At 45.5% G+C, this 83,643-nt stretch carries 88 protein-coding genes, 1 other RNA gene and 3 pseudogenes; 67 read left to right on the plus strand and 25 right to left on the minus strand.

Annotated elements, in window-relative coordinates:
• From ICN40_RS08655 to ICN40_RS08710, 11 genes are all read left to right on the plus strand, one after another.
• Positions 1-522, plus strand: a 522-nt coding sequence (locus ICN40_RS08655; RefSeq protein WP_216243435.1) for a YDG domain-containing protein, incomplete at its 5' end; no start/stop codon positions are given.
• 103 nt (positions 523-625) lie between these two features.
• Entirely contained in the window at positions 626-1,639 is a 1,014-nt protein-coding gene (locus ICN40_RS08660) for a peptidylprolyl isomerase (protein WP_216243437.1), read from the plus strand.
• A 12-nt stretch (positions 1,640-1,651) separates the two neighbouring features.
• A complete protein-coding gene (locus ICN40_RS08665) occupies positions 1,652-2,173 on the plus strand; it encodes a hypothetical protein (protein ID WP_216243438.1) in 522 nt (173 codons plus the stop codon).
• 499 nt (positions 2,174-2,672) lie between these two features.
• Complete coding sequence (locus ICN40_RS08670) at positions 2,673-4,343, plus strand: ShlB/FhaC/HecB family hemolysin secretion/activation protein (RefSeq protein ID WP_216243440.1); 1,671 nt, start codon at positions 2,673-2,675, stop codon at positions 4,341-4,343.
• A 106-nt stretch (positions 4,344-4,449) separates the two neighbouring features.
• Entirely contained in the window at positions 4,450-4,734 is a 285-nt protein-coding gene (locus tag ICN40_RS08675) for a hypothetical protein (RefSeq protein ID WP_216243442.1), read from the plus strand.
• A 337-nt stretch (positions 4,735-5,071) separates the two neighbouring features.
• Positions 5,072-5,473 (plus strand): hypothetical protein, encoded by a 402-nt coding sequence (locus ICN40_RS08680; RefSeq protein WP_216243444.1) that lies wholly within the window; start codon positions 5,072-5,074, stop codon positions 5,471-5,473.
• 29 nt (positions 5,474-5,502) lie between these two features.
• Entirely contained in the window at positions 5,503-5,787 is a 285-nt protein-coding gene (locus ICN40_RS08685) for a hypothetical protein (RefSeq protein ID WP_216243446.1), read from the plus strand.
• 1,085 nt (positions 5,788-6,872) lie between these two features.
• Positions 6,873-7,814 carry a YdaU family protein gene (locus ICN40_RS08695; RefSeq protein ID WP_216243450.1) on the plus strand — a complete coding sequence of 314 codons (942 nt, stop codon included), beginning with the start codon at positions 6,873-6,875 and terminating at the stop codon, positions 7,812-7,814.
• Positions 7,804-8,046, plus strand: coding sequence for a hypothetical protein (locus ICN40_RS08700; protein WP_216243452.1), 243 nt, complete (start codon positions 7,804-7,806; stop codon positions 8,044-8,046). The genes ICN40_RS08695 and ICN40_RS08700 overlap by 11 nt, the downstream gene beginning before the upstream one ends.
• Positions 8,043-8,447 (plus strand): hypothetical protein, encoded by a 405-nt coding sequence (locus ICN40_RS08705; protein WP_216243454.1) that lies wholly within the window; start codon positions 8,043-8,045, stop codon positions 8,445-8,447. Before ICN40_RS08700 ends, ICN40_RS08705 begins: the two co-directional genes overlap by 4 nt.
• A 17-nt stretch (positions 8,448-8,464) precedes the next feature.
• Positions 8,465-9,781 carry a terminase gene (locus tag ICN40_RS08710; RefSeq protein ID WP_216243456.1) on the plus strand — a complete coding sequence of 439 codons (1,317 nt, stop codon included), beginning with the start codon at positions 8,465-8,467 and terminating at the stop codon, positions 9,779-9,781.
• A gap of 813 nt (positions 9,782-10,594) precedes the next feature.
• On the opposite strand, the gene ICN40_RS08715 is transcribed toward ICN40_RS08710, so the two are convergent.
• Positions 10,595-11,682 (minus strand): IS3 family transposase gene (locus ICN40_RS08715; protein WP_216243458.1). Its coding sequence is split into 2 segments (ribosomal slippage): positions 10,595-11,430 and positions 11,430-11,682, totalling 1,089 coding nucleotides; the frame shifts between segments, so codons are not numbered across the junction.
• A 315-nt stretch (positions 11,683-11,997) separates the two neighbouring features.
• Between ICN40_RS08715 and ICN40_RS08720 the strand changes: the two genes are divergently transcribed.
• From ICN40_RS08720 to ICN40_RS08730, 3 genes are all read left to right on the plus strand, one after another.
• Entirely contained in the window at positions 11,998-14,160 is a 2,163-nt protein-coding gene (locus tag ICN40_RS08720; RefSeq protein WP_216243460.1) for an autotransporter outer membrane beta-barrel domain-containing protein, read from the plus strand.
• A gap of 141 nt (positions 14,161-14,301) precedes the next feature.
• On the plus strand, positions 14,302-16,263 hold the full coding sequence (locus ICN40_RS08725) for a hypothetical protein (RefSeq protein ID WP_216243462.1): 1,962 nt from the start codon (positions 14,302-14,304) through the stop codon (positions 16,261-16,263).
• Entirely contained in the window at positions 16,244-17,446 is a 1,203-nt protein-coding gene (locus tag ICN40_RS08730) for a hypothetical protein (RefSeq protein ID WP_216243464.1), read from the plus strand. Before ICN40_RS08725 ends, ICN40_RS08730 begins: the two co-directional genes overlap by 20 nt.
• Before the next feature lie 1,356 nt (positions 17,447-18,802).
• On the opposite strand, the gene ICN40_RS08735 is transcribed toward ICN40_RS08730, so the two are convergent.
• The 7 genes from ICN40_RS08735 to ICN40_RS08765 form a co-directional block, all read right to left on the minus strand.
• On the minus strand, positions 18,803-19,030 hold the full coding sequence (locus ICN40_RS08735; protein WP_216243466.1) for a hypothetical protein: 228 nt from the start codon (positions 19,028-19,030) through the stop codon (positions 18,803-18,805).
• A 473-nt stretch (positions 19,031-19,503) separates the two neighbouring features.
• Positions 19,504-20,820: a type II toxin-antitoxin system HipA family toxin gene (locus ICN40_RS08740; RefSeq protein ID WP_216243468.1), complete on the minus strand. Its 1,317-nt coding sequence runs from the start codon at positions 20,818-20,820 to the stop codon at positions 19,504-19,506.
• Entirely contained in the window at positions 20,820-21,161 is a 342-nt protein-coding gene (locus ICN40_RS08745; protein ID WP_216243470.1) for a helix-turn-helix domain-containing protein, read from the minus strand. The genes ICN40_RS08740 and ICN40_RS08745 overlap by 1 nt, the downstream gene beginning before the upstream one ends.
• A 307-nt stretch (positions 21,162-21,468) precedes the next feature.
• Positions 21,469-22,446 carry a nucleotidyl transferase AbiEii/AbiGii toxin family protein gene (locus ICN40_RS08750; protein WP_216243472.1) on the minus strand — a complete coding sequence of 326 codons (978 nt, stop codon included), beginning with the start codon at positions 22,444-22,446 and terminating at the stop codon, positions 21,469-21,471.
• A complete protein-coding gene (locus tag ICN40_RS08755; protein WP_173960798.1) occupies positions 22,433-22,843 on the minus strand; it encodes a DUF6088 family protein in 411 nt (136 codons plus the stop codon). Before ICN40_RS08755 ends, ICN40_RS08750 begins: the two co-directional genes overlap by 14 nt.
• Positions 22,844-23,140: 297 nt before the next feature.
• A complete protein-coding gene (locus ICN40_RS08760) occupies positions 23,141-23,530 on the minus strand; it encodes a 4-oxalocrotonate tautomerase family protein (protein ID WP_216243474.1) in 390 nt (129 codons plus the stop codon).
• 75 nt (positions 23,531-23,605) lie between these two features.
• Positions 23,606-24,022, minus strand: a complete 417-nt coding sequence (locus tag ICN40_RS08765) for a MarR family winged helix-turn-helix transcriptional regulator (protein ID WP_216243475.1) — start codon at positions 24,020-24,022, stop codon at positions 23,606-23,608.
• A 232-nt stretch (positions 24,023-24,254) separates the two neighbouring features.
• On the opposite strand from ICN40_RS08765, the gene ICN40_RS08770 reads away from it, so the two are divergent.
• The 7 genes from ICN40_RS08770 to ICN40_RS08800 all read left to right on the plus strand — a co-directional run bounded on the left by ICN40_RS08770 (position 24,255) and on the right by ICN40_RS08800 (position 27,714).
• A complete protein-coding gene (locus tag ICN40_RS08770) occupies positions 24,255-25,301 on the plus strand; it encodes a phage major capsid protein (protein WP_216223986.1) in 1,047 nt (348 codons plus the stop codon).
• A gap of 10 nt (positions 25,302-25,311) precedes the next feature.
• Complete coding sequence (locus ICN40_RS08775) at positions 25,312-25,710, plus strand: hypothetical protein (protein WP_216243476.1); 399 nt, start codon at positions 25,312-25,314, stop codon at positions 25,708-25,710.
• Positions 25,711-25,883: 173 nt separating this feature from the next.
• Entirely contained in the window at positions 25,884-26,417 is a 534-nt protein-coding gene (locus ICN40_RS08780; RefSeq protein WP_216243477.1) for a hypothetical protein, read from the plus strand.
• Positions 26,414-26,752 carry a M15 family metallopeptidase gene (locus ICN40_RS08785; RefSeq protein WP_216243478.1) on the plus strand — a complete coding sequence of 113 codons (339 nt, stop codon included), beginning with the start codon at positions 26,414-26,416 and terminating at the stop codon, positions 26,750-26,752. Before ICN40_RS08780 ends, ICN40_RS08785 begins: the two co-directional genes overlap by 4 nt.
• A gap of 47 nt (positions 26,753-26,799) precedes the next feature.
• Positions 26,800-27,183 (plus strand): hypothetical protein, encoded by a 384-nt coding sequence (locus tag ICN40_RS08790; RefSeq protein WP_216243479.1) that lies wholly within the window; start codon positions 26,800-26,802, stop codon positions 27,181-27,183.
• Positions 27,180-27,470, plus strand: coding sequence for a hypothetical protein (locus tag ICN40_RS08795; RefSeq protein ID WP_216243480.1), 291 nt, complete (start codon positions 27,180-27,182; stop codon positions 27,468-27,470). The genes ICN40_RS08790 and ICN40_RS08795 overlap by 4 nt, the downstream gene beginning before the upstream one ends.
• A gap of 4 nt (positions 27,471-27,474) precedes the next feature.
• The gene (locus ICN40_RS08800; RefSeq protein ID WP_216243481.1) at positions 27,475-27,714 is read left to right on the plus strand and encodes a hypothetical protein; all 240 of its coding nucleotides are present in this window, start codon (positions 27,475-27,477) and stop codon (positions 27,712-27,714) included.
• Between the two features lie 27 nt (positions 27,715-27,741).
• Here ICN40_RS08800 and ICN40_RS08805 read toward each other — a convergent pair whose 3' ends face one another.
• From ICN40_RS08805 to ompA, 5 genes are all read right to left on the minus strand, one after another.
• On the minus strand, positions 27,742-28,995 hold the full coding sequence (locus ICN40_RS08805; protein WP_216243482.1) for an integrase arm-type DNA-binding domain-containing protein: 1,254 nt from the start codon (positions 28,993-28,995) through the stop codon (positions 27,742-27,744).
• A gap of 161 nt (positions 28,996-29,156) precedes the next feature.
• Positions 29,157-29,515: a transfer-messenger RNA gene (gene ssrA / locus ICN40_RS08810) on the minus strand.
• A 61-nt stretch (positions 29,516-29,576) separates the two neighbouring features.
• Complete coding sequence (locus tag ICN40_RS08815; RefSeq protein WP_216243484.1) at positions 29,577-30,257, minus strand: HAD family hydrolase; 681 nt, start codon at positions 30,255-30,257, stop codon at positions 29,577-29,579.
• Positions 30,258-30,265: 8 nt separating this feature from the next.
• Entirely contained in the window at positions 30,266-30,955 is a 690-nt protein-coding gene (gene ubiG / locus ICN40_RS08820; protein WP_216243485.1) for a bifunctional 2-polyprenyl-6-hydroxyphenol methylase/3-demethylubiquinol 3-O-methyltransferase UbiG, read from the minus strand.
• A 96-nt stretch (positions 30,956-31,051) separates the two neighbouring features.
• The gene (gene ompA / locus ICN40_RS08825) at positions 31,052-31,618 is read right to left on the minus strand and encodes an outer membrane protein OmpA (protein WP_215320577.1); all 567 of its coding nucleotides are present in this window, start codon (positions 31,616-31,618) and stop codon (positions 31,052-31,054) included.
• 159 nt (positions 31,619-31,777) lie between these two features.
• Here ompA and gyrA point away from each other — a divergent pair, with 159 nt between their 5' ends.
• From gyrA to cysM, 15 genes and pseudogenes are all read left to right on the plus strand, one after another.
• Positions 31,778-34,492 (plus strand): DNA gyrase subunit A, encoded by a 2,715-nt coding sequence (gyrA, locus tag ICN40_RS08830; RefSeq protein ID WP_216243486.1) that lies wholly within the window; start codon positions 31,778-31,780, stop codon positions 34,490-34,492.
• Positions 34,493-34,517: 25 nt separating this feature from the next.
• A complete protein-coding gene (gene serC / locus ICN40_RS08835) occupies positions 34,518-35,615 on the plus strand; it encodes a 3-phosphoserine/phosphohydroxythreonine transaminase (RefSeq protein ID WP_216243487.1) in 1,098 nt (365 codons plus the stop codon).
• Entirely contained in the window at positions 35,615-36,694 is a 1,080-nt protein-coding gene (gene pheA, locus ICN40_RS08840) for a prephenate dehydratase (protein WP_216243488.1), read from the plus strand. The genes serC and pheA overlap by 1 nt, the downstream gene beginning before the upstream one ends.
• A 54-nt stretch (positions 36,695-36,748) precedes the next feature.
• Positions 36,749-37,867 carry a histidinol-phosphate transaminase gene (hisC, locus tag ICN40_RS08845; protein WP_216243489.1) on the plus strand — a complete coding sequence of 373 codons (1,119 nt, stop codon included), beginning with the start codon at positions 36,749-36,751 and terminating at the stop codon, positions 37,865-37,867.
• On the plus strand, positions 37,867-38,748 hold the full coding sequence (locus ICN40_RS08850; protein ID WP_216243490.1) for a prephenate dehydrogenase/arogenate dehydrogenase family protein: 882 nt from the start codon (positions 37,867-37,869) through the stop codon (positions 38,746-38,748). Before hisC ends, ICN40_RS08850 begins: the two co-directional genes overlap by 1 nt.
• Before the next feature lie 8 nt (positions 38,749-38,756).
• On the plus strand, positions 38,757-40,076 hold the full coding sequence (gene aroA / locus ICN40_RS08855) for a 3-phosphoshikimate 1-carboxyvinyltransferase (protein ID WP_216243553.1): 1,320 nt from the start codon (positions 38,757-38,759) through the stop codon (positions 40,074-40,076).
• Positions 40,077-40,080: 4 nt separating this feature from the next.
• Positions 40,081-40,743, plus strand: coding sequence for a (d)CMP kinase (gene cmk / locus ICN40_RS08860; protein WP_216243491.1), 663 nt, complete (start codon positions 40,081-40,083; stop codon positions 40,741-40,743).
• A 144-nt stretch (positions 40,744-40,887) separates the two neighbouring features.
• A complete protein-coding gene (gene rpsA / locus ICN40_RS08865; RefSeq protein WP_072583667.1) occupies positions 40,888-42,561 on the plus strand; it encodes a 30S ribosomal protein S1 in 1,674 nt (557 codons plus the stop codon).
• A gap of 52 nt (positions 42,562-42,613) precedes the next feature.
• Positions 42,614-42,952 (plus strand): annotated as a pseudogene (locus tag ICN40_RS08870) (integration host factor subunit beta); the annotation flags it as partial.
• 66 nt (positions 42,953-43,018) lie between these two features.
• A complete protein-coding gene (gene lapB / locus ICN40_RS08875) occupies positions 43,019-44,230 on the plus strand; it encodes a lipopolysaccharide assembly protein LapB (protein ID WP_216243493.1) in 1,212 nt (403 codons plus the stop codon).
• 15 nt (positions 44,231-44,245) lie between these two features.
• Positions 44,246-45,610 (plus strand): UDP-glucose/GDP-mannose dehydrogenase family protein, encoded by a 1,365-nt coding sequence (locus ICN40_RS08880; RefSeq protein WP_216243495.1) that lies wholly within the window; start codon positions 44,246-44,248, stop codon positions 45,608-45,610.
• 11 nt (positions 45,611-45,621) lie between these two features.
• A complete protein-coding gene (rfaE1, locus tag ICN40_RS08885) occupies positions 45,622-46,551 on the plus strand; it encodes a D-glycero-beta-D-manno-heptose-7-phosphate kinase (protein ID WP_216243498.1) in 930 nt (309 codons plus the stop codon).
• The gene (gene rfaD / locus ICN40_RS08890) at positions 46,548-47,567 is read left to right on the plus strand and encodes an ADP-glyceromanno-heptose 6-epimerase (RefSeq protein ID WP_216243500.1); all 1,020 of its coding nucleotides are present in this window, start codon (positions 46,548-46,550) and stop codon (positions 47,565-47,567) included. Before rfaE1 ends, rfaD begins: the two co-directional genes overlap by 4 nt.
• Before the next feature lie 88 nt (positions 47,568-47,655).
• Positions 47,656-48,084: a helix-hairpin-helix domain-containing protein gene (locus ICN40_RS08895; protein WP_216243502.1), complete on the plus strand. Its 429-nt coding sequence runs from the start codon at positions 47,656-47,658 to the stop codon at positions 48,082-48,084.
• Between the two features lie 41 nt (positions 48,085-48,125).
• The gene (gene cysM, locus ICN40_RS08900; RefSeq protein ID WP_215357889.1) at positions 48,126-49,037 is read left to right on the plus strand and encodes a cysteine synthase CysM; all 912 of its coding nucleotides are present in this window, start codon (positions 48,126-48,128) and stop codon (positions 49,035-49,037) included.
• Here cysM and ICN40_RS08905 read toward each other — a convergent pair.
• Positions 49,034-50,284, minus strand: a complete 1,251-nt coding sequence (locus ICN40_RS08905) for a lytic transglycosylase domain-containing protein (RefSeq protein ID WP_216243505.1) — start codon at positions 50,282-50,284, stop codon at positions 49,034-49,036. The two genes, cysM and ICN40_RS08905, sit on opposite strands and share 4 nt — an antisense overlap.
• Before the next feature lie 95 nt (positions 50,285-50,379).
• On the opposite strand from ICN40_RS08905, the gene ICN40_RS08910 reads away from it, so the two are divergent.
• From ICN40_RS08910 to ICN40_RS08930, 5 genes are all read left to right on the plus strand, one after another.
• Complete coding sequence (locus tag ICN40_RS08910; RefSeq protein WP_072583659.1) at positions 50,380-51,300, plus strand: histone deacetylase family protein; 921 nt, start codon at positions 50,380-50,382, stop codon at positions 51,298-51,300.
• A 36-nt stretch (positions 51,301-51,336) separates the two neighbouring features.
• On the plus strand, positions 51,337-52,989 hold the full coding sequence (locus ICN40_RS08915) for an acyl-CoA synthetase (RefSeq protein WP_216243507.1): 1,653 nt from the start codon (positions 51,337-51,339) through the stop codon (positions 52,987-52,989).
• A gap of 88 nt (positions 52,990-53,077) precedes the next feature.
• A complete protein-coding gene (locus ICN40_RS08920; protein ID WP_216243509.1) occupies positions 53,078-53,827 on the plus strand; it encodes an electron transfer flavoprotein subunit beta/FixA family protein in 750 nt (249 codons plus the stop codon).
• Positions 53,828-54,763 carry an electron transfer flavoprotein subunit alpha/FixB family protein gene (locus ICN40_RS08925; protein WP_216243512.1) on the plus strand — a complete coding sequence of 312 codons (936 nt, stop codon included), beginning with the start codon at positions 53,828-53,830 and terminating at the stop codon, positions 54,761-54,763.
• Positions 54,764-54,820: 57 nt separating this feature from the next.
• The gene (locus tag ICN40_RS08930; RefSeq protein ID WP_216243514.1) at positions 54,821-56,608 is read left to right on the plus strand and encodes an acyl-CoA dehydrogenase; all 1,788 of its coding nucleotides are present in this window, start codon (positions 54,821-54,823) and stop codon (positions 56,606-56,608) included.
• Positions 56,609-56,676: 68 nt separating this feature from the next.
• On the opposite strand, the gene ICN40_RS08935 is transcribed toward ICN40_RS08930, so the two are convergent.
• Entirely contained in the window at positions 56,677-57,123 is a 447-nt protein-coding gene (locus tag ICN40_RS08935; protein WP_072583654.1) for a hypothetical protein, read from the minus strand.
• 38 nt (positions 57,124-57,161) lie between these two features.
• The gene (locus ICN40_RS08940) at positions 57,162-57,692 is read right to left on the minus strand and encodes an META domain-containing protein (RefSeq protein WP_216243515.1); all 531 of its coding nucleotides are present in this window, start codon (positions 57,690-57,692) and stop codon (positions 57,162-57,164) included.
• Between the two features lie 224 nt (positions 57,693-57,916).
• On the opposite strand from ICN40_RS08940, the gene rpsP reads away from it, so the two are divergent.
• The 6 genes from rpsP (at position 57,917) to ICN40_RS08970 (ending at position 61,891) form a co-directional block, all read left to right on the plus strand.
• Positions 57,917-58,162: a 30S ribosomal protein S16 gene (gene rpsP, locus ICN40_RS08945; RefSeq protein ID WP_072583652.1), complete on the plus strand. Its 246-nt coding sequence runs from the start codon at positions 57,917-57,919 to the stop codon at positions 58,160-58,162.
• Between the two features lie 92 nt (positions 58,163-58,254).
• Positions 58,255-58,821, plus strand: coding sequence for a ribosome maturation factor RimM (gene rimM, locus ICN40_RS08950; protein WP_216243517.1), 567 nt, complete (start codon positions 58,255-58,257; stop codon positions 58,819-58,821).
• A 35-nt stretch (positions 58,822-58,856) separates the two neighbouring features.
• A complete protein-coding gene (gene trmD / locus ICN40_RS08955) occupies positions 58,857-59,603 on the plus strand; it encodes a tRNA (guanosine(37)-N1)-methyltransferase TrmD (RefSeq protein WP_216243519.1) in 747 nt (248 codons plus the stop codon).
• A 137-nt stretch (positions 59,604-59,740) separates the two neighbouring features.
• On the plus strand, positions 59,741-60,133 hold the full coding sequence (rplS, locus tag ICN40_RS08960; protein ID WP_072583649.1) for a 50S ribosomal protein L19: 393 nt from the start codon (positions 59,741-59,743) through the stop codon (positions 60,131-60,133).
• Positions 60,134-60,197: 64 nt separating this feature from the next.
• A complete protein-coding gene (locus tag ICN40_RS08965) occupies positions 60,198-60,935 on the plus strand; it encodes a CoA pyrophosphatase (RefSeq protein ID WP_216243520.1) in 738 nt (245 codons plus the stop codon).
• Positions 60,932-61,891 carry a CobD/CbiB family protein gene (locus ICN40_RS08970; RefSeq protein ID WP_216243522.1) on the plus strand — a complete coding sequence of 320 codons (960 nt, stop codon included), beginning with the start codon at positions 60,932-60,934 and terminating at the stop codon, positions 61,889-61,891. Before ICN40_RS08965 ends, ICN40_RS08970 begins: the two co-directional genes overlap by 4 nt.
• Here the strand turns inward: ICN40_RS08970 and rsgA are convergent.
• Together rsgA and ICN40_RS08980 are read right to left on the minus strand one after the other, a co-directional pair.
• Positions 61,836-62,849 (minus strand): ribosome small subunit-dependent GTPase A, encoded by a 1,014-nt coding sequence (gene rsgA, locus ICN40_RS08975; RefSeq protein WP_216243524.1) that lies wholly within the window; start codon positions 62,847-62,849, stop codon positions 61,836-61,838. The two genes, ICN40_RS08970 and rsgA, sit on opposite strands and share 56 nt — an antisense overlap.
• 2 nt (positions 62,850-62,851) lie before the next feature.
• Entirely contained in the window at positions 62,852-64,105 is a 1,254-nt protein-coding gene (locus ICN40_RS08980; RefSeq protein WP_072583646.1) for a M48 family metallopeptidase, read from the minus strand.
• Positions 64,106-64,120: 15 nt separating this feature from the next.
• Here ICN40_RS08980 and orn point away from each other — a divergent pair, with 15 nt between their 5' ends.
• The gene (gene orn / locus ICN40_RS08985; RefSeq protein ID WP_216243526.1) at positions 64,121-64,729 is read left to right on the plus strand and encodes an oligoribonuclease; all 609 of its coding nucleotides are present in this window, start codon (positions 64,121-64,123) and stop codon (positions 64,727-64,729) included.
• Between the two features lie 56 nt (positions 64,730-64,785).
• Here orn and mog read toward each other — a convergent pair whose 3' ends face one another.
• Positions 64,786-65,418 (minus strand): molybdopterin adenylyltransferase, encoded by a 633-nt coding sequence (gene mog, locus ICN40_RS08990; protein ID WP_216243528.1) that lies wholly within the window; start codon positions 65,416-65,418, stop codon positions 64,786-64,788.
• 26 nt (positions 65,419-65,444) lie between these two features.
• On the opposite strand from mog, the gene pmbA reads away from it, so the two are divergent.
• The 4 genes from pmbA (at position 65,445) to ICN40_RS09010 (ending at position 70,079) form a co-directional block, all read left to right on the plus strand.
• Positions 65,445-66,791, plus strand: coding sequence for a metalloprotease PmbA (gene pmbA / locus ICN40_RS08995; protein WP_216243530.1), 1,347 nt, complete (start codon positions 65,445-65,447; stop codon positions 66,789-66,791).
• 74 nt (positions 66,792-66,865) lie between these two features.
• On the plus strand, positions 66,866-67,948 hold the full coding sequence (locus tag ICN40_RS09000; protein ID WP_072583642.1) for a TRAP transporter substrate-binding protein: 1,083 nt from the start codon (positions 66,866-66,868) through the stop codon (positions 67,946-67,948).
• Between the two features lie 58 nt (positions 67,949-68,006).
• The gene (locus ICN40_RS09005; protein ID WP_216243531.1) at positions 68,007-69,284 is read left to right on the plus strand and encodes an NRAMP family divalent metal transporter; all 1,278 of its coding nucleotides are present in this window, start codon (positions 68,007-68,009) and stop codon (positions 69,282-69,284) included.
• 9 nt (positions 69,285-69,293) lie between these two features.
• Positions 69,294-70,079: a sulfite exporter TauE/SafE family protein gene (locus ICN40_RS09010; RefSeq protein WP_216243533.1), complete on the plus strand. Its 786-nt coding sequence runs from the start codon at positions 69,294-69,296 to the stop codon at positions 70,077-70,079.
• On the opposite strand, the gene ICN40_RS09015 is transcribed toward ICN40_RS09010, so the two are convergent.
• Complete coding sequence (locus tag ICN40_RS09015) at positions 70,072-70,737, minus strand: alpha/beta hydrolase (RefSeq protein WP_216243535.1); 666 nt, start codon at positions 70,735-70,737, stop codon at positions 70,072-70,074. The two genes, ICN40_RS09010 and ICN40_RS09015, sit on opposite strands and share 8 nt — an antisense overlap.
• A 129-nt stretch (positions 70,738-70,866) precedes the next feature.
• Between ICN40_RS09015 and ICN40_RS09020 the strand changes: the two genes are divergently transcribed.
• From ICN40_RS09020 to ICN40_RS09030, 3 genes are all read left to right on the plus strand, one after another.
• Positions 70,867-72,096 carry a dicarboxylate/amino acid:cation symporter gene (locus ICN40_RS09020; protein WP_216243537.1) on the plus strand — a complete coding sequence of 410 codons (1,230 nt, stop codon included), beginning with the start codon at positions 70,867-70,869 and terminating at the stop codon, positions 72,094-72,096.
• A gap of 81 nt (positions 72,097-72,177) precedes the next feature.
• Positions 72,178-72,405: a hypothetical protein gene (locus tag ICN40_RS09025; protein ID WP_216243538.1), complete on the plus strand. Its 228-nt coding sequence runs from the start codon at positions 72,178-72,180 to the stop codon at positions 72,403-72,405.
• Positions 72,405-72,782: a hypothetical protein gene (locus ICN40_RS09030; RefSeq protein WP_215320510.1), complete on the plus strand. Its 378-nt coding sequence runs from the start codon at positions 72,405-72,407 to the stop codon at positions 72,780-72,782. The genes ICN40_RS09025 and ICN40_RS09030 overlap by 1 nt, the downstream gene beginning before the upstream one ends.
• Before the next feature lie 9 nt (positions 72,783-72,791).
• On the opposite strand, the gene ICN40_RS09035 is transcribed toward ICN40_RS09030, so the two are convergent.
• The gene (locus ICN40_RS09035) at positions 72,792-73,010 is read right to left on the minus strand and encodes a hypothetical protein (protein ID WP_072583635.1); all 219 of its coding nucleotides are present in this window, start codon (positions 73,008-73,010) and stop codon (positions 72,792-72,794) included.
• Between the two features lie 178 nt (positions 73,011-73,188).
• Positions 73,189-73,539, minus strand: a complete 351-nt coding sequence (locus ICN40_RS09040; protein ID WP_216243540.1) for an HNH endonuclease — start codon at positions 73,537-73,539, stop codon at positions 73,189-73,191.
• 41 nt (positions 73,540-73,580) lie between these two features.
• Here ICN40_RS09040 and ICN40_RS09045 point away from each other — a divergent pair, with 41 nt between their 5' ends.
• The 7 genes from ICN40_RS09045 to ICN40_RS09075 all read left to right on the plus strand — a co-directional run bounded on the left by ICN40_RS09045 (position 73,581) and on the right by ICN40_RS09075 (position 78,891).
• Positions 73,581-73,850: a TIGR03643 family protein gene (locus tag ICN40_RS09045; protein ID WP_215320506.1), complete on the plus strand. Its 270-nt coding sequence runs from the start codon at positions 73,581-73,583 to the stop codon at positions 73,848-73,850.
• Positions 73,847-75,418: a cryptochrome/photolyase family protein gene (locus ICN40_RS09050; protein ID WP_216243542.1), complete on the plus strand. Its 1,572-nt coding sequence runs from the start codon at positions 73,847-73,849 to the stop codon at positions 75,416-75,418. The genes ICN40_RS09045 and ICN40_RS09050 overlap by 4 nt, the downstream gene beginning before the upstream one ends.
• An 8-nt stretch (positions 75,419-75,426) precedes the next feature.
• Positions 75,427-75,579 (plus strand): DUF2256 domain-containing protein, encoded by a 153-nt coding sequence (locus ICN40_RS09055; RefSeq protein ID WP_216122634.1) that lies wholly within the window; start codon positions 75,427-75,429, stop codon positions 75,577-75,579.
• Positions 75,580-75,689: 110 nt separating this feature from the next.
• Positions 75,690-76,001 (plus strand): hypothetical protein, encoded by a 312-nt coding sequence (locus ICN40_RS09060; RefSeq protein ID WP_216122632.1) that lies wholly within the window; start codon positions 75,690-75,692, stop codon positions 75,999-76,001.
• A gap of 22 nt (positions 76,002-76,023) precedes the next feature.
• Positions 76,024-76,632: a glutathione S-transferase gene (locus ICN40_RS09065; protein WP_072583629.1), complete on the plus strand. Its 609-nt coding sequence runs from the start codon at positions 76,024-76,026 to the stop codon at positions 76,630-76,632.
• Between the two features lie 119 nt (positions 76,633-76,751).
• Positions 76,752-77,945 carry a CaiB/BaiF CoA-transferase family protein gene (locus tag ICN40_RS09070; RefSeq protein ID WP_216243544.1) on the plus strand — a complete coding sequence of 398 codons (1,194 nt, stop codon included), beginning with the start codon at positions 76,752-76,754 and terminating at the stop codon, positions 77,943-77,945.
• A gap of 10 nt (positions 77,946-77,955) precedes the next feature.
• Complete coding sequence (locus tag ICN40_RS09075) at positions 77,956-78,891, plus strand: hydroxymethylglutaryl-CoA lyase (protein ID WP_216243546.1); 936 nt, start codon at positions 77,956-77,958, stop codon at positions 78,889-78,891.
• Between the two features lie 108 nt (positions 78,892-78,999).
• On the opposite strand, the pseudogene ICN40_RS09080 reads toward ICN40_RS09075, so the two are convergent.
• Positions 79,000-79,152, minus strand: a pseudogene (locus ICN40_RS09080) (IS3 family transposase); the annotation flags it as partial.
• Positions 79,153-79,236: 84 nt separating this feature from the next.
• On the opposite strand from ICN40_RS09080, the gene ICN40_RS09085 reads away from it, so the two are divergent.
• Positions 79,237-79,638: a hypothetical protein gene (locus ICN40_RS09085; protein WP_216243547.1), complete on the plus strand. Its 402-nt coding sequence runs from the start codon at positions 79,237-79,239 to the stop codon at positions 79,636-79,638.
• Entirely contained in the window at positions 79,638-80,951 is a 1,314-nt protein-coding gene (locus ICN40_RS09090; RefSeq protein WP_216243550.1) for a ClC family H(+)/Cl(-) exchange transporter, read from the plus strand. The genes ICN40_RS09085 and ICN40_RS09090 overlap by 1 nt, the downstream gene beginning before the upstream one ends.
• Before the next feature lie 282 nt (positions 80,952-81,233).
• Here ICN40_RS09090 and ICN40_RS09095 read toward each other — a convergent pair whose 3' ends face one another.
• Positions 81,234-81,935 carry a haloacid dehalogenase type II gene (locus tag ICN40_RS09095; protein WP_374222786.1) on the minus strand — a complete coding sequence of 234 codons (702 nt, stop codon included), beginning with the start codon at positions 81,933-81,935 and terminating at the stop codon, positions 81,234-81,236.
• Positions 81,936-82,323: 388 nt separating this feature from the next.
• Here ICN40_RS09095 and ICN40_RS09100 point away from each other — a divergent pair, with 388 nt between their 5' ends.
• A complete protein-coding gene (locus tag ICN40_RS09100) occupies positions 82,324-82,527 on the plus strand; it encodes a cold-shock protein (protein WP_072583619.1) in 204 nt (67 codons plus the stop codon).
• An 85-nt stretch (positions 82,528-82,612) separates the two neighbouring features.
• Complete coding sequence (gene infA / locus ICN40_RS09105; RefSeq protein ID WP_072583618.1) at positions 82,613-82,873, plus strand: translation initiation factor IF-1; 261 nt, start codon at positions 82,613-82,615, stop codon at positions 82,871-82,873.
• Positions 82,874-83,263: 390 nt separating this feature from the next.
• Here the strand turns inward: infA and ICN40_RS09110 are convergent.
• Positions 83,264-83,503 (minus strand): annotated as a pseudogene (locus ICN40_RS09110) (transposase); the annotation flags it as partial.
• 73 nt (positions 83,504-83,576) lie between these two features.
• On the opposite strand from ICN40_RS09110, the gene ICN40_RS11910 reads away from it, so the two are divergent.
• Positions 83,577-83,643: transposase (locus tag ICN40_RS11910; protein ID WP_223146579.1), on the plus strand; the 67-nt coding region annotated here is incomplete at its 3' end.

An 83,643-nucleotide genomic window follows, 5' to 3' on the forward strand; every position in this document is an offset into this window, starting at 1 on the left:
ACAACCACCGCCACCATGAGTGCGCTGGGTACCTTAAGTGGCTTTATCGGTAGTGAGACTGTGACCGCTGCTGTGAATACTGCGACCTTTGCGGATCAAAATGTCGGTACTGGCAAAACCATTACCGTGACCTATACCTTGGCTGATGGTACCAATGGTGGCTTAGCCTCTAACTACAGCTTGGCAAATAGCGTAACAACAGGCTCGATCACTGCTGCCCCAACAGCTGTAGTAACCACTCCTGTCACAACTACAATCATTTCTACCCCTGCTGCCGTTGCGACTGCAGCAGCAACTACTAGCCAGTCTGTGCAAATTGCCCAAGAAGTAGCCATTAGTGTTGCTAGCCTACAAAAACCAATCACAGCGACTACAACAATCGCTGCGTTAAATAAAGATTTATTTATCAAATTGGCCATTGATGAAATCAACTCTGTTAGTTGGATCAATGCACCCGAATACAGAAATCTCACTCTTGGACCAGATTTGATCATCAGGAGAAATAGAGATGACGCGCCGTAATTTATGCTACTCACAATAGCTCTGGTACAAACTGGTTTAGTTACTCATCAAATGGTTGGCACCATTAACAATGGCTTTGTTGATGAGTTCAAGAGTATTTAATATGGAAATATTGAACAGTTTCGGTACCCATTTGCACAAGATTGGTGCGCTAAATCAGGCAAAAGCTGTTGCCTTTGGGTGTTTACTCTGTTCGATCATTGCACAGACGCAGGCAATCGCTCAAACCTTGCCCATCACAGACATGAAGGTTAGTCCAAGCCCAAGCCCAAGCCCTAGCGCCCAAGCACCCGAATCTTCAGAAAAGCCCAGTGAAGGGGTCTATGAATTCATTGCCATTGTCAATGGTAAACCCATTAGCAAGTCACTATTTGAGCTAACGGTTCAAGAATGGATTGCCCGAGGTCAAAAAGATACTCCCAAGCTACGCAAAGATTTAAAGGAAGAGTTAATTAATAGAGAATTGATTGCACAAGAAGTTAGCAAGCAAGGCCTTGATCGTCAAATCAATATGGATGATCAATTGCAACAACTCAAACACAGGCTTTATGTACAGATCTTTACACAGGCGCACTTAAAAGAACAGGGCTTTACTGATGAAAGCCTTAAGCAAGAATATCAAAACCTCAAAAAACAGGGTAGTCCAAACTTAGCCGTAGTGCAGTACCAACTCAAGCAAATCAAAGTGCGTGAAAAATCGTCTGCCTTAGCGGTAATTGGCAGACTTGAACAAGGCGAGCCATTTGATTTGGTAGCTAGTCAATTGGCGCTTGCTAGTGGTGCAAAGCCAGGCAAAAATGAAGCTGTTTGGGTGAACGCCAATCAACTGCCCCCAGCCTTGTCCGAGGGGCTATCCCAACTACCAATCGGAGGGATCAATACCAGTCCAGTAGCAACCGAAGGAGGGTGGCTCATTCTCAAGTTAGAAGATAAGCGCAATGGGGCTGCTAGTGCTAATGCTGCTGATGGTGCTAAAGGTGACAATGGTGCTAATGGCGCCAGTGGCTCATTGATGAGTTACGAGGAGTACAAGAATCAAAAAGTGCAAGCGGTATTACAACAGTATTACAACGACACCTTAAGACGACTTCGGTCTGGGGCGAAAATTAACCAATAGCAAAATCTAACCATGAGCCACTATAAAAAATACCCCATCATCTTTTCATTTCTAATCTCGTTCTACGCACTAAATTGCAGCGCTGTGGAAGAAGTTAAATACCAAGACTGGGCAGTGCAAATAGGTGAGGACACAGTTGAGGCCTATACGCTAAATGATAGTAAATCGTCCTTTGGGTTTTTTTGCAAAGGAGAGACTTGTCTTTACTATCTCAATCTGAGTTTGGAGTGCCCTAGTAACTCAAAAACCCCAGTGTTAATGAGTGGCGATGGGGTGGGCAGCGCCTTTATGATGACTTGTATGAAACTAGGCGGCAGAAACTTTCAAATATTAGATGATCCCGAAGTGGTAAAACGGGCGGTCAATAGCGGTAAAAAAATTGGCTTTAGCGTAGCCCTACAAGGCGGAGATTTTATGTTGGCCCAATTCGCTCTCAATGGAGCTCAGGCAGCCATTGAGCGAGCAATCCTTGAGGCAAAGCAAAAAAGAGCTCAGCCTAAAACTGGCGGCGCCAAGGGCTTAATAAGCATTTAAGGCTCATACCCTTTAAGAGGATATCTAGTATTGTTTTTTGCGTGGCATCCCCAGTATGGGGGATTCATTATTGAGTCCAATGTCACTAATATCAAAGTGCGTTGTAATGACGCTCCTTTGTAGTGTGTGTCGGAGTACATATGCTTCCCCCGCCCCTAAAAAGGCGGGGGTTTGCGTTATATCCATTCGATGTTAATTAGCCTCGCCAATTTATCTATATATGACTGCCAAGAAAGTGTAATGAGGCTCCAATACCTGATTGCTTAAGACTTCTGAAAGGTCTTTGAGTCTTAAAAATGTGACTCTAGCGCTGTTCTGATGCCCAAAAGTAGCTATATCCCCCATAAACAAGGGATACCAAAAAAAGGGGTGCAGCGCAACAATGAAACACCCTTTCCTGGAATTAATAACAGGGGGGTTAAATCTAGATGAATAAATGACTCCGATAAATTTTTGCAGATATAAATTGGCTAATTGGCCAAGAGTAAAAAAACTTTTTTTGATCTTGGTATCCATTCCCTTGTTCAGTGCTCATGCCCTTGCGCAAGTAGATGCAGGTGCCCTTCAGCAAAATCTTGAAAAACAACTGCCTTCAGTAAGCCCTTTGGAGTTGCCAGAGCCTTCCCGCCCCACGCCAGCAAAACCAAGGGCTCCATCTAGTGGCGGTGTACAGGTAGTGGTCAAAACATTTGTACTAGAGGGTGTCAAAGCGCTTCCTGAGGAGGTGGTTCAAAAAGTCCTCGATCCTTGGCGCAATACCCCGGTTAGTTTTGATGACTTGCAAAAGGCCTGTGATGCCATAGCACTTTTGTATCGGGAACATGGTTATGTAGTGCAAGCGATATTGCCGCCACAAAAAGTGGCTGATGGAACTATCAAAATTCTCATTACTGAAGCTAAGTTGGGTGCCGTTATAGTAGACACGCCCCAAGGTGAGACACGCTTTTCAAAAGAAACAGCGGCCAAGTACATTACATATGAAAACCCGATTGGCTCAACCTTAAATAGTCGCTCCTTAGAGCGGGCTATCATTATTCTGAATGAAACCCCCGGAGTGATGGCAAGCGCATCACTTGAGCCAGGCGGTGCTGATGGAGAAACAGCGGTACGCCTCCAGTTAACTCAGCCCCCATTGCTCAATGCCAGTATCGCGGCAAATAACTACGGTAGTCGTACTACAGGCTCAAATCAAGGAGTGATTGGTTTTTCCCTAAACAACCCATCGGGCATTGGCGACTCTGTTGTCGTTAATGGTGTGTACTCGGAAGGCTCTCAGTACGTTCAGGGAAGTTACTCTTTACCAGGTTCTGCGGATGGCTTGCGTTTTGGTTTATCGGGCAGCTATCTAGAATATAAGAACGTGAGTAACTATGCAGCTTACGGTGGAACGGGCGATGCTTGGGCAAGTGGGATTAGCGCCGCCTATCCTCTCATTCGCAGTCAACGTGCAAACTTAAATAGCACTATTAACTATGATGTAAAAAGTTACAACAACCGAAACACCATTACCAATTCCACAACTAGTGCTTATAACCTCAATAATATTTCAGTAGGTTTATCGGGCAATATGTTTGACAGTCTTGGTTATGGCGCTGTGAGTAATGCATCTGTGAATCTCGTATTTGGGTATCTAGATTTTTTGGCGGGTACCTCAACAGCTGCCCTTAGCGCTATTACACCCTCCAGCTTTACTAAGGCTAATTTCTCTGCAAATCGCAATCAGGTGTTAACTGAGGATAACAAAACGGCATTAGTTACTTCAGTTTCTGGTCAGTTGGCATCAGTGAATTTGAGCACAGCTGAGCAATTTTACTTAGGCGGCCCTTACGGAGTCCGTGCCTACCCCGTATCGCAAGCAGGGGGGTCTCAAGGGGGCTTGCTATCCATAGAGCTTAAGCGTGATCTTGTGGAAAAGTTATCAGTGTCTACCTTTTTTGATGCTGGGGTAACTCAGCAATATAAAAATACCTATTCGGGCTGGCAGGGTACTGCGCCTAATACCAACAATACCTATTCATTAATGGGCGCAGGCATTGGCGCCAAATGGAGTTACGAAAGCTGCAATTTAGGCGCGATGATAGCTTGGAAGATTGGTCAACAGGCTCTGGTAGGTATTGATGGCACGAGCACTAACCCAAGAGGCTGGGTTACCGCGAGTTGCCAGATGTAAGGCGCGGGTGTTATAAAGATCCTACACAAAATCCCTACATATTAAGCAATGCCTCTAAGCCAGCGGAAGGATTTAGATTGTTAGTGGGTCTCATAAGGTGAAAACGATGGTCAAAAAAGTCAATCTCCCTTCAGAGGAAGTAACCGGACGCAGCATCTTTGTGATTGAAACCATTGCTGAAGGTGTTAGGGTGCAAACTGCGTTTTTAACGGAGGATGGAAAAATACTACAGATACCTGCCGTATTTCCTGACCAAGAATATGCGTTGGCACAAATAGATCAATTGAGAGAGGCGGTAATTCGGCATTTCTCAGAAGCGGCCAAGGTTGGCGCAAAAGTTATTGCTGGAACAGCTCAAGTAGGGCCAAATTCTAGAGATACTATTCAGTAGTAAGGGCCGCAGTTAAATACTCATTGAGTTATTAATGAGTGATCTTACAAAGTTTGCCTTATTTCTTTTTTAATTTTATCAAGTTCATCAATGAGCTTGGTCGATTATATCCATAGCCTAGTCAATAGACTGAGAAGATGCCGCAATGAATCAGTCTTGCCTGTCTTTGCTCATAAAACTACACGCGTAGTGACAAATTAATTATTATTTTAAATATAATAATTATTAATGGTGTTTTACTTAAACTAATCCAATGATTTAGCGATCTATTTAACAGCATTCTTACTGTCTTTTTAAATACATCAAAATTTTATAAAAAAATTGTTAGCAAGACATTATGGCGAACATGAAAACTTACAAGATCAGGATTGTTGCATTGGTAATGATTGCATTAGCCCCAGCATTGGGAATGGCTCAGGGCAGTAAAAATATCTGGGAAGGGGTATATGGACAAGTTGGCCTGATCGGATACGCCGGCCTGATACCGGTGGCCACTAATGGTACTACCACAACACCTATGGGCACTTCGTTTTCTACCTTCTCGACGGCTAATCACTCTAATGGGTTCGCTGCAAATATTGGTGCTGGATATAATTTTGCAATCAATGAACGCTATCTACTTGGAGTCGGTGCAGCCTTCTACCCTGGAAGTTCAAGATCATCATCTACAACCTCAACAAATGCCCTAAGCACTACGAACGATACATATAGTGCCGCCAATGTATTTGGTGTTTTGTAAACCCTTCCTATGTGATTTATCAAGAAAGGTTGGCATATGCAAAAATTGGATACACCGAGGGAACTCTTCGCATAAGTGCATCGGGTAATGCGATGGGAAGCTTTCCTCAGCAGTCCTTGCAAACGAGTGGTACGGCATTTGGATTGGGGTACAAACAGATCCTTTCGGGATCAATTTATGGATTTGCGGAGGCAAACTATGTGCTTAATAATCCAAAATCGTTCTCAGTAACTACGGATAATAATTTGGTGATTAGTTCAGTTGCCAAAGCTTCGGGATATGATGTCTTGCTTGGGATTGGTTATCGTTTTTAACTTTTCTATTCTTCCAGGCTAGCGCCATGCTCTCAATACTCCGACCTTACAGGCGGGGGATGTCCCATGCCAGCAGGTGCACCATGACAGCGCTAGTTCGCTTTATCCGTTTGGATGAATAGTGGTAACCCCGTATTCGTGGGATTGGATGGCTAAGGCAGTGCCATTAAATTAGAGGAAGCATTGTTAATGTGTTCTTTATAGTCTCCGTTCCTTTGTCCCCGCTCTCCTATGCGGGGATTTTTTTATTTAGTCTTGTGAAATTGACGCTGTCTTAAATTCGCATTAAAACGAACAAGTCGCTACGCAATCTCAAGAGCAATGAGAGATTTCATTCATATCTAGAGACTGCTTGCCCTCTCCTTAAGAAACTTTTGAACCTGCTCAATCGTCCAAAACGAAGACCTGCCAATCTTGATTGGTTTTGGAAACTCACCTTTTTGAACCATTAGCCAAAACTTAGACTTTGAAACCGGCATGACTTTCAGTATTTGAGGAATTCTCATTAAGGTTATCTCTGAATTCGAATTACTCATGAGGACCTCCTTGGCGGGAGTGCTTCATATTTTTCCGATAAACCTGCAAAGCCATTTTCGCGGAACTCATCTTCGTGTAACCATATGAACGATATAAGCTATAAAGCCGAATTGCTACCATCAAATTGCCCTCCATCTTGTCATGTTGTGTATGAATATGTGTGCTACTGAAGAGCAATGTAGTCAATGAAATTTTGGTGGTCAATTAAAAGTCAATACCCACTTTGTAAACACAAATTATTTTTTGACTACAAAAAAATATTTATTCATAGAAGTGACACAAGCTATATAAATAAAATGCTACAGACCTATCGGCACATTCTGATAGAACAAGGAGAGTGGTGGACATGTATAGATGAACAAACACTTCAGATAAAGAAAATCATTCTCACGAATTTCTCAAACATGGATTACAGGGAAATGATGAATAAATAAATTAAAGAAAAATTCAGAAAAAACGCGTTTGACGATACGCTTTCCGATTGTTAGATTCATCTCTTGCAAAACATATTGCGCACAAGAAAAAGAACTACACGGAGACAGATTGAGATGAATTACTACGAGCATCACATTGGAGATTACGCAGAAGCGACTGCGCATCTTACATTCATAGAAGATGCAACCTACAGTCGCCTTATCAGAAAGTACTACGCCACAGAAAAACCGCTACCTATCGAAATCAAGTTAGTACAAAGATTGATCAACGCACGATCAAAAGAAGAAAAAAATGCAGCTGTCTCCGTCCTCAATGAATTTTTTACCCTCACTGATGATGGTTGGAGACAAGAGCGCTGTGATCATGAAATTGCCCGCTTCAAAGACAAGCAACTCAAAGCCAGGCGGAGCGCAGAAGGGAGGTGGCAATCATTTCCATCAGACGAGCCTCAGCCAGAAATCACCCCAAATATCGGATGCGTTCGCAATGCGACCGCAATGCGAACGCATTGCTCACCAGACACCAAACACCAGTCACCAGTAACCAATCTCCATACACCAGGCAAACAAAACAATGGGGGCGAAACGGGAAAAAATCCCCAAGATTCAACAAAGCCATCCGATGAAGAAAAACTTTTTCAGGCGCGTATTGAAAAATATAAAAGCTTTGCAGCCATGATCAGCAAGGAGGGCAGAGCAATAGCCGTAGATGACTACCGCATACGAGACATCGTCAATCTCGGGGTAACGGAAGCCGAAGTAGCAGAGGCTATCGCCACAGCAAAGGAAACCCGAATGAAAGTCTCAAACCCAACCCCTATTAATGCTGGCTATGTCTTGGCCATACTCAAGGGCGCACGCAAAAAACTGGAAACCCCCAAAGCAGACGAAGACGCCTGGTGGAAAACCAATGAAGGCATCGACACCAAGGGCAGGGAGCTCGGCATGAGAGCTCAGGGAGCGGAGAACTACGACAGCTTCAAAACCCGAATCTTTGCCGAACTACACAAGCGAAAAGAGCGCACAGAAGCCACGGAGAAACCCAATGCAAACTAATCACGCCATAGCCGGAGTCATTGATCGTCTAGACATGGAAGACTTTCCTATTGGATCAAAGGTGAAGACCCCAAGTGGGCGCGTAGGCACTGTTGTAAAGCATCGTGGAGCCCAAAGCCGGCATGACTTATTCCAAAGAATCATCATTGAGTTTGATGAACCCATTGGAGATTCGGTTGCATTACAACCCCATCTGTTGAAGCTCATCAAAGAGTCAACCCCCATCCCATGATTGAAAACAATCAAAAGAAATCAAAGGGAGGGGCAAGACCAGGAGCGGGCCGTAAAGCTGGCAGCCTAACTAAGCGTACCCGCCAGATTGCTGAGGCTGTTGCTGCTCAGGGGGTTACGCCACTGGAAGTCATGATGAAGGTAATGCACCAGCTATACGAAGAAGCTGGCAATATTCAAGAGGAAGAGCTTGGTGATAAGGTATTAGCAAATGAAGCGCGTATAAAACTTCTGAACATGGCTGCCACTGTAGGAAGGCACGCTGCCCCTTACGTACATCCACGTTTATCTGCCATTGAGCACACCGGTAAGGATGGCGCACCCCTACAAAGCGGGGTCTTGGTAGTACCAAGCGCTATGAGCATAGATGAGTGGGAGCAAGCCGCCCAAGCAAAACACTAGTGAATTAAACAAAACCAATGAAAACCATCTGGGCACCATTGCCCGGTAGCCAGACCTTGTTTCTGACATGCCCTGTATATGAAGTATTGCTTGAAGGTACTAGAGGAGGGGGTAAGACAGATACCTTGCTCATGAGCTATGCCCAGCATGTAGGAAGAGGCTTTGGAGATCATTGGCGAGGCACACTCTTTCGCCTCACCTATCCGCAGTTGGCGGACGTTGTTGCGAAGAGTAAGCTCTGGTTCTATCAAATCTTCCCAGGTGCCAAGTTCAATGAATCAGATTACGTCTGGAAGTGGCCAACAGGAGAGATGCTTTACTTTCGTTATGGCGCTAATGAGCGAGACTACTGGAATTATCACGGACACGAGTATCCATTTTTAGCATTCGAAGAACTCACTAATTGGCGCAATCTCTCTTTCTACGAAGCAATGCTCTCAACCTGCAGATCCTCTTACCCAGGAATGCCGCGTATGGTGAGGGCTACTTGCAATCCATTTGGAGTAGGTCACGCATCCGTGAAGGAAAGATTTCAGATTGGAGCTATTCCTGCTGGACAGATCATTAGACAGGAGGGCGCATTACCTAGGGTGAGAATTCATTCAACGATTTATGAGAACACCCATCTACTCAGAAACGATCCCAACTACCTCATAAGTCTGCAGTCGCTAAGCGACCCAAATAGGCGCAGAGCCTGGTTAGAAGGAGATTGGGATATCCACGTGGGGAGTTTCTTGGAAGGTGTATGGCAACCCTCTAAACACGTTGTAGAGCCCTTTGCTATTCCACCGACATGGAAGGTATGGCGCTCGATGGATTGGGGGTATGCCAGGCCTTATGCCGTGTATTGGTTTGCTCTATCTAATGATGGAGTCTATTACCTATGGAGGGAGCTCTATGGATATGGTGGTAAAGAAAACACGGGCACTAGAGAAGATGCAACAGTAGTCGCGGACAAGATTAAAAAGATCGAGATTCATGATCAACGCCTTGGTTATGAATACCGCATGAACCTGGCTGACCCATCCATTTTTTCAAAGATTGGAGCGGAGCGATCCATCGGTCAGATCTTCAGGGATAAAGGGGTTAAATGGACTGAGGCCTACAACGCCCCCAGAAGCAGGATAAATGGAGCCCAAGAAATTATCCGGCTACTAGCTGAAGATAGACTCAAGATCTTCTCAACTTGTAAGCATTGGTTAAGAACCATCCCCCAACTGCCACCAGACTCATTGAATCCGGAAGATGTGGATACAGATGCCGAGGATCATGCCTGGGATGCTACGAGGTATGGGGTGATGAGGGCGAGAAGAGTTGCCGATACTGTTGTTTGATAAACGAAAAGTTTGCTTTACATCTCATTTCTGCCGTTCAGTTAAGTTTTTTTGTGGCGCCTGATCGGCGGAGAACGTCAAATATGAGATGGTGGAGAATTTTTAACTTAAAGTTTGCAAATCTAAGTCTAGATCTAAATTGATTAAGGAAATAACAGTTTTTTTAGCCAAGTCTTAAAAATTATCAATAATTTTGAAATAGCTCAGTTGGTTGGATCAGAAACCTTTTTTGAAATCAATTTTCATAAGTTCTATGAAGAATTTTCTAAAGAGGCTCAAACCAATGAGAATTTCAATCAAATTTTTTGCGTGCTATGTGATTCATTAAGTTCGTCATAGCGAGCAATAGCCCGACTGGTTAGGGAAACATTTATAAATCGGCCGTCTATTTTATGGGTTTTGATTAATAATAATTTCTTAGCTACAAGACTCTTGAAAGCTTTATGAAGGGTTGCTTGAGAGGTTATGTTGGCTTATGAAATTACGGTACTAACAAAGCATTCTTTAAAAGAAAAATGTTCCTTAGCAATTAAATCTAGAAGCTCAATCTCATAATTTTGAAAATTGAATTTAAGGCCCGCTCCTTTTTTGTGATGCAAAAATGAAAGGTACTTTATCGCATTCATTTGCTCTATCAAATAACTATTGCTGAGATGGGTAAATTTACCCACTTTTACCGTTGTGCACTTAATGAGTATTGTTGATGCTAGTTATTTTTCATTACCCCATTTCATTCAATATATGAGGTCATAGGTAGGGAATGATCTATGCGGTAATCCCCCCTTATTTAACCGAGCTCAGAAGTAGAGTTAATTAAGCAACTATGGCCAGTCGCTGTTTCGGGGTGATGCCGCCCAATGCCATGTTTGGACGTTGATGGTTATATTTATACATCCATTGTGTTGCGAACTCTTGAACTTCGTTAATGCTTTCCCAATAATGCTGAGATAACCACTCATACCTTACAGTGCGATTAAAGCGTTCCACATAAGCATTTTGCTGTGGTTTGCCTGGCTGGATATGTTGGATGTGGATTTGATGCTTTGCTGCCCATTCCATAAGTCTGCCACTGATGAGTTCCGGCCCGTTGTCCGCTCGAATCACACTAGGCTTGCCACGCCAAGCAATGATTTGGTCTAAGCTGCGAACTACTCGCTCTGCCGGCAAAGAGAAGTCCACCTCAATGCCTAAGGCCTCACGATTAAAGTCATCAATCACATTGAACAGTCGGATGGATCTACCATCTTCTAACTGGTCGTGCATAAAATCCATTGACCACACTTGATTGATGCTTAGCGGCACTACCAAGGCATCGGGTTTATCTCTTACCAAACGCTTGCGGGGTTTGATGCGTAAGTTGAGCTCAAGAGCCTTGTAAATACGGTAAATGCGTTTGTGATTCCATTTGAAGTTCTTCACATTACGTAGGTATAAATAGCAAAGACCAAAGCCCCAGTTACGGTTGTTATCCGTTAAGCGGATGAGCCAGTTAGCAATCAGCTCGTTCTGCGCATTGTTCTTCGCTTCGTAGCGGTAGCAAGACTCGCTGACCCTAAAAGCTTGGCAGGCCAGCCGGATGGGGATAGCTTTATCTCTAACTGCCTGCTGGGCCATCTCACGCCTGTGGGATGGCCTCACCACTTTTTTGCGAGGGCTTCAGTGACGATCTCCGCTTTGAGTTTTTCTTCGATGTACATCTTCTTGAGGCGCGCATTTTCAGCTTCAAGCTCTTTCATGCGAACCATCATGGAGGCATCCATGCCGCCGTATTTGGCACGCCACTTATAAAAGGTTTGGGTGCTAATAACCAGTTCCCTGCAGACTTCTGGAACGGTTAAGCCAGCCTCTACCCGTTTTAGGGCATCCATGATCTGGCTGTCAGTAAATTTAGAACGCTTCATGTAGAACTCCTCATATACGAGAAAATTCTACTTCTGATTACTTTGGTTCTAGGGGGCGATTACCATGCCAAAAGAGGTTTAGTAGGCAATAAGTCTATCAATGCCTATAGAGATAATTGCTCTATTTCACGCAGCCTTAATTAGACTATCCAACCATAAGGCATCCTCAGTGATGCTTAAAAGCTCGTGATTTCATCCCATATATATGGGATGAAATCCCCAAAGCATTTATCCATAATGTCTTTGATAGTTTAATACCTATTCAAAATTCATGAGTCCGCAGAGTTAATTCCCCCATCTTCCACTATATTTACAATGCTGCCCTCTCATGCACAGCTCAATCCCAAAAAATTTTGCAAGACAAAGATTGCTACGCTAGTACTAACGCTTTCTGGACTTTACTGTTTTTCTAACCAAGCATTTGCACAGGCTTGTAGCTCAGTATCTAGCGGAGCAAACTCAACAATTAGTAGCAGTTGTGAGGATCTTGCCGTAAGCAGTGCAGGCGTTGTTACTATAAATACAGGGGTATTCGTTGATAGTAACGTTGCTAATGCTACAGGCGTAGACGGCATCATTGGACTGGGTAATTCAGGAACGACCACATCCATAGTAAATAGGGGCAACATATACGGCGCAGACGGTGGAGTAGTCATCGAAGGCAATCTTGGCACCCTGACAAACTCTGGGACTATTGGGAGAAATGCCGCTGGAGATCGCAGCTACTATAGCGCCCTTTCAGCTGGATATAACAATCCCGGTTCTATCGGGGCGCTAAATAATTTAGCAACTGGTCTGATTACAGGCCAAGGCACTGGAGTTGCAACTTGGGCTGATGGAAGCAGCATTGGAACACTCAACAACTACGGAGAAATCTCAAGCCTGATTCGAACGCCTGCCCCTAGTAATGTATCTTCTATGAATGTTGGTATAGGCTTGTACAACCTTAATTACATCACTACTCTAAATAATTTTTCAGGTGGAGTGATCAGTGGCGAGATTGGTATCGCATTAGAGGACAACATTTCCGCAAGAATTGACGCTCTGAATAATGCTGGAGTTATCAGAGGCTCTGTTTACGGCATCTATGTAGGAGATTCTGGCACGCCAAGCGCACTAGACACTATTACAACACTGACCAATCAAGGGGCGATCACTGGCGATAATTATGGTATTTATAACAATAATGGCGTAATTACCACTTTAAATAATGCTCAGGGCGGCAATGGAGCATCAGCAACTAGCACTGCACTCACCTACTCTGGGAATCTGCCGGTAAATTACAACATCATTATCAATAGCCGCACTCATTATGGTCAGCTTGCCGTAACTAGTGGCACAGGCACCACTACCTTTGGCATCTACTCTGGCGGCGTTGCCGGTTTAGCAGCATCAACTTTGAATAAAGGCACTTACTCTAGCGTTCTATCTGGGGTCACCTCTAGCAACCTTACTGGCACAACCTCAGGTAACTACAACGGCTTTACTTGGAGCCTAATCAATTCTTCTGGAAGTATCTGGGATCTGATTGTTACTGGCGCATCAACTGCCGATACTCAGCAATCTCTTCTTAACACAGTGTCCGCATTGCAAAATACCTTCACACTACAAAACACTGTTCTCGCCAATAGCTTCTCGTATGACTGTAATGTCTTTGGCGCTAATAATGTTTGTGTTTCTGCTGGTGGTCGCAATACAGCGGTATCAGCGGCAAATGGCTTAAACAACACCAGCGCATTATTAATTGCAGCTTATCGTGTAATGCCATCACTTCGTGTTGGTGCTTACGCAGATCAAAACTTGTCGGTTAACAATGCGGGTTCCATTGTAAATCTTGGTAACAACACACCACTCATTGGATTGTTCGGAGCTTGGAATGAGTGCCAAGATGGAACGGGTACGGAAGTCAAAGTCTCAATGGCTTACGGACAAAAGAATGCAACAGTGACTCGCTCTTTAGTGGGCACCAGTGAAGCGGGTTCAGGATCTTCACAGCTGAATAGTCAAGGGGTACAAGTAACAGCCAAGTATGGATTTGGCTTTACTCCTGATGTCGTCGTATCCCCATACGTTGGTATGCGTTACACACAAAACAATATGGGCAGCTATACCGAAGGCGCATCTTCAACAGTCACAGCACCACTCACTTACTCAGCACTTAATACAAATGCCACTACAGCACTAGCTGGTGTTGGCGCTCAATATAAGTTCATCCCACGAGCAACAGTGTTTGCTGGTGCTGGTCTAGAAACTGATACCAATACCAGTAATGGCGCTTACTCTGCTACTGGTATTGCTGGCCTAACTCCAATTAACTTCAATGCCAATCCAGTCAAGACTAGGCCAACGGCAACTGTTGGCGCTTACTATGATGTTGAGAAGAACCAACGTCTTGGAATCACCGGCATCTATAGACAAGAGCCATATCAAGCAGTCCAAACAACTACTGTGATGGCAACCTACACTGTGGGTTTGTAGGAGGTTGAACGACTGCGTTGGGTCGTTAGCTACCTGTTAGATTTTGGCATGAGGATGTCTGCTCTTCATCCTATAGCTGACCTACTAATATTTATCCTAAATAAATTCACGAGCTAAGAGCGAGCCATCTATAAATAGGATGTGCCTCAAGACTCAAAAGCCCTTCAACAAAAATGGACTGCCCGCATCACACATGCGCGCGCTCACTGGGCAACATTCCATAAACGCGTAAGACACAGCCGCAATACCGTAGCTGGCTTTAATTGGAATGCTGACCCCACTGGCAAAGACTTCTATAGCCTAAGAGCAAATCTCATTCACGGCACCATCTCTGCAGTTCTTCCCAATGTCTACGCTCGCAACCCTGAAATATCTACTACACCCACCCACTCGGGCGCGGATATCAAGCTCTTCTGTAAAACGCTAGAGAAAGTCACCAATAGAGCGCTAGAACATGCACAGCTCAAGAATCGAGCCAAGTCCACCGTAAGGGCAGCGCTGACCTGCAGCTTCGGAATTCTGAAAGTGATGTACCAAAGAGACCCAAGTAAGGATTCATATATCCAGGGTCGCATCAACGATGCCCAAGAAAACCTTCTAGCTATAGAGGAGCTAGCGCGAGACCTCCAGGAGAATGACCAACGTCATCATCATGATGCCAAGAGGGCAGAGCTAGAGGAGCTCATCAAGTCGCTTCAGGAACAATCAGAAGTGCAATCTGCTGAAGGCTTAGTAATCGATAGAGTCCTTACAGAAAACCTCCTCATCGATCCATCTATCTGCGAGTTCTGGGACTACACCGATGCTGATTGGATCTGCCAAATCATCCCGATGAAGCGTGGTCAGGCAGAAGCACTCTACAAAAAGAATTTAGCTAACGCCAAGATCTACCAACCAGGCCAAGGCGAACCATCTCATAAGAAAGCCAAACGCCTAGCCTCTGTGCAAATGAAAGCTGGTTCAGGCCTAGTGACTGATGATCAGCAAATTGCAGTGCTAGAAATCTGGGACAGGGCTACCCAGCGTGTTTACACAATGGTGGAGGGCGCAACGGAATGGCTGCGTGAACCTTATTCACCACCAAGGGCAGGAGAGCGCTGGTATCCATTCTTCTTATTGCCTTACCAAGTGGTCGATGGTCAATTCGTAGGCCCAAGCCTAGTGGATCTAACCGAGCGTTTGCAAGACGAGCATAACGAAGCCAGGGATCGATTCAATCAACATCGAGATCTCTGCATACCAGGATGGGTAGCCTCTGCTGATATCAATGAAAAGACCATCAAAAAGCACTCGGATTCAAGATTTGGTGAGATCACGATTGTCGATACCGAAGGCAAGCCTCTAAACCAAGTCATTATTCCTAGGGGTCACCCCAAGATCGACCCCATCGTCTATGACACCAGTGCAGTACGTTATGACTGGGAGCAGGTCACAGGCCTTCAAGATGCTGCGCGCTCTACGGTAGTTAGGCCTAAGACAGCCACCGAAGCCAACATTTTGCAAAGAGCCTTATCGGGACGTGTATTTGAATTCAAAGACCAGATAGAAGATTGGTTGCAAGAGATCGCCCAATACAGCGCCCAGGTACTTTTACAAGAACTGACCAAAGAGCAGGTAGAGCGCTACATGGGGCCACCAAGCAATAAGACCACCATGATCAATGGCGAACTAGTCATGACCATGGAGAAAACCTATGACTGGCCAGAGCTCACCAAAGACCGAATCTTTGACATGGTCGATCTACGCATCAGAGCAGGCACCACTGGAGCACCTGATGGCATAGAGGATAAAGAGAGTTGGCTCAAGGTTCTCCCCATGATTACGAATCTATCAATCCAAATGCAAAACCTGCAAGCCAGAGGAATGGATTACGAACATATCCGTAATCTCCTACAAGAGACCCTCTTGCGATATGACGATCGTATCGATTCAAATCTATTTATACCGAGTGTAAAAAAGCAAGCGGAGGGATGGGTGCGTGATGACGACCCAAACTTAGAAATGAATTGGTTTTCTGAACGAAAGCAAAAGTCAGGCGCTGAAATGAATTACGGCAGCAACTTATTAAAAGAGGAGACAGGCAATGACGCAAGTAGCAAATGAAGTGGAAGGCTTTAAGTCGGAGGTTCTAACCAAGGGCGGCTCAATTCAGAGGGTGCAAGACCGAGAGGCCAAGAAAGAGCGAGAGCGCCTAGAAAAAGAAGCCTATGAGAAGCACGCCGCCGAGAGCGCCGCTAGGCGTAATAAGGCAAGGGAAGAGCGTGCGCTTGAATTGATAGCGCAAGCAAAGGGTAGGCAGGTAGAAGCTCAATTGGATAAGGAGCGTAGCGCACAGATACAAAAAATACAAAAGGCGGAACGTAAGAGTCAGAGTCGGAGCCAAGCAGCCAACTTACTAGATGATCTAAGTAAGACCCCTAATGCATCTCTTGCCAAGTTATCTGAGGATATTGATGAGGGTGAAGTATTAGAAGAGGAGTCAGAAGCTTTAGGGCCCGAGTCTATCTTTACACCCGTTAAAGGCGAAGTGCATGTGCCAGCCTTTATGTCCGCTTCAGCAGATAAGGCGGCACCACAAGCCCATGACCTAGGTGAATTATTGCCTGCACCAGTGGCTATTACTGTCGATACACCTCCAAAAGTCCAGACTCAAGGTGAAACAGCTAAAGATCTAATCAAGCGGGTATTGAACCCCGGGCCCACAGATCCTAATCCCGATGCCGGGCCCAGTGTTAATGCAGAAGTCTCTGGTGGCATCAAATCAAAGCGAGGGTGTGAGCGTATTCAGAAAATGATTAACGAAAAACGTGATCTAGAAAAGCAGGTTGTTGATTTGCAATCTATGGTGGCCACTCTTCAGGATGCAGTTCGCAAATACGAGATAGAGGGCAAGCTTGTCGGCAATGTGATGACTCTCGCAGATTCAAAGAAAAAACCTTCTGAATTGGTCACAGAAGCAAAGCTGCAAATGCTCAAGTTTTTGAATACTCGTTCAGATGAAATCGATCATATTGATAAGGCGATTTGCTTTAACAAATACATGTCAGATCCGTTTTACATGCAAGTCTTTGTACAGAACAATCAGCCTGAGCAGTGGCAAACTATGATTGAGTCTATCTATGAGGCGATTGGAAGGTCAGAACCCAGTTTTGCGGGTATCAAACCCATAAAAATCCAAAGTCCTCAACCTATTCGGGCGCGAACTTCAGCATTAGGAGCGCCGTTGACTAGCGCATGTAATCCAATAGATCGAATTGCGCAACATTTAGGCAATATGGGAATTTAAACAAGCTTTTAACTAATAGCCCCCAGAAAGGGGGTATTAGCTTATTAAATGAGCGGTGCCAGGATGGTCTGTAATCCACGCAGCTATATGCAATTTACTTATATCAAAACCTAGAATTTAATCTATTTTTTTATTGAAATCCAGTTACCTAGCAAGCTCTTCTCATATAGTGCTATCAGGTGTACTCAGAAGATGGGGGAGGCGATTTATGCGGGCTATGTATTGGAGCTTCATTAATTCGATCTGATTGAGTATTGCAAAAAGTTACGATCTTAATCATCTTTAGGCAATTTATGCGGTCATGATGACGTTTCACTAAGGCTGTATTTATTCCTGTCAGTGAGTTAAGACCTCAAGTCGATCAACCGAGCTTCTTAAGGCAGTGCAGCAGCCAGGCATTAAGGCCACCTAATCGAGAACATCAATTCATCATTTTGGCTCAATATCAAATCTACGCCTACGGCATGCAAGTCAATTAGGCAGCCAGTGTCGTTATAAGCAAAGGCTACCTCCCCTCCATTACGAAATCTAATTAAGTGAGATCGTGAGTTAAGGATGGTATTTACACTATGAAACTCAACATCAATGATATTTTTTACCCCAACAGATTTGATATTTTTAAAATCAATACGTAGATGATTCTGGTCTACACGCTTAATGCTTGTTCCAGATTGGGTAATTTGAATTATTTGCTCGTTCTGATTAGACATTGAATTCTCGATAATTACGAACAAGTAGCTAATCTTCACCGCATGCTGCTTATATTGGAATCCCTTAAACGCGGGAGATCGAAGATGGCTGGAGAATGTCTAATTCATTGCACATGCCTTTCTATACTCGGTAGACGGCCCTACAGAACTAGCAATTGTTCACGATCTCTGTTTGGCATACAGATCAAAGGAGGGGGGTACTTTTTTGTTCTACCCAAGCCTGACCCATGACTCTAATCCACTAGCCTAGAAAAAATTTGACTTGCATCCTCAACCTGACCGAGGGAGTGGGCGCTAATACAGTGATGTGGAGAGGGCTTAATTCGTTGGCAAAGTTGTAATCTTGTCTTTGCGGCTACTGGCGGTACTTGAACTTTGTATTATTTGATAAATAAAAAACTAGATTGCGGTTGATGTTATCCAGAGCTGCCTCATTAGGAGTGCTACGGTATCGTGGATAGATATCTAAAGCAATACCGCTTACTTTTTTCTGGTCAATGCGTGCATCTAATTCTCAGAATTATTTTAAATTATTCATGCTCTAGAGATGGTCAATCTAATATGAACGCTATATAAAATTGCACGCCCCTATGTATTAAATTGGATTATTTCACTTTAATGTTGGGACAATTCCTTTATTTGCTTACTATTTTTTGATAGCGAGGGTTTGGTCTTCCACAGGCAGGCGCTCCCATTTTTTGATGTCTCTGGAAATTCCGAACATACAGTCATTAGCCACGGAGATTACTGCAGCAGCAATCGAGTTGTGGGCCCCCAATAATGTATTGCCATATAAGACATAAAACCGCATATCGTCAGACAGTGCAATATAGATTGGTTCTAACGCAGTTGCATGTTTTAAAAGCTTAATCACCTGTAGGTGCTCTTATGAATATAAAGCGCTACCGTAATAGAAGTCCTTGTAACTTGCCATCCCATAAATTGGGGGCAATTAAAAAGACCCCCCTACTTTTTCGACACTGGGCCTAATTGGCTTGAAGTCTGATTGGGTTGAATGTTCTATTGCCCGATCATCCTATCAAATGCGCCCATGCTCGTATTGCTAAGATTGATCAGGCTCAAAGCGCCCCTGACGATTTCGCCACAAGAACGGTTCTGGCGCGCGAATTGGCTTGCAATAGATTCCCCGAAAAGTTTACTTTACGAGTTGCCTTAAAAATACCCGATAACCTTTATAAAATATGAGTATCGGGTTTATCTATGAGGGGTAGGCGGGGCAATCACTGCGCCTTATTGACTAAAAATTTTCTTATTAGGGAATCGTTTACTCATAAAGCAAACAAATTCAATGTCTTTAAAGTGGATTTAGAAAGATGGACTTACTGCTCACGCCGGCCAGCCTTTGGATAAAGTCTTGATTAATTCAGGGCTACAAATATCGTCAATGTGCCTAAAGGCCCGGGAGATTTCTTTCATTTGTTCTGCAGGAATTCCGAGGTTTTCGAAGTGTGTTTTCCACTGCCTAGTTACTCGCCACACGCGATCGATAATGGAGCTTGCTTGCTGTGCGGATAAACCGAAGCGTTCTTTAGCCCCATAGGCATTGTCTAGGGTTGCTAGCTTGCCTTGAGGTCCAATGCCTAGATGTTGATAGCGCTCACTTGCAATGACTGCATGTGGCATTACATCATAGAGTGGGCTTAGGCTCCAGCCTTTAAGCTCCTGATTCCATAAGAAGGCATGATTGCGTAGATGATCATCATCGTTACTGACAAAAAGGTTAAAGATCATGCGTGCATATAGTTCTTCAACATCCGATTTGACTGTTTGAACCAGGCAATATCTGCGTATGGCATCTGCAATATCCATATAGCTTTTTGTATTGGACTCTGATTCATGGCAAGCAACAAGGGTGAGGGCGCTAACCACATGATGACGAATCTCTACTGGTCGGGCTGAAGCGGTCCAAGAGCGATCAAAACGTTTGACCATTAACACCTTTTTCTTGCCAACTTGCTCTAATTGAGTTTGCGTTACATTGAGGCCAGCTAATTCTGCAAGTTTTAGGGTGGCGTATTCAATGCTTGGCACATCTAAACTGCCATCATTGTTGCCTGGGAATTTGGCCATCCATAAAATGTTGTCATCATCACGTACGCTTGCCTTTGGGCGCATACCCCCTAGGCCACTACCCACAATCAAAATTCTCGATAACGCTTCTGATACTGGTAAGCCAGCCTCAATCTTTTGTGCACCTTCCAGTACGTAAGATAGATTGTGAATACTTTCATGAGCAGGGTGCTCTTCTTGATCTAAGGAGGCTCGAACATCCAATGCCCCAATGCGATCACTACCAGCTTCAAGTAGGTAGGCTGATTCTGGCAGGCTATTAGCTGGAACCTTAAGTCTTGCTTCAATGACTCTTCTTCCCCATGAATCAGGTGCAGCATCACGAATTCCGCCAAAAGCTTCTAGGCCATTTGGTGGAACGAGGCGCCTGCCTTTGATCTCGCTTTTATTCTTAAGACTAAGGGCAATAGGATCAATTTCCTGTGCATTGCCCCTATCTAGGTAGCGCAGGCCATAAGCAAATGAAGATGCAATAAGTCTTGAGCCTTCTTCATCTGCTTGCAGTTGTCCTGCTGGCACAAATTCACCATCAAGATTGGCAAAAACAAACAGCTCTTTAGTCGTGTTTGCCATCAGAAATCAAGCGCTTTCAATTCAGCTGCACTTAAGTCACGAACGCGTTGTGGGCGCGAGCGACGCTCTAGGGCAGCGATCGCAGGATCATTGCCGCTTAAGAGTTGCAATAAGGTCATGCCTGGAGCGATTGCATCTAAGTAACGCAGGAGCGCGCCAATGGCAACGCCAGGATCACCCTTTTCAATGCGTTGGGCAGTTGCACGAGCAAGGCCAGCTCGAACCGCAGCCTCACCTTGGCGAACATGACGTGCAAGGCGTAAGGACACTAGGCATTGCGCTATTTCAGCGGATTGGCCAAGTTGCTTTGATGCTAGAGATAGCTGTTGATCTACGCGCATAGTTGCCTCATGCTGTTCATTAAGTACAGGGCACCAATATACCTGTTTAGACCTGATTGGTCAATAAAAATGACTCATAAATAAGTCATTAATGCACTTAAGGACCTATTTATGAGTCATTTATTGATTTTTAATGGGTGGAGTACAGGCGGTCTATTTCCGTCAAGGGCGCCCCAAAGGGGTGGCTTGCGAACCCTTGATAGCCACAGGCAAAGAAACGCTTATTTATGCCCAAGGTGGCGCGATCAGATATCTCGAAGTTTATGAACCTCAGTTTCAGTCTTATGTACCTACGGGGCTTAGCCTCTTAGCGAGAAAGATTAGGTAGGGCTAACTTAAGAGTTTGATAGAACCCAGAGAACGCATCTTCAAATGAGGGTGCGTTCTTGTCATAGACCATCACCCTAATGAATTGATCATAGGTATCTTTAGTCTTTGCATCAGACTTAGCGTACTCCATCGCTTTACGAATTTCACCAAGCAGGTCGGTTACAAAGGCGCTATGTTGACTTGCAAAGTCTTCCGCATCCTTTTGAATGACTTGATTTACTAGGTTTGATAGATTGCCTTGTTGATCTTTTAGGATGGATGGATTCTTTTGGATGATCTGATAAACGTCATAGAGGTGACGTACCAATGCGGTATCAAGCCTCTCATTATTTTTTGCCATCGATAGAGCTAAGCGTCTTGGGAAGGTAATGAGCTTTTCCGCTAATGCTTCGCTTAAATCTACACATGGCACCCTAAAGCTAGGACCAGTATCCATACCTGCCAATGAATCAAACAAGAGGGTGATTGCTTTATCTTGTTTGGGCGCGCGCAATGGGCTATAGCTCACTTCCAGCTTGAGGTTCGCGCGCATCCCAGAGCTTACTTCAAAGTGGGTGGAATACTGGATATCAAACTCAATAAAGTTATTGTTATCTTGAGCATCCCTTGAGATGAACTCTGACTTAAAGCCGGCGCCATTGAGCGCTAGCTCAAGATCATCCTTGAGCTTACTCATGCTAGAGCGAATTTTGCTCTTAGTAAGCGCCCCCGAAGCCTTTGGTGACGCCTTGATATCGACATCTTCAGAGACTCGCTCTAACAGCCCGTAGGCCTTAGATAAGCAAGTACCCCCGCAGAAGACTAAATCAAAGTCTGGGTTATTGATGTTGGCAATAGCGGCCAAGGCATCGGTAACCATAAAATCTTTTTCAAGGGCGAATTCAGAAATACCAAACTCTAACTCATTGATGACATCTAAAACTTGGAGTCTTTGGGTGTCGTTAATTCTTTTCATAGACTAGGCTACGACTGCCTACTGAGAGCTTGCGACATACCCTAGCGTTGCCAATATTGAGAACGGGAAGCATGGGCACCTGAGTGCTATCACCTTGAATCAGGGCGCGCATATCTTTGCCTACATCAGCTTTGATACCCAGTTTTTTCATGGTCTCAAGGCCGATGTTGATCAGGCTTTCATCTGCCACTGGTTTGCCAGAGATGGAAGAGGGGCGCGCCTTTACATACGTGCCATACCCAAGGCGCATTAGTTTGCCTTCATCCGATAACTCTTTCACTACACGGCATACCTGGCGGTAAGTGCCAAATCGATTGAAGTCATCACGCAAGAAGACCTTGCCTTTTGAATTACGTAGGCTAGCCAAAATGCGGTCTTTGGTTGTTGCTTTAGCCATCTTGGCCTCCTTTCCTGATTAAGCCTTAATTATATACAAAAATATGACATTGATGTCCTATTTTTGTATAAGTAGATGCTGACTTAAATCCATGTAAAACATGAGCTTTAAGCTATTTTATTGGGTAAAAATACCATTAGGTATCCATGGTTAATAAACGAGGAGGCATTCCGTCAAGGGCGCCCCAAAGGGGTGGCTTGCGCACCCTTGACGGCCACTGCCAAAGAAACGCTTATTTATGCCCAAGGTGGCGCAATGACACATTGGGCATAAAGACCAGTGCGGCTTAGTGATTGCCTACTGGTGATATCGGTATTCCTGGGTCTTTCCGCCATATCCATATGAGGCAGCCCTGACATCCTGCACGTAGATGTAACTTTCTTCATGCAAGTTTCCTAAGATGCCAGCAAAGCCCTCAAAAGCCTCTTTAATGTATCTAGCCTTCTCATCCTTGGTATTGGTTTCATCGGTGATCTTGATATCAAAGTAAAAGCTATTCATGTTTTGATCGCTCAATAACTTCCCGCCAACCATCCAGCATTCAGGATCTACATATTCAATCGCAATTGCAGTTACTTCCTTCTTCTTACCTAGAATCCGATGAGTTAGGTCTAAGAGTAGTTCATGTATTGCTTTGGTGGTGGCAGCATTCTTTTGGCCGCTGACCTTTACGTTCAAGATGGGCATATTTATCTCCTTGGTTAATTGAAAGTAATTAGCTATGCAACTATTACTTAAATAAAAAAACTCACAAATCAATGCTTACTTCAGGGCTGATGCAATAGTCCTCATTTGGGTTACAACGGATTCAAACTCATTACTACCCAATAACTTCTTCATGCGCTTGGTAACAGCAGCACTAGCAGCATTTAGGTCAACCTTGATCTTTGTAGCGCTAGGGGTGGGATGAATCTCTTGCTCCCGACCATCCTTTGCGGATGAAGCCCGTTTGATAAAACCTAGCCGCTCTAAGCCATCTAACCCTCTAGTAGCAGTAGGGCGACTGATGTTCATTTCTAAGGCTAGTTCACTTTGTAACAGGGGTGCCTTATCTAAAACTACCCTAAGCATAAATGCTTGGGACGGGGTGAGGCCAAAGGGTTTAAATGCACTGGTCCATTCCCGCTCTAGCTGGCGAGCTAAGCTGGTGGTATTGAAATAGAGGCATTGTTCAAACATGGGGTTAGTGTAATCCATATTGATTAGCTATGCAACTATATTGTAAATATCAACAAAAACCCCACAAATATCCCAAACCTATATCTACCACCCCAATAATTGATCTCAGTGCTTCACGCCATCGCGTAAAAGCTAGAGTCGCGACTAGCAGCGTAGCAATGGATGGGTTCACGCTCCATCACTAGGTATTGAAGCCAACTAATTTAATAAATAACTATTGATGGGGTGGCATATGCCAATTTCAAACACGGACTTGCAAGAGTTAGCTAAGGTTTCCTTAGATGAGTACCTGCGCAATCTACCAGTTGATCAAATCGCTGTAGAGAGACCTTTCCTTAAAAAACTCATGGAAGGACGGAAAAGCCTATTGGGTGCAAAACAGAACGTAGTCGAGAACATCCGTAAAGAGCACGGCAGTAACTTTAGCTGGGCCTTTGGCGAGGAGACGGTTAAGTTCAATAAACGCAACACCACTGAGCAAGCCTCATTTCCTTGGCGTAGAGCGGTTGATGGCCTCTATATCGACTATGACCGATTATTTAGTAACGGCATCAAAGTACGTGAGGGTGGGGCGCGTGGTTTCCAATTGGAATATAACGAGCGCGTACAACTGATCAACCTCTTGGATGAGCAGTTAGAGGTCCTGCGAGAAGGCTTTCTCAATAAGCTGGACTTGGAGCTGCACCGCGACGGCTCGCACGGCGCAGATGCAGTAGTCGGCCTAGACAGCCTAGTAAGCCTAGCACCGGATGCTGGAACAGTTGGAGGCATTGATCGAGCCAAAGCAAGCTACTGGCGTAACTACGCTGTCAAAGACATTGCCTCTACAGCGCCAGGAAATTTAGTGGGCGAGATGGAGACTGCATGGCGTCAATGCATTAAACATGGCGGTAGCCCTGATTTCATTATTGCCGGTGGCAAGTTCATTGATACCTATCGCAAACAGGTTACGGTGACTCATATCGCTGGATCAGGCGAGACCAAGTACATCGATGCCGGTGTAGGTGCTGGCGTAAATACAGGTCTAGCGTTTAAAGGCGTAGAGATCATCTGGGATCCACAGTTTGATGAACTTGATGCTATGGCCAATCGGACAGTTGAATGGAGTAAGCGCTGTTACTTCCTCAACACCCGCTTTATGAAGCTGCGTGACGACGATTTAGATATCGTTGCCCCCATCCGCCCGCATGACACGCTCGCTATGTATGCCATGGTGAACCTGCGTTGCGCTTTATCCATCTCACGAGCTAATGCCCATGCGGTATTGGCGATTCAATAAGGAGGACGAAATGAATAACAGCATGAACCATAAAGAACTCATTCATAGTGACTTCCAAATTAAAGAGGTGGAAGCGGTAGTGCGCAGGGATGCGTTCACAACCATTCATGTGTATGTACCGCCCTATGAAACTAACATCCTTCGAAATCTGTTTGGGCGAGAGAACGTCACGGTGTTCGAGCGCCCATCAAAGACCACTATTACTCCAGGGCAGGAGTACGACCGTCTATGTGCTAAGTATGGCCATGAGGTCGTAGCTAAAGTCTTTGGTGAGGATGATGGTGATCGCCTAATGGAAATAGTAGAGGGGCTAATGGCTGAAGGAAAACTCTCGGTTCAAGAGCAAACATTAGAAAATGCTCATGAGCTAGATTCAACACAAGAAAGCAAAGGAGCCAAGAAACGCTAGCAGTAGGGAAGATCACCGCTAGCGGCCGGTGTTTGGGTGCGGCTGTGGGTGTTGAAGTAACTATGGTGTGTGGGCGCGCGTAACTGCGCCCCACTGCCAACACAAATAAAAGCCTAGGCGGTAGTGGGGCGGTGGACTTCCTTATTCCAAGCATCAAGAAAAGAACTAATGACATGCTTCCAATCATCACATCTCTAGTACAAACCTTGGCCGTCAATGGCCTTGGTCTGCTTGCGGGCGCGGTTCAAGCTAAAGGCAAGGAATTTATTGAGAGCAAGATTGGGGCGCGCATTCCCGACAATCCCAGTCGGGAAGATCTTATTAAGCTTAAGCAGCTAGAAATCGAGCAAGAGCAACTCTTATTGCAATACACCCTGAAACAAAAAGAACTCGAGATTGAAGAATCCAAACTTCTGGCGGAGATGCATCGAGCCTCACAAGATAATGCCACTAATCGTTGGCAATCAGATATGGGTAGCGATTCAAGGCTATCCAAGAATATTCGCCCTGGCACGCTGGTCTACATCCTCACGGCCTATCTGTTATTTGCATTGCTCTCAGCCATGGGTATAGATATCAATGAAGCTTATGTAAAGCTCCTAGGTGAATGGGGTCAGCTAGTCATGTTGGCTTACTTTGGCGGTAGATCTGTGGAGAAGATCTTCGAGATGCGTATGCATTGTTCAAGTAAAAAAGAAGATCAATGACTAGCCTAGTAAAGGAGCAAGCTGCATTCTTGATCGACGTCAGTAGACTGATTCAGTTTGCTACTGCGGAAGGGTGGGTTATTACGGGCGGTGAGCTATGGCGCTCACCAGAGCAACAAGCGATCTACTTTAAGAGCGGTAGATCAAAGACCATGAATAGCAACCACCTCAGGCGCTGCGCTATTGATCTGAACTTCTTCTGGAATGGAGAGCTAGTTTGGGATAAAGAGCTCATTCGTACGATTGGCGAATATTGGGAAAGCCTGAGCCCTAAGAACAGGTGGGGCGGTAATTTCAAAGGCTTTGTCGATGTACCGCATTTTGAGCGGATGTAGGCAAAAATTAATGTGCTAATTAAAAAAATAATTATTAGAATGGCAGTATGTTAAATCAAGATAAATTCTTTTCAAAGGCTATGGGATCGGTTGCCGCTTTAACTGTTCGCAGCGCCCTAAATCCCATGCTATGGCTGTGTGGAATAGTCACGTTGCCGATACTTGTGATTAGCTCGTTTATTCCTAGTATCGGTTTGTTGTTCCAAATTCTTGCATGTATTCCAGTTGGTGTTGCGTGCTTTGGATTCTTTTTTCTTCTCTTCTTTGATAGGGATAGGTTGCAATCAGAGAATTACCAAATTAGAAAACAAAGCCTTGAATTAATTGAGCAAAAGGGTGACTTACAACCAATTGAAGCAACCACAATTGAATTGATTGCAAACCCTGAATCTTTGACGCACTCCTCCAGAGAGTCTGGAGAATCTGAATGAAAAAAGCATATCTATTAATTTATAGCGATGCTACTGGCACACGCGAAGAAATAAAAAATTGGGCTGATTCAGAAAGCCAGGTTGAAACTTGGCGCTATGATCTTCCGCACTGCTTTTATTTGATCTCAGAGGCAAGTGCCAAGGATTTGGCCAAGTCACTCAGATCCTTCACTGGTGAAAAGGGTAGATTTTTAATATCCGAGGCTGGAGATAATCGAAATGGTTGGTTGCCACCGGAGACATGGCATCTTTTGAGAGCAAAATCCCATAAACCCAAGGAGAAATAAATTTATGGGAAAGCCTGAAGGTGCATACAAGAAAGCTCGTGTTTCTGGGATCGTTTCTTACTTGAATGAGCTGGGTCAACGTGTCGGCGTACCTAAGGGTCCTTGTGAGATTTCGGATAATGGTGGATACGGGCCATTTTTTTTAAGATGGGAATTCAATGGAAATAAGTTCCAAATCGAGTTATCCCTTAACGAATTTTCTCAATATAGCAATACAAAAGATTTTGTGATTCTTGAGGATTAGTGTTTAGTTATTTATTAAGTGGACACGTTAGGCTACCTTCTTCTTTAATTCAATAACCTCAGCCCCATTCTGCGCATGGGCCAGTTTCTCGCCCCACCACTTATATAGCCCAACCCTCTGAGTAAATCGTTCTCCACGATCATATGCGCGCACAACTTCATTGCCATGCGCATGATCTAGCGCTAACTCAACAACATCCTGTTCAAAACCATTATCCCTAGCAAGTGTTGAGAAGGCGCTGCGCCAGCCATGTGGTGCATGCTTGCCCGCCATATTAAGTGTTACTCGATAAGCTTTCTCTAGACTTTCACGGCTGATGTATTGATTACCAGTAGGCGAAGGAAATACATAACCTCGTCTACCAAACAGTTTCCCCCATGCCTTTAACTCTGCAGTGATTTGCGGACCCAAAGGAATTCGATGATCGCCAACACGTGTGTGATCTTTCATCTTCGCGCGAGGTATTACCCAGATTGGAATATCTGCATCAAGATCAAATTCTTTCCACTCAGCTTGGACAACGTTGCTAATACGCGTTGCACTAAATGCAAGAAGGCGATGAGCTGCTCTAACTGATGGTGAGAGACGTGCGGCATCTGCAGCACGTAAGAGGGCGCCTAAAGAATTCCAATCCAGTAATGCCGGCATGCGTCCATTGGTTTTCTTTCTAGGAAGAATTTCCTTCACTGGTGCAGCAGAATTTCCCTCACACAAACCTTTAGCCTGGGCATAACGAAAGACACCATTGAGGTGCTGCAAAATTCTTGTGGCAGTTTCTAGAACATCTCGTTTGTTGATGGTCTCAATTGCCTTGGCAATAACTGATGGAGTAATGCTTTCAATAGGCAGCGCCCCCAGAGATTTATAAACATCCCGCTCAAAAGCCCTTTTGGATTTCGTGAAGTGGGTTGCACTCCATTCTTTCTCTTTCATGGAGAACCATTCTTCGGCTACAGCTTTAAAGGTGCTGTCACTTTGAGATGCGGCATTGGCTCTATTAAGACGTCTGGAGATTACTGGATCCTGGCCTTTGGTAAGACAGGCTTTGACCTCGTTTAGCTCTAGTCTTGCTTGAGCCAAACTGTTTTGTGGATACCCACCAATGGAATAACTTTTTTCTTTGCCTTCGATGCGATATTTGATGCGCCAAATAGCAGTTTGGGTCTGGGTGATAAGTAAATAAAGGCCTCGACCATCTGCAAGCTTGCTACCTGGGGCTGAGCGGTTGACGAAGCTCTTGATCCCTTTGTCTGTAAGCTTTCCAGAAATACCCCCAACCATGTTTTTGACCCTGTTCGATTTTGCTCCGATGCCCCCAATAATACCCCCAGCGTATTTGGATACAGCAGAATCTAGAAAGACCACAATGGGCGTACAGCCCTTTATTTACAAAGAAAAACGCCACCCAGGTGGGTGGCGTTGGACTGTTACATACTTCAAAATGGTGGAACCGGCGGGAATCGAACCCGCGTCCGCAAATCCTCCACAACAAGTTCTACATACTTAGTCATATCATTTAATTTAGCCAGCTAGGCACAGATTGACACGTTCCACGCTGACGATTCACTAAGTTTTCGAATCATTCCCCGTGACATGAAATGATCTTATCTCTTGTAAATGACCCTGATCTAGCTTGCGCTAGCTGACCCAAGAGAGAATCAGTTCAGGGGCAACCGCAATTAAGCGGCTAGTGCGAAACGTTCGTCGTTTGCAGTTAAAACATTCCCATTGATTTACGAGATAACGGGTCCTCGGTATGCCCTTGATGCTTTGTAACCCACGTCGAAACCATGTCGGTCCCAGAATGCATGCATTGGTACCGCCTATTTTAAAGCCGGCAGCTTTAAATTGTTGAATATCTTTTATTCCCTATTGGGAAAGATGATTTGCAGTAGCTCGAGAGGCTTATTAACGATGTAATCGGCCCCCCAGGCCTCTGGAGGCTCTTTACAGCCACAGTAGCCATAAGCGGCTGCGACAGTCTTCATTCCTGCTGCTTTGCCTGCCACAACATCTCTAATGTCATCGCCTATATAAAGTGATTTTGTAGGATCTACTTTAGCTATTCTGGCGGCGTGCAAGATAGGCTCAGGATGGGGTTTTGAATACGGTGTTGTATCGCCAGAAACGGTAGAAATAGCTCTTTGGCGTAAACCCATTAATTCAGTAAGAGGATTGGTAAAGCGCTCACTTTTATTCGTAACAATGCCCCAGGGGAGCTTGGCTTGATCCATTTGATCCAGTAAGTGGCTCATGTCATCGAATAATTTACTCTCTACCAGCAATGCTTTTTCATAATTACTGAAAAATTCATCGCGCAATAGAGTGAAATCCGCATGATCGGGGCTAATGCCAAAGGCGCCTTCGAGTAATCCGCGAGCACCAGCTGAAGCGTATGGGCGAAGAAATTCATATGGCTTGGGAGCAAGATTGCGCGCAACGAGCAATTGATTGGTTGCCGCTACTAAATCAGGTGCGGTATCAGCTAACGTGCCATCTAAATCAAAAAAGATTCCGGCGTAAGGGCTTAAAAGATTGCTCATGTATTGAATTATTTACGAACGGCAATCATATAGTTCACATCGATATCATCATTCAAGCTATAGACCTGAGTGAGTGGGTTGTAGCTCATACCCTTCATGCCAAGCATTTCCAAGCCCGCATGGCGAGTAAAGGCGACGAGCTCAGAAGGTTTGATGAATTTAGCGTACTCGTGAGTACCTCTGGGAAGTAATTTCAGAATGTATTCAGCACCAATAATGGCAAATAAGTAGGACTTAGGGCTGCGGTTGAGGGTGCTAAAAAATAACGTGCCCCCAGGCTTACAAAGTTTGGCGCAAGCACGCACCACTGACGCTGGGTCCGGCACATGTTCAAGCATCTCCATGCAAGTCACTACATCGTATTGTTCGGGCTGCTCATCAGCCAACGCTTCTGCTGAGATGGAGCGATAAGTGAGGTTTGCACCTACTTCTAATGCGTGTAATTCAGCTACTTTGAGAGCTTTTTCAGATAAATCGATACCGGTAGTATCTGCGCCTGACTGGGATATGGATTCTGCCAAGATGCCACCGCCGCAACCGATATCAACCACCTTCTTGCCTTCTAAGCTAACAAAGGACTTAATCCATTTCAGGCGCAGTGGGTTGATGGCGTGCAGGGGTTTGAATTCGCTATTAGGATCCCACCAACGATGGGCTAGGGCGCTAAATTTGGCGATTTCTGACTGGTCGACGTTCATATAAATGGGCTAATTGTGAGGCTATTGGAGAAGTCTATGAATATAGCGGAAATAAAAAAGCCCGCTAGAAGCGGGCTTTTTTACAAGTAAAGTGAATTACTTAGCTGCTGTACCAACAACTTCGATGTCGGTGCGGCGGTTCTTAGCGCGGCCTTCAGCAGTTGCATTTGATGCAACTGGATTGCTCTTGCCTTTTGATTCTGTGTAGATGCGGCTACCGTCAACACCTTTGCTTGTCAGGTAAGTCTTAACTGACTGAGCACGACGCTGACCGAGGGCCATGTTGTATGCATCTGTACCAACGCTGTCAGTGTTACCAACAGCGATGATTACTTCTAACTTAATTTTCTTCAAGTCAGCAGCGATCTTGTCCAATGTAGCTTTACCTTCTGGTTTCAAATCAGACTTATTGAAGTCATAAAGTGTGTCAGCTTGCAAAGTGATTTTGCTTTGGCTAACGCCAGCAGCAGCAGCAGTCAACGCACCGTCACAACCTTTAGCTGCAGTAGCAGGTGTCCAGTTGTTATCGCGCCAGCACAATGTGCCATCGCCGTTTTTCCAGTTTAGGGCGCCATCGCCGTTTTGCCAGTTATCAGAAGCCATCGCTGCAGTAGCAGAAACAGTAATAACAGAAGCGAGCAACACTCTTAGGGTTTTGTTCATTTTTAGTCCTCAAAAATCTCTTTTTTAATTAAAGTCAAACTTAAATGTAATTCGCCCTACCTTGATGCAAAAACTGCAAAGCGACACATCTCAATTTCGTACAAACTGACAGAATCTTAGCATAGGGCCTACCTGTCATCAAAATGATATTATTTCTAGATGGAACAAGCCGCTAAAGAAACACTACCAATATCCCTCGAAGACGAAATGCGGCGGTCCTATTTGGACTACGCAATGAGCGTCATCGTCGGCAGAGCCCTGCCAGACGTGCGTGATGGCCTCAAACCGGTTCACCGCCGGGTCTTATTCGCAATGTATGAATTAAACAACGATTGGAACCGAGCTTACAAAAAATCTGCCCGTATAGTTGGCGATGTAATCGGTAAATACCATCCGCACGGTGATTCTGCGGTGTATGACACGATCGTTCGGATGGCCCAGGACTTCTCTCTGCGCTATATGCTGGTTGATGGGCAGGGTAACTTTGGCTCCGTAGATGGCGATAACGCTGCTGCAATGCGCTATACCGAGATCCGTCTCCGCAAGATAGCTCATGAGCTTTTGGCCGATTTGGACAAGGAAACGGTCGATTTTGGGCCGAATTACGACGGTAGCGAGAAAGAACCCTTGATTCTGCCTGCCAAAGTGCCTAATTTGCTCATAAATGGCAGTTCTGGCATTGCTGTAGGTATGGCGACCAATATCCCCCCTCATAACCTCGATGAGGTGGTTACAGCCTGTTTGCACGTGCTGCACAACCCTGAATGCACAATTGATGAGCTCATTGAGATCATCCCAGCCCCGGATTTCCCGACCGCCGGCATTATTTATGGCGTTCAAGGAGTCCGTGAGGGCTATCGCACTGGCCGTGGTCGCGTGGTCATGCGTGCGAAGACTCACTTTGAAGATTTGGATAAGGGCGCGCGTCAAGCCATCATTGTTGATGAGTTGCCGTACCAGGTAAATAAAAAGAACTTGCTCGAGCGCATCGCTGAGTTAGTGAATGAGAAAAAAGTAGAAGGTATTTCTGATTTACGTGATGAATCAGATAAATCCGGTATGCGCGTTGTTATCGAATTGAAGCGCGGTGAAGTGCCTGAAGTTGTTCTTAATAATTTATATAAGAGTACACAGCTCCAAGATAACTTCGGTATGAACATGGTGGCATTGGTAGATAACCAACCACGCTTGTTGAACTTGAAGCAGATGCTTGAGTACTTCTTGCAGCATCGTCGTGAAGTAGTGACACGTCGTACGATTTTTGAATTGCGTAAAGCACGTGATCGTGGCCATGTCTTAGAAGGTTTGGCTGTTGCATTGGCAAACATCGATGAGTTCATTGCGCTTATTAAAGCTGCTGCGAACCCTGTGATTGCTAAGCAAGAATTGATGGGCAAAGCTTGGGATTCACCGATGGTGCGAGAGATGTTGGCGCGTGCTGAAGCTGATACGCCGGGCGGCCGCAACGCTTATCGTCCAGAGGGATTGTTGCCTGAGTACGGCATGCAAACTACTGGCTTATATCGCCTCTCTGATAGCCAGGCGCAAGAGATTTTGCAGATGCGTTTACAACGCTTGACTGGTCTTGAGCAAGATAAGATTGTTAACGAATACAAAGAAGTGATGTCAGAGATTTCTGACTTACTTGATTTGTTGGCAAAGCCAGAGCGTGTAACTCAAGTGATCGAATCAGAGTTGAAAGAAGTTCAAGCGGAGTTTGGTATTGCTGGTGGTGATACAGGTCGTCGTTCATTCATCGAAATGAATGCCACCGAACTCTTCACAGAAGATTTGATTACACCGCAGGATATGGTGGTGACTCTTTCAAATACTGGTTACATGAAGAGTCAACCACTGAGTGAATATCGCGCCCAAAAACGTGGCGGTCGCGGCAAGCAAGCTGCAGCTACTAAGAATGAAGATTGGATTGACACACTCTTCGTTGCGAACACCCATGACATTATTTTGTGCTTCTCCGATCGCGGTCGGATGTATTGGCTCAAAGTTTGGGAAGTGCCGCAAGGTAGTCGCACCTCTCGTGGCAAGCCAATCGTCAATATGTTCCCGCTGATTGAAGGCGAGAAGATCACCGTGATTCTGCCGATCAAGGGCTACCAGGATGATCATTACGTCTTTATGGCTACTAGCTTGGGCACTGTGAAGAAGACTCGCTTGTCTGACTTCTCTAACCCACGTAAGGCCGGCATCATTGCGGTTGACTTGAATGAAAACGACTTCTTAGTTGGCGCAGCGATTACCGATGGTCAGCACGATGTCATGTTGTTCTCTGACGCTGGTAAAGCAGTGCGCTTTGACGAGAACGATGTTCGCCCAATGGGTCGTACCGCACGCGGTGTGCGCGGCATGAACTTAGGCGAAGGCCATCAAGTGATCGCTATGTTGGTTGCTCCAGCAGAAGCTGCAGAAGGTGCTGAAGCGGCTGTGGTTGATGCGGACGGTATTGCAATTCCAAGTAGCGTATTGACGGCTACAGAGAATGGTTACGGTAAGCGTACGCCAATCGCTGAATACACTCGACATGGACGCGGCACAAAGGGCATGATCGCCATTCAGACTTCAGAGCGTAACGGTAAGGTAGTTGCGGCTGCATTGGTATCTCCAGAAGATCAAATTATGTTGATCACTACTGGCGGTATCTTGGTTCGCACGCGTGTTTCTGAAATCCGTGAAATGGGGCGCGCTACTCAAGGCGTTACTTTGATCAATGTGGATGAAGGTACGCGCTTATCAGGTCTGCAGCGTATTGCTGAGAGCGATTCGGACGAAGAAGTTGATGTTGATGGCGCAGTAGAAGGTGATGTATCTGCTGACCCAACAACCGACTCTAATGACGATACGGCAGGTGACGCTTAAGCGTCACCTTTAGGCTAGACACATCATGACTTTTGACCGCCGCATTTTCAATTTCGCTGCGGGGCCTGCTACCTTGCCTGAAGAGGTGCTGAAGCAGGCTGCCGATGAAATGCTCAATTGGCGTGGACTTGGTACAAGCGTGATGGAAATCAGTCATCGCAGCAAAGAGTTTATGGAAGTGTATGAGGAGGTGGTGCAAGATTTGCGCACCCTCATGAATATTCCTGATAATTATGAAATTTTGCTGTTGCAAGGCGGTGGTCTTGGGCAAAATGCAGCCATCCCCATGAACCTAATGCCTTTGGCCAAGAGCGAACCGAAGGCGGATTACATCGTTACTGGCGTGTGGTCAGAAAAATCCTATAAAGAAGCGCAGAAGTATGGCACTGCAAATTTAGCTGCCTCTTCAGCCGCAGAAAAATTCAATACCATTCCGGCAAGATCAACTTGGAAGTTATCTGGTGATGCTGCTTACGTTCTCTACTGTGCCAATGAAACGATTGGCGGTGTTGAATTCCCAGATGTGCCAGACGTTGGTGATATTCCACTAGTTGCGGATATCTCTAGCAATATTCTTTCTAAAGAAATGGATGTGAACAAGTGCGCCGTTTGGTTTGGCGGTGCGCAAAAGAATATCGGCCCCTCTGGCGTGACGATTGTGATTGTGCGCAAGGATTTAATTGGTCACAGCATGGGCATTACTCCCACGATTTGGGATTGGGCTGTGCAGGCCAATACTCAGTCGATGATCAATACGCCGCCGACGTTTTCGATTTATATGGCTGGCCTAGGCTTTAAGTGGCTGCTTAAGCAAGGCGGAGTGAAAGCCATTGCAAAGCGTAATCAAGAAAAAGCGGATTTACTTTATAACTTTTTAGATCAAAGCAGCTTGTATGAGAATCGTGTCACCAAGGAATATCGCTCACGTATGAACGTGACTTTCTTCTTAAAAGATGAGAACCTGAATGCAGAGTTTTTGGCGCAATCAAACGCCGCCGGCTTGGTTGCCTTGCGTGGCCATAAAGCTGCAGGCGGTATGCGTGCCAGCATCTATAACGCAATGCCTATTGAGGGTGTAAAAGCCTTAGTTGAATTTATGCGCGACTTTGAAAGGCGGGCTTAATGAGTACTGAAGAACAGCGCTTAGCGCCCTTGCGGGAAAAAATTGACACCCTCGATGCGCAGATCTTGGATTTGCTCACCCAGCGTGCACAAGCTGCACAAGAAGTAGGCCATGTTAAAGGCGGCTTCGCATCACCAGTATTTCGTCCTGAGCGTGAGCGCCAAGTTGTAGCACGCCTTCAAGAGATTAATAAAGGCCCGTTGTTGCCAGATGGCATTGCTGCAATTTGGCGTGAAGTCATGTCTGCATGTAGGGCCCTGGAAGCTCGCCAAACCATTGCTTACCTTGGCCCAGTAGGAACATTTTCTGAGCAAGCAGCTCAAACGTATTTTGGTCATTCCATCGCTGGATTGCCTTGTGCCAGTTTGGATGAGGTTTTTAAAGCAGTAGAGAAGGGCGCGGCACAATTTGGCGTAGTGCCTGTTGAGAATTCTAGTGAAGGTGCGATTTCTCGCACATTGGATTTATTGCTCGACTCTTCTATGCGTATTAGCGGCGAAGTCGTATTGCCAATTCGTCATCACTTGTTGACTAAGAGCGGTAACTTGGATGGTGTAACCACCGTTTGCGCTCATGCTCAAGCATTGGCGCAGTGCCAGCAATGGTTAAGCGTGCACGCTCCACAACTCAAGCGTCAAGCGGTGAGTAGTAATGCGGAAGCAGCTCGCATGGCGGCAAGTGATCCTACTCTGGCTGCAATTGCTGGTGATCCCGCTCAAGAAGCTTATGGCTTGCAAGCAGTGGCTGCACAGATTCAGGATGATCCGCATAATCGCACCCGTTTTGTTGTGGTCGGTAACTACGCCTGCCAGCCAACCGGTAAAGATCAGACCTCTTTGGTGCTCTCTGTTGATAACCAGCCTGGTGCCGTCCATCGTTTATTGGCTCCTTTGGCAAAGCATGGCGTCTCTATGAATCGCTTCGAATCTCGTCCTGCACGCAAAGGTACTTGGGAATATCACTTCTATATTGACATTGCTGGTCATGCAGATGATGCGAAAGTGGTGAAGGCGCTTGAAGAGTTAAAAGGGGTTGCAGCTTTCTATAAGAACCTTGGCTCGTATCCTCACTCTACCTAATCCAAGATTAACTGTAACTAACTGTGTATTAGTAAATAAATTAGTAAAGCTCGAATGACTTCTAAGATTGGCTTAAAACATATTCATGCGATCGCCCCTTATGTTGGTGGTCGCCCTATCAGCGAAGTTGCGCGTGAGTATGGCCTTGATGAAAATAAAATTGTGAAGCTAGCCTCCAATGAAAATCCATTAGGCATGCCAAAGTCCGCACAAGATGCAATGCTCAAGGCTGCAGGTGACTTAGGCCGCTACCCAGATTCCAATGGATTTAAGTTAAAGAATGTTTTAGCCGATCGATTGGGTGTGCCAACAGACTGGATTACCTTAGGTAATGGCAGTAACGATATTCTGGAATTGGCTGCCCGTGCAGTGGCACAAGCGGGCGATGAAGTGATCTTCTCAAGGCACGCTTTTGCTGTTTATCCTTTGGCTACCCAGGCTGTTGGCGCCAAGGCAATTGAAGTGGCTGCTACGGATATTTATGGCCACGACCTACCAGCCATGTTGGCGGCAATTAAAGCATCTGGCGACAAGGCAAAGTTGGTATTTGTGGCTAATCCCAATAATCCTACTGGTAGTTATTTGACAGCTAAAGAGATTGAAGACTTTTTAGTTGCAGTTCCATCAAATGTAGTTGTTGTACTTGATGAAGCCTATAACGAGTACCTCACGCCTGAGCAACGCTACGATGCCATTGCTTGGGTAAAGCGCTTCCCTAATATGATTTTGTCGCGCAGTTTCTCCAAGGCTTATGGTTTAGCCGGTCTGCGCATTGGTTATGGGGTTGCACAACCTCACTTAACTGATCTACTGAATCGTATTCGTCAGCCGTTTAATGTGAATAGTCTAGCCCAGGCTGCTGCTATTGCAGCCTTTCAGGACAAAGAATTTTTGCAGCAAGGTTTTGAACTCAATCGTGCTGGCTATGCCCAGCTCACCAAAGCTTTCGATGAACTACGCTTACGCTATCTGACGTCTGCAGGCAACTTTGTGCTCGTTAAGGTGGGTGATGATGACCAAGCTGGTGCTCGCATTAATTTGGAATTACTTAAGCGCGGCATTATTGTTCGCCCAGTGGGTAACTACGGCTTGCCACAATGGTTGCGTATCTCGATCGGTTTGCCAGAAGAAAATGCAGCCTTCATTGCCGCTTTAAAAGAAATACTGTCCTAATGACCATCATTAATCCAGCAAGTAATTACGGTACCGTCACCATTGTTGGTGTTGGTTTGATTGGTGCCTCATTGGGTTTGGCACTCAAGCAGGCGGGTGTGGTGACAAAAGTTTTGGGCGTAGGTCGTAGTAAAGAAAATTTAGATCAAGCGCAAAAGATGGGTGCGATTGATGGTGTGGTGGATTTGGTTGAGGCAGCCAAGCAATCTGATGTCATCGTACTTTGTGTGCCCGTAGCGCAAATGCGCGCTGCATTTGAAATGATGGAGCCACATCTTGAGCCTCGCACCATGATTACCGATGCCGGCAGCACTAAAGGCGATGTAATTTTGGCTGCCAAGGAGGTGTTGGGTAAGAAGGCATGTCAATTTGTGCCGGCTCATCCGATTGCAGGCGGCGCTCAGCACGGGGCCAGTGCGGCTAAGGCAGATTTATTTCAAGGTAAGCAAACCATTATTTGTCCTTTGAAGGAAAACTCACCAGAAGATACGGCTTTGATCACGGGTTTTTGGGAATCCGTTGGTTCTGAGGTGAAAAAGATTGGTGTTGTACAACATGATGCGATTTATGCAGCGGTTTCGCATCTGCCTCATATCTTGTCTTATGCCTTAATGGCTAGCGTAGTGAATTCTGAAGACGCTGATCAAAAGCTTAGTCATGTGGGTGCTGGCTTTAAAGATTTCACCCGTATTGCAGCTTCAAGTCCCGAGATGTGGCGCGACATTTGCTTAGGTAATCGCACTGCAATTCTGAAAGAGTTAGATCAGTATCTGTTGATTGTGAGTCACATGCGTAAACTGATTGCTGAGAACGATGGCCCTGGATTAGAAAAATTATTCAATAAGGCGAGTAAAGCGCGTCAAGATTTGGATGTACTTTGATGAGTGGTTTGCCAGATATTAGTATTGGTCCATTCAAGCGAGCCCAAGGCTCGATTGTTTTGCCAGGGTCTAAGAGTATTTCAAATCGGGCATTGCTACTTGCAGCCCTTTCCAGTGGCACAACCACTCTCAAGAATTTATTAGATGCAGATGACACTCAAGTCATGCGCAGTGCCTTGCGTCAATTAGGATTGTCCGTTACCGATGAACCTAATCAAGTATGCGTAGTCGAGGGTTGTGGTGGTAGGTTCCCGGTGCAGGAGGCGGACCTCTTTATGGGTAATGCCGGCACTGCGATGCGTCCATTAACCGCAGCTTTAGCAATGCAAGGTGGTAACTATCGTTTATCTGGTGTTGCCCGCATGCATGAGCGACCAATACGGGATTTGGTGGATGGTTTGCGTCAAGTGGGCGCAAAGATCGACTATGAATTACAAGAAGGTTATCCGCCAATTAAAATATCAGCTGCAGCTATTCAAATTCAAGATGTGGTTAAGGTGCGCGGCGATGTATCAAGCCAATTTTTAACTGCATTGCTCATGGCCTTGCCTTTGGTTGCGATGGAGCCGGTACGTATTGAGGTAATTGGAGAACTCATCTCACGTCCGTATATCGATATCACTTTGAAACTGATGGCGCGCTTTGGCGTGACGGTTGCTTGCCCTGATAAACAGTCATTCATTATTCCTGCAAAACATTCGGATTCTGTGTACAAGAGTCCTGGTCAGTTATCTGTTGAGGGCGATGCTTCTTCTGCATCCTACTTCTTGGCTCTGGGCGCCATAGGTGGCGGCCCAGTGAAGGTATTGGGCGTTGGCAGAGATAGTATTCAAGGTGATGTAGCTTTTGCTGATGCACTTGCGCTGATGGGTGCGAACATAAATGCCGGCGAAGATTGGATCGAAGTATCTGGTGTGAAAAATGCCAATGGCAAGCTTAATGGCATCACCATTGATTGCACTGAAATTCCGGATGCTGCGATGACCTTGGCTGTTGCTGCTTTGTTTGCAGAAGGCCCAACACGTTTAAATAATATTGCTAGCTGGCGCGTTAAAGAAACAGATCGCATTGCGGCAATGGCAAAAGAATTGAAAAAAGTTGGTGCAATCGTTGAAGAGGGTGCTGACTATATTGTTGTGCAAGCCCCTGCATTACCTGGTGATTGGAAGTCTCCGATTGAAGGTATTGATACCTATGATGACCATCGCATGGCCATGTGCTTCTCACTTGCTGCATTTGGCCCAAATGCACTCAAGATCAATGACCCTAATTGCGTAGCAAAAACCTTCCCGACTTACTTCACAGAGTTTGCAAAGGTAGTGAACTAAGTTCATGAGCTCTTTCCCAGTCATTGCTATTGATGGTCCAACTGCTTCGGGCAAAGGTACGGTTGCCTCACTCGTTGCAGAAAAGCTAGGCTTTCATTATTTAGATAGTGGCGCCCTCTATCGGTTAGTGGCTTTAGCTAGCGAAAAAAAGGGAATTAACGTTGAAAATGGTCTAGAACTTGGACTTTTAGTCCCTAAGTTATTGATTTTATTCAAAAATGGGCGGATTTTGCTCGATGGCGAGGATGTCACGGATGCTATTCGCACGGAAAACATGGGTTTAAGGGCCTCCGCTTTAGCCATCCACCCTCAGGTGAGATCCGCTTTGGTGGGCCTGCAACGCAGTTTTCGTCAATCTCCTGGGCTGGTAGCTGATGGCAGGGATATGGCAAGTGTCATATTCCCAGACGCCGTTTTAAAGGTTTTCTTGACTGCAACGGCAGCTGCCAGAGCCGAGCGTCGCTATAAGCAATTGATAGCTAAGGGAATTTCTGCTAAACTTGAGGACTTGCTGCAAGATTTGCAGGAGCGCGATGCTAGAGACAGTAGTCGAGGTACCGCACCCTTGTTAGTTGCAGATGGTGCAAAAGTGCTTGAGACATCGAATTTGTCGATAGATCAAGCAGTTAAGACAGTTTTGGATTGGTATCAATCTGCGATTGCTTAGTTTGTAGTTGTTTTAGCAGTGAGTTGTAAGCAGTAGTTTTTGGTGTCTTAAGAAACTCCACAACGCAACTTTTCATTAGCGTGTTTCTTGAAGACTTTTTTAACCTAACCCGTCAGGCCTTCTGGCGGCACAAAGTGAATACACATGTCTGAATCATTTGCAGAATTATTTGAAGAATCATTAACCCGATCGAATATGAAGACCGGCCAAGTTATTTCGGCTGAAGTTCTTCGCATCGACCATAACTTCGTCGTTGTTAACGCTGGCTTAAAGTCTGAAGCGTTTATTCCTGTTGAAGAATTTCATAACGACGCTGGCGAGATTGAAGTAGCTCCTGGCGATTTCGTTTCTGTTGCTATTGACGCTCTTGAGAACGGCTATGGCGACACCATCCTCTCCCGTGATAAAGCGAAACGCTTGGCATCATGGATGAACTTGGAAAAAGCGCTTGAGCAAGCTGAGATCGTTACTGGTACTGTTACTGGTAAGGTTAAAGGCGGCTTGACTGTCATGGTTAACGGTATCCGCGCATTCTTGCCTGGATCACTCGTTGATACACGTCCAATCAAAGACACCAGCCCTTACGAAGGTAAGACGATGGAGTTCAAGGTTATCAAGCTTGACCGTAAACGTAACAACGTAGTGTTGTCACGTCGTGCAGTGGTGGAAGCTAGCCAAGGTGAAGAGCGTGCTAAGTTGATGTCTAACCTTAAAGAAGGCGCAGTAGTTACTGGCCTCGTTAAGAACATCACTGATTACGGCGCGTTCGTTGACCTCGGTGGTATCGATGGCCTCTTGCACATCACTGACTTGGCATGGCGTCGCGTGCGTCACCCGAGCGAGATGTTGACTGTTGGTCAAGAAGTTACCGCGAAGATTTTGAAGTTTGATCAAGAGAAGAACCGTGTTTCACTTGGCGTGAAACAACTTGGTGATGATCCATGGGTTGGTATCGCTCGTCGTTACCCACCAAACACCCGTTTATTCGGCAAAGTAACTAACCTGACTGATTACGGCGCATTCGTTGAAATCGAATCTGGTATCGAAGGTTTGGTACACGTTTCCGAAATGGACTGGACTAACAAGAACGTTGCTCCAAGCAAGGCTACTGCATTGGGAACCGAAGTTGAAGTAATGGTTCTGGACATTGATGAAGACAAGCGTCGTATCAGCTTGGGCATTAAACAGTGCAAAGCTAATCCATGGGAAGAGTTTTCACGTGCCCAACAAAAAGGCGATAAGTTAACTGGCGCAATCAAGTCTATTACTGACTTTGGTGTGTTCATTGGTTTGCCTGGCGGTATCGACGGTTTAGTTCACCTCTCAGACATTTCATGGAATGAGCCAGGCGAAGAAGCTGTTAAGAAATACAAAAAAGGTGATGAAGTTGAAGCCACTGTATTGGCAATTGATGTTGAGAAAGAGCGTATCTCTCTCGGTATTAAGCAATTGTCTGGTGACCCATTCAACAACTACACATCTGTCAGCGACAAGGGTAGCCTCGTAACTGGTACTGTGAAAGCGGTTGATGCTAAGGGTGCAACTATTCACTTAGCTGATGAAGTTGAAGCTTACTTACGTGCTTCTGAGATCTCAACAGATCGCGTTGAAGATGCACGTAATGTATTGAAAGAAGGCGATAGCGTTACTGCAATGATCATTAATATTGATCGTAAGTCACGCGTTATCAATCTTTCAATCAAAGCAAAAGACAGCTCTGATCAACAAGATGCAATGAGCAAGCTCCAAGGTGATGCGCAGTCTGGCACAACCAATTTGGGTGCTTTGTTAAAAGCAAAATTGGACAATCAGGGCTAAATCAATATCGCCGCTTTCCATTAGGGGAGCGGCGATTTTTTATTGATAGATCATGACAGATCAAGAGCAACAAGCAATCACCCGCTCCGAACTAGTGGAGAGCCTCGCGGAACAGTTTCCGCAGCTTCTGCCTAGGGACGTAGAGTTGGCGGTGAAAACTTTGCTGGATACAATGACTCATGCTTTGGCTGAGGGTAAGCGCATTGAACTGCGCGGCGTGGGGAGTTTTGTACTTCACCATCGTCCTGCGCGTACTGGCCGCAATCCAAAGTCTGGTGAGAAAGTATTGATTCCAGAAAAACGCGTTCCACACTTTAAGCCTGGCAAAGAGTTGCGTGAGCGAGTAGATTACAAGCCTTTGAAGCAGGCGGGCCCCAAAGAGGGTTCTGGTGCCTAAGATTCAGGCTCAACCTCAGTGGTCCATTCGGGCCATTTTTTTATTTAAATTCTGCGCACAATGATTCAGATAGCTACCGCTTGGTTATTGTTACTGCCGGTGATGTTTGGTATCGGTTGGTTAGCTGCACGCTGGGATTTGCGTCTTGAAAATCGCATGGATGAACGTGAGCGTATGCGTCAGCAGCGCTCTACCTTTAAAGGTTTGAGTCTTTTGCTCAACGAGCAACCTGATCAAGCGATTGAAACCTTAGTCAAAATTGCGCAATTAGATCCAGAGACTATTGAATTACATTTCTCATTAGGTAATTTATTTCGCCGCCGTGGTGAGACGGAGCGTGCTATTCGCATTCATCAACACCTGGCAAATCGCGATGATTTAAAGCCCCGCGATCGTGATCATGCTGCCTATGAGTTGGGCCGTGACTTTTTGCGGGCAGGTTTGCTTGACCGCGCAGAAGCCTCCCTAAATCGAGTGGGTGATGGCAAATATGCTGAGCCTGCAAAAGAGAGCTTGTTGGAGATGTATCAGATTGAGCATGATTGGAAAAAAGCCATCATTGCTGCAGGTGAGCTTGAAGGTCTGCAAGGTAAATCGCACCATACTGAAATTGCTCAATTTCACTGCGAGCTTGGTCAAGAGGCCTTGCGTCGCAAAGACTTGGTTGAGGCGGAGCAGTCCATCCAGCGCGCTCTGCAGGCTGTCCCGAATCATGCGCGTGCTTTGATCTTGCAAGGCGATTATTTGATGGCAATGGATCGACCGGCTCAAGCGATTGAGGCTTGGAGTGTGATCGCTAGTTCTCACCCCGCTTATATGCATTTGTTGGCTGATCGTTGGATGCTTGCTCATGCAGCAGTTAATAAAGGGAGTGAGGGTTTAGATCGCCTCTGTGAATTGTTAAAAACTCAAGCCACTGGTGAGTTGCTCGATATTGTGCATAAGCACCTGATGAAAATTCGGGGTCCACAGGCAGCAAATGCGATGTTGTCTGATGTGATGCAGCATTCGCCGACTTTGATTGCTTTGTCTAAGATGGCTGAAACGCGCCTTGCATTGGAAGAGGGTAGCGCCAGCCCAGAAAGACTTTTGGAATTACAGTCCATTCTGAATCTTTTGCGTCAGCGTACCACCAGTCTAGCTCGCTACACTTGTGGTAATTGCGGATTTAGAGCGAGAAGATTTTATTGGCAATGTCCTGGCTGTAATCATTGGGAGGCATACTCCCCGAGACGGAGTGAGGGTGCGGCACCTAGCGGCCCTTCCATGTAAAGATTTGGAGAGAAATTGAAAGTCACTATCATCGGTAGCGGTTACGTAGGTTTGGTTACAGGTGCTTGCCTAGCTGAGCAGGGTAATAACGTCTTTTGTGTCGATGTCGATTCCAGAAAGATTGAGATTCTCAACTCTGGCGGCGTTCCTATTTATGAGCCTGGTCTTAAAGAGATGATTGAGCGCAACAGAGCCGCAGGTCGTTTGCAGTTCTCTACTGATATTGCTGCCTCAGTTGCTCATGGTGAAATTCAATTTATTGCAGTAGGTACGCCTCCCGATGAAGATGGCTCAGCTGACTTGCAATACGTCGTGGCGGCAGCTCGCAATATTGGCCGCCATATGACCACCTCTAAAGTGATTGTCGATAAATCGACTGTGCCAGTGGGTACCGCTGAAAAAGTTCAAGCAGCCATCACTGAAGAGCTAGAAAAAAGAGGTCTATCACCAGAACTGTGTTCTGTAGTCTCTAACCCTGAGTTCCTTAAAGAGGGCGCTGCCGTTGAAGACTTTATGCGCCCAGATCGGATTGTGATCGGTACAGAAAGTACCTCCGCAGGATTGCACGCCAAAGAGCAAATGCGTAAGCTCTACGCCCCCTTTAATCGTCACCATGAACGCACCTATTACATGGATGTCAAAAGTGCGGAGCTCACGAAATACGCAGCCAATGCAATGCTTGCAACCCGCATCTCCTTTATGAATGAGTTAGCCAATTTGGCTGACTTAGTAGGCGCTGATATTGAAGCAGTGCGTCAAGGTATTGGTTCAGACTCACGCATTGGTTATGGCTTTTTGTACTCAGGCACTGGTTATGGTGGCTCTTGCTTCCCCAAGGACGTGTCTGCCTTATCCAAGACTGCTAAGGAGCATGGTCGGGATCTGAAGATTCTCGATGCTGTAGAAGCCGTCAATGAATTGCAAAAGTACATCTTGGTCGAAAAGATCGAAAAGCGCTTTGGTAAAGACCTCAAGGGTATGAAGTTTGCACTGTGGGGTTTAGCCTTCAAACCGAATACCGACGATATGCGCGAAGCGCCTAGTCGTGTGATTATTCAAGAATTGGTTAAACGCGGGGCTACCCTAGTAGCTCATGATCCCGTATCGATGCCAGAAGCCAAGCACTGCTTAGATGTAGATTTTAAAGATAATCCAGCAGGGCTCAAACAGGTGTCGATGGTCGATGACCCGATGAGTGCATTGGATAATGCCGATGCCCTAGTGATTGTTACTGAGTGGAAGGCCTTTAGAAGCCCAGATTTTGAGCAAGTGATGGAAAAACTCAAGCGCCCAGTGATCTTTGATGGCCGCAACCTTTATGAGCCAGCTTCTATGCAAGAATTAGGTATTGAGTACCATGGCATTGGTAGACATAATTAAAGTAGATGCAAATGGAAAAAGCAAATCGCGAACAGTTTTCTAAAGCCCGCTTATTAGTAGTCGGTGATGTCATGCTAGATCGCTATTGGTTTGGCGATACCAATCGCATTTCTCCTGAGGCGCCAGTGCCAGTAGTGCAGGTAGGCAAGATTGACGAACGTCTTGGTGGCGCTGCTAACGTAGCTCGTAACGTAGCTGCGCTCGATGCTAAAGCAACTATTCTCGGTATTGTTGGTGATGATGAACCTGGCAAGCGTGTAGTTGAGCTATTAAAAGCCGGTGGTGTGGATAGTCAATTAGAAATTGATGCAGATGTTCCCACCATTGTGAAACTCCGTGTAATTGCTCGTCAGCAACAACTCATTCGCTTGGACTTCGAAGAAACCCCAAGTGCAAAAGCGCTTGCTCATAAATTGGAGCGTTTTGAAAAGCTCGTTGGTGCTGCTGACGTAGTAATACTTTCCGATTACGGCAAAGGTGCATTGGGCCAAGTAGCTCATATGATTGAGCAGGCTAGAGCACAAAACAAAATGATCCTGGTTGACCCTAAGGGCGAAGACTATGAGAAGTATCGTGGCGCTACTGTTTTAACGCCCAACCGTAGTGAATTACGTCAAGTGGTTGGTCAGTGGACTAGCGAAGAAGATTTGACTAAGAAAGCCCAAAATCTTAGAAAGTCTCTTGACTTACAAGCCCTGCTCCTAACGCGTTCCGAGGATGGAATGAGTCTATATACTGAATCCGGCGTGAGTCATGTTAAAGCGCAGGCACGTGAGGTATTTGATGTATCTGGTGCTGGCGATACTGTGATTGCAACATTGGCTGTGGCATTAGCTGCGAAGTGGTCTTTAGAAAAAGCCATGGCGCTTGCAAACCGCGCTGGTAGCATCGTCGTTGGCAAGTTGGGAACTGCTACCGTTACTTCAGAGGAATTACAGTGACTATTATCGTAACCGGCGCAGCTGGATTTATTGGAGCAAACATCGTTCAAGCGCTCAATATGCGTGGCGAGAAAAATGTCATTGCAGTAGATGATCTTCGTCCTGCAGATAAATATCGCAATCTTGCTGATTTGGATATCATTGATTACCTCGATAAAGATGAGTTTTTAGAAGCATTTAGAAGTGGACGCTTTGGAAAAGTTAGGGCTGTGTTCCATGAAGGAGCTTGCTCCGACACCATGGAAACAGATGGTATTTTCATGATGGCGAACAACTATCGCTACACCATGGATTTATTGGATATCTGTACTGAGCAAAAAGTACAACTCCTCTATGCTTCTTCTGCTGCAACTTATGGAGGCTCGGACGTATTTGTAGAAAGTCGTGAGCATGAGAAGCCTCTTAATATTTATGGTTACTCTAAGTTCTTATTCGATCAAGTCATGCGTAAGCGCTTTGCTGAAAAAGCCAATGCGGCACAGGTTGTTGGCTTTCGTTACTTCAATGTCTATGGTCCGCGTGAATCACATAAGGGCCGCATGGCTTCGGTTGCCTTTCATCAATATCACCAATACAAAGTTAATGGTCATGTAAAGCTGTTTGGTGAGTACGGTGGTTATGCGCCTGGTGAGCAAAGTCGCGACTTTGTATCGGTTGAAGATGTAGTCAAAGTAAACCTATTCTTCTTAGATCATCCAGAAATCAGTGGCATCTTTAATTTGGGTAGTGGTCGTGCGCAACCTTTTAATGATGTCGCCCACGCTGTAGCTAATTCCATGCGTAAGCTTGATAAAGCAGCGCCCGCAACTCTACAAGAGCTAGTCAAAGAAAAAGCGATTGAGTACATTCCATTTCCGGATGCACTCAAAGGTAAATACCAGTGCTTTACTCAAGCTGATCTCACCAAACTTAGAGCGGCTGGCTATATGGAACCCTTCCTCAATGTAGAGCAGGGCGTAGGAAAATATATTGAGTGGTTGGAGGCCAATGCTGGTTTTCTGGCTAACCCCTTGTAAGTCAGTCAACAAAAGTAGTTTCTCCTCGTTGTAAACGATCCACGCGCACTTTGTGTCCGTGGATTTTTTATTTACTACAGGAGAGAAGATGAGAAAAAATTTAACTTTAGGTAGAGTTCAGGCTTTAGTTAGAGCAGTAGCACTAGCATTATCTGTATTGGTATTGGGTTCTGGGGCGGCTTACGCTTCGCCCATTAATGTCAATACTGCCACTCAAACCGAGCTTGAGAGCATTAAGGGTATTGGCCCCGCTAAGGCAAAAACCATTATTGCTGAACGTTTGGATGGCGGCCATTTTCAGGATGCTAATGATCTGCAGAAGCGGGTTCGTGGCATTGGTATGAAATCAGTCGAAAAAATGGTCGATAACGGATTAACCATTGAAGCACCGAGCTCTTTTCGGGAGCCCAATGGCCGCACGAAGAAAGAGGGCGGAGCATCTGGCCGACGCCATTCTCGTAATCAAGCTAGTCCTCGCAATCAGCAGGAGCGTTCGGGATCAGGTCGCAGAAATTAAACCCTTCCGTGTGTAAGGCGGCTTATGGCTAAAATGGCTTCATGAGCAAACCTTCCTACCTTACTATTTCGCAGACTGTGGGCAATACGCCTTTAGTTCGTTTGCAGCGTATTCCTGGTTTAGAAAACGAGAATCGCAATAACGTGATTTTAGGTAAGTTAGAGGGAAACAATCCAGCCGGGTCGGTGAAGGACCGACCTGCGCTGTCGATGATCTCACGCGCCCAAGAACGCGGTGAGATTAAACCGGGCGATACATTAATTGAGGCAACTAGCGGTAATACAGGCATTGCTTTGGCAATGACTGCAGCTATGCTTGGTTACAAAATGATTTTAGTAATGCCAGAAAATCAAAGTATTGAACGTCGTCAAAGCATGGCGGCTTACGGCGCTGAATTAATATTGACCGCAGCTTCTGGTGGCATGGAATTTGCCAGAGATTACGCCTTGCAGTTACAAAGAGAGGGACGCGGTAGATTGCTCGATCAATTTGCCAATCCTGACAATCCTAGAGCACATATAGAAACTACTGGACCAGAGATTTGGCGAGACACTGATGGGCAGATTACGCATTTCATATCCGCCATGGGTACAACTGGAACCATTACGGGAGTCTCCACTTATCTGAAGTCTATGAATCCTGCGATTCAGATTATTGGTGCACAACCAGAAGAGGGCTCACAGATCCCTGGTATTCGGAAGTGGGCACCCGAGTACCTGCCCAAGATTTATCAAGGCGATAAGGTAGACCTGATTGAGTATGTCTCCCAGGCAGATGCAGAGGAGATGGCGCGTCGCTTGGCAGCAGAAGAAGGTATTTTCTGCGGCATTTCTGCTGGAGGTGCCTTGGTAGTGGCTTTGCGCATTGCCCGTCAAGTTGAAAATGCCACGATCGTCTTTATTGTCTGCGACCGTGGTGACCGCTACCTATCTACTGGCGTTTTTCCAGCTTAAGACTTTGCTTTTTTCTTTGTGCTGGATTTCTTGGGTTTAGACTTTTCAGTAGTCGCCTTTGAGCCACCAGCTTTGCTTGGGTTTTCTACTGGCACAACACTTTGGTTTTTATATCCTAGGGCTTGGGCAAACTCAGCAACACTTTGCGCATAGAAATAACTGCGGTTGTATTGCACTATCGTCAGAAAATTATTTAAGCCAACAAAATATTGCACTTGGTCTACACCATCTTTATCTGGATACGGTAGGTCAACGATGAAAGCTTTGCTTTGTGGCTCTACACCACCACTTTGTAGATCACCTTGTTGCTGAGTCAAGATTCCTTTTTCAATGAGCTCTTGTACAGTAAATTTCAACTGCGGTTCACCATCAGCCAATGCTTTGGCAGCACTGATGCCATTTTCTTGAACTGGAAGTGAAATCGGCATACCGGGTTGCCAGCCATGTTTTTTCATGAAGTTGGCAACACTCGCAATAGCGTCCTTAGGGCTTTGCTTTAAATCAATTTGACCATCGCCGTCACCATCGACCGCAAAGCTGCGAATACTGCTAGGCATGAACTGTGGCAGACCAATGGCGCCAGCATAGGAGCTATTCTGATTTAGGCAGGCACTAAAACGTGCGCTATTGATACCTTGACTACTATTTTTGGAGGGCAGCTTGCCACCCGCCCCAGTCCAGCACATCAGAATGAGTTCTTTGAGTTGGTCCTTGAAGAGTTGCTCACGTGCTGGTTTATTAGGGGTATCTGGGTAACTAAAGGCGAGGGTAGATAGAACGTCTTTCACCCTGAAATTGCCAGTTTGGCGTCCATAGATGGTTTCGATGCCAATAATGGCCACAATAATCTCAGCTGGCACCCCTGATTCTTGCTCAACTTGGCTCAAAAACGCTTGATTTTGGTCCCAAAAGACCCTGCCAGCCTTAAGGCGTACGGGCTCAATAAAGCGTTTGCGATAAGCCAGCCAGTTCTTCTTAAATGTATCCGATGGGGGTAATACCAATTTCCGAATTGAGGGAACCGTTTTAGCATCTAGGAAGCCCATTTCTAGGGCTGGGAGTGGGATTTCTTGGTTTTGGGAGACCTGGGTAAGGAGTTCGTTGAGGTTCTGGCTAAAACGCGCCTCGGTAGCGGCATCGTCAGTCTGGTTTACGATGGGCTGTTGTGATTGGGTTGGCTGTGTGGGGGTGCTAGAGCACCCTGCTAACGCAAGAGCAAGCAGTAGGTAGGAGACGCGAAAGTTCATGCTTAAGGTATTTTTATTGGTATTGGATTTTCGAATGTTGAGCACGTTTAATTAGATTATAAAAATTACAAATTTGCTATTGAGGATTTCGAGTAATGACAACAGGATACATAACTCATCCAGACTTTCTGAAACATGAGATGGGAAGCCATCATCCAGAGTGTCCAGAGAGAATTCAGGCGATCAATGATCAACTGATTCGCAGCGGTGTTGATCAATTTTTGCATCATTTAGATGCGCCATTGGCCACTGAAGACCAATTGGAATTGGTCCATAGTCCTGACCACGTTTCTTTTGTTCGAGATCGTGCCCCAGAGAGCGGGTATTTCATGCTCGATGGTGACACCATTATGAATCCCCATACTTACAGAGCTTCACTCAGAGCTGCAGGCGCTGCTATTGCAGGTGTAGATGCTGTGATGAAGGGTGAGGTTGAGAACGTATTTTGTGCTGTAAGACCGCCAGGACATCATGCGGAACCAACGCGTTCTATGGGATTTTGTTTATTTGATAACGTGGCGATTGCTGCGCGATATGCAATGGAAACATACGGCATTGAGCGTGTCGCCATCGTTGATTTTGATGTCCATCATGGGAACGGTACTGAAGCTGCTTTTTTCAATGACCCCAATGTCTTGATGTGCAGCTTTTTTCAACATCCTTTTTATCCCTATAGCGGCCTTGATCATGCTAACAATATGGTCAACGTACCTTTGCCTGCTGCAACTCGGGGCGATGTGGTGCGCTCCATTGTGGAAGAGCAATGGCTGCCAGCTTTGCGTAATTTTGAGCCTGAGCTCGTGATTATTTCAGCAGGGTTTGATGCCCATCGCGAAGATGATTTAGGTCAGATGGGCTTGGTGGAGGATGACTATGTCTGGATTACCAAACGTTTAAAAGAGATTGCTAATGAGTATGCGCAAGGACGCATTGTGAGCTGCTTAGAGGGTGGTTATAACCTCTCTGCTTTGGGCCGCAGTGTGGTGGCCCATATTAAAGCGCTAGCAGATATTTAATAAAAAATTTAGTAAAACAGAAATCGAAAGCTGAAGATGGCAAATATTTATGAACAAGGTTTGGCTCGCAATCCAGCCAACTACACCCCAATTACACCGCTCTTATTTTTAGAGCGCTCAGCAGAAATTTACCCCGATAAAACTGCCGTTATTCATGGGAAATTGCGTCAGACCTGGGCACAAACTTATGAGCGTTGCCGTCGCTTGGCTAGCGCCTTACAAAAGCATGGTGTTGGTTTGGGTGACACCGTAGCGGTGATGTTGCCCAACACGCCTCCAATGGTAGAAGCCCACTTTGGTATTCCAATGGCGGGTGCAGTTTTGAATGCTCTTAATACTCGTTTAGACGCAGAGACAGTGGCCTTTATGCTGAATCATGGCGAAGCTAAAGTAGTCATTGTTGATCCTGAATTTTCAGGGGTGATGAAAAAAGCGCTTGAGATTGCTAAGAAAGATTCTGGTCGTGATTTCTTGGTGGTAGATGTTGAAGAAAAAGAGTTTGAAGTTCCTGGCGAGAAGTTAGGCAAACTCACTTATGAGAAATTACTCTCCGAAGGGGATCCAAATTTTGCATGGCAAGTTCCCGCAGATGAGTGGCAAGCGATTTGCTTGAATTACACATCAGGAACTACTGGTAACCCTAAGGGTGTGGTGTATCACCATCGTGGCGCTGCAATAAATGCCGTTTCCAATGTGCTGGACTGGGATATTAATAAGCATCCCATCTACCTCTGGACTTTACCAATGTTCCATTGCAATGGTTGGTGCTTTCCATGGACTATCGCTGCTCGCGCTGGTGTCAACGTCTGCTTGCGTCGGGTTGATGCGCAACATATTTTTGCGGCAATTAAAGAGCATGGTGTGACCCACTACTGCGCAGCACCTATCGTGCATAACTTGTTGGTCAATGCGCCGGATGAGCTGAAGGTGGGAGTGCCCACAGGAGTTAAAGGCTTGATCGCCGGTGCCGCACCACCTGCATCGATTATTGAGGGTATGGAAAAGTTAGGATTTGATTTAACGCACGTCTATGGTTTGACTGAAACCTATGGGCCAGCAGCTGTGTGCGTTAAACAAGACGAGTGGAATAATGTTGATATCGGTGAGCGTGCTCGTTTAAATGCACGCCAAGGTGTGCGTTATCACATGCAACAGGCAATTGCTGTTCTTGATCCAGAAACCATGCAGGCGGTTCCAGCAGATGGTGAAACCATGGGTGAAATTATGTTCAAGGGCAATATTGCCATGAAGGGATACCTGAAGAACGAAAAAGCAACCCAAGAGGCATTTGAAGGTGGCTGGTTTCACTCGGGCGATTTGGCAGTAATGAATCCAGATGGCTATGTGAAGATGAAGGACCGCAGCAAAGACATCATTATTTCTGGAGGTGAAAATATTTCCTCTGTAGAGGTTGAGGATGTACTCTATCGACACCCAGCTATTAACGCTGCTGCGGTGGTTGCTAAGCCTGATCCTAAATGGGGTGAAACGCCTTGCGCCTTCTTGGAAATCAAACCTGGTTCAGAGGTGACTGCCGAGGAGATTATTGCCCACTGTAAAAAGCATTTAGCAGGCTTTAAGGTTCCGAGAGCTATTGTCTTCTGTGAACTACCAAAGACCTCGACTGGCAAGATTCAGAAGTTTGAGCTTCGGAAACAGGCGGGTTCAGCTACCGCAATTGATGTTTAATTTGGCAAATATTCAGGTAAAATAAAACGATCGTGCTTTTTATTGAGGGTTTATCCTCGATTTATATATTATTGGAGAGGTTTGAGGGATGAAAGTCTTAGTGGCTGTAAAACGCGTTGTTGATTACAACGTCAAAATTCGGGTGAAATCAGACAACTCTGGAGTTGATTTGGCGAACGTCAAAATGAGTATGAATCCCTTTGATGAAATCGCAGTAGAGGAAGCGGTGCGTTTAAAAGAGGCGGGTGTCGCAACTGAGGTGGTTGTAGTATCTGCTGGTGCAACCCAATGCCAAGAAACCCTCCGTACCGCTTTAGCAATTGGCGCGGATCGTGCCATCCTGGTGGAGACAGATGTAGAGCTGCAACCTTTAGCAGTAGCGAAGATTCTCAAGGCGCTCTCTGATAAAGAGCAAGCGCAAATCATCATTCTTGGTAAACAAGCAATTGACGATGACAGCAATCAAACCGGTCAGATGTTCGCTAGCTTGCTGGATATTCCTCAAGCAACCTTTGCTTCTAAGGTTGTAGTTGCAGACGGCAAAGCCACTGTGACTCGTGAAGTCGATGGCGGCTTAGAAACTATTGCACTAACTTTGCCGGCAGTGATTACCACTGACCTGCGCTTGAATGAACCACGCTATGTCACTTTGCCGAACATCATGAAGGCCAAGAAGAAAACAATTGATATCGTGAAGCCTGAAGAATTGGGTGTCGATATTGCCCCACGCCTGAAAACACTTAAAGTAGAAGAGCCGCCAAAGCGCTCTGCTGGCGTGATGGTTGCTGATGTGGCAGCCCTTGTAGAAAAACTCAAAAATGAAGCGAAGGTGATCTAAATGGCTGCACTTGTTATTGCTGAACACGACAATCAATCATTAAAAGCGGCAACCCTTAATGCTGTAGCAGCTGCTTTGCAGTGCTCTCCTGAGGTGGATGTGCTCGTTGCTGGGAGTGGTGCTGATGCTGCTGCAGCTGCCGCAGCGCAAATTGCTGGCGTGCGCAAAGTCATTCAAATTGATGCCGCTAATTTGGCTGATCAATTGGCTGAACCTTTGGCTGCGCAGATCCTCTCCATTGCGAATGGCTATAGCCATATTCTCGCTCCTGCAACAGCCAATGGAAAGAATGTTTTGCCACGCGTTGCTGCTAAGTTAGATGTAGCTCAGTTGTCTGACATTACCAAAGTCATCTCTGTGGATACTTTCGAGCGTCCAATTTATGCGGGCAATGCGATTGCGACCGTGCAATCCACTGATCCAATCAAAGTGATTACTGTGCGTACTACTGGTTTTGATCCAGTTGCCGCTACTGGTGGTTCGGCTGCTGTAGAAAAAGCTGCTGTTGCTGATAGCAAAGCTTCATCATCCTTTGTTGGTCGTGAGCTGACTAAATCTGATCGTCCAGAATTGACCGCCGCCAAGATTATTGTTTCTGGTGGTCGCGGTTTGGGTTCTGGTGAAAAGTATCAGGAGCTCATTGCACCTTTGGCCGACAAGCTCGGTGCTGCTTTGGGTGCATCTCGTGCTGCGGTGGATGCGGGTTACGTTCCCAATGATTATCAAGTGGGTCAGACTGGCAAGATTGTCGCTCCTCAGCTTTACATCGCTGTTGGTATCTCTGGTGCCATCCAACATTTGGCTGGTATGAAAGACTCCAAAGTGATCGTCGCAATCAACAAAGATCCAGAGGCGCCAATATTTGGTGTTGCTGACTATGGTCTAGTGGCGGATTTGAACATTGCTGTGCCGGAGTTAACAAAAGCACTTGGTTGAGTTGAAGATTGAAGTTAAAGATTAATTAAGCATGAAACTGTATAAAGAGGAGTTGTAATGCCATACGTAGCCCCAGTGAAAGATATGTTGTTTGTGATGAATGAACTAGCTGGGCTATCAGATGTTGTTGCCTATCCCTCCTATGCTGATGCGGGTGCGGATGTAGATTTGGCCCCTGCGATCTTGGAGGAGTCAGCCAAATTTAACCAAGACGTAGTGGCGCCCCTCAATTGGGCTGGCGACCAGACCCCAAGTTCCTTAAAAGATGGTGTAGTAACAACTACCCCTGGCTTCAAACAAGCTTTCGAGCAATACGCTGCTGCTGGTTGGCAAGGTGTCATTCATCCCGCAGAGTTTGGTGGACAAGGTTTACCAAAATTGATCTCTACTGCATGTTTAGAGATGGTGAATGCAGCCAATCTTTCTTTTGCATTATGTCCTTTGCTAACTGATGGTGCTATTGAAGCTCTCTTAACTGCTGCTAGCCCAGAACTTCAGGAGCAATACGTTCCGAAGATGATTTCTGGTGAGTGGACTGGAACAATGAATTTGACTGAGCCGCAAGCTGGCTCTGATCTTGCGATGGTTCGCTCACGTGCTGTTCCAGAGGGTGACGGTACTTACAAGATTTTTGGTACCAAAATTTATATCACCTATGGTGAGCACGATATGGCTAAGAATATTATCCATTTGGTGTTAGCCAGAACACCCGATGCGCCAGAGGGCGTAAAGGGTATTTCCTTATTTGTAGTGCCGAAGTTTATGGTGAATAAAGATGGTTCATTAGGTGAGCGTAATGACGTACATTGCGTTTCGATTGAGCACAAGTTAGGCATTAAAGCGAGCCCAACTGCGGTTCTACAATTTGGTGACCACGGTGGTGCTATCGGTTATTTGGTTGGCGAAGAAAATCGCGGTCTTGAATATATGTTCGTAATGATGAATGCGGCTCGCTTTGCAGTAGGTATGCAGGGTGTGGCTGTTGCAGAACGCGCATATCAAAAGGCAGTGCAATACGCCAAAGATCGAGTACAAAGCCGTGACCTAACCGGTTCACCGGGCCCTGTTGCAATTATTCATCAACCTGATGTGAAGCGCATGTTGATGACGATGCGTGCCTACACAGAAGCATCGCGTGCATTAGCCTACTACGCTGCTTCTGCCTATGATGCACAGCATGCTGCTCCTGATGAAGCGGTTCGCAAAGCCAATCAAGCTATCTATGAATTCTTGGTCCCAATCGTTAAGGGCTTTTCTACAGAAATGTCGATTGAAGTGGCTAGTCTGGGGGTTCAAGTGCATGGTGGTATGGGCTTTATCGAAGAAACTGGCGCAGCGCAGTATTACCGTGATGCCCGCATCTTGACGATTTACGAAGGCACTACTGCAATTCAGGCGAATGACTTAGTTGGTAGAAAAACAGTACGTGATGGTGGGGCGATTGCCAAAGAGCTTTCCCAAAGAATTGCTGCTACTGAAAAAGATTTAGCTGCCAGTGGAAGTGCTGATGCTAAAGCGGTTCTCAAGCAACTCACTTTGGCACGCGCGGCCTTCGAACAAGCAGTTGCATACATTGTTGCGAATGCAAAGACGGACATCAAGGCTGTCTATGCCGGTAGCTTTGCTTACTTACGCTTATCTGGCTTGGTATTGGGCGGCTGGCAAATGGCGAGAGCACTGTTAGCTTCTGAGCGTTTGCGTGATGATGATCCAAAATTCTATGGCGCGAAGATTGCTACTGCCCGTTTCTTTGCTGAGAATCTCATGCCTCAAGCACAAGCTCTGGCAACTTCGATTGTTGAAAGCGGTCACTCTACCAATGCCCTAGAAGTAGAGCAGTTCTAAAGGGGCGCAAAAGAGAATAAAAAAACCGCTCTTAAGAGCGGCTCTTGCAAAATGAAAGCTATCTGCAATTATTGGGATAGCTTTTTTGCTTCATAGATTTGAGAAATGAAGAATTGCTCAAATGAGACTGCTAAAAAAGTCATCATTACACCAGCACCCAATACCAAAGAGAAAATTACTGTCAGTATCTCGAGCCAGCCAGAGCGACTCCGTCGGTGTTCTTCAATGCCGGGATTAAATTGGGCATCCCACTTCTCATCCAAGCGAAGACCAAAGGCAATGGTGGTTAACCAGCTTGCTTCAATAGCCATAAAACCAAAAGTAACGAGCACCCATCCTGGCGCCGAATGAAAGTGGGCGTCCTTAAGAATGACCCAGCCTACTGCGCCACCTATCAAGGCAAATAGCTGAACCCATGCCCAAAAAGATTTGAGTCCTTGTAGATAAAAACAATTGAGGCCGCTGCCCGGAAGGAGTAATCCGAGTGCGCAAAAAAGAAGTTTGGATTTTTTCATGAATCTTTCAGTGATATTGCTAATGAATAATTGAGTGCTTACTTAGTGTTGTTTGGCTTTTGAATAAAACTGAGTACTTCACGATCAGTGCCGATCATGAGTAATTGATCACCATTGCGCACAATGCTGCGATAGTCATTTAACTCATAGAGGAAATCATTTTCTAATTCCATACGCTGAGGGTTGCAAGCCATCTTGGTGCTGGCGATTTGCTTAAGAGAAAAACCGCGGGCGTCTTCATCGAGGGTTGCAGTAAACCGATTGCATCCTGTCGAGCCGCTCAGTCGTTGTCCGCTAGCATCAAAAATGATTTGAATCGGGTTGCTGGCATCGCCTTGCGGAATTTGACGGGTACGCACCTCTCCATTGCTATTGGGGGGTAAGTTCCAGCGGGTCAGCTCCCATTTGGTATTTTTGAGTTCGCTGCTTGGTGGGCTTATTTTGGCTCCACATGGAGGTATGACGTTTGCGCAGCCACTTAAAAGTCCAAGACTTAGGCAAGAAAGTGTCAGAAAGAACCCTTTTGAAGGCCTTCTGAGGGAGTCTAAAAGTCTGGATTTAAGGATCATATTTACCTAAGTTATTGTTTTTAATGTAATTTTTATCTAAGTACACATTCTATTCTACTGTCTTAGATGCTTAAATAGGTGGAAGAAGTAGGGGTTTTCGTCTAGAATATGAGGTTTTCCGCTCTACCGTATCTTTATTTGGTGAGCTGGAGCCCAAAGTTTTTTGTAGAAATTTCATTGGGTTGTAATCAACCTGTTTTCATTTTAGATTTTAAGGAATAAGTATGGTCGTCATTCGACTGGCACGCGGCGGTTCTAAGAAGCGCCCTTTTTACAGCATTGTTGCTACTGATAAACGCAACCGTCGTGACTCGAATTTTATCGAGCGTATTGGTTACTTCAATCCACAAGCAGCGGCAACTGAGCAAGCAATGCGTATTGCTCAAGACCGTTTGACATACTGGACTGGTGTTGGCGCGCAGGTTTCCCCAACAGTAGTTCGTTTGATCAAAAACAATCCAGCTGTTTAATATTCGATTGCTAAAAACTTCATCGATGTGATGAGGTTTTTAGCGGCAGAATTTATAGTAGTTCTATTTTGGGAAAATAAGGTGTCTTACAAATGAGTACGCCTTCCCTGAATGATTTGATTGAGCTTGGCGCCATATCTGAGGCGCAAGGTTTGCAAGGCCAAGTGAAGGTAAGACCTCACTCATCAGAGCCTGTAGCACTTCTTTCTTCTAAATCCATTTGGCTGTCTCTGATTCCTCGTAGGGATGCGGGCGTTTCTGCGTCACTAGAGCCAGCCTCTTTGACGCAATACAAAGTGAAAAGCGCCAAGATGCATAGCGGTAATGTGGTGCTTACTCTGGATGGGGTAACTGATCGTGATCAGGCACTCGCATTAAAAGGTTCTCGTATCTTGGTGGCACGCGATGCGTTTCCAAAGGCGGATAGTGATTCCTATTACTGGGTTGATCTGATTGGTTGTCATGCCGTGAATTTGCAAGGCGAAGCGCTTGGTGAAGTGATTGATGTCACTGAGAATGGTGCACATGGTGTTATCGCGATTGGTAATCCAGAAACTAAAAAGATTGTGTATTTGGTGCCGTTTGTAAAAGAAGTAGTGCAAAACGTCGACTTGCCAAATAAAACGATTACTCTTGATTGGCAGTCTGACTGGCAATAAGAACGCAAAGATCAATTTCAAAAATAATTACCGATATGCGCTTTGATGTAGTCACCTTGTTTCCTGAAATGTTCTCTGCATTAACGCAGTGGGGCATTACTGGTCGCGCATGTGAACAATCATTAGCCAGCATTCATCTTTGGAATCCTCGTGACTTTTGCTCTGATCCTCGTAAAACCGTGGACGACCGTGCTTATGGCGGTGGACCTGGCATGGTGATGATGGCCAGGCCCTTAGAAGATGCAGTCGCCGGAATTAAGGCAGCCCATCAGGCGGCAAACATCAAATCAGGCCCAATTTGCTTATTGGCACCCCAGGGCGAGCGTTTTACTCAGAAGATAGCGGCAGATATCCTGGATTACGGCAATTTGAGCTTTATTTGTGGTCGATATGAGGCCATTGACCAACGTTTTGTCGACCGAAACGTCGATTTACAGCTTTCTATCGGTGATTTTGTACTTTCTGGGGGCGAAATCCCCGCTATGGCCATGATGGATGCGGTCATTCGATTGATCCCAGGGGCGCTTGGGGATGGCGAATCTGCCACTCAGGATAGCTTTATGAACGGTCTTTTGGACTATCCGCACTACACCCGCCCTGAAATATATGAAAATTTATCCGTCCCGGACGTGCTTTTGGGCGGACATCACGCTAAAATAGCGGATTGGCGTCGGCAGAAGTCTTTAGAGCTGACGTTCAGGTTAAGGCCGGACTTAATTGAATCGGCCAGAGCCAAAGGGTTGCTAACCCGAGAAGATGAACAATTTCTTCGCTCTCTGTAAATACTTTCAGTAGTGTGCAGTGGTGAATAGGTGGTTTAGTTTTTTGGTTTAGTGAAATTGTTTTAACTGCATCCTCTATTAGGTCCGTTGATTTAGGTCTCGGGATTAAACGCTAATACGATGTTTAAGGATTAAAAATGAATTTAATTGAAAAAATTGAGCAAGAAGAAATTGCTCGCTTAAGTGCTAACAAGGTTTTGCCAAGCTTTGCTCCTGGCGATACAGTAGTTGTTGGCGTGAACGTTGTTGAAGGTGCGCGTAAGCGTACTCAGGCGTTTGAAGGTGTTGTGATTGCAAAGCGCAATCGCGGACTCAATTCCAGCTTTATCGTTCGCAAGATTTCATCTGGCGAAGGTGTAGAGCGTACATTCCAAACTTACTCACCATTGATCGCTAGCATTGAAGTGAAGCGTCGCGGTGATGTACGTCGTGCTAAGTTGTACTACTTGCGTGATCGTTCAGGTAAGTCTGCACGTATTAAAGAGAAGCTTCCTGCACGTAAAGTAGCAGTAGCAACTCCAGCCGCATAATTAATGCTGGCTTGATTTAAAAAGGCGGCCTCGGTCGCCTTTTTTGTTGCCTTAGAATATGAATATGTCCAAGACCTCAACACCTGAAGATAATGCAATCAATGTTGCTGCGCCTCCAGGGTTTGATGCACAGGCAATTCCGGTTCATGCGGTGTGTGCTGGTGAAAAAAAGGTAGCACCAGAGTTTTTGGAGCCGTCAGGCTTAAAAGCGCGTTTGCAATCACCGCCCCAATGGGAGCCGGAGATTACCGATGAAAACCGTCATGTGATTGCGGCTGACATTATTGCTAAGCGCCAAGCCGTCGGAAAAGTCACTAAAGCAGCAGTACTGATTCCACTGCTATTGAAGGAGGGTGGTTTGTCAGTATTGCTCACGCAAAGAACCAATCATTTGCGCGATCATGCAGGCCAAATTAGTTTTCCAGGGGGCCGTATGGATCCTGAGGATCAAAGTCCTAATGACACCGCCTTGCGTGAGAGCAAAGAAGAAATCGGATTAGATCCTGGGCGAGTGGAGATTATTGGTCATTTGCCACAGTATTTAACGGTTTCTGGCTATAGCGTTACACCAGTAGTAGGATTGGTCCAAGCTCAGGCAGAATATGTCTTAGACGAGTTTGAGGTGGCCGATGTCTTTGAGGTGCCCCTGAGTTTTTTGTTAGATCCCGCTAATCATCAAGTCAGATTGTGGCAAAGTGAGCAGGGTGGACGACGTTTTTATTCAATGCCTTATGAGAACCGCTTTATTTGGGGTGCCACTGCGGGAATGTTGCGTAACCTTTATCATTTATTAAAAGTATGACTTTCTTTTCTATTCTCTTCGCCCTTATTGCTGAGCAATACCGCCCAGTCACTTCAAGCCATTGGATTGCGCGCGTATGTGCTCGCTGGCTAGATTGGGTTGCTGCTGAGTTCGGCGGCAAGACTGAAGACGGTGCGGGCCCTATCGGTGCTCGCATAGCCTGCTTGGTGGCCTTCATACTGCCAACTTTTTTAGTCTTCATTGTGTATGTCACTTGTATGGTGACTTATCCAATCTTGGGTTTTCTTTGGAATATCGTCATCGCTTATTTGTTTTTTGGTTTTCGGCAGTTCAGTCATTCTTTTACTGCCGTGCATGAAGCAATTGAAGCGCATGACTTACCTGCTGCGCGTGCGGCCTTGGGTGAGTGGTATGGCCCTGAATTAGACACTTCTAATCTTACAGAGACTGAGGTGATTTCTTTGGCACTAGAACGCGCCATCATCGGTTCACACCACCATGTGTTTGGTGTGTTGTTCTGGTTCATGATGCCAATGGGCCCGGCTGGTGTTGTGCTCTACCGCTTGGCTGATATTGCTTCTCAACGTTGGTCAGAGCGTGGTGACTTTAACCTCAGCGAATCTGCCCGTCATTTCTTCTACGTTTTGGATTGGGTTCCTGCGCGTATTACCGCGATGGGCTTTGCCATTGTTGGTAACTTCGAAGGCGCTGTATATGGCTGGCGCTATCTCACGCAAAAATGGTCAGACTCTTTGTCCGCAGTAATTTTGGCGGCAGGGAGTGGTGCGTTGGGTGTACGTCTTGGTGAGCCAATGAGTGAGCCTGATAGTGATGAGGCATTACGTATGGCTGAAGCCGGTGAACCGGTTATTTATGAAGTAGGTCTTGAGCCTACTGAGCGTTCGATGCGCTCTGCGGTAGGACTGGTATGGCGCTTAGTTATCGCTTGGATGGCTTTGTTGCTAATGCTGACCATCGCTCTTTGGCTTGGCTAATTCCCTGAATTTGTACATCAGCTGTTTTTGAATCCGAGTGCAGCTGTCTAAATAGTGCCAGTCTTTCTGGCGCTATTTCATTTCTATCTACCGCTTCTCTTACTGCGCAATCTGGCTCAGTCAAATGGGCGCAATTATGAAAGCGGCACTTACCTAGCAAGTCTTTAAATTCTCTAAAGGCATGTTGCAGTTCACTCACGGACATATGCGCCAAACCAAACTCTTGGAATCCGGGAGAATCAATCAGGGCGCCAAGCTTACCGGTTGTATCTTTCCCCCATGCCTCAGGCAATTCAAAGTAACGACAGGCAGTAGTAGTGTGTTTGCCAGTGTCTAAGCGCACAGAATATTCTTGAGTCAGTGCGGCAGCATTGGGTATCCAGGCATTTAATAGGCTGGACTTACCCATACCAGACTGGCCCACAAAGACTGAGACCTTGCCTTGTAGTGCCGTACGTAATGCATCAATGGATGCGGGATCAAATTTGGCAGAAACTTCGCTGACTTGGTAGCCCATGCGAGCATAGGGCGCAATGATTTTGCGAGCATGCTCAAGATTATCTTTAAGGTCACATTTATTGAGCAAAATATGTAGACCAATTTGATTGGCTTCCGCTGCTACTACCGCCCTTCCCAATAAGTCTGGCGAGAAAGCAGGTTGAGTAGCAAGTACTACCAAGATTTGATCCACATTCGATGCAATCAACTTGCTCTTAAATGCATCCGAGCGATAGAGAAGATTTTCTCGAGGTTCAATTTTGATAATACGTGCTTGATCAGCTGAAGTCATTTCAAGCAACATGCGATCACCCACGGCGCCGATATGCTGCTTAGCTGGAGTGCTGACTTGTATTAATGGACCATCAGGTGATTCATGGCCATTGGCATCCTTAATTAAACGCTGCGCTAAATAATGCCTTCCGTAGGAGGCAATGAGTAGCGCATGAAATTGCTCCATCGTTATGAGCTAAACCGCTGTAAGTTAGCAATGCGCAAGGGCGCAGGCGGATGCGAGCTATAAAAAGCGGTATAGATCGGATCGGGAGTGAGGGTCGAGGCATTATCTTGATATAACTTCACTAGTGCCGCAATTAAATCTTTTGCGGAAGATTTCTCAGCGGCAAATCCATCTGCCTCGTACTCATGCTTACGAGAGGCCAAACTAGAAAGTGGCGTGAAGAAAAAGCTAAATACAGGTGAGACCAGCATAAAGAGTGCCAATGCAAGGCCACCGTTATAACCATTGAGGTTGGGCATCACGCCTAAGTCAGTGTAGAACCAGACTTTGGTGCTGATCCAACCCAATAGAGCAAACATCCCAAAGCTGAGAGCGAACGAGACCAAGAGACGTTTACGAATATGTTTGCATTTGAAATGGCCAAGCTCATGTGCGAGAACCGCCTCGACTTCGCCCGGATTAAGCTTTTCAATCAAGGTGTCAAAAAATACAATGCGCTTGGCTTTACCCATGCCGGCAAAGAATGCATTGCCGTGAGCGCTACGTTTACTGCCGTCCATCACAAACAGACCTTGGCTCGCAAAGTCGCAGCGTTTCAGTAGCGCTTCAATCTGTGTTTTTAAAGGACCATCTTCTAAGGCTTGAAACTTATTGAAAAGTGGTGCGATAAAAGTTGGGAAGATCCACTGCATGAGCAAGCTAAATGCTGTCAACACTGCCCATGCCCAAAGCCACCATAACTCACTAGCCTTAGACATTAAAGTCAGAATGACCCACAGTAGTGGAATGCCAATCGCGCCGCCCACTGCCATTCCTTTAAACATATCCGTGAAGAATAGTTTTTTACCCATGCGGTTAAATCCAAAGCGTTCCTCTAAATGGAACTGCTTGTACCAGGAGAAAGGCATATCAATCACGCCAGAAATGATCACGACGGAAACCAGTAGAGCAATTTGTTGAGCAATGCCTTCGCCCAAAAATTGCAGTAATGCCATGTTCAGAATCTGTAGGCCACCCAATAAGGTGAAGCCAATTAAAATGATAGCGCTGACCCCATTCTCTAAAATACCAAGGCGTAATTTAGCGATGGTGTAGTCAGCTGCTTTTTGATGTTCAGCTAAAGTCACTTTTTCAGCGAAATCCGTGGGGACGGCATTACGATGCTGCGCCACATAGCGAATTTGACGTTGGGAAAGCCAGTGGCGTAAGCCAAAGCTAGCAATAAAGGCAATTAGAAAAATAATTGTGAATGTCATGAGATCATTATAGATATGAGCGAGCAAACTAACACTACAACCACAGCAGCAGTCACAGCGGCAACCAAGGCGGCGCCAGCGAATGAACACCTGATTTGGGTGGATATGGAGATGTCAGGCCTAAACCCGGAAACCGAACGGATTCTGGAAATTGCTATTATCGTGACAGATGCCCACCTCAATACTATTGCCACGGCCCCAGTCTGGGTAGTGCATCAGGAGGATGTCGTTTTGGATGCCATGGATGCCTGGAATAAAGGTACGCATGGGCGATCTGGTTTGATCGATAAAGTGAAGGCATCCACTTTAGATGAGGCAACGGCGGAGGCAGAATGTATTGCCTTCTTAAAGAAATATATTAAAGCCGGTATCGCCCCAATGTGCGGCAATACGATTGGGCAAGACAGACGCTTTATGGCGAAATACATGCCGAAGTTAGAGGCTTACTTTCATTATCGAAACATTGATGTTTCTACTTTGAAAGAGCTTTGTAAGCGTTGGCATCCTGAGTTGGTGAAAGGCTTCACAAAGAACCAGGCGCATACAGCATTAGCAGACATAGAAGAGTCTATCGAAGAGCTAAAGTATTACCGTGAGAAATTTATTGTGCCGCTTCCTCAGTAGCCATCTCAAAAGAAAAGGTCCGCAATGCGGACCTTTTTATTGATGGTTGGAGCGAATCAAGCCCCAGTTTTCTTAAGGGCACTTTTTGGTCTAAAGATTTTAATGACTGTTTCGTTAGTTTCGATATACGGGCCGCCAATTAAATCAATGCAGTAAGGCACCGCTGCAAAGATGCCGGGAACAATCGATTTACCGTTCTCGTCTTTCAGGCCTTCAAGCGTTTCTGCAATTGCCTTAGGTTGTCCGGGCAGGTTAATGACCAGTGCGGCATGACCATCAATTTCTCTGAGGACAGCTGTCTGTCTGGATAGAATAGCGGTCGGTACAAAGCTCAAGCTAATTTGACGCATTTGCTCACCAAACCCAGGCATCTCACGAGTACCAGCTTCACGAGTGGCCTCAGGGGTCACATCTCTTCTAGAGGGCCCAGTGCCACCTGTAGTAAGAACGAGGTCGCAACCTAGCTCATCTACAAGCTCAATGATCGACTCGGTAATGGCTTCCGACTCATCAGCAATGAGGCGCTCATGAAAAACACAGGGATTGCTAATGGCTTTAATGAGCCAGGTTTGTAGGGCGGGAATGCCTTCATCCTGGTAGACGCCTTTGCTAGCGCGATCCGAGATGGAGATGAGGCCAATTTTGACCTCATTAGGGCTGTTTCGTTTCAGGGCTTCTGTATGCTTCATGTTTCTATTCTAGCTATTATTAGGGTATGTTTACATATACATCCAACCAGTTTCAAGAAATCATCGATTTCATGCTCAAAGAGGCCAAAAGAAGGGGTGCCTCAGATGCCGTAGCGGAGGTTTCGGAGGGTCAGGGCCTCTCCGTTACTGTTCGTAAGGGTGAGGTTGAGACTATAGAGCAAAGTCTGGATAAGCAAGTGGGGGTCACCGTATTTTTGGGTCATCACCGCGGTAACGCCAGCACTAGCGATTTCTCAAAAGCATCATTAAAGGCAACGGTTGATGCTGCCTATCACATCGCACAACACACGGCAGAGGATTTGTGTGCAGGTCCTGCTGAGGCTGATCTCTTAGAAAAAAGTCCGCTGGATTTAGATTTGTTTCATCCATGGAATATTGATGCAGCTGCTGCAGTAGAAATCGCACGTAGTGCTGAGGGCGCGGCATTTTCAGTGAGCAAAAAAATTAAAAATAGTGATGGCGCATCGGTATCCGCACACCATGCGCATTTCATGATGGGAACGTCGCATGGATTTATGGGCGGCTATCCTTTTTCTCGTCACTATATTTCTTGTGCGCCAATCGCTAGCGAAGGTGGCAAGAAAGCTCACATGCAACGTGACGATTGGTACTCCAGCTCCCGCATTCCTGAGGAGTTGGCCGATCCTGCCGCAATCGGAACGTATGCAGCTCAGCGGGCCTTGTCGCGCCTCAAGGCCAGATCTTTGACAACTCGACGTTGCCCGGTGATCTTTGAAGCGCCTCTCGCTGCGGGATTATTGGGAGGTCTAGTACAAGCTGTTTCAGGCGGCGCTTTGTATCGCCGCTCCAGCTTTCTACTCGATAGTCTGGGTAAGCAAGTGTTGCCCAAACATATCAGCTTGTTTGAAGATCCACATCTGAAGTCAATGACTGGTAGTGCACCTTTTGACGAAGAGGGCGTCAAAACTTCTGCTAGAACAGTGGTAGATAAAGGAATACTCGAAGGTTATTTTTTATCGACTTATTCTGCTCGCAAGTTGGGCATGAAAACCACCGGTAATGCTGGTGGGTCACATCACCTGACTTTACAAAGTAAGAAAACGCCTAAGGGTGGCTTGCCTGCACTATTAAAAGAAATGGGAACCGGTTTATTGGTGACAGAATTAATGGGGCAGGGCGTCAATTACGTGACTGGCGATTATTCTCGTGGTGCATTTGGTTACTGGGTTGAGAATGGAGTTATTCAATACCCTGTTGAAGAGGTTACGATCGCTGGTAATCTACGCGATATGCTGATGGATATTCAGTTAATTGGCAGTGATACCCTCATTCGTGGCACCAAAGAAACGGGATCGATTTTGCTGGGCTCAATGACGGTTGGTGGAAAATAAAGCAAGACAATCAATGCGGACTCTAAAAATAGTATCAATATAAAACTTCATTATTTTTAAAAGGGGTGACGGAAATGCAAAGACGTTCATTTTTAAAGAAAGCCACTATTGGTGCCGGAGTTGCTGCCTTAGCAGCGCCATCTCTTGCACAAAGTTTGCCAACTCTGAACTGGCGTTTGGTTTCGAGCTTCCCTAAATCATTAGATACTTTATTTGGTACGCCTGAAGTATTTGCTAACGCTTTGCGTAAAGCTACTGACGGAAAATTTAACGTCAAGGTATTTGCAGCTGGTGAAGTCGTTCCAGCTCTTCAGGTATTGGATGCCGTACAAAACGGCACCGTAGAGTGTGGGCATACCGCAAGTTATTACTACCTAGGTAAAAATAGTGCTTTCATCTTCGATACTGCTGCACCATTTGGTTTAACTGCTCGCCAACAGTCTGCTTGGATGCTGCATGGTAATGGCATGAAGTTAATGCGCGAACTCTATGCCAGCTACAACATTGTGAATTTCTTAGGCGGCCAAACTGGCACGCAAATGGGTGGATGGTTTCGAAAAGAAATTAAATCACCAGAAGACCTCAAGGGCCTGAAATTCCGTATCGCCGGATTTGCAGGGCAGGTGCTTGCAAAGCTTGGTGTAGTGCCACAACAGCTTCCGGCCGGTGAGATTTATTCGGCTCTGGAAAAAGGCACAATTGATGCTGCTGAATTTGTTGGACCCTATGACGATGAAAAGCTAGGCCTAGCAAAGGTTGCCAAGAATTACTACTACCCAGCTTTCTGGGAGGGTGCCGCTGGACTTTCTTTCTTGGTCAATAAAAAGCAGTGGGATTCTTTACCGCCTGCCTATCAGGCAGCATGGGAGGCGGCTTGTTTCGAAGCGCATACTGATATGTGCGCAAAGTACGATGCGCTTAATCCACCTGCATTGCAACGTCTTTTGCAAAATGGTGCTGTACTCCGCAAGTTTAATACTTCTATCCTGGATGCGTGTTTTAAAGCAAGCCAAGAAACCTATGCCGAGGAGTCTGCGAAGAATCCGCAATTCAAAAAGATTTTTGAGGACTACCGCGCATTTAGAAACATGGAAGCGCAGTGGTTTAATGTGGCTGAGCAAGCGTTTGCTCAATATAGTTTTAGCAAGAAACTCTGAAACTTAAACTATCTGGTAAAGGCTACACTCAAAGGATGCTCCTTTCACTGCAACCCGTATGAATCTCTCTGAAATCTGGGTCTGCATTAAGCAACATCCTTTATCTCGGGTAGGTCCGGGATTGGTTACGGGTGTGGCGGATGATGATCCTAGTGGGATCGTCACTTATTCTCAAGCGGGTGCGCAATTTGGCCTAAATATGCTTTGGACAATGCCCTTTGCATATCCTTTGATGTCGACAATTCAAGTCTTATGCGCTCGTATCGGTAGGGTGACTGGCCGTGGTTTATCCGCCAATATGAAGTTGGCTTTTCCGCCAGTTGTATTGGTTTCTCTAGTGTTGCTGCTATTGATTGCAAATGTTCTCAATATCGCTGCAGATATTGCTGCGATGGGTGAGGTGGCACAGTTGGTTACGGGTATTAATTGGCATATCATGACCGGCCTCTTTGTATTGTTGACTTTGGTTTTGCAGATACTGATTCCTTATCGCCACTATGTTTTCTTTTTGAAGTGGTTATCACTTTCTCTACTGGCGTATGGTGCCGTCCTTTTTACGGTGCATATTTCTTGGGGCGATGTTATCTGGAGCACCTTCTTTCCTCAGTTGACTTGGAGTGCGGATTCGGCTGCAGTAGTGGTCGGGATCTTTGGCACTACCATTAGTCCTTATTTATTTTTTTGGCAATCCTCTCAGGAAGTGGAGGATATGAACTTGCGTGGTCAGCCCAGTCTGCTTGAACAGAAAAATCCTGAGGTGGTGACAGCGGAGCTCAGAAGAATTCGTTGGGATACTTGGAGCGGCATGTTGTACTCCAATGTGGCTGCGTACTGCATTATTCTCGCTACGGCAGTGACCCTCTATGCTGCCGGTGTACGTGACATCAATACCGCGGCCGAGGCTGCATCGGCATTAAGACCACTTGCCGGCGAGTTTACCTTTCTGCTTTTTGCGCTGGGGATCTTGGGCGTCGGGCTGATGGGTGTACCGGTTCTTGCTGGCTCGGCTGCCTATGCTTTGTCAGAAGTGTTTGGCTGGCGCTCTAGCTTGGAGGATAGCGCTTCTCAAGCAAGCAAGTTTTACGCCATCATTGCTCTGAGCGTGTTGATTGCTCTGGCGATTCAATACTCACCCATTAGCCCTATGAAGGCCTTATTTTGGAGTGCGGTAATCAATGGAATTGTCGCTGTACCACTCATGGTGGCCATTATGGTTTTGTCATCAAAACAGTCAGTGATGGGGGCTCATGTCGCCTCTTTGAGTATGAGGATTTTCGGATGGCTAGCCACAGGCTTTATGGCTGTAGCCGCTGCCTACCTATTCATAGCTTGGTAAAATCGCTGGATGCTTGATTTACTCTTTACCTCCTTGGTGCAATCTTTTAACGCACATTCTTTGATATTTTTTGTGTGTGCGGTAATTAGCGTCATTATTGTCGGTATATCCAAAAGTGGCTTCGGTGCTGGGCTCGGTATTCTCTCTTTACCTTTAATGGCAAGTCAGTCCAGTATTAATGAAGCCCTGGCAATCTTGTTGCCGCTATTGATTGCCATCGATTTGGTTGGCTTAGGCCGCTTTATTCGTAATGCTAATTGGCGTATTCTCAAGATCATTATTCCACCGGCAATAGCGGGGCTTTTGTTGGGAATGATTTTCTTTACTGCCATCACGCCTCAGATATTAACTCTATCGATTGGTATTTTTACCCTACTCTTTTTGATTCAGAATCTTGCCATGTCACGCATGGATTTAAAGGAGACTAAGCCTTATCCTTGGCTTGGGCGCGTAATGGGCTTAACGTCTGGTTTCACTTCTTTTGTAGCACATATTGGTGGGCCGCCGATAACGGTGTATATGCTCAGAGAAAAACTCCTGCCGATGGTGTACACCTCGACCCTGGGAGTCTTTTTCACGATCATTAATTTTGGGAAGCTAGGCCCTTACGCCTATTTGAATCTGCTGAATTTCCAGCAGCTGGCAACTTCCATCATCTTGTTACCTTGCGTGCCAGTAGGGGTCTACTTTGGCTTTTATCTTGCCAAAAGAATCTCAATGAAATGGTATTACCGAACAGTGAGATTCTTTTTGTTGATTGCCAGCATCAAGTTAATAGCGGATGGGCTTATTTAGCCGCCAATACTTCTTGCAAGAAGCGCGAGATATCCATGAGCTCTTCATGATTAACGGAGTGTTCCATGGGGTATTCATTCCAATCTACTTGATAACCCATTTGTTCTAGTAAGGCATGCGATGCTTGGGCGCGATCAACAGTAACCACTGGATCATAAGTACCATGCGCCATAAAGATGGGCGTCTTGGCATTTGCTGCATGCTTTTCAATATTGGCAGTCATTGCTAAGGGTAGATAGCCTGATAGGGCAATAATGCCGGCAAGTCTGTGTGGAAAACGTAAGCCAATATGCAAGGCCATTGCGCACCCTTGAGAAAAGCCAGCCAAAACAATCTTGTCATAGGCAATCCCGCGCTCAGCCTCATTTTCGATTAACTGAACAATCGCCGCTGCCGATTTTTGAATGCCTGCCGCATCTTCTTGATCCATCAGGTTTCTGCCAATGATGTCATACCAGGCTGGCATAACGTAACCGCCATTGACGGTGACGGGCATGCTTGGGGCGCTCGGAAATACAAAGCGAATGCCAGGGCATCCAGCTAGCTTTAATTCAGGAATGATGGGTACAAAATCATTGCCGTCGGCTCCAAGACCATGCAACCAGATAACGGCAGCTGTTGGATTCGGGCTGGTTTCCAATTCAATACAAGGGAGCATATTTATTTTCTCTAAAGTATGTTTAGTTGATGATTATCGACGGATACAGGTTTCTGCATTCTAAGTTGATACCCTGAGGGGTCTAAAGATGGGTAGAATCTCCCTGTTCCCCCATTTATTAGGTCATCCATGAACTCTAAAAAGCTAACCAACTTTATTCTAGGGGCGATGGTCTTAGGTGTCTTGGTTGGCTATCTTGTCAACTTGTACGGCGCAGGAACTTCTTTCCCCGATCAGTACGTCCTTTACATCTCAATCTTGACAGATGTCTTTTTGCGTTTGATTAAGATGATCATTGCTCCCTTGGTATTTGCCACCTTGGTTGTTGGTATTGCCAAAATGGGTGATGCCTCGACTATCGGTAGAGTGGGTTTAAAAACCTTCTCTTGGTTTATTTCCATGTCGCTGGTTTCTTTATTGTTGGGCTTGGTCATGGTCAATATTCTGCATCCGGGTATTGGCGTGGAATTAACTCTGCCGGAGATCGCAGCCAATACTGGATTAAATAAAGCGAGCCTTAATTTTCCAGATTTTGTGAGACATATTTTCCCGGTCAGCATCTTTGATGCGATGGCTAAAAATGAGATCTTACAGATCGTAGTTTTTGCTGTTTTCTTTGGTGTTGGCGCAGCAGGCATGGGGGCTAGAGCAGATGAGTTCATTCGTAATCTGGATATGCTCTCCCACATCATGCTCAAGATTACGACTGCAGTAATGAAGATGGCTCCTATCGCAGTCTTCTCGGCAGTTTCATCCGTCATTGCGGAAAATGGTGTCAGCATATTGATGACCTACGGAAAATTCATGCTGAGTTTTTATGCTGCTATTTTCACCTTATGGATCGTCATCATTCTGATTAGCTCCTTGGTATTAAAAAATCGTACTTGGACTTTAGTGAAGATGTTGCGAGAACCCGCCTTACTTGCGTTTACCACTGCGAGTTCAGAGGCGGCCTATCCAATGACTTTAGAAAGAGTGGAGCGCTTTGGCTGTAAAAACAAAATTGCTTCCTTCGTTTTGCCGGTGGGGTATTCATTTAACTTAGATGGCTCAATGATGTATTGCACATTTGCTGCGATCTTTATTGCGCAGGTCTACGGCATTGAGATGGAGCTCAGCCAGCAGCTATTGATGTTACTGGTGTTAATGATTACTTCAAAGGGGATAGCAGGTGTGCCGCGAGCCTCCTTGGTGGTCATTGCCGCAACCCTGTCCCAATTTAATTTGCCTGAAGCAGGTGTCCTATTGATCCTTGGGGTAGATCACTTCTTGGATATGGCGCGTTCAGCAACCAATGTATTGGGGAATGGCCTGGCAACGGCCGTTATCTCCAAGTGGGAGGGTGAACTCGAGGGCTAGCATTCCTTAAATGTTTCCCCTTTTGTTAATACCCAGGTGTAATATCGTCTTATTGGCCTGATCTAGATAGAGGGGTTGGTAATGAAACCGTTTTATATCGACTATCCCCAAGAAAAGATTGAAGAACATCAGCATGCCTATCGGTGCCTTCATTGCAAAATTCCAACTACCATCATTTTTGGCTTACTAGAGAATCACGCTGAACATTGCGACTACCGAATTCATCAAAGTAAATGGACTCAGCTGGCAGTTAAGCTCAGGCCTCACAAGACGAATTTTGACGAACCCCATGTTGACGAGGTAGATTGATGAAAACATATCCAATTGCTCTGGAATTAACAATTTGGGAAGATCTGGGGCTTAATCAATACGAGGTAACGATTGACGAGGTCTCCAAGATTTCTATTAAGCGTACGGATGATGTACTGCGAACCCGAGAGTTGACCGGTAATGAAGTGAGCACATTAATTGCTACCATCGAGTCCTTACGCGTTCCTGTAAGTGACGAGCTAAAGGGAGGTGAGAGCAATAAGGTATCGACTAGTTATGAGCTCATCGTCGAGTCTGCCCATTTCTCCTTGGAGTTCAACTGGGAGGATATTGATACCAGCGGTGTTAATTCAAAAGCTTTTGAATCTGTTTCTGCAATGACGGCGGTAGTAGTAAGCCTGGATTTATCTCGCTGAAATCCGATCTCAAGCCTCCATCACAATAAATTCACCTAGCGAGATTCTTTCTCTAAATTGCGAGAAGGAAAAAAGGGCTTTTATTTTCCGCGTATTAATCACCTCAATCTTCCCATCGGGGGTGAGGTTGGCAAGGTAATCTCCCTCAGGAAACAGTGCCTCAGGAATGCTTTCGGTCTCGAGTATTTGGGCCGGTAATACCAGGCTTTTTGTAATTTTTATACGCATAACGTATCTTAGGTTTTAATAATTAGAACGATATTTAGGTTTGCACAAGTTCAAAAACTCATGCACCAAAGAGGGGTTTTTATTGAAATCTCTTCGACAGCCTTTTAAGAAAAGGTTCTTGAGTCGCTAATAAGTCTATTAGACTCTTTAATGCACTTAAATAGGGCAAGGTAAATACTTAACTAGAGACTTTCAAGCGCGTGCTCTTGCGGGTTTTTTCATAAAAAGAATTGGGCTTGCCTTTTACCCATTGAATAAATTTCTTCATCTCCGGATGTTCTCTTAGGATCTGGGCATGATGATATTGCTGGGCTAACTCAGATTCGGTAAACAAGGCATGTATTTGCTTATGGCAAATACGGTGAAGGTATTCAGTGGTTTTTCCACCCTTAGATTTGGGGATGAGATGGTGTGCATCTTTCTGTGAATCTGGGATGGGCCGATCACAGATAGGGCAAATGATTACCGCCGGCTTTTGTATTGCTGGGACCTCTTGAGAAATCAGTTTTTGACGAATTTTTCCAATCATAGTCTCAAGCTAGTTTATTGAATAAGTCTTAAACTTGCAGGGTGCCAAAACTAGCCCCCAAGACTCTCGCAGAACCCGATTTATCTCGCCTCATTGAAATGGCTTGGGAGGATCGCACGCCATTTGATGCGATTGAGAAGACCTTTGGTCTAGGTGAGCCTCAGGTGATTGCCATTATGCGCAAAGAGCTAAAACGCAGCTCCTTTGAACTTTGGCGCAAGCGGGTAACTGGACGAGCAACAAAACATAGCGCTTTACGTAGTGAAGATGTGACTCGAGCCTATTGCCCCACTCAATACAAAAATAAATGAAGCAGCAAATCAAGCAGAAAATCAAGCAGCAAACCACGGAGTCTGAGCGCTTAGTTCTGATTTTAGGGGATCAACTTGATTTGCAGAGCGCCGCATTACGAAGCTTTGATCCTCAAGCCGATGAAATCATCATGATTGAATCGGCTAATGAGGCTCAGTATGTTTGGTCGCATAAAGCCAAAATTGCTTTATTTCTTTCGGCAATGCGCCACTTTGCAGTAGAGCTTAAAAAGCTGGAATATCCACTGACCTACGTTCAAGGTTCGCATCTGCCTATTGTCGAGGTTCTCAAAGAGCATATTCTGCAAAAGAAGGTAAAGCATTTAGTTTGTATTGAGCCTGGTGAATGGCGTCTCAAGCAGGCGATTGAGGCATTAGCAAAAGAGCTCAATATTGAGCTAGAGATGCTTGAGGATGAGCATTTCTATTGCTCGCGCCAAGAGTTTGTGGAGTGGACTGCAGGCAAAAAAGAACTCAGGCTGGAGTACTTTTACCGCCTAATGCGTAAGAAGCACCATGTGTTGATAGATGCTGATGGTAACCCCGAGGGTGGTCAGTGGAACTTCGATCAAGATAATCGCAAGCCCTATCCGAAAAAGGGGCCTGGCATCATCGATGCTCCTGCGGCGTTTGAAGTGGATGCGATTACCAAAGAAGTATTGGCATTCGTTACAAAGACTTACCCAGATCATCCTGGATCTCTGGAGTCATTTAACTGGCCCGTTACCAGAAGCCAGGCTCTCCAAGCTCTGGAGTATTTTGTCGAATACCGCCTCAGAAATTTTGGTGTGTATCAAGATGCTATGTGGACGGATACCCCCTTTGGATGGCACTCTATTTTGTCGAGCGCATTAAACCTAAAGCTAGTAAATCCTCGTGAGGTGATTGATGCGGTCATCATTGCTTGGAAAAAGTATGCCTTGGATCTATCAACAATCGAGGGTTTCATTCGACAAATATTAGGCTGGCGAGAATTTGTCCGGGGCATGTATTACCTTGACATGCCAAAAATGGCACAAGATAACTACTATCAACATCAGCGCCCATTACCCAAATGGTATTGGACTGGGCAGACCCAGATGGCTTGTATGCAAGATGCTATTGGTCAAACACTGCAATATGGTTATGCGCACCATATTCAGCGTTTAATGGTGACCGGAAACTTTGCACTTCTAGCTGAAATTCTGCCTCAAGAAGTGTGTGACTGGTATCTAGCAATTTACGTAGATGCGATTGAGTGGGTGGAGTTACCTAATACGGCTGGGATGGCCTTATTTGCGAATGGCGGACGGTTTACCAGTAAGCCTTATATCGCCAGTGGCGCATACATCAGACGCATGAGCAATTATTGTGGCTCATGTAAATACAAGCCTGAGATACGCTATGGGGAAGAGGCATGCCCCGTCACAACTTTGTATTGGAACTTTTTGATCAAGCATCGTGCTCAATTTGAAGCGAGCCCACGTACTAAGTTAATGACGGCCAACCTCAAAAGAATTAGTGATGAAGATCAAAAAGAAATTGTGCTGCATGCCCAAAAGATTCTGAATCAGCTCGACGCGCTATAAAAACACTCATGAAGACAACGTTTAAGGGAAACAAAAGCGCTCTCCCAAGTAAGATTTGTGTTGCCTGCAAAAAAGAAATGACCTGGAGAAAATCCTGGGCCAAAAATTGGGAATCGGTCAAATACTGCTCTGATGCTTGTAGGAAGAAAAAACTCCCTTAAGACCTGCCTATTAATGCTTACAAAAGTATTTAATTTGATAGCGTCAACCCACCTTAAAGCTGATCCGTTATGTAAGAAAAGGCTTAATGCCTTTATGAATGGGGGTCTATATGAAAAAAATACTAATATGCCTGCTTACAGGTGTCATGCTTGCAGGGGTGGCCAGCTCAGCCAGTGCTCATGGTGGTAGGGGTTGGTATGGTGGATATGGCGGTTGGCGTGGCGGCTGGGCGCCTTTTGCGGTTGGTGCTGTGGCTGGAGTGGCTGTTGCCAATGCGTACTACAGACCTCCGCGCGTTTATTACACCCCGCAATATGTTTATCCACCGCAACCACAAGCTGCTGCCTATTGCCCTGAAAATGGACTGTACTATCCACAGACACAGGCCTGTCCAAGTGGCTGGCAACGAGTGGCATATTAAATGCTAGGAGTAAATTGCTTGCATGACACCCACTTTGTATTCTTATCGAAGATGTCCCTATGCCATGCGAGCCCGCATGGCATTGAAGTATGCGGGTATTCAGGTTGAACACCGAGAGATTGAGTTACGCAATAAACCGCAATCGATGTTGCAACTCTCTCCCAAGGGAACGGTCCCTGTTTTACGGATGGATAATCTCGTAATAGATCAAAGCCTGGATATCTTGCACTGGGCATTGCAACAGTCTGACCCGCATGGGTGGAAAGAGGTTGATGAGTCTATTGCCAATTCTTGGATTGAAAAAAATGATGGCCCATTTAAGACTCTATTGGATCAATACAAATACCCTAATCGATTCCCAGAGCTAGATCCAGAAGCAGTTCTCGATGAAGTATTGCAAGTCATGTTGATTCCTATGGAGCAGGTGCTGCAAAACTTCCAATACCTAATGGGGGGTAGATTAACTTGGGTGGATGTGGCCATCTTCCCATTTATTAGGCAGTTTTCAATGGTTGACTCCAAGAGGTTTGAGCAACTCCCTATACCCGCAGTCAAAAAATGGCTCAATCAGCAGCTTGAATCTGATTTATTCGATTCAGTGATGCAAAAACATCCCACCTGGAAAGATTGAGTAACACCCACCTTAAAAAGAGCTGTGTTTTAGGCTAAGAAAATGGACTTTTATTAGATCAATTGCTGATTGATTTAAAGTACCCACTTAGGGCACAAAAGCATATTTCAGGGGATTTGATGGAGCCATTATCAAAGTTAAAAGTCGTGGAGATGGGGCAGCTCATCGCCGGGCCATTTGCTGCTAAGACCTTGGCTGATTTTGGTGCGGATGTTATCAAGATCGAACCACCCAAAGAGGGCGATGCATTGCGCAAGTGGCGCCTTCTTAAAGATGGCACTTCAGTCTGGTGGCAAGTGCAGTCACGCAATAAGAAATCACTTTCCCTGGATTTAAGAAAATCAGAAGCTCAAGATATTGTCAGGACACTGGTAAAAGAGGCGGATGTATTAATCGAAAACTTTCGTCCTGGAACATTGGAGGGCTGGGGTCTTGATCCAGAAAAATTACTTCAACTCAATCCCAAGTTAATTGTTCTTCGTATCAGCGGTTATGGTCAGACTGGTCCATACAGAGATAAACCAGGATTTGGTGTGGTTGCGGAAGCTATGGGCGGTTTGCGACATCTCACTGCTGAACCTGGCAGAGTACCGGTGCGCGTTGGTATCAGCATCGGTGACACTTTAGCGTCTTTGCATGGTGTGATTGGTATCTTGCTAGCTCTGCAAGAACGCCATAACAGTGGCAAGGGTCAGATGATTGATATTGCATTGTATGAGGCAGTCTTTAATTGCATGGAAAGCCTGTTGCCTGAATACAGCGCATTTGGTGAGGTGCGCCAAGCGGCTGGTAGCGCTTTGCCTGGTATTGCCCCAACCAATGCCTACCAGTGCGCTGATGGCGGCTATGTATTGGTTGCTGGCAATGGTGATAGCATCTTCAAGCGCCTGATGACAGTGATTGGGCGCGAAGATTTAGGCAATGACCCCCAGCTAGAAACCAATGATGGTCGCGTCAAACGAGTGGCTGAGCTTGATCAAGCTATCGGTGAGTGGGCTAAAACAGTGAGTACTACCAAAGCTTTAGAAGCACTGGATTCTGTATCTGTACCAGCTGGAAAAATTTATACCGTTGCTGATATCGCAAGCGATCCACACTACAAAGCCCGTGAAAATATTCAAACGATCCAGATGCAAGATGGCACGAAGTTGGATGTGCCGGGTGTGATTCCGAAGTTATCGCGTACACCGGGATCCATTAAGACTCTTGCCCCAGATATTGGGCAGAACACCGATGAAATACTCAAAAGCATTGGTTTGAGTGATGATCAGGTCGCCTCTTTAAAAGAGCGCGGCATTGCATTTACTAAATAAAGATAAAACCATGACCAGAATTTATTTCAATGACGTCGTAATGCGGGATGGTTTTCAGATTGAGCCCAACTTTGTACCAACGGACGATAAGGTAAAGCTGGTTGATGCGCTCGGTGAGTGTGGCTTTGCCAAAATTGAGGTGACCTCATTTACTTCGCCTAAGGCTATTCCGATGCTACGAGATGCTGAGGAAGTGATGGGGCGCATTAAGCGCGTACCTGGAGTGGAGTACACCGTCTTAGTCCCCAATTTAAGAGGTGCCGAGCGCGCTTTGGAATCTAAGGCCGATGAATTTAATCTCGTGATGTCCACTTCAGAGACTCATAACTTAGCCAACCTACGAATGGGTCGAGAAAAGAGCTTTGCTGGATTGGCTGAAGTAATTAAGTATGTTGATGGCAGAACGCCTATTAATGTTTCCTTCTCCACCAGTTTTGGCTGCCCCATGGAAGGGGAGGTTTCTCAAGTGGTGGTTGAAGGATTTACAAAACGTTTTGCAGACCTCGGTGTAAGAGGTGTAACAATCTGCGACACCACGGGCATGGCAAATCCTGATCAAGTAAAGAGAATGTGTGACTCATTGCAGAAGCAATTCCCAAATCTACAGCTGACATTGCACTTCCACAACACCAGGGGCATGGGCTTAGCCAATCTTTTGGCTGCTGTTCAGTCTGGCATTGTTCGCTTTGATGGTTCGCTAGGTGGCCTGGGGGGATGCCCATACGCGCCTGGAGCTAGCGGCAATATATCTAGTGAGGATGCGATCCATATGCTTGATGCGATGGGTTATGACACCGGTATGAATATTCCTAAGCTAATACAACTAGCAAGAGAACTACCAAAGATTGTAGGGCACGAGGTTCCCGGGCAAGTGGCAAAGGCCGGCACTACCAACGTAATGCATCCTGAGCCTAGTTATGTAGATGAATTACGCCGCGCTCAATAAATAAGAAATAATATGGTTGGCCTATCATTTGCTTGAATGAGGTGGGTTAAGCTAAAGCGGTTAAGTTCATATCAACATGAACTGACCCCCAGTAGTTGGACAGTTTAGTTAGGTTAGCACGAGGGATTGAGTTCGGTAATTTACCGGGCTTAATCCCTTTAGTTTTTGTTTGATCCGATCATGGTTGTAGTAGTGGATATATTCCTCTAGCCCTGCCTTAAATTATTCAATAGTCTCAAACTTCTTTTGATAGAAGAACTCGGGTGGCTTTTGTATCTCTAGTAGACTGAGTGTAACTATTCGCATCAAATTTTCACCTCGAAACAGTCGCCAAAAGATAAAACCATGAATCGCTTAACCACTCTATTTTTTATGGCTGCAGTAGTCGCCCCATTGCAAGCCTATGCCGATCCTCATTTTTACCAGTGCCAAGTGATGAGCGATGCCTACATTAAGGCGGATGGTTCTCTAGATGTATTGCGAGATAGCCCAAGGGTCGGGGAGAAGTTTACTGTGATAAAGGGTACCGGTGAGGTGATTGGGGACGTAATGGATGCTCTCAATAATCCTAAAGTAATTCCGTCAATTGGCGGGAAATATTCCTACAAAGTTATTTGGGAGCAGAAGGCTGAGGGTAGTGGCGGAGCCTTTGTTGATTATTTGAATATCGATGAGTTTGTAAAAGGAAAAAAGAAGCCATTTGGTTTCTTTTCAGGAAGCCTGCTTTTGACCGGGCTTTGTGAATAATGAATAGCATTCAATCAGAAGATTTACCTGATTCGCCATTCGACACTCTTAAAGTGTTGTTGGTGGCTAACTTTGCAGGGGCTTTGGTGGGCATAGTGGGCGGCATATTTAGAGCTGCACTAAATTTCATCACTATTCACTTTCTTTCATTTATTGCCTATTTGCACACCATCGATACAGGATGGTTCATTTCTGGATTTATCGTAGTGGGGTTGATCACTAGCTCCTGTGTAGGAATAGCTCGCATGTTGGTTCAGTTAGAGCCTTCGACAATCGGTAGTGGTATCCAGCATGTAGAGGCGGTCATGCACGGGGCAGCTAAACCTAGTAGGTTTAGGGCTTTACCAATTAAATTTTTTGGCGGCTTGTTATCTATTGGATCTGGAATGGCTTTGGGCAGGGAGGGGCCAACGGTTCAAATGGCTGCCATTATTGGCTCCGAATGTGGAAAATTATTCCGCCATAAAGTGGTTGAGCAATCACTTTTATATACCGCTGTAGCTGGCGCAGGATTGTCAGTGGCTTTTAATGCGCCGCTATCGGGAATTGCATTCTCATTTGAGGAGATATCTAAAAAAATCTCCATTAAAAGACTCATGGTGTCTATTGCTGCAGTAGCTTCAGGTGTCATTGTGTTTCGAGCTTACTTCGGAAATTCAATTGAATTTGTAGTTGGTGACCTGTTGCCAGATTCTGGCTTTAGTCTATATTGCTATGGTGTATTTGCAGTGCTATTGAGTTTCATAGCCACTCTATATAGTCGAACGATTATTGGCGCCTTAAATATTGCTGATTCATTTTCTGGCATTTCTCCGGTGAACAAAGCGCTGATCATTGGTTTTGGAGTGGGGTCACTGGCTTATTTTTATCCAAATCTTGTGGGTGGAGGAGATTTACAAGTTCAATCCATCTTGAGTAAAGACTATTTCTTGCTGCCTCTCATGCTCTTGATGCTTAGCCGTTTCTTTCTGGGGCCTATTAGTTATTCCACAGGAGTGCCAGGCGGAATATTTTCACCAATCCTGTTGATGGGCTCTGGTATTGGCGTGTTATTTGTACTTGCAATGAACCCAATATTGAGCCATCTTGCACTCGGTCAACTTGATCCCATTGCCTTTGCATTAGTGGGAATGGCGGCATTTTTTACAGTAGTCGTTAGAGCGCCCCTTACCGGAATTTTGCTCGCAATAGAGATGAGCGGCAAAGTTAGCTTAATTATTCCCCTGCTGATTACTAGTGTGATTTGCTCCATCATCCCTGTCTTGCTAAAACAAGAACCTATTTATGATGCATTAATGGATAGAACCAAATAAAACCTCAGCTGTAATCCCTTTAATGTCTATTGAGGGGTTTTATTGAGTAACTGAGCCAGTCGCTCATCCGCAAATTTAAGTCTAGCCTCCAGAATTGGGGTGTAGTGATTGATGCACCGCTGATCCACTAGGCGCCCTGGATAAAAGCTATTTTGATGGGCAATATTGCAGGACTCAGTAGCCGCATTGAGTGGTTCTATATTGAAGTAATCCCCGGGTTGGGTCTTATTGGATGAATATGCGATTGAGCGACTGCCTGATACCTGTTGCAATAATTTGGTATTAGCAATTCAATTGCGTTGCAAGGTCCATAAGATCTTTGGCGTGGTAAGTGGTAAATTCTTCACGATGCAAATCTTGCCTTGAGAAGTTAGGGCCAAACTCTATTGGTCTTTCAATGAAAGCTGTTTGAAGTCCACAGGCATTTGCTGACAGAAGATCATCTTTGTGAGCCGCCACAAGCATCACCTGTTCGGGGAGGACATTGAAAATCTCCGCGACACCTAAATAAGTTTCTGGATCAGGCTTGTAGTGACGAAATACTTCTGCTGAAAGAATTAAGTCCCAAGGAAGTCCTGCATTCTTGGCCATATCTGCAAGCAGGCCAAGATTTCCATTAGATAAGGTAACGATAGTAAATTTACTTTTTAATTTTGTCAGTCCTTCGACTGTATCTAGCCAGGGATTGAGGCGATGCCAAACTAGATTTAATTCATGTATTTGTGATTCGGACAACGAGGTAATGTTGAATGTCTTCAATATGTCATCAAGAATCATACGATGTAAATCATCAATCTTTGTCCATGGCAGAGTTCCAGAGCGAACCTTAGCCATTGCTGGTTTATAACCATTACGCCATGCTGTAGCGAATTCATTGGGATCAACTGGCAGGCTGAGTCTTTTGGCTTCAGCCGCGATTGATCCATGCCAGTCAACTACTGTTCCAAAGACATCAAAGGCTAGTATTTTTGGGTCCATACTCATTTTTAAAGTTCTTTTTGGGTTGATATTTAGCGGAAAGGAACGCCTGTTATTGGATATTAGCGGAACTCCAAAGAAAAAGCCCCCGAACTTTCATTTGGAGCTTGATATTGCTGGTGGGTCAGGCGATTTGAGCTTGCGACCAACGGATTGCCAAAGCACTTTTACCTTTATCTATGGCTGTTATGAAGGTGATTTGTTAGTAAGTAACCCTTTTATGACCAAAGTAGAGTAAAATACATTTAGCGACTTTCAAGCTAATAGTGTTGTTGTACTATTAATTAATACCGCAGTTCTGCGATAGTTCTTCTTAGCATCTCCCTCGCCATTCTTGACTTTCGCCTCATTTGGGGCATAACCCCTTTTATATTTTTTTAAGGAATAGTCAGATATGGCAAACGGAATTGTGAAATGGTTTAACGACGCTAAAGGCTTCGGCTTTATTACCCCTGAACTCGGTGGCGAAGATTTATTTGCCCATTTTTCAGCAATTAATAGCAGCGGATTTAAGTCTTTAGCTGAAGGTCAAAAAGTGACTTTTGATATTACTACTGGCCCTAAAGGCAAGTTAGCATCCAATATTCAACCTGTTTAAATCAGAAGCAAATGCCAGGCGGAAATTATTTGCCTGGCCTAAAGCCCAGCATGACTGGGCTTTTTATTTTTATAAAGGATGTTAAATGGCAAAAGAAGAGTTGCTTGAAATGGAAGGCCTGGTTGATGAAATTCTGCCAGATTCTCGTTATCGGATTACTTTAGATAATGGCCATAAGCTTATTGCCTATACAGCAGGGAAAATGAAAAAAAATCACATCCGTATATTGGCAGGAGATAAGGTTTCTTTGGAGATCTCCGCTTATGACTTGAGCAAAGGCCGTATTACATTTAGACATCTTGAGAAGAAGCAATCTTTTGCTGGTGCGCCTAAGAGACGATATTGATAGCTTTGAGGTTTAAAACTGCAAGTTAAATTAATATTTGCCAAGAATCGCAGGCCCTGTTTGATGTGGCCCCAGGCAAGCAAGAGATACTAAAACTACCTTCGGGTGGTTTTTTATTTGGTCGTTTGCCATCCTAGGCAACAACGGTCCAACGGATCGCTTATTGCCACCACAAATTACCGACACATTCCAAGCAATCAACAGAAGAGGGGCCACATTTCTGTAATCCCTTTTTATAACTAGTAGGTCGGGCGAGATTAGAGCTCGCGACTAATCAATCACTGACGACTAATCAGCTGGTTTCATAGTGAACTCGCCGTTATCGCTGCTGTTAGCGGTTTTATTGAGCTCGTAGTATGTAGTGACCTGTCTGGTTTTATCGGGCCAATTTCATCTAGAAACTCTGGCTCTCGTTATTAATTCCTTTTGCCATCCAGCGACAAACTCTGTTGGGGTTTGATAATCCAAACTTGAGTGTGGTCTGATTAAATTGTAGTGCTTACGCCATGTTTCAATAATCACTTTGGCATGCGCTCTACTATGAAACCAGTTCATGGCTAAGCACTCATCTCTAAATTTGCCATTAAAACTCTCATTAGTGCCGTTTTGCCAAGGTTTACCTGGCTCGATATGTAAGTTGTGAATCGCTACCACTTCTATAGACACTTTCTAGCCTAATATTTAGTCTATTAGGAGGTGTGTAATGAGTACAAGAAGACGGTTTACTGAAGAGTTCAAGTTAGAGGCAGTCAAGCAAGTCGTTGAGCGAG

Source organism: Polynucleobacter sp. Fuers-14 (assembly GCF_018882045.1).
In the GTDB taxonomy this organism is placed as follows: Bacteria; Pseudomonadota; Gammaproteobacteria; order Burkholderiales; family Burkholderiaceae; genus Polynucleobacter.

Coding starts and splice junctions, on each gene's coding strand:
- ICN40_RS08680 (WP_216243444.1), top strand. CDS start 5,072: ATGGCGAACATGAAAACTTACAAGATCAGGATTGTTGCATTGGTAATG.
- rpsA (WP_072583667.1), top strand. CDS start 40,888: ATGTCTGAATCATTTGCAGAATTATTTGAAGAATCATTAACCCGATCG.
- ICN40_RS08930 (WP_216243514.1), top strand. CDS start 54,821: ATGCCATACGTAGCCCCAGTGAAAGATATGTTGTTTGTGATGAATGAA.
- ICN40_RS08700 (WP_216243452.1), top strand. CDS start 7,804: ATGCAAACTAATCACGCCATAGCCGGAGTCATTGATCGTCTAGACATG.
- ubiG (WP_216243485.1), bottom strand. CDS start 30,955: ATGAACGTCGACCAGTCAGAAATCGCCAAATTTAGCGCCCTAGCCCAT.
- ICN40_RS09015 (WP_216243535.1), bottom strand. CDS start 70,737: ATGCTCCCTTGTATTGAATTGGAAACCAGCCCGAATCCAACAGCTGCC.
- gyrA (WP_216243486.1), top strand. CDS start 31,778: ATGGAACAAGCCGCTAAAGAAACACTACCAATATCCCTCGAAGACGAA.
- ICN40_RS09095 (WP_374222786.1), bottom strand. CDS start 81,935: ATGAGTATGGACCCAAAAATACTAGCCTTTGATGTCTTTGGAACAGTA.
- ICN40_RS08755 (WP_173960798.1), bottom strand. CDS start 22,843: ATGGCTAAAGCAACAACCAAAGACCGCATTTTGGCTAGCCTACGTAAT.
- ICN40_RS08730 (WP_216243464.1), top strand. CDS start 16,244: ATGACGCAAGTAGCAAATGAAGTGGAAGGCTTTAAGTCGGAGGTTCTA.
- rimM (WP_216243517.1), top strand. CDS start 58,255: ATGAGTACGCCTTCCCTGAATGATTTGATTGAGCTTGGCGCCATATCT.
- ICN40_RS09000 (WP_072583642.1), top strand. CDS start 66,866: ATGCAAAGACGTTCATTTTTAAAGAAAGCCACTATTGGTGCCGGAGTT.
- ICN40_RS08745 (WP_216243470.1), bottom strand. CDS start 21,161: ATGCGCGTAGATCAACAGCTATCTCTAGCATCAAAGCAACTTGGCCAA.
- ICN40_RS08740 (WP_216243468.1), bottom strand. CDS start 20,820: ATGGCAAACACGACTAAAGAGCTGTTTGTTTTTGCCAATCTTGATGGT.
- ICN40_RS08935 (WP_072583654.1), bottom strand. CDS start 57,123: ATGAAAAAATCCAAACTTCTTTTTTGCGCACTCGGATTACTCCTTCCG.
- ICN40_RS09100 (WP_072583619.1), top strand. CDS start 82,324: ATGGCAAACGGAATTGTGAAATGGTTTAACGACGCTAAAGGCTTCGGC.
- ICN40_RS08920 (WP_216243509.1), top strand. CDS start 53,078: ATGAAAGTCTTAGTGGCTGTAAAACGCGTTGTTGATTACAACGTCAAA.
- ICN40_RS08695 (WP_216243450.1), top strand. CDS start 6,873: ATGAATTACTACGAGCATCACATTGGAGATTACGCAGAAGCGACTGCG.
- pmbA (WP_216243530.1), top strand. CDS start 65,445: ATGTTTACATATACATCCAACCAGTTTCAAGAAATCATCGATTTCATG.
- hisC (WP_216243489.1), top strand. CDS start 36,749: ATGACTTCTAAGATTGGCTTAAAACATATTCATGCGATCGCCCCTTAT.
- ICN40_RS08970 (WP_216243522.1), top strand. CDS start 60,932: ATGACTTTCTTTTCTATTCTCTTCGCCCTTATTGCTGAGCAATACCGC.
- ICN40_RS08785 (WP_216243478.1), top strand. CDS start 26,414: ATGACTAGCCTAGTAAAGGAGCAAGCTGCATTCTTGATCGACGTCAGT.
- ICN40_RS08915 (WP_216243507.1), top strand. CDS start 51,337: ATGGCAAATATTTATGAACAAGGTTTGGCTCGCAATCCAGCCAACTAC.
- ICN40_RS08815 (WP_216243484.1), bottom strand. CDS start 30,257: ATGAGCAATCTTTTAAGCCCTTACGCCGGAATCTTTTTTGATTTAGAT.
- ICN40_RS08710 (WP_216243456.1), top strand. CDS start 8,465: ATGAAAACCATCTGGGCACCATTGCCCGGTAGCCAGACCTTGTTTCTG.
- ICN40_RS08940 (WP_216243515.1), bottom strand. CDS start 57,692: ATGATCCTTAAATCCAGACTTTTAGACTCCCTCAGAAGGCCTTCAAAA.
- ICN40_RS08665 (WP_216243438.1), top strand. CDS start 1,652: ATGAGCCACTATAAAAAATACCCCATCATCTTTTCATTTCTAATCTCG.
- rpsP (WP_072583652.1), top strand. CDS start 57,917: ATGGTCGTCATTCGACTGGCACGCGGCGGTTCTAAGAAGCGCCCTTTT.
- cmk (WP_216243491.1), top strand. CDS start 40,081: ATGAGCTCTTTCCCAGTCATTGCTATTGATGGTCCAACTGCTTCGGGC.
- ICN40_RS08780 (WP_216243477.1), top strand. CDS start 25,884: ATGCTTCCAATCATCACATCTCTAGTACAAACCTTGGCCGTCAATGGC.
- ICN40_RS08775 (WP_216243476.1), top strand. CDS start 25,312: ATGAATAACAGCATGAACCATAAAGAACTCATTCATAGTGACTTCCAA.
- ICN40_RS09025 (WP_216243538.1), top strand. CDS start 72,178: ATGAAACCGTTTTATATCGACTATCCCCAAGAAAAGATTGAAGAACAT.
- trmD (WP_216243519.1), top strand. CDS start 58,857: ATGCGCTTTGATGTAGTCACCTTGTTTCCTGAAATGTTCTCTGCATTA.
- ICN40_RS08980 (WP_072583646.1), bottom strand. CDS start 64,105: ATGACATTCACAATTATTTTTCTAATTGCCTTTATTGCTAGCTTTGGC.
- serC (WP_216243487.1), top strand. CDS start 34,518: ATGACTTTTGACCGCCGCATTTTCAATTTCGCTGCGGGGCCTGCTACC.
- ICN40_RS08850 (WP_216243490.1), top strand. CDS start 37,867: ATGACCATCATTAATCCAGCAAGTAATTACGGTACCGTCACCATTGTT.
- ICN40_RS08765 (WP_216243475.1), bottom strand. CDS start 24,022: ATGTTTGAACAATGCCTCTATTTCAATACCACCAGCTTAGCTCGCCAG.
- ICN40_RS09055 (WP_216122634.1), top strand. CDS start 75,427: ATGAAGACAACGTTTAAGGGAAACAAAAGCGCTCTCCCAAGTAAGATT.
- ICN40_RS08660 (WP_216243437.1), top strand. CDS start 626: ATGGAAATATTGAACAGTTTCGGTACCCATTTGCACAAGATTGGTGCG.
- ICN40_RS08760 (WP_216243474.1), bottom strand. CDS start 23,530: ATGCCCATCTTGAACGTAAAGGTCAGCGGCCAAAAGAATGCTGCCACC.
- ICN40_RS08800 (WP_216243481.1), top strand. CDS start 27,475: ATGGGAAAGCCTGAAGGTGCATACAAGAAAGCTCGTGTTTCTGGGATC.
- pheA (WP_216243488.1), top strand. CDS start 35,615: ATGAGTACTGAAGAACAGCGCTTAGCGCCCTTGCGGGAAAAAATTGAC.
- ICN40_RS08905 (WP_216243505.1), bottom strand. CDS start 50,284: ATGAACTTTCGCGTCTCCTACCTACTGCTTGCTCTTGCGTTAGCAGGG.
- cysM (WP_215357889.1), top strand. CDS start 48,126: ATGAGCAAACCTTCCTACCTTACTATTTCGCAGACTGTGGGCAATACG.
- rfaE1 (WP_216243498.1), top strand. CDS start 45,622: ATGGAAAAAGCAAATCGCGAACAGTTTTCTAAAGCCCGCTTATTAGTA.
- ICN40_RS08720 (WP_216243460.1), top strand. CDS start 11,998: ATGCTGCCCTCTCATGCACAGCTCAATCCCAAAAAATTTTGCAAGACA.
- rplS (WP_072583649.1), top strand. CDS start 59,741: ATGAATTTAATTGAAAAAATTGAGCAAGAAGAAATTGCTCGCTTAAGT.
- ompA (WP_215320577.1), bottom strand. CDS start 31,618: ATGAACAAAACCCTAAGAGTGTTGCTCGCTTCTGTTATTACTGTTTCT.
- lapB (WP_216243493.1), top strand. CDS start 43,019: ATGATTCAGATAGCTACCGCTTGGTTATTGTTACTGCCGGTGATGTTT.
- ICN40_RS08750 (WP_216243472.1), bottom strand. CDS start 22,446: ATGAAAAGAATTAACGACACCCAAAGACTCCAAGTTTTAGATGTCATC.
- ICN40_RS09040 (WP_216243540.1), bottom strand. CDS start 73,539: ATGATTGGAAAAATTCGTCAAAAACTGATTTCTCAAGAGGTCCCAGCA.
- ICN40_RS09050 (WP_216243542.1), top strand. CDS start 73,847: ATGAAGCAGCAAATCAAGCAGAAAATCAAGCAGCAAACCACGGAGTCT.
- ICN40_RS09090 (WP_216243550.1), top strand. CDS start 79,638: ATGAATAGCATTCAATCAGAAGATTTACCTGATTCGCCATTCGACACT.
- ICN40_RS08910 (WP_072583659.1), top strand. CDS start 50,380: ATGACAACAGGATACATAACTCATCCAGACTTTCTGAAACATGAGATG.
- rsgA (WP_216243524.1), bottom strand. CDS start 62,849: ATGGAGCAATTTCATGCGCTACTCATTGCCTCCTACGGAAGGCATTAT.
- ICN40_RS09030 (WP_215320510.1), top strand. CDS start 72,405: ATGAAAACATATCCAATTGCTCTGGAATTAACAATTTGGGAAGATCTG.
- ICN40_RS08705 (WP_216243454.1), top strand. CDS start 8,043: ATGATTGAAAACAATCAAAAGAAATCAAAGGGAGGGGCAAGACCAGGA.
- ICN40_RS09065 (WP_072583629.1), top strand. CDS start 76,024: ATGACACCCACTTTGTATTCTTATCGAAGATGTCCCTATGCCATGCGA.
- ICN40_RS09005 (WP_216243531.1), top strand. CDS start 68,007: ATGAATCTCTCTGAAATCTGGGTCTGCATTAAGCAACATCCTTTATCT.
- ICN40_RS08790 (WP_216243479.1), top strand. CDS start 26,800: ATGTTAAATCAAGATAAATTCTTTTCAAAGGCTATGGGATCGGTTGCC.
- ICN40_RS09060 (WP_216122632.1), top strand. CDS start 75,690: ATGAAAAAAATACTAATATGCCTGCTTACAGGTGTCATGCTTGCAGGG.
- ICN40_RS08795 (WP_216243480.1), top strand. CDS start 27,180: ATGAAAAAAGCATATCTATTAATTTATAGCGATGCTACTGGCACACGC.
- mog (WP_216243528.1), bottom strand. CDS start 65,418: ATGAAGCATACAGAAGCCCTGAAACGAAACAGCCCTAATGAGGTCAAA.
- ICN40_RS09085 (WP_216243547.1), top strand. CDS start 79,237: ATGAATCGCTTAACCACTCTATTTTTTATGGCTGCAGTAGTCGCCCCA.
- infA (WP_072583618.1), top strand. CDS start 82,613: ATGGCAAAAGAAGAGTTGCTTGAAATGGAAGGCCTGGTTGATGAAATT.
- ICN40_RS08770 (WP_216223986.1), top strand. CDS start 24,255: ATGCCAATTTCAAACACGGACTTGCAAGAGTTAGCTAAGGTTTCCTTA.
- orn (WP_216243526.1), top strand. CDS start 64,121: ATGAGCGAGCAAACTAACACTACAACCACAGCAGCAGTCACAGCGGCA.
- ICN40_RS08675 (WP_216243442.1), top strand. CDS start 4,450: ATGGTCAAAAAAGTCAATCTCCCTTCAGAGGAAGTAACCGGACGCAGC.
- ICN40_RS09070 (WP_216243544.1), top strand. CDS start 76,752: ATGGAGCCATTATCAAAGTTAAAAGTCGTGGAGATGGGGCAGCTCATC.
- ICN40_RS08925 (WP_216243512.1), top strand. CDS start 53,828: ATGGCTGCACTTGTTATTGCTGAACACGACAATCAATCATTAAAAGCG.
- ICN40_RS09020 (WP_216243537.1), top strand. CDS start 70,867: ATGAACTCTAAAAAGCTAACCAACTTTATTCTAGGGGCGATGGTCTTA.
- ICN40_RS09075 (WP_216243546.1), top strand. CDS start 77,956: ATGACCAGAATTTATTTCAATGACGTCGTAATGCGGGATGGTTTTCAG.
- ICN40_RS08895 (WP_216243502.1), top strand. CDS start 47,656: ATGAGAAAAAATTTAACTTTAGGTAGAGTTCAGGCTTTAGTTAGAGCA.
- ICN40_RS09035 (WP_072583635.1), bottom strand. CDS start 73,010: ATGCGTATAAAAATTACAAAAAGCCTGGTATTACCGGCCCAAATACTC.
- ICN40_RS08965 (WP_216243520.1), top strand. CDS start 60,198: ATGTCCAAGACCTCAACACCTGAAGATAATGCAATCAATGTTGCTGCG.
- ICN40_RS08805 (WP_216243482.1), bottom strand. CDS start 28,995: ATGGTTGGGGGTATTTCTGGAAAGCTTACAGACAAAGGGATCAAGAGC.
- ICN40_RS09010 (WP_216243533.1), top strand. CDS start 69,294: ATGCTTGATTTACTCTTTACCTCCTTGGTGCAATCTTTTAACGCACAT.